Source organism: Hymenobacter tibetensis, assembly GCF_022827545.1.
Taxonomy (GTDB): Bacteria; Bacteroidota; Bacteroidia; order Cytophagales; family Hymenobacteraceae; genus Hymenobacter; species Hymenobacter tibetensis.
On sequence record NZ_CP094669.1, the window covers coordinates 536,371 to 651,713 of the forward strand.

A 115,343-nucleotide genomic window follows, 5' to 3' on the forward strand; every position below is an offset into this window, starting at 1 on the left:
AATTTTTCGGGCTTTTATAGGAGAGCCTCTTATTGGACTCGAACCAACGACCTGCTCATTACGAATGAGCTGCTCTACCAACTGAGCTAAAGAGGCAATTTCCCGCCGGGCATTTCCCGCGGGGCAGCAAAGATAGGCAGGATTTGAAAAACGGCTATAGCTTACAGCAATTTTTTCAGCGCTCCTGCCAGATGAGCCATTCTTCTCATAGCCGACGGCAAGCAAGGTGCCCCCGCCACAGCTTGTCTTGTAGCTGATCTGTGACGAGGGCACACTAGTTGCGCTAATAAGCTAGCCGACAAGCAGACCGAGCAATTACGCCACCTGCGGCATCCGGTTCTCCCGCGTTAGATGCAGCGAGGAGTTGCGGATTTGCAGCTCAGGCTTCAGCACGATGTGGGGCGGACTATAGTCGGGGCCACGCTCTAGCAATTGTAACAGCAACCGAACGGCCGTTGCGCCCATGTGCTCGGCTTGTTGGTCCACCGCGGTCAGGTGCGGCTGCGTCATGGTGGTGAAGGGCTCGTTGCTAAAGCAGGCAAGCGCCAAGTCCTGCGGCACGCGTATTCCACGTTCCAGCAACACTTCTAGGGCTCCGGCAGCGGAGAAAGCATAGGAGGCGAATACGGCATCCAGAGGAGTATCCAGCGCCAACAGGTGCTGCATACCAACCCGCCCCGCCTGCAACGTGGACGCCGACAGCGCATACGTCCACCGCTCATCGGTTGGTAGGCCATGAGCCCGCAGCGCCTCCATGTAGCCCAAGTACCGGTTGCGGCTGGTGTTGAGGTGCTGCGGCCCGGCCAGATGCGCAATGCGGGTGCAGCCTTGCTCAATCAGGTGCGTTACAGCTTGGTAGGCTCCCTGAAAGTCGTCGAGAACCACGGCGGTGCTCTGGGCTAGGTCTGGCACCCGGTCAAAGAAAACCAGGGGGGTACCTTGCCGCCGAACCTGCTCTAGGTGCTGGTCATCTTCGTAGGTGGTAGCCGATACGGAAAGCAAGATGCCCTCTACTTGAGCGGCCAGCAGCGTGCCGATGTTCTGCTGCTCTCGGCGCAGCTCTTCATTGGATTGGCACATCATCACGTTGAAGCCAGCCTCGCTGGCTACCTTTTCGATGCCGTTCATCACGGCCGGAAAGAAGTATCCGTTGATGTGCGGCACAATCACGCCCAGCGTATTGCTGCGGCCTTTGCGCAAGGATGCCGCGAGGTGGTTAGGCAAGTAATGCAGCTCCTGGGCGAGCTTTCGTACGCGAGCTTTCGTGGCCTCGCTGATGCCGTCTTGGTCGGCCAGCGCCCGCGACACCGTGGAAGGTGCTAGGTGTAGCTGCCGGGCAAGGTCGGTGAGAGATGTTTTTTTTAGGGTAGTAGCCATGGAGTAGCTGCAGTTCAGCTAGCGAATACAGTAACAAGGGCTACCAGACTGGTAGCCCTTGCACGTAGAAATATCTTGGAGTCACGTAATCGAACCCTGGTGCAGGTTCCGCCTTAAGCCGGCTGTTGGGTAGCTGGAACAGCCCGGCGGCTGCCCCGCAGACCGTACCACATCACGTACAGGTAGCACACAATGGGGAGCAGCAGGGCAATGCGCAACCCATTATTGTCGGCAATGAAGCCAAACAGTAACGGCACGAGTGCTCCACCTACAATGGCTGTACAAAGCAAACCGGAGGCCTGCTCGGTATGACGGCCTAAGCCAGCCACAGCTAGCGTGAAAATGGTGGGATACATCAGTGAGTTCATCAGCCCCACAGCCAGTAGGCTCCACATAGCTACAGTCCCCGAAGTATTAATAGAAATGAGTACTAGTATTACTGCACCAATTGCATTAAAAGCAAGCAGTTTAGTAGGAGCAAACTTGTTGAGCAGATAAGCACCTGCAAAACGGCCCACCATAGCCGCCCCCCAATAGTTGGCAACCTGTTTACCCGCTGACTCAGGGTCCAGGCCCATTACATCAGGCAACGCTAAGTAGTTGACGATGTGTGAACCTATGGCTACCTCGGCACCTACGTAAGCAAAGATTCCTACTACCCCTAATACCAAATGACGATAGTTCCAGGCACTACCAGCATCACTTATCGCAGTGGAATCCGTTTCGGTGGTGTGGTCGATTTTGGGTAAGTGTACGCGACTTAAAAGTAAGCTAATGAGCAACAGCACCCCACCTATAACTAAATAGGGAATTTGCACCGCCGTTACATCAATATTGGCGGCGCTAGCAGCATCTACTTTTTTAGGAAGATGGCTTAAGATGAGTACGCTACCTAATCTAGGCGCCAAGTACGTACCTAGCGAATTAAAAGCTTGGGTAAGGGTCAAGCGAGACGAAGCTGATTCCGGCGGTCCTAGAATAGCCACGTACGGATTAGCAGCTACCTGCAGGATAGTAATGCCGGAAGCCAGCACGAAAAGCGCCCCCAAAAAGAGTCCGTAGGCTCGTTGCGCTGCCGCAGGGTAGAACAAAAACGACCCTAAAGCGGCCACTGCAAAGCCAATTAGCATGCCCTTCTTATATCCTACTCGAGAAACCAGCCAGCCCGAAGGAATACTCATGAAGAAGTACGCTCCGAAAAAGCAGAGGTTGATCAGGTTGGCCTGGGCAAACGAGAGCTGAAAGATGGCCTTCAGATAGGGAATCAGAATGTCGTTGAGACACGTGATAAACCCCCACAGGAAGAAGAGGGTAGTGACGGCGCTCAACGCGGAAGTGTAGCGTTGGGAAGGGGCCGAAGAAGTGCCGGCGGCTGGCCGGCTGCTAAGGGTTGGGGTAGGGGCTGCCATGAATGGGAATAATGTGGGAAGAGGGGGACTGGGTTGCCAATAGAAAAGAAAAGCCGCGTCCAGCGGGTGGTACACGGCTTTTCTGGTTTCTCAGAGCTTGGAAATTACAATTAGTATCCTTGATTCTGGGTCAAATTCGGATTTACATCACGCTCCGACTGCGGAATCGGCAGCAAGTTGTTGAAATCCTGCACATTCTTGCCCTGGGCACGCATCGTAGTCACCAACGTGCCGGTGCGCTTCAGGTCATACCAACGGTCGTTTTCGAAAGCCAACTCGTAACGACGCTCCCGGAGTACAGCGGCTTTGAAAGCCGTTGCGTCGGTGGTGGCTAGGTCGCGGGCTGAAGGTGTTTCGATAGGCAAGCCAAACGCGCGGCGGCGTACTCGGTTCAGGTAGGGTAAGCCCAACGTTGGACCTGCTGCTTCTGCATAAATCAGATATATTTCTCCCATACGCAACACCGGAATGTTCAGTGGGGAGTCGTATTGCAGTGGCGTTAACTTGCCAGTGAACCATTTTCTTACATTGTAGCCAAACGGCGAACCAGGCAAATTTTGCGGCTGCACTATCGTAGTGCCTGGATACACATCGCCGGGTTCCCAAATAGTTACTTTACGGCGCTGGTCATTCAACTCATAGCCATCCACAAATTCCTTCTCAGGAACGTTGAAGCCGTAGCCGCCCGTGTTTACGGTGTTCAAACCACGAGCCCCAAAGAAACCGTTGCCAATAAAGCCCGGTCCGTTTTGATCGTAGTACTCTTGGGGCGACGCACGAAACTGCACTTCGAATAGTGATTCAGGGCCGTTTTCCCTGGCCACGTTGAAGTTGTCGGCATAGTTGGGGTTCAATAATTTGCCCGACTGCTGAATAACTTCCAATGCCTGCGAAGCGGCCGATGGCAGGTTGCCTTGGGTCAGGTACACTTTCGCCAATAAGCCCTTCGCCGCCCATTTGGTGGCGCGACCAATGTCGTCGCCGGTGTAGGGGCCAGCGGGGAGGTTGTTGGCTGCCTCCTGCAGATCGGTCACAATCTGCTCGTAGATCTGCGCGGCCGGGGTTCGGGTGAGGTTGTTAACCGCACTGGCAGTGGCTGGGGGAGTGGTAATCAGCGGCACATCGCCATAACCCCGCACCAAATAGAAGTAGTACAGCGCCCGCAGGAACTGCGCCTCGCCTAGGCTGCGCTTCTTGATGGCTTCATCCATGGTGATGGCTGGCACATTGGCCAACACCAAGTTGGCGCGGCCGATACCAAGGTAGCACGAACGCCAGTGAGCGGTAGTGAGGGGGTTGGTTGCCGGAATGTTGTAGTTGTCGAGTTGCTGAAACTCGATTCCGTCGCTGCCACCGCCGCCGCCCAGCAGAGAGTTGTCTGACATCACGTCGCCAATACCCCACAGGGAGTAGTTGAACATACCGTAACGAACCAGCTCGGCGTAGGCCGCATTGGTTGCCTGGATGGCGTCAGTTTGGGTTTTGTAGAAAATCTCTGAGGTTACTCGGTCGCGGGGCTCTACTTCCAGGTAGTCTTTGCCGCAGCCAGCTAGCAATCCCAGCATGAGTAGGCTCGAAAGAGCTAATTTCTTAGTTGTCATTTCAGTAAATATTGAAGCGTGGGTGAATCGGGGCGGTGTGCCGGTTGGCACGGCCGCCCCGAAGCAGTAGGGGCTTAGAACCCGATGTTGATACCCGCAATGAAGGTGCGAGACTGAGGATACGAGCCCCGGTCGATGCCCAAACTGGTCACGAACTGACCGTTCACGTAGTTGGAGGCGGCAATTTCCGGCTCGATACCATCATAGTTGGTGACAGTCAGCAGGTTCTGAGCACTCAAGTAGAACCGAACGTTCTGCGCCGAAATCCGGTTGATCAGCGTTTTCGGCAGCGTATATCCTACCGTCAGCAGCTTGATGCGCATGTACGAACCGTCTTGCACGTAGTCGCTGGAGAAGCGCAGGTTCTGGTTGGGGTCGCCGGCAACGGCCCGGGGTACGGAGTTGCTGGTGCCTGGGCCCGTCCACCGGTCCAGTACGCGGGTGCTGGAGTTTTCAGCGCCGTACAAACCGCCATCCGTATAGAAGCGGTTCAGGTTGAACACATCGTTGCCCTGGCTGCCTTGCAGAAATACGCTGACATCAATGCCTTTATAGCTCAAGGTGTTGGTGACACCGTACGTGAAATCGGGGTTGGGGTCGCCGATGTAGGTGCGGTCGGCATCCGTAATAACGCCGTCACCATTCAAATCCCGGAATCGGATGTCGCCGGGGCGAGTACCCGAGTTCTGGTAGTAGGCGCTTGCTCCGTTTGTGGCAGTAGAAGCATTGCTGTTCAAAGAACGCAGCTCTTCATCTGTCTGGATGAGCCCATCCGCTACATAGCCGTAGAACGAGCCGAACGGCACATCTTTGTCGTAGCGCACGATGCTGGCGTTGCCGCGGAATTGCTGCGCGTTGAACGGCCGGCCCAAACCAAGCGAGGTCAACTCACTGCGGTAGAGCGAGAAGTTCAGGTTGGTGGTCCAGGTGAGGCCGCCATCTTCGCCCACTAGGTTGCGGCTGGTGAAGGAGAAGTCCAGGCCTCTGTTGCGGGAAGCCGCCGCATTCACAATCTGGTCTTCGTAAGTACCCGACAAGGTGGATACCGGCACGTTGATCAGCAGGTTCGGCGAGGTACGGGTGTACAGGTCCAGTGTGGCTTCCAGGCGGTTATCCAACAAGCCCACGTCGATACCCACGTTGGTTTGCTCGTTGTTTTCCCACTTCAGGTTTTCGTTGGCTGCCCGGGTGGGGGCTGCTCCCGTTACAAACGTCTGATCGCCTGAACCCAAGGCATACTGCACATTGCGGTTGGAGGTAATGGTTTGTAAGTAAGCGAAGGCACCCGCGTTGGTTGGGTTACCTACCCGGCCCCAGCCTGCCCGAATCTTCAGGTTGCTGAGCCAGTTTACATCCTGTAGGAAGCCTTCTTCCGATAGGCGCCAGCCGGCCGAGATGCCGGGGAAGTAACCGAAGGCGTTCTGGCGAGCAAAGGCCGAGGAACCGTCGCGGCGAATAACGGCCGAGAACAAGTACTTGCCAGCAAAGTCGTAGTTGGCACGGGCAAAATAACTAGCCAGGCGCGACTGTCCGGCGTTGCCAGAGTTGTTAAGGCCGTTGGAAGGGCCCACGTCAATTACCTGCAAGTCGTCGCGGCTATAGTTCTGGCGGCTGGCACTGATAGTGCTGTAGTCGAACTGCTGCGCCGATTGTCCTGCCAGCAACGTCACTGAGTGCTTATCGGCGAATACCTTGTCGTAGGTCAAGGTGTTCTCAATGAGGTAGCTTGGGTTGTAGCTGGTATCCCACTGCGCGTTGGCGTTTTGGAGGCGTGTGGCGCCTGGTACCCGCGGGGTAAACCGGTTGTTCTGGTAGAACTGCAGGTCGGCCCCCACGTTGGTGCGGAAACGCAACCCTTTCACTGGCTCTATTTCAGCAAAAACGTTGGTCAGAACGCGGTTGGTAATCGTTTTGAAGTTGTCACGCGTGGCCTGTACAACCGGGTTGGTTTCCAGGTAGTAGTCGGTTTCGGTGCTGAACTCCGTGTAATTGCCGGTAACGGGGTCGATTACAGGCCGTGTTGGAGGCGCCGTCAAGGCGTAGAACACGGGGCTGGTGTAGTCGTTGTTGGTGTCAAGCTGCCGCGCCTGGGCGTGGGTAAGCGAGATGCTGTTGCCGATCTTGATAAACTTACCAAGCTGTAAGTCACCATTCGCTCGCAACGAGAAACGCTCGAAGTTGGAGCCGATGATGGTACCATCCTGCTGGAAGTAGCCGGCGCTTAATGCGTAGCGTCCTTTCTCGTTGCCACCCGTTGCCGAGAGGTTGTAGCTCTGAATCTTGGCGTTGCGGTAAATAGCATCCTGCCAGTCGGTGCCCTGCCCCAACGACGCTGGGTTGGTGTAGCGTGGGTTCAGGGGCAGCGGGTTGCTGTTGATGCCTTGGGTGTTAGCAGCACTCCGGCTCTCGTTGTTGAGCGTTGCGTACTGCTCGGCATTCAGCAAGTCGAGCTTGCGCCACACGCTCTGGGTGCCCACATAGGCATCGAGGTTGATGGTTGCTTTGCCGGCCTTACCGCGCTTGGTGGTCACGATAACAACCCCATTGGCGGCGCGCACGCCATAAATGGCGGTGGCCGAAGCATCCTTCAGCACGTCAATGCTCTCGATGTCGTTGGGGTTGAGAAAGCTCAAGCCGCCGTTCCGGTCGTCGCTGGAGGGTAGTGGGAAACCGTCCACCACATACAGTGGGTTGTTGTTGCCGGCCGACGTGATACCGCGTACCCGCACCGTAACGCCGCCGCCGCCGCCGGGTGCCCCATTGTTAGAAGTCACTGTAACCCCAGCTGCCCGGCCCTGAATTGCCTGGTTGGCATCGGGTACGGGCTGCGCCGCTATGTCGCGGCCAGATACCGATGCCACGGCACCCGTTACGGTAGCGCGCTCCTGCGTGCCGTAGCCTACTACCACTACTTCACCCAGTGCCTGGGTGTCTTCCACCATGGAAACCGTGAGGCCCGTGGTGGTGCCGGTTAGGGGAAGCTCCACTCGCTTGTACCCAATGTTGCTGAACACCAGGGTGCTACCTTCCGGTGCGGTCAGCGAGAAGTTACCGTTCATGTCGGTGCTGGCGCCTACGGTAGTGCCTTTCACTACTACCGTTACACCAGGTAAGCCTTCTCCGTTGGCCTGCGTTACGCGGCCCGATACAGGTACGTCTGCGATGGTCGGCCCGGCTACCGGCATAGCGAGCGGCAAGCTGGCTCCCACGGCAGGAATAGTTGCAACAGCTGGAAGCCCGCAAGCAGCCAGTAGCATCGCCCGGCCGAGCGAATGCATAGAGGAATTATCGTTCATGAAAGAAATAGTTGGGTGTTAGAAACAGAAGACGCTTTGCCACACATTCGGCCATAGCTTAAAGCAGCAGATTTGCCTGAAGCCGTAGAGGCAGACGGCCCGCGGAGGTATGCAAACTCACCCTACCGAGAAGCCGCAGAGGATCGTTATTTAGAGTTCAAAGCCCGTGTAGTAGTCGAGGGAGAAGTAGCGCCCAGCGCTTTAGAGCCCGCGTAGCGGAAGCGCTTGATTTGGTCGCCGACTCGTAGTGTGAAGTAGCCGTCTTCCAGCACCCGATTGCCTTGAGCATCCGGGTAGCTTAGGTCGCGCTGGGGCTGAATCTCGAACGTCAGCTCCTGACCTTCGCCGGGCTTAAACTCACGCTTTTCGAAGTGCTTCAGCAAGCGGACGGGTCGCGTGATGCGGCCTACTTCGTCGGTCATGAACCAGAGCACTGCCTCTTTGCCCGCTTTGGTACCCGCGTTGGTTACGCGCACAGTGGCTCGGATAGAGCCATTGCCGGTGAGCACCGAGTCGCTGAGTTGGAGGCTAGCGTAGCGGAATGTGGTGTAGCTTAGGCCTTCGCCGTACTCCGTGAGCATAGTGCTCTTGTATTTGGTGCCGCGGTTTTCAAATCCCGCCCCAAAGTCGCTGAGCTCCAAGCTGTTCTCGTTGTTGTCGTGGTGGTAGTTGGAAATGTGCCCGGCAAACTGCGGATAGGTGAAAGGCAACCGGCCGCTAGGGTTCACTTTGCCACTGATGATTTCAGCAATGGCCTGCCCCCCGCCGAAACCCGGCAAACCGCCCCAGATAACGGCCTGCGACCGATCGACCACCGTGCGAATGATATTCGGACGGCCCCCAATCAGTACCAGCACCGTGGGTTTGCCGGCACTTTGGGCCGTTCGTACCAGCTCCTGCTGGTCTTCTGGCAGCGTTAGGTCGCTGGTGTTACCCAAGCCTTCCGCATACGGCCGCTCGCCCAGGGCCAATACAACGGCATCTGCCTTGCGGGCCGCCGCCAGCACATTGCCGAGCTGCGGCTTACCCGTGGCATCCTGATACGGCACGGTTTCCACCTGCGCAGTAGGGTATTGCTGCTTTAGCGCCGTGTAAATGGTTTGCACCTCTTGGGGGTACTGCGCTTCCTGCCGGCCCTGCCAGGCTAGTGTCCAGCCACCCGAAAGGTTGGCCCGAGAATCAGCCGAAGGACCCACTACCAACAGGCGGCGCACTTTGCTGGCAGTCAAAGGCAGCGTGTTCTTCTCGTTCTTCAGTAGCACTATCGACTCGCGAGCAGCTTCCAAGGCCTGCTGCTTCAGCGTAGGGTCGCCGATGCGGTTGAGCCGGTCGGCCCGGGGCATGGGGTTCTCGAACATGCCCAGTTCGTCTTTCATTTGCAGCACACGGCCCGCCGAAAGGTCGATGCGCTCTTGGGTTAGGCGGCCTTCTTGCACCAGCTCCTTCACGTAGCGGCAGAAGTCGGTGGTGTAAGGCGTCATGGCCATATCCACACCCGCATCAATGCAGCGGAAAGTAGCTTCCTTCTCGTTAGGCGCGGTTTTCTGCACCGTTACCAGCCGGATAATGTCCTGCCAGTCGGTTACGGCTACCCCTTTGAACCCCATTTGGGTACGCAGCAAATCCGTGAGAATAGCCTTGGACGAGTGCACCGGCTCCCCATTGATTTCGCCGCTGTTAATCATCACCGACTTCAGACCAGCATCAATAGCTGCTTGAAACGAAGGGCGGAAAAACTCTTGCAGGCGCTGATCCGGAATTAGGGCGTTGGTCCGGTCCCACCCGTTGCGTGGGTCTGAGTAGCCCAGGAAGTGCTTGCCACAGCCGGCCACCTTGTAAGGCAGAATGTCCTTGTTGTTTTGCAGTTCGTCTACGTAAGCTGCGCCAAGTCGCGCCGCTACCAGTGGGTCTTCGCCGTAAGTTTCATACAGCCGCGGCCAGTACACGTTCACGCCCAGATCCAGCACTGGCGCAAACACCCAGATATGCCCCAAATCTGCCGACTCCATCACCGTAGCACGTGCTTCCTGACGGGCAAATTCCGCATTGAAAGTGGCTCCTAGGTTGAGGTTGTGCGGGAAAATAGAAGCTCCGGACACGTAGCTGGCCCCGTGCATATGATCGATGCCATAGATGACCGGGATGTGCAGCCGCGACTCGCGCATTGCAATCCTTTGCAAAGCACTCAAATAAGTGAACCACTGCTTGGGTGGTACGGCCTCCCCATTCAGGAAAGAGCCTACGCCATAGGTTTTGATGAACGGAACAAGTTTTGCCGAATCGAGGCTAACATCCTTTTGCTCACCCGTATGGTTGATAGCCGCATTGGTAATTTGGGTCATCTGCCCAATTTTCTCTTCCAACGTCATCTGCTTGAGCAGCGCAGCCACCCGCGGGCTCCATTGAGGAGCTACCGGCAAGGCAGCAGAGGCAGGAGTCGAGGAGACAGTTGTTGTGGGTGTGGTTACAGGAGCAGTGGTAACACCAGTGCGCTGACATGCCGCGGCCATTAGCGCAGCACCCAGTACCACTGGGGTAGCTAAGTAGCTAAAAGCATTAAGCCTCTTGTCAGGATGGTTTTTGGAAGCGTACGTGTTTTTACTCATGATCAATAAGGCCGAAGGAAGATAACAGGCAACTTGAGTGTACTCGAAAGCGTGGGCATTACCCGCACTGTCTAAGCTTGCTGGACTAGGAACATCATTCGTGCAACAAGCAGGTGGCCAGCAGATAGGAACCAGTGCGCATGCAAAGCGGAGAGTAGAATAGAGAGCGAACCAACAAGATGGAAACGCTAAAAGGTTTTAGCGTTTAATAGAAGCATAAGTGCGTCAGAATGAGGCTTCTAATAGAGGGGGAAATAGGAAAAGGAGAAAAACTGGTGACCAGAAAAATCAACCAGTTATAAGCAGGCTAGCTAGTTCATTCAGCTCAAGAAACTGAGTGGGCTAGAGAGCAAGTACTGTAATAGGAACGCTAAAATAGCAAACGTTTGCGTTCCGAATAACACTATAGCAAACTAAGGGCAAAATTTTGTACTAACCAAATAGATGATAAATATAATACTATTCATCCTTGAAAGCATGCAGCAACGAGGAGCCAGCTAGTCCGCTAGCTCCTCGTTGCTGCATGCTTACTTCACCGGATAGATACGTGCTGCCCAGCCACCACCATTGCTTAACTTGATGCTGACTTTGTCTTGAGCAGACACTTTGCGTACCACGCGCTTGTAATCCGTGGCGTCGCGGTTGGCGTTGATGCCATCCTGAAAAATTACGGCTTCGTAGTTGCCTGGACCCAGAAATGAGAAGTCTAGGGTCAACTCACGCGGATCCCAGTTGCTCATGGCGCCTACATACCAAGTGTCGCCTTTCTGGCGAGCCAGTGCTACGTACTCGCCCACTTTACCATCCAAGGCCACTGTCTGGTCGAACGTGGTAGGTACTTTCGCAATGAAGTCGGTGCTTTCCTGCTCTTTAAGGTAGGTAGTAGGGTTGTCGGCTAGCATTTGCAGTGGCGCCTCGAACACCACATACATGGCCAGCTGGTGGCAGCGCGTACCCTGGCTCATTGGCTTGGAGTTGTTGGGACGAAACTCGGTCTTGGTGGCGTTGCGCATGGCGCCGGGCGTGTAGTCCATGGGGCCGGCCATCATCCGGATGAAAGGCAGCGTCACGTCGTAGCGGGGTACGTCGTCGTTGGGAGTCCACTTATTGTTTTCCAGGCCTTTCACTCCCTCGTAGTTCACTACGTTGGGGTAGGTGCGCGTCAGGCCATCAGGCTTGTGCATGCCATGAAAATCAACCAGTAGTTTGAAGTCTGCGGCTTTCTGGGCCAGCTTGTAGGAAGAAGCGACCATCTTCTGGTCGTCGCGGTCCAGAAAATCAATCTTAAATCCCTTCACGCCCATTTTGGCATACTGCGAGTATGCAGCGTCCAACTTCTCGGTGATAGAGCGCCAGTTAGCCCACAGAATGATGTCCACGTTTTTCTGCTTGCCATATGCAAGCAGCTCAACCAGGTCCACCTTCGGCGAAATTTTCAAGATATCGGTTTCCTCGGACCAGCCTTCGTCCAGAATCACGTACTCTATCTTGTTGGCAGCCGCAAAATCGATGTAGTATTTATAAGTGGGCGTGTTGATACCCGCCACGAAATCGACGTGCGAGATATTCCAGTCGTTCCACCAATCCCAGGCCACCTTGCCCGGCTTGATCCACGATACGTCCTTCACTCTGGACGGTGCCGCCAGCTTGAACACCATGTCGTTGTTGGCCAAGTCTTTGTCGGTGGTGCTGACCACCACAATGCGCCACGGAAATGTGCGGGTACCACTGGTTTTGGCAATGTAGTTTTCTCGCTTGGGCACCACCAACTGCATGTTGTGAAAGCCACCCGACGTTTCCTCAGCCGGATACTTGGCAAAGTCGCTGTGCAAACCCGGCGACGCTTGCGTGCTGGCTTTGAGCAGCATACCCGGATAGTCTTCCACATCCGATTCCAGAAGCACCGCTTTTTTGTTGTCGCCGAGCGTAACCAAGGCTGGCAGGAAAGCGAGGGTGTCCTTTTTTACTTTGGTGATTTCTGAAAGCTTTAGCGGCGTATACAAGCTCTCAAACGAAGAGATGTACATGTCGGTGGGTACTCGCAGGTCGCGCACAAAGGGAATAAGAGCCGAATGGTCTTCGGCGAAGTTGAAGGCCGCGTCTTCGTTCAAGACGGTAAGCTGGCCTTTACGCTTGGTGAAGAAGCGGTAAGCCGCCCCATCATTGTAGGCGCGCACGATAACGCCGTACTTACCCTTGAGATTGATAGTTAGCTCGTTGTACGTATCAATTACCTGCTTTTTCTTGTATATCGGGGCGGCAATGGTGGTGTTAACGGCAGCTGTTTTCGCGCTTTCCACTACGGCGTTTTTGCCCAGCACCTCGCCACCCGCCAAAGTCAGCGAGATAGGCGACGGAGCTAGAACCGGGGTTGCTTCGTGCTGAACAGACCAACTCAGGACGGAGCCGGCTTGTACGGTTAAGTCAAGCTTGCCATCCGGTGATTTTACGTGGTAGGCTGAGTTTTTTTGTGCCCATGCAGCTGGACTCGTAAGCAGAAAGCAACTCAGAAGAAAAAGATTGCAGTTCATTGGGTGACAAGACGTTCGGTGGGGTTTGCCCTGAAGTACGGGGCAGGTATAAAGCAGAAAGGCAGTGCGTAGAGAATAGAGTATTTGCTGCGCTTGCAGGTGCCAGAAATAGCCTACGAAGTGAGCAAGGGTGTGCAGTACTATCCGGTAAGTTGATTTAATTCAAGAAAATCAACAATATTTACTAGCTAATACGTTTTAGCAATGATAGTAAAGTTATCGTCACTTGCATAGCACTTACCCGCAAAAAATATTGGAATCCAGTTGCAAATAGCCAACAAGCCTGCGTATGCAAGTAATTCAACAGCTGAACTTCTTGCGTAGTTGCGCCAACCCAGCAGGCTAGCGTACTAGCAACAGAAGCAACTGGGCGTTAGCCCGACTACAAGGCGTTCGTCTGCCTCGGTAGGGTGGCGGCTCATGCTGAGCTCCCAGGAGAGAAGCTGCCTTTATCCCGTTGTCTGCCTTCAAGTATTCCCACCATCTAAGTGCCCGACCTGCATATGAAACTTCCCTTACTTGCTCTTGCTACGTTGCTTCTGCACAACAGCCTGCCCGTGCATGCCACTATCCGGCTACCAGCCTTGGTGGGCGACCATATGGTGTTGCAACGCGACACTAAAGTGCCAATATGGGGGTGGGCTGCCCCCGGGGAGAAAGTTACCCTGACTTTTCAAGGAAAAACCTATGCAGCGGTGCCAGCTAGCACCGGCAAATGGCAAGTAACCTTGCCTGCTACGCCGGCTGGCGGGCCCTACACCATGACCCTGCGGGGCCAGAACACGCTCACGATTCAGGATATCTTGGTGGGAGACGTGTGGCTGGCATCCGGCCAGTCGAACATGGAGTTGCCCCTACGTGACCCCAATGCTCCCAAGCCCAATTCGTATCCGGTGGTTGTGCATGCCGAGCAGGAGGTGGCCGCGGCTAATTTTCCGCAGATACGGCAGTTCACGGTCAAGAAGCAGGTATCAAATCAGCCTCGGCTGGAAAGCGAAGGCTATAACTGGAAGCTGTGCAGCCCAAGTACCGCCGGGCAGTTTGCCGCTGTGCCTTATTTCTTCGCCCGCGACCTGCACCAGCACTATAAAGTGCCCATTGGTATCATCAGCAGCCCGTGGGGAGGCACCCCGGCCGAGGCGTGGGTGAGTGGGGAAGCGCTGAAGGTGCTGCCTGATTTTCAGGCCAAGGTAGTGGAGGTAGAAAAGCAGACAACTCCGGAAAACAACGACCCCAACACGCCTACCGGACTTTTCAACGGAATGATAGCCCCCTTGATTCCGTATGCGGTGAAAGGAATAATCTGGTACCAAGGCGAAAGCAACGCCAACCGTGCCGAGCAGTACCGTACGTTATTTCCGACGTTAATCAAAGATTGGCGAGGCCGCTGGGGCTATGATGTGCCTTTCCTGTTTGTGCAGCTCGCTAATTTCAAAGAAACGGAGCCGGAACCCGCCGAGTCTGATTGGGCGGAGCTGCGCGAAGCACAGGCGCTGGCCCTGACCTTGCCCCGCACCGGCATGGCCGTTGCTATTGACATCGGAGACGGCAAAGACATTCACCCCGCGAACAAGCAGGACGTCGGGCACCGGCTAGCATTGGTGGCGCGCAAGGTGGCGTACAACGACAAGCAAGTGGTAGCTGCGGGTCCCACTTTCCAGTCGATGCGCGTGACCGGCAACAAGGTGCAGCTCCGTTTCACAGATGCCGGCTCAGGCCTGCAGGTAAAAGGCAGCAACGGGGTGCTGAAAGGCTTTGCGGTGGCTGGCGCCGATAAGAAATTTCACTGGGCAACAGCAAAGCTGGAAGGCCAACAGGTGGTGGTAAGCAGTGAGGCCGTGCCTACGCCCGTAGCAGTGCGCTACGCCTGGGCCAGCAACCCCGAGGCCACCCTCTACAACCGCGAAGGGCTACCTGCTGCCCCGTTCCGCACCGATCAATGGGAAGGAGTTACGCACGGGAAAAAGTAAAGGCAGGGCCACCAGGCAACTGAACACCAAGCCGTGGCGGCTGACTAACTGCCACGGGTGGCCCGCCTGATTCTTAAGTAAAGTAGGCGCACAAGTATTACATAGCTTCAGTAGCTATAGCGCAGGGTTTAGTGGCAGCTTCCACAAAGAGGTGCAAGACAGACATGGTTCCGCCTACTCCACTCATTCACCAAGCAAGCAGTGGCGCGAGGTGCTTGGTAGTGAGTTGCAACAGTTAGCAGAACTATACAGTGCATTTCAACGAATAGGAGGGGAAGACCTCTTACCACCTGACGTTGCTACCCTATGAAACGCTCTAAACCTTCTGTTGTGCCACAAGCCCTTGCCAGTGGCTTGGCCGGCGCCGTTGTTCTTACGTTACTGCACGAAACCGTCCGCCACATACGCCCTGCCGACGCTCCTCGCATGGACGTGTTGGGCATGCGCGCCTTACGCAAGCTACTTGGCAAAGCCGAAGCCCCGCAGCCAGACAACGATACGCTGTTTAATCTGACAATGGCCGGCGACTTGCTCTCCAATGGCCTCTATTTTAGCTTAGTAGGCCGGGGCAAAAAAGCATGGCAGCGTGGAGCCGTACTGGGGGTGGCTGCCGGGGTAGGAGGGGTGCTGCTGCCCGGTCCGCTTGGGTTAGGCGAAGCGCCTAGCAACCGGACCCCACAAACCAAGCTCATGACAGTGGCCTGGTACACGATAGGGGGCTTGGTTGCGGCGGGTGCGTCGCGGGTGTGGAGCAAAGCGCGCAAACGCTAGCCGCTACCGCCGACAGCCTGAATTTCCCAGCTTTGCGACATCTTTGCGCGCATTATGGTGAAACAACTCCGCAAACTCCTCGTCCGGGCGCTTGGCTTCGAGCAATACATCCGCTTTGTAAGTGGGGTTTATTTGCGGCTGGTAGGTGCTGGGTGGGGCAAGAAAAAATATCCGGAACTGTTCTTCCTGGAAAAGATCATCAAGCCCGGCTTTGTGTGTCTGGATATTGGCGCCAACCTGGGGTACTATTCCGTGGCATTGTCGAAGCTGGCGGGGCTGGCGGGGCAGGTGCTGGCTGTGGAGCCGATTCCGGATTTTCAGGCTATCTGGCAAGATAATGTCAAGCGCAGTGGGGTCCGCAACCTCACGCTGCTGCCGTATGCCTTAGGGGGGCAGAATACCACCGTGCAAATGGGTACCCCTGAGCGCAATGGCCTGCTCCACCACGGCATGACCAAAGTGGCGGCCAGCAACCCCCATGAGCACTACGCCCGCACCTACGAGGTGCCCATGCGCGTCCCCGACGACCTGCTGGCCCACCTGCCCCGCCTCGATTTCGTGAAGTGCGACGTAGAAGGCTTCGAGTTCGAGGTGTTTCGGCACATGCAGGCGACGCTGCGCCGGTTTCAGCCCCTTATTCAAACCGAACTGAATGGGCTGGAAAACCGCCGCGCTGTGGTGAAATTGCTGGCCGAGTTAGGCTATAAACCATTTGTGCTGTCCTCGCGTTCTGAACTTGTACCTTGCTCCGATGCGCAGCTGGAAAGCGCCGTCACCGCTGATTTCTACTTTCAACCCCTCAACCCGGCCACCTGAGTGGCTTTCTGATGGTCAAATTCCTGCTGATATTCTTCCTCGTTTCCCTGGTTCTTCGCTTCGTATTGCCGGTGCTGATGCGCTGGCTGGTTGTACGGTTCGTGAAGAAACAGACGCAGCGCTACAGCCAACAGTTTGGCGCCAACCCTTTTGAAGCGCCCCGCCCCGAGCCCCGCAACACGGCTGCTGCCAACGGCCAGGTCCACGTCGATTATGTGCCGCCGAAACCACAGGCCAAACCCGCCAAGCATTTTGAAGGCGGCGAGTACGTGGATTTCGAGGAAGTGAAATAACTGAGTTACTGTCTAATCAAAAGCCTTCTGCTGTATAAGCAGAAGGCTTTTGTCGTTGAACGACAGGCCCCGGTACGCCGCTGCTAGAAGCCAATGCCTACCCGGAGCCCGGTACCCACGCGCTGGCCGGATTGTAAGCCCGTGTAGAAGTCGATGCGCAAAACTTTGAACACGTGCTCCAAGCCCACGCCTACCTCCACATAATGGCCGGCTTCGCGGGTGGTGAGGTAGTTGAGGGAGGCCACTTCCTGCCATTTCAGTCGCCGCAACAGCGGGATTTTGTTCAGGAAAAAGCCGTTGAAATGGTGGTTGTAGTGCGCCTCCAGGAAGTTGTGGCTGGTGCTGTAGCGGTAGTAGTCGAGCAGTTGAAACTGGCTGAAATCGGCTGCTAGGTAGGTGCGGTTGCCGCTGAAGTGGCGGAAGTCCATGAAGGAAAGTTGCGGCGTGCCCACAAAACCGCCTGCGGCCACCCTGTAGGTGCTAGTGCCCAGCAGCCCCATCCCAATGGACTGCCGAATACCTACCTCAAGGAGTGTGTAGCGCGCATCAGAGCCCACTAGGCCGCCTACGCCTTGTCGCCAAGTGCCGGTGAACGTCGGGGACTTCGAACCCAGATTGTACTTGCCATCGGGCCGGCTGATGTAGCGCTGGCCCGGACGGAAAGAGGCCGTTAGTTCGAAGGCCAAGGACTGGTTGCGGTTGAAACTGGTAGTAGGCAGTTCCTCATTCACGGGCTGGTTGGATGTGAAGGCTCGGCCTTCTTGATCCACCCACAAGTCGATGCTGCTGTTGTAAAGCTGGCGCCGGTCGTAGTAGCTCAGCGTGCCTTGCACGGTCAGGCCATTCACGGCTTCGGTCTGGTAGCTGAGTTGGGCACCGTCGCGGCGGTAGAGCTTGGCGTAATTGCGGTTCTCCAGCAGGGTGTAGTAGCTATTGATGAAGGGCGTGAGCTGGGTGTTCGGGTCGAAGTTTTCAATGAACCGGCCCGCCCGGAAGCTCACCCGGGCTAGCTTGGCGGGTTGATACTGCCACGTGGCCGAGAGGCTGGGGCTGAACAGTTCGTTGCTGAAGCCATAGCGCAGGGCGGGCGTGATAGAGTAGAAGCGTCGGTCATCGGTGCGCTGCGTGAAAGTGAACTCGGGGTGGATGACGGTGCCCTCAACGGTGTTGTAGTTGAGGATGTTGAAGACTGGCGCCACGTACCACTGCCGCTTCCGAAACGTGTTGGAATAGCTGTAGCCACCCAGCAGCAAAGATGTTGGTTGCAGCTTGTTGCGCACCCGGTCCAACGAATCCTGGTAGGGGCGGGAGTTACGAACCACCTCGGTGCTGTCCTTCACTTTGTAGTCTTTCTGCTCTTCTTCGGTGAGTGGGATGGGGCGCACCGAGTCCCAGTAGCTGGAATCCCGCTCGTTTACGCCTTTTTCTACGAGCATCACTTCACCGCGCTTCAGCTTCCCGATGCTCATGCCTGCGGTGTCGCGCTCGGCTAGCTTGGTTTGGCGGCGGACTTCCCGGTTTAGGCCCGCCAGCTTAGGCTTCTGCCTACGGATATCAGCCGCGGTTTCGCGGGTGATGGGCGCATCGGCGGGTTCGTTGGCCGTGACCGGCGGCGCTACGGTGGGCGCGGGGCGGTTGGGGTAGGTGGGCGTCACTTTGTAGTTGGACAGCACGGCCGTGAGGTAGCCGTTGCCTTTGAACCCAAACGCCGTGAAGCCCACCGTAATTTTCTGTGACTGAATCACCCATACATCGGAAGGCCCCGGCGCGGGCGCGAACAACTGTTCGATGTGGAAGCTGTCTACGTAGTCGAGCTGCGCATTCTTGTCTAGGTTCAGTGAAATGGAATGAATGCGCCAGGTACCCTCCACGATGTAGATGTGGCCGCTGGAAAAGACGGGGTCGGTGCGGCGCCGGGGCGTAACCCGGATTTTGTGCACCGTCACGCCGCCTTGCTGGGTGGTGCCTTCCAGCTCGTACTTGTAGAACAGCATAGCGCCGTCGGCAATCGGCGAGACAAAGCCCCGCTCGGAAAAGCCGCTTTTCAGCACGTTGTCGTAGAAGTTCAGGCCGGCCCCGCGTCCGGCTCGGTTGAAGCTGATGCCCTTGGTGTCGCCGCTCACGCGGGAGGAAATCATGCGCTCCTGTATCACGTTGGGCTGCCGGAAGGTCATGTCCGACACCGACTCGGAGAGGTAGAAAATGCCGGGCTTGAAGTCAGGCCCAACTTTCACCAACCCCAGAATCTTGCCGGGTACTTCCAGAAAGCGGGCCAGCGTTTTGATGTAGGCCCGGGCGCGGAAGGTGGCCACTTCGCGCCGATGGTAGCGCCGCCACTGCTGCGCTTGCTGAATAATAGCGTAGGCGGGGTCCCGGTCGGTGGAGCGCACCACCACTTCGCGCAGCTTGTAGTTGTCGGGTGTCAAGGTCACATCGAGCACAGTGACCGTGTCGCCGCCCGCCACTCGCACCGATTCAATGCGGGGCTTGTAGCCGACATATTGAAACACCAGTTCGTATTGCCCAGCGGGCAGGCGTAGCTGGTAATTGCCTTGCTCGTTGGTGGCCGTGCTGGTGGTCGTGGTCCGGACGGCCACGTTCGCGAAGGCCAGAGCAGCGCCTTGTGGATCTATCACGCGGCCCTTTACTACGCCAGCCGTAGCAGTGAGAGATACCAATACACAACAAATCAATAGAAAGTAACGGGGCATTCGATAAGGGGTTATTGCCAACAAGATAGATACAATAGGCCCGCAAAGGGTTGGCTCCTACCCGAGAAACCGATAGGTTGGGTGCAGAGTTTACGGGGGCAGCAAGAGGTTTTGGAGGCTAGCCAGCTGCCTAGCCAGTTGGCCGCCAACCCCAACGTGGTGAAGACACGCCGGGCAGGTACGGGTAGTTAGGAGCACAAAAAGTCATGGTTGGTCCGTAGTCCGCCGCCTTCGGGTAGTGCATGTAGCTGCCAGTCAACCTAGAACGAACAGCCCAGCTAAAAATGCACTTCCAGCACCAGTTTCGCGTTATCTTAGCCTATGAATCAGTTCGACAAAAAGAAGAAAACCTACACGCCCGGCGAAGCCCTCCACAAAATAGCGGCCTTCTGTGCCTATCAGGAGCGCAACCAGAAGGAAGTGGAAGGCAAGCTGCGCGAGTACGGCCTCGACGAAGACGAAGCAGGGGAAATCATCATCCGGCTGAGCCGCGAGAAACTGCTGGACGAGGAACGCTACGCGCAGGCCTTCGTGCGCGGCCACTACCGCAACAAGAAATGGGGTCGGCGCCGCATCACGCAGGAACTGAAGCAAAAAGGCATTTCCGAGTACTGCATTAAGTCGGGCCTCAAAGAAATTGATGGCGACGAGTACTACCAGAACCTCGTGGACGTGCTGGAAAAGAAAGACCGCCAGGAAAAGGAGCGCAACCCCCGCATCCGCCGCCAGAAAATCCAGGTGTACCTCACCGGCAAAGGATACGAGCAGGACCTAATCAAAATGGCCCTCGACGACTTGGGCAAAGCACCCGAACAAGACGAAGACTAGCGGCCAGGTGCGGCAGTGGCGTTGTGCTCGGTTGCTATTGCTTCAAACACCTGGCAAATGCTGGCTACATCGGTCAGCATACTGTCGCCGGCGTATTCGAGGTTGGCAATGGATTGACGACCTGCTTCCGCATGACCGGCCCCACACGCATCCGTTACGATTACCGGGATATAGCCCAGGTCGGAAGCGTGGCGCACGGTGGGGTCGATGCCTATTTCCGTTGCTACCCCCACAATGGCAAATGCGTTGATGCCGCAGTCACGCAGCACTATGTTGAGCGGAGTGCCTTCGAAAGCCGACATGGTAATCTTGTCGAACACTGCTTCGCTGGGCAGAGGCTGCAACTCGGGCGTGAGTTGAAACGCTGGATTGCTGGGCAAAAACCACGGCTTGATGTCGGCTACTGATTCGGTACGCTGCCAGGCCATGGCCATGCGCAACTGGGCCACCCCCATCAGCTCTTTCGGTACCGACATGTGCCGCATGAAAATCACCCGGATGTTGGCACGCCGGGCAGCTTCCACTACTCGTAGCACTTGCTTGGTTATTGCGGGGCCATCCTTGAGCTGATGCAGAATACCCACCTGCATGTCGTAGACGATAAGCGCCATGCGCTGCGGGTGGCAGACTTCTTCTAGGGTACGTGGAATATCAAGACCAAAAGCGTGTTGCATGATCGGATGGAAAAGCAAGTGAGCAGCTAGCCGCGGTGGGCACCGGGTAGAAATATAGAGATATTCCTGATTTTCTGCTCACAAGGAGGCCCATCGTTGCCCATGCTCCGCACATGGCGCTACTGCCGCGCTGGTGCCAGTGGGTTTTGCATTTGCCGGGTCAGAATCACGCGGCGGCCGGTCATGGTTTCCAGCATGGGCTTCAAGATTTGTTGAGCATTCCGTTCGGTTTCAGCCAGGATGCCGGATTGCAGCGCGGCCCGACGCACGTTGGTTTCAGCGTATTTGTAACCCGCATCAACTAGTTCAGCGTCTTTGAAGAACCCGTTTTCGACGCTATACACGCGGCTGGCGCTATGGTCGATTTGCCAGATGCACAGCTCGGCAGGTGGCAAGGCCACGCGCACGATGGAGTCGCCTTCAAACACCACATCCTGGGCCCGTACTTTGCGCAAATCCAGGCAGCCGATGGCGTTGCCGGCTACAATAAGGGCCACTTTGGCGTCGGGAAGGAACCGGTACGTGCTTTTCTTGTACTCCACTACGTCCTTGAAGTGGTAGCGCACCAATTCTAGCCGCCCGAGGCCTTCCACCTTCTCTAGCACGGTGTTGTGCGTGACCGTAACGCGGGGTGCCGGATCCAGTGGGTTTTCTAGGTCATCTAATGCCGGGCGAACCTTGATCCACAAAAACCACCCTAGCGCCACAAGAAACAAAAGAGGTAACAGGCGGCGCAGCAACAGGGAAAACGACATAGGTGGGTAAGGAAACCAGGTGGACACGTCCGCTATTCTACGGCAACACCGCAAACTTTGCCGAGGAGGTAGCTCAAAGAAGGGGTGCCGCTTCAATAGGCCACCAGGTGCTGCGGTGCTTGAACCGCTGCTGGAAACCCGTCCAGCCCTGCAAGCCGCCAGTGTGCACGGCTACCACCGTAGTGCCGGGTTTGAAATAGTCGTGGCGCAGTAAATCAAGCACGCCGTAGAGCAGCTTGCCGGTGTAAATAGGGTCGAGCAGAACCCCGTGTTGCGCTTGAAACGCCTGAATGAAGCCCAACAGTTCCGCGGAAAAGCTTGCGTAGCCACCTAAGTGGTAGTCAGTGCGCAGGTCGTAATTCGAATAGGTGTGGCCTGTGCCCACTTGTGTTAGGGCATCAATGTCAGCTCGCAAAAACTCACCGCCTTTCAGAGCTGCCACACCCACCGCCTGCCGCTGGCCTGCTAGGCCCGTAAGCAACCCGGCCAGTGTGCCCCCCGTGCCGCAAGCCACGCAGATGTAGTCGAAAGAAGTTTGGGCAGTTACTTCCGCTATCAACTCTGCGCATCCGGGCAGCGCCAGTACGTTGGAGCCACCTTCCGGAACAATGGAAGCGGGGCCAGTTTCGCGCAGCAGTTCAGCCAAGAAATCCGGTTCTTGTTTGCGGCGGTAGGTGTTCCGGTCGAGGTAACGCAACTCCATGCCGTTGGCCGTGGCACGAGCCAGGGTAGGATTGAGCGGGAGGGTTTCCTCGCCCCGAATGTAGCCCACCGTACGTAAGCCGTACAACCGGCCAGCCGCGGCTACAGCGGCAATATGATTGGAAAAAGCGCCTCCAAACGTTAAGAGGGTGTCATGCCCTACGTGCTGCGCCTCGGCGATATTGTACTTCAGCTTGCGCCACTTGTTGCCGGGCAGCTCTGGATGTGCCAGGTCGTCGCGCAGGAGCAGCAACTGAATACCACGGCGAGTGGCTTCGGGTTCTTCGAGCCGTTGGAGTAGCATCACGTGAGCACAAAGAATTACAACACTAGCCAGCCTGCTGCCGCTCCAAAGAGGGCAACAAGCTGGCTAGCCGAGAGGAAGCAGTTATACCAATGCGGCTTCGCCTGCACTGCTAGGCTTCTGCCGGATGGCATATACCACGGCCCCTACCAACAGCAGAATCAGGAGCACCGACGACACCAAGGACACCGTGTTGCCGATGGCGTATTCGGTGGGCTCAAACTTGAACTTGATAGTGTGGGTGCCGGCTGGAAGCGGCATGGCCCGTAGCACGTAGTTGGCTCGCACATACGGCACCTTTTTGCCATCGAGGTAGGCATTCCACCCATCGGCATAATAAATTTCCGAAAACACCACGAAGGCGTCGGCGGTGGCGGTAGCCCGGTAGGTGAGGGCGTCCGGCTCGTATTCAGTTAAGACAATAGTAGAGCCGGGGGCGTTGTAACTGGTTTTGGTGAGTGGGAACTTGGAGGCATCCACTACAGCCGTGGTGGCCGTGTTCAGGTTGGTGAGGGCATTGATTTCCTGGTCGGGGTTCTGCACTTTCTGTACCTCGTTCACGAACCATGCATTGCCCAGTGCGCCTGGGTTGCGCTGGGCCTGCTCGGGCGTACCGGGCTGCCCTTCCTGCTGGCTTGGTTGCGCCGGCTGGATGATGTAGCGCGTGTTCAGCATGTTGAGCACCTGAATATTGTTGCGCGAAATCTGCCGCTCAATCAGTTCCTGGTAGCGGCGCAGCTTCGCCCCGTGGTAGCCACCAATGCTCTTGTGGAAATAGGACGTCTGGGCCTCATTAAACGGGTTAGCTGTATTCAGCACCCGGTAGCTCGGGTCTTGGTCCTGCAAAATCTGCTGGTCGGCCGCAGTCGGCACGAATTGTTGCGCTACGGTTTGTGTCTGGAAGTTGTCTTCGTTGAGGTAGCGTTTATCTACGCCCCACAAGTCAACAAGAGTGAACAACCCCACCAGTGCCGCCGCAGCTCCCGCCGACAGCTTCCGCTGCAAATAGAACCACAACGTACCACCTGCCAGCAAGATGAACACGATAGAGCGTAACACATCGGTGCGCAACAAGGAGGCCCGGTCTTCGCGGATGGCATCCACCGGAAAGCCTTGCTGCTGCATTTGCGCATCAATCGGGGACGAGAAATCAGCACCCATCCCGGCAAGGAAAGCCAGTATGCAAACCCCCACCGTAATGCCGAGGGCCAGTAGCAGCTTACGCTTTAGCTCCGCAGTTTCGGGGGCGTCGGCAGTTTTGCCTGCGAGAGCGGCGAGGCTGGGGTGCGTGCTAGCGCCTGCCACGGCTGCACTAGCTACCCGGCCGCGCAACACACGGCCCAGCGCCAGCACCGCCAGCAAGGGCATAGCCAATTGCGCAATTACCAAGGCCATGCTCACGGCCCGGAACTTGTTGTAGCCGGGAAAATAGTCGAACATCAAGTAGTTGAACGTCTCGAAATTCTTGCCCCAGGCCAGCAGAATAGACAGCAGGGTACCAGCCGCCAGCCAGGTTCGGGTGCGCCGGTCGGCAATCAAGATGCCCAGCACAAACAGGAAGCACACAATGGCCCCTACATACACTGGCCCGCTGGTGATGGGCTGGTCGCCCCAGTAAGTGGGCATGTGCGCGAGGTAGTCACTGAGCTGCACGGGCGGCACGCCGAGGGCGCTAAGCGCCTTGCCAGTCGCGGAGTTGTCGCTGAGCTTCATCTGCGAAGCACCACCGTAGAAGTTCGGAATCAACAGCGTGATGGTTTCGCCGATGCCGTAGCTGTAGCTAAACGCATAGTCCCGGTCGAGGCCCGAGCCGCCAGTGCCTTCGTCGCTGGCCGGCGCGGCTTGTTGGCTGGGGTCAGTTGGGGCGGGCGTTTTCAACTCCGAGCGGCCCCGGATGCTGTATTTGCCGTATTCGGCGGTGGTGTAGAGACGGCCAAAGCTCACGCCAACGGCTAGTAGCGCGGCTACGGCAAGCAGAGCGGTCCGGCCCAGGAAATCGGCCATGCGTTTTTCGCGCACCGCAAAAATCAGTTCCACGATGCCAAACACCAGCACCAGCAGCAACAGGTAATACGTGATTTGCAAGTGGTTGGACCGCACATTCATGGCCAGTCCCAGCGCAAACAGGGCGGCTCCCAGCAGCTTGTTGCGTCGAAACGTTACCAATAGCCCAGCCAACACCAGCGGCGCGTATGCCAAGGCTAAGCTCTTGGTGTTGTGCCCGGCCGCCAGAATTACAATGTTGTAGCTGGTGAAGCCTAGGGCCACGGCTCCCACCCCACTTACCAGCGGCGACAAGCCCAGCGCCACAAACAGGATGTAACCGCAGAGCAACGCCAAAAACAGGTTGGCTACCACCGCCGGCATGCCCAGCGTGAAAATGGTATGCAAGTAGTTGCTTAAGTCGCCGGGGAAGCGGGTGCTAATCAGGTAAGTCGGCATCCCCGAGAACATGGAGTTAGTCCAGAGCACTTCCCTGCCCGCGGCGCGGGCCGTCTGCAACTCGTGGGCCCCCCCGTTGAACTGCACAATGTCGTGCTGGCTCAAGGTCTTGCCTTCAAATACGATAGGAGAGAAGTAGAGCACAGCCAGCCCCATGAAAATCAGCACGGCTAGCAGATGGGGCAGTGCCCGCCGCCACAGCGGCGCGGCAACCGGCACAACGGCCGTTGGTGCAGAAAAAACGGTAGTCATCAGCAGGAAGGATAAAATCTAAAAGCGCCCGAAGGTAACAACGATACACCTCACCCCCTAGCCCCTTCTCCTTGGGAGGAGGTAGGCAGTGGAGCGGGTAATTTTCCAAACGTCAAGTTCACGTTGTAGAGTGCCACCGACAGCAAAATCACGCCATACGCCACAGCCTGCGTAAGCGTAGCCTCTTCCCCGAAATACAGAAAGGCCAGCGCGAAGCTCACAATAGGGTTTACGTACATCAGGATACCTACCGTACCAGAAGGCAAGGCGTTTAGGGCGTAGAGATTCAGAAACAACGGCAGCACCGTGAACCCCACGCTCAGAACCGCCGTGTAAGTCAACAAATGAACATCCGTGAAGCCAACCAGGGGCGTCGCGCCCAGTAGCGGAGCCAAGGGGAGTACCAAAAGCGTAGCCAGCACGAGCTGTACCATCAGAAGCACCAGCCGGTCGTAGCCTTGCAGGCGGCGCTGCGTGATAAGATAGAACGCATAGGTAAGCGCCACCACCAAACTCATAAGCAAGTTGCGCAAATCGCCTACTCCCAGCAGCGCGCAACTCAGCGCGCTTAGCGCAATAGCGGCCCATTGGGTGGCTCGTAGCTTTTCCCGTAGCAAGGCAAAGCCCAGCAAGGCCGTCAGGATAGGGCAGATGAGATAGGCAAAAGAGCCCGCCTGCACGCTCACTTCATTCACCACATAAATGAATAGCAGCCAGTTGGCCGTCAGAAGCAAGCCGCCTATCAGGGTACTGCCCCCTACACTGCGGCGCTCGGCGGCCGATGCTGCGCGCCACTGCCGAAGCGTGGTACGCACCGCCTCACGCCGGCCTAGCCCATGGATGAGTAGCAGCAACACCAACGAGAGCAAGATGCGGAAAAACAGAATTTGGCCGCTGGTGTAGGCTTGCAGCATCCGCAGTGGAATAGGGAAGAAGCCCCAGACAAGAAAAGCCGCCAGTGCGGCCAGGTGGTGACGAGAGAGTTTCAAAGTATTAAATCAAGCAAAAGGAGCGCAAAGGTAACGCCTTCAGTTGCTTTATGCTGGATACTCAGCGCAATGCACTATCGTGCACGACCAGTAACGCGAGTTGAATCCAGCCAAAAGGTGTCACGTACCATGGCCGGACGTGGCAGACCGCCAACGCCAACGGGCTGGTAGGTCAAGAGTAGCCGCTGGCGTCCTGCTTCGAAGTGAAACCAAAGTTCTGGACTGTGGTGCTCGGGTACGCCAAAGACGTGGAGAAAGTCTCCCGTAGCATAGCCGGTATAAGCTTCTATGCTAGCTAGGTTGTGGCACCCTATTTCGTTGATGTTGTACCGGCTGAGGGTGTCGTGTCCAATGCTGAGCACAGTAAGGCAAGGCTGGCCGTCGCTGTGCCGGTACCATTCGCCGCTGAATCGCCCTTCCGAATAGATAACTGCTGCTGGGGCCCCATAGACGGATTCTGGCGGTACCGCTGGCGTGGTACACCCCCAAGCGGCAAGCACAAGCAGAAAAACTGCTCGAATCCAATGCTTTTTCATGAGTTGAAATTCGTGTGTTCCGGACGTCGAGTGCTCCTGCCGAGTGGTTGCTCTGGTATGCAGGCTTGGTGGTTGGTTTCCGTGGCATGTGCTATAGTACCACTTATGGTGGTCATGCTCAACGCTTCCGAGCTTTTGCATTGCATCTTCTTTTTGTTTTCTGCCCCCGGCGCCTAATACGAGGTGCCGTGTCTTGGTTTCAATAGTCAACGGCCCACCACAACTCCGGCTGTCCTAGCCGTACCTTTGCCGCATGATGCTTGATTTCGTCGACCTTCCGGCCCTCACCCACGGCACACTACTTCTGACACCTGCCGGTTCCGCTCCGGTTCATCAACTGCTACTGGACAGCCGCCGGGTAGGGCAGGCCGCTGGCAGCGTTTTCTTTGCCCTGCGCGGTCCTCAGCACAATGGCCATATCTATCTGCCCGAGCTGTATGAGCGCGGGGTACGGTTGTTTGTAGTAGATAGCAACCAAGAAATACCGGGGGGCACACTGGCTTATCCGGGAGCCGGGTTCTTGTTGGTAGCAGACACTTTAGCGGCTCTGCAAACCATAGCGGCCAAGCATCGCCGCCGGTTCCGGCTGCCCGTCTTCGGTGTTACGGGCTCCAATGGCAAGACCATCGTGAAAGAATGGTTGGCGCAGTTGCTGGCTCCCGACGAGCTGATATGCAAAAGCCCTCGTTCTTACAATTCGCAAGTGGGGGTGCCGCTGAGTGTGTGGGAACTGAACCCTACGCACACGCTGGGCATTTTTGAAGCCGGTATTTCCGAACGGGGCGAAATGGCTCGCTTGGCTCGCGTGATACAGCCTACACTGGGCGTATTCACCAACATCGGTACCGCTCATGATGCAGGTTTCACCGATCATCAGGAGAAGGTCGAGGAGAAAATGCAGCTGTTTCAAAACGTGGACACGCTTTTTTACTGCCTTGACCACGAGCTGATTCACGCTGCCGCCTGCCGTCACCTCTCCGAACACCAGACATTCACGTGGAGCCGCCAACAGCCGCACCTGGCGCATGTAGCCGTGACTGTAGCCGAAGCTTCCGCCGACCGCACAGTGGTACGCGTAAATCTGAGCCGCCCACGGCCCCAGGAGCACACCTTCACGCTACCTTTCGCTGATGAGCCTTCGGTGGAAAACGCCCTCCAGGCGCTATCGGTATTGCTCTGGCGGCAACTGCCCGCCACCGAAATCCAGCACCGCCTCGACCGGCTTCAACCGGTAGCCATGCGCCTGGAGATGAAACAGGCCCTCAATGACTGTTACGTCCTCGACGACACTTACAACAACGACCTCGCTGGCCTCACCCTGGCCCTCGATGCCTTAGCCCGCCAGCCCCGGCGTGGCCGCCGCACCCTCATTCTGAGCGACGTCTTGGAATCTGGTTTGGCGGGCACTGAGCTGTATACCCGCGTGGCTGCGCAGCTAACGAGCCATGGCGTGGAGCGCTTGGTGGGCGTGGGACCTGAAATCAGGCAGCACCAAGTGGTGTTCGGCGGAGTGGAAAGTGTGTTTTATGATACCACCGACGACTTCTTGCGTCACCTCCGAACTGACTCTTTCCGACAGGAAACTATCTTGGTGAAAGGCGCCCGCCGATTTGGTTTCGAGCGGATTGTGGCAGCTTTTCAACAGAAGATTCATGGTACTGTGCTAGAAGTGAACCTCGATGCGCTGGCTCAAAATCTCAACTTCTACCGTAGCCGCATTCAGCCGGGTACCAAACTCATGGTGATGGTGAAAGCCTTCGCCTACGGTAGCGGTTCCTACGAAGTAGCCAACCTGCTTCAGTTTCACCGCGCCGACTACCTCGCCGTAGCATACACCGACGAAGGCGTAAACCTGCGCCAGCATGGCATTAGCCTGCCTATCATGGTGATGAACCCTTCGCCTGATGCTTTTCAAGTGCTGCGTCAGTACCATTTGGAGCCCGAAATTTATTCATTTGAGCGGCTCCAAGAGTACTTGGTTGCTGCTCGCCAGCAGCCCCTCCCTGCAATTCACCTCAAGTTGGATACTGGCATGCGCCGCCTAGGATTTAGCGAATCCGATGTGCCGGCTCTGTGCAGCTTGTTGCGTGAAAACGCGGCGCATTTGCGCGTAGCTAGCGCCCTTACGCACTTAGCTGGTGCTGATGAAGAACAACACAACAGCTTCTCCCAGCAACAGCTAGCCGCGTTCCACCGCATGACACCGTTGTTAGAAGCGGCGCTCGGCTATGCCATACTCAAACACGCCCTCAATTCGGCCGGTATCCTGCGTTTTCCTGATGCGCAACTGGATATGGTGCGCCTGGGCATCGGCCTCTACGGCGTGGAAGCTACTGGCCGGGAGCAAGGTGCTCTGCAACCCGTTAGCACACTTAGAACCACCATTTCACAGGTAAAAACGCTTCCTCCCGGCGAAACCGTTGGGTATGGCCGGCGTGGGCAAGCCGTTGAATACGAACGGCGCATTGCTACATTGGCCATCGGCTACGCCGACGGCTACGACCGGCGTTTCGGTAACGGGGCGGGTGAAGTGATGGTGCGGGGGCTTAGGGCTCCTTTGGTTGGCAATGTATGCATGGATATGTGCATGGTTGACGTGACACACATTGCCGCCGCGCAGGCCGGCGACATAGCTGAGGTTTTCGGGCCACACCTGCCACTCCCAGAACTAGCCAGTCGCATAGGCACCATTCCTTACGAGTTACTCACCAATGTAAGTGAGCGAGTGAAGCGAGTTTTTATTGCGGAATAGCATTATTCATTTTATGGGTATATAATAATTGTTAATGAGTCCTTTGAATTAGACTAAAGCGAAGAGATATATCTATCTTGCGTGAAAGTAAATACATAGCCTAATTGGCTGTAAGTCGCTTTCTTTCACCTAAGTCAGATTATTTAGTCCTATTTCTCTACTCTCTTTGGTTTTATGAAGAAGTCTGTCCACGCATTACTCATGCACGTGTGGCTGCCTGTGCTGTTGCTATGGGTATTAAGCGCGCCAGCCGCAGTGGCTGCCCCAACCTTGGACGGGTTGTGGAAAGGACCCCTAAAAATGCCTGGAGGGGAACTTGAGGTAATATTCCGGTTGGTTAGCCTAACAGGTGGCTCTTATTTTGCTACCATGGACGTGCCTCTCCAGCGGGTCAGCCGGATGTCGGTGCAAGTGGAAGTACGCGGTGATACGGTTATGTTTGCGGCCGATGAAGCCGGTAGCCGTTTTGTTGGGCAATTGGCGGCTGATGGCAAGCAGGTAAAAGGCACTTGGCACCAACCTGGCTACCAGTGTCCACTGACGTTGACTTTTGCGCCCTCTGCTATTAACACGGCCCCAAAGGCGCGTCTTACTCCACCTTACCGCGAGGAAGAAGTTGCGTATACCAACGTGCCAGTCAATCTGAAGCTAGGCGGTATGCTTACAATACCTGCCGGGCCCGGGCCATTCCCAGCAGTGGTATTGGTATCAGACACGGGTCCTCAGGACCGGGATGCCACCACAGGCGATTATCGTCCCCTAGGTACTTTAGCCGACTTCCTTACCCGTCGTGGCATTGCTGTCCTACGCTTCGACGATCGGGGTGTTGGAGCATCCGCGGGTGATTTCTCTAGCGTTACTGTCTCCGACTTAACGAGTGATGTGCAGGCTGGTCTGAACTATCTGCGGGCCCGCCCCGAGATAGATATTACGCATATCGGCGTAGTGGGGCACGGGCAAGGAGGAAACGTGGCTTTATTGACCGCCGCATTGCCATTGCCTCCCGCTTTCGCCGTAACGCTAGGGGCTTATGGCCTCCCTGGTAATACCATCATTCTGCAGCAGCAAAAAGAGCTGCTGCGTAAAATTGGTGTTCAGGAAACCGATATAGCAGTTTTCAGCAAGCAGCAGCAAGTCATGCAAGACGTGGTGCGGCAAACTCCCGATTCTAAGAAGGCCCGCGAGGTATTGATGAAAATGATGCGGCAGTATGATGCCTCAATTGATAGTGTTACCGCCAGAAACCGTGCTGTTGAGCTAACTTCTGCCCGCTATCGTAATTTCTTGAACTTCAATCCGGCGATTCTGCTCAATGAAGTGAAATGCCCGGTACTGTTGCTAAATGGCGCCGCTGATACAGATGTAGCTGCTGACTCCAATCTGAGTGGGCTTACTAAAGCACTGACTGCTAACCACAACATCACTACAAAAAAATTGTCTGGCGTCAATCATCTATTTCAAGCAGATCCTTCTGAGTGGGTACTGGTCAATGGCCAGCCACGCGAGACATTTTCACCAGCGGCCCTAGAGCTCATCCGAAGTTGGATTACCAACCAAGCACAAACCAAGTAACGCATCATAGTATCACATAAGAACGGCTAGGCCGGCCCGGTGGACACAGAGACTGTGTTTGCTGGGCCGGCCTAGCCGTTCTTATATAGTGCTTAGTCAACCTCTAGTGCTTGCCTGCGTAAGCGTTGCAAATCTTCCTTTCCCAACTAATTATTGCTACGCCATGAAAAAGAACCTGTTTTCTGTCCTCGCCCTGACGGCCCTATTAGCGTCTGGATGTAACGACCTAAAGAAGCCTGAGGAAAAAGATGAGCCACAAGAAGCCACTGCCGACACGGCAGTAGTATACCGCAAAGGTGCCACTGTTGCTGATGCTGCTGCCGGTGCGGCTAACTCTGTAGACGCAGCCTGGGACATGACCAAAGCCAAACTGGCGGATGTAAAGTATGAGGAAATCGACCTACCCGAAATTTCGGTGCGTGGCGACGACAAGTACAGTGTATATAGCTTAGAGGAAACAGTTCTTTTCGACACCGACAAGGCTACCATCAAGCCTACTGCCACTCGTGCACTGTCCGAAATAGGAGGCTCTATTGGACGTCGTTATGGCAAAAGTCAGGTACGCGTTATGGGCTTCGCCGACTCGCGTGGTGACAAGAACTACAACAAAGAGCTAAGCGCCCAGCGTGCTGAAGCGGTAAAAAATTGGCTGACATCCAACGCCAGCATCGGCGCCGACCGGATTACACTGGAACCTATGGGTGAAAGCGCCCCAGTAGCGAGCAACGCCACTGCAGAAGGCCGCCAGCAAAACCGCCGGGTGGAAATTGCTGTGATTAAGTAAAGCAACGAAACCAAAGCCGCTGACTAGAGTGTGCGCCTAGTGCAGAGCACAATCCGGTAGAACAGCTATATAGCATACACTAAAAAACCCACTGGTCATGCCAGTGGGTTTTTTAGTGTAGTTAAGTGCAGAATCAGTGCTTAATTGACCAATCAGGGTTAACCTGTGATTAGTCCTTGATTTGGTCTACTTCAGCCTTAATCATGGCGTTGTAGCGCTGGCCGTTGCTAGCTAGTGTTAGTAGAGTCCAGCCTTTACCCATGGTATAGCTCCAAGTGCGGCTTTCTTTGAATTCGAAAGTAGGACGCATAATCTGACCATAAGGAGTGTATGTGTCCATGAAGTTGGTGGTATAGAACTTGTCACCGCTTACAATCCATTCCATGGCTACAAAGAACCCTTCGGTGGGCGCTTCGATGTTGTAGGGAGTTAAATCAATGGTGTACCACTCGCCACCTTTAGGAGCCGATACCACTACGTTTTCAGTGAGAATATCGGTATTTGGCGAATTGTAGTTACCATCGGCTTTGTAGAGACGTACCCGGAATGGTTCGCGTGGGAAACCGTTTTCGCCTATGTAGAATGATACAGAGCGTACGTTGCCAAGCTTCTTGTTTTTGTCGTTCTTCACGAAGAAGGCGTACTGGCTACCAGGCATACCCTGAATCATGCCTTCGCCAGGCGTAGCTGATTTGGAGCCTAGAGAGAGGTCTTTCACCTTGCCCCCTTTTACGGTTACGTTGGCCAACTCAATCACTCGCTTAGGCACTTCAACAATCATGTCGGCCTGCGAAGCACCACGCTTCACTAGCACGGCCACGCGCTTGAAGCCGAGTGCAATTACGATGAGCGAGTCAGTAGCATTCTTTTCGGGTGCTGCTATCTGAAAGAAACCATATTCATTGGTTAGAGCCCCAGTTGATTCTTCCTTCAACCCAATCGAGGCAAAAGGGATGGGCTCTTTGGTCTTCTGGTCGACAATGCGACCGGACAGACGGTTCTCCTGGGCCATAGCCAATGCGGGGAGCAGTAGGAGAAACGAAACGAAAGTAAGTACGCGTTGGAGCATAAGTAGCAGGCTAGTGTTATATCCCAAAATTAAAATGATAATGCCGATTTCCGGCATGTTTTCTTAAAATATTTATAAAAATGCAATTATGAGAAGGAATATTTATAAGGTTGAATTCGTCCGTGTACTTAATAGATATGACTTTGGCTGAAACCTAAATGGGTTGTACCTTTGTTTAAAGTAAGTCTAAATAACCCAGCTACTGTGCCCATCCGCTCTGCCTCCGCCCAAACTGTTGTCGCTCCTCGTAGCGTGAAAGATCTGCGCCTAGGCGAAAGCGGCACAATTTGCTGCCTGAAGGACCCAGAAATGGCTCTTAAGCTGTTGGAAATGGGGTGCATTCCAGGCACGCAGGTACGGCTCAATAGCCGAGCACCGTTAGGTTGTCCTATTACGTTAGTGGTAGGAGAAGCCGCCGATTACACCTTGTCGCTGCGGGTGAGTGAAGCAGCCACTATACTATTGAAGGAGTAACCGCGCATGAGTAATGCCGGAATACGTACCGCTCCCGCTGGAGCGGCGGCTTCGGCCGCTGCACCACACGCCGCTAGCACTGTGCCAGTGGCAGCTCGGGGCCTCACGCGCATAGCGCTGATCGGTAATCCTAATTCAGGCAAAACGTCGCTTTTCAACCAACTGACGGGGTTAAATCAGAAGGTTGGAAACTTTCCGGGCGTAACTGTAGACCGCAAAACGGGAGTAAGCCAGCTTACCCCTCAGCACCACGCTGAAATAATTGACCTACCGGGTACGTATTCTCTGTACCCCAAGAGCCTCGACGAAAAGGTCATTACCGATCTGCTCTACGATCAGGCGTCGGCTCAGTACCCAGATTTTGTGGTTGTAACGGCCGATGCCAGCAACCTGCGCCGCAATTTGCTTCTGTTCACGCAACTAGCAGATCTTGGGCTACCACTGGTGCTGGCGCTCAATATGATGGACGTGGCTGCTCAGCATGGCATCAACATCGACTTAGACGCCTTACAAGAAGAGCTTGGAGTTCCAGTCATTCCTATGAATGCCCGCAAAGGCATTGGGGTGGCAGCCCTCAAAATTGTGATGGCGCAGCAGCTTGATGCGGGTACTACCCGGTTCTATGAGCCGGATGCAGAGCTATTGCCCATGCTCCGGCAAATCAGGTATTACTTTAACCTGCACAACGATTACCTGGCCCTTCACTATGCGCATCAGTTTCGGCATATCAGTTTTCTGACCGCCGACGACAAAGCGTACATAGCAGAGCTGGTAGCGAAATATAACTTCGAGCCTACTCCGCGTCAAGCACAGGAAACTATTGATCGGTACAACCATATCAATGAGTTGCTCCTGAATGTGGTATCAGTGACACGCACTGAAAAGGCTGAACCCTACAGTAACCGCCTCGACCGGGTTTTGACACACCGGGTGTGGGGCTACTTGATTTTCTTGACGGTCTTGTTCTTGTTGTTCCAGGCAGTTTTTTCTTGGGCCAGCTACCCTATGGAATTGATTGATCAAGGAGTTGCGTGGATAAACAGTCTCATCCAAACGTCATTCGAAGGGCCGCTCATCAGCCTCCTGACGGAAGGCGTATTGGCGGGCTTGGGCGGTGTACTGATTTTCATTCCGCAGATTGCGTTGCTATTCGCTTTCATTGCGGTGCTTGAAGAAACTGGCTACATGGCCCGCGTCACATTCATGATGGACCGCATCATGCGCAAGTTTGGACTGAACGGAAAGAGTGTAGTGCCTTTGATTTCGGGAATGGCCTGTGCTGTGCCCGCCATTATGAGCGCACGCACCATCGAGAACCGCAAAGACCGGATGATTACCATCTTCGTGACGCCGCTCATGAGCTGTTCAGCCCGAATTCCGGTGTACACAGTGCTTATTGGGCTGGTGGTGCCTGACCAGCCGGTACTCGGTATTTTCAACCTGCGGGGTGTGGCGTTGATGGGCTTATACCTACTTGGATTTGTGTCGGCGGTAGGGTCAGCATGGGCGCTCAAGCTGATTATGAAGACTAAGGAGCGGAGCTACTTTATCATGGAATTCCCTGTCTACCGCTGGCCGCGCTGGAAGAATGTGGGGTTGACCATTGTGGAGAAGGTAAAAGCTTTCGTGTTCCAAGCGGGTAAGGTGATTCTAGCTATTTCGGTGATTCTGTGGGTGCTGGCTTCTTACGGGCCCGGCAACGCACTAGAGAAAGCCGAGCAGCAGGCCCGTGTCACGGCAACCCAACAAGCCCGTAGCGCCGCCGAAGTGGAATCGCACGTAGCCTCTGAAAAGTTGGAGGCTTCTTATGCTGGCCGCTTTGGTCACTTGATCGAACCTGTTATTCGGCCGCTAGGGTTCGACTGGAAGATTGGTATTTCGCTGCTTACTTCATTTGCGGCCCGGGAGGTGTTTGTAGGCACTATGTCGACCATCTATAGCGTAGGACAGGATGCCAATGAGCTAACGGTACAACAGAAGCTGGCCGCTGAAAAAGGCCTTGATGGAAAACCGTTTTTCACACCGGCTCGTGCGGGCTCCCTGCTTGTATTCTATGTATTTGCTATGCAGTGCATGAGCACGTTGGCTACTACCTACCGCGAAACCAAAGGGTGGACGTGGCCTATGCTCCAACTCGTCTACATGACGGGCCTTGCGTATGTGGCCTCGCTACTAGTGTATCAACTGCTGTCGTAAGACTCGCTGAACTCTAGCTCAATGGGTACTTACAGCTAAGCTGTACGGCGAGCATCTGCAATCTGGTAGGTGCGCTACAAATCAGCTGTAACCTAGTCTTACTTACCTATCAGGAATACGGCAGGCTGTTTGTGAATCTCAGGTAGGCCTACCTTTTTCCAGCCAGCTACGGTGTTGGTACGCACGTACTCATTAGGTGCAGTCAAGCTAGCCGCAATACACAGACGAGTAGTGGGGTGCAATTGGCTCAGAAGGTCTTCGAGCAGTTGCATATTCCGGTAGGGCGTTTCAATGAAAAGCTGCGTCTGGTGCTGGGTTAGAGTCAGTTTTTCGAGTTGCTTGATGGCAGCAACTCGGCTGCTTCGGTCGATGGGCAGGTACCCGTGAAATGTGAAGCTCTGCCCGTTCATGCCCGACGCCATGAGGGCCAACAGCAAGCTGCTGGGCCCTACGAGTGGCACAACCTTGATGCCGTGTGTGTGCGCGGCTCGGGCCAATTCAGCGCCAGGGTCAGCAATGCCGGGGCAGCCGGCCTCGGAAATTACGCCGGCATCATGCCCGGCAAGGAGGGGTTTTAAGGCGGCCTGAATTTCAGCCTCTGAGCTGTCTTTGTCGATGACGCTAATACGCAGTTCCTCAATTACCTGATTGGGCGCTATGCTTTTGATGAAGCGCCGGGCCGTTCGAGCATTCTCCACTAAAAAGTGAGATAGCGCGCTTACATGTGCAGCAACCTGAGGAGGCAACACTTGCGGCGCCGTGTCATCGGCAAGAATAGTAGGAACGAGGTACAGAATGCCGGTTTTCACAGAAAAGACAATAGAGCGGAGATTAGCAGTGCGTAAGCCTGTAAAAGCGTTAGGTGCTTATGAGCCAATGAAGGCACGCACCAGTTCAAATACGGTATCCGGAGCTTCTGCATGCACCCAATGACCAGCATCGACAACAGTTTCCACTTGCGAATTGGGAAACAAAGTGGGAATGCTGTACAGCTTGTCTTCCGCGGTGATATAGTCCGATTTGCCACCCCGAATGAAAAGAGTGGGCTTCAGGCACGGGGCTGAGCCACTGATTTCGGCGCCAATCTCAGCTATGTTGCTGGTAAGAGCTTGTAGGTTTTGGCGCCACGCAAACGAGTTATCCTCTAAACGATACAAGTTCTTCAGCAAAAACTGGCGCACCCCAGGCTGCCGAATATGCTGAGCCAGTGCGTCATCGGCTTGCTGCCTGTTCTCAATGGTGGTGAGGTCAACGGCATTTAGGCCCTCTAGAATATCGTCTTGATGCGCCATATCGGAAAAGCGCGGAGCTATGTCTACAACCACTAGCTTAGCCAGGCGGTCTGGGTGGTCGAGGGCGAAGCGCATGGCTACTTTGCCGCCCATGCTGTGCCCGAGCAGCGTTAGTTCCGGTCCAAGGGCAAGGCTGTTTAGAAGGGCGAGTACATCTGCACTCATCAGTTCGTAGGTGTGCTCGGGCGTTTGGAACGAACGGCCGTGGTTGCGCAAGTCAACGCTAACCACCCGATGGCCAGCCTCCGACCAGCGGCGTGCTAATGTTTGCCAGTTATCGAGGGTGCCAAAGAGGCCGTGTAGAATTACCAAAGGGGTGCCTTGGCCTATTTCGCGGTGATGTAGTTGCATAATAAAAGCGGAAAGAGCGGGTAAAGGTCGGGAAACACTAGCATATCTGTGGATGGCCCGGGTTGCTTTACCGCTTACGCAGGCCTACCTGAGTTGCCGAGGTAGTTGCCGACGCATTCAGCAGAGTGTTTCACTAGCCAGCCATATTAGGAGTCAATAAACGCCGTGAATGGCTGGTATCCTTCTAGAGGCTTTGCACAAACTGGCGTTATGGGCGAACAAAACAGAACCACCGCCTTGTGGTTTCCAGCTTGGTGTTGCGTAGAAAGTCAGTTAATGACGTGAGCTTAAGCAACAACGAGGTAATAGAGACTATGCGGCCATCATGCAGGTACAGCTGCACGTATTCGTAGTTGCTCCAGAAGAGGCGGGGTGAAACGCAACGGGCATACACCACCCGCTGTATATCGGCGCGCGTAAACGGCACGCGTTGGCCGTCTTCGAACACTTCCAACACATTTTGCTTGGGCTCGAATACCACTTGCGTGGCATGATTGCGCAAATAGTAGTGCAGATGCAGCACCAGCGCAGGAGCTGCAAACCCTAGAACCAACGCTGAAATTATCAGCAGCAAAATCAACTCGTAGGCCGAGAGTGTGCCCACAAAGAGAAAGGAAGCCAAAAAGGGTAGACCCACGGCCAGGCACAACAGCGGCCAAAACAACAGCGCCACTTGCCGGCTAAAGGAAATCTGGTAAGTTTTGCGGCGGGTGCCAAACAAACCGGTAATCAACCGTAACCCCACAATCAGGGCCACAACTACGGCCCCAAACTCCAATAGGGGCCGTAGGAGCGCAACAGTTTTCACAGACTAGGCTTAACTAACCTGAATCCACGCCTCATCGGCTCGATGCTCACGCAACGTTCCGAAAGGCTGCAGTTCTAGGCCGTGCTGCTTGAACACTGCCTGCACTTGGTTGCGCCCAGCTGGTTCTACGCACACCAGAAGCCCGCCCGACGTTTGGGGGTCGCAGAGCCAGGCGCGTTGCTCGTCGGTGATGGCGCCAATCTTGTGGCCGTACGAGTCCCAATTGCGCACGGTACCACCCGGAATGGCTTTTTGCGCCCGGTACAATTCGGCTTCCTGAATGAGCGGCACGGCGCTAAAACGTACTTCTGCTGTTAAGTTGCTGCCTTCGCATACCTCAGAAAGATGGCCCAACAAGCCAAAGCCTGTCACGTCGGTCATGGCGCGCACCGCGGCGAGTTTGCCTAAGTCTTCGCCTATTTTGTTGAGCTGCATCATGCTGCGCGGCGCTATTTGCTCGTCCTCGGGGCGCAGAATTCCACGCTTCTGAGCTGTCGTGAGCATGCCCACGCCGAGAGGTTTGGTGAGGTACAGTTCACAGCCAGCAGTGGCCGTATCATTTTGCTTGAGGTTTTCGATGGCGAGCATGCCCGTCACGGCCAAGCCGAAAATAGGCTCGGGCGAGTCGATGCTGTGGCCGCCAGCCAGCGGGATGCCCGCTTCCTGGCAGATACTCCGGCTTCCTTCTATCACGCGGCGAGCTACTTCCGGCGCCAGCTTATCAATAGGCCATCCAAGCACGGCAATGGCCATAACGGGCCGCCCGCCCATAGCATACACGTCACTGATGGCATTGGCGGAAGCAATACGCCCGAAATCGTAGGCATCATCCACGATGGGCATGAAGAAGTCGGTGGTGCTGATGAGTGCCTGTCCGTTGCCAATGTCATAGACAGCCGCATCATCGCGCGAGGAGTTTCCGACCAGCAACTTGTCGTCGTGGGGCTGCGGAATACTGGTGTGCAGAATCTGGTCGAGCACCTTGGGCGCTATTTTGCAGCCGCAGCCAGCACCGTGGCTGTACTGGGTGAGGCGAATTTGGTCGGTGGTTTCGGGAGTCATCAGTAGCAAAAAGTAAAAGAGACAGAAGAGCAGACGGCTATAGCGCCCAAGCGCTATGTTGCAATACTACGTGGTAGCCATCCGGGTCTTCAAACGTAAGGCCCAACTGGTCCCAATACGGATTGTAAGCCGGAAGTGGCGCAAAGCCGGCTGCTTGCATGCGCTGCACCGCCGCCTCCCACTCCGACCGTTCTGGTAAGTAGAACACCAATAGATGATCGGCGGTGGGTGCCCGGCCTACGTGGTGGCCGGGTTGGTGTGTGAATTCCAAGTGGTAAGGAGCCTGCGGGGCACCCAGCATTACGCCATCAAACCCATTGTGGGCAGTAAAGGAAGCGAGTTCGGTGAGGCCTAGTCCGTCGCGGTAGAAGCACAGCACAGCCGCCAATTGGTCAGTAGGGCGAGCAACTCGCAGCTTAGGCACCACGGGAAGGGAGGGAAGTAGGGTGGTCAGTAAGCAGATTAGCTTGTCGGGCTGCTAGCTGCACCAACTCGGCATTTACGGCAGCGTCACAGGTATCAGATGGGACGCGGATAGCAGAACGGTTCGTTAGGCCGTGGCTATAGGTCTTGTCATAGTAATCTAGCACTAAACTTACCATCTTCTCCATATCGTCTTCTCCAATAGCAGACAACGCTTCCTTGGTGGCCAGCCCACCCAACCGCTTTCTGATGCGCAGGATAGACGTAGCCAAGGCACCTGGGTCTTCGCGGCCGTATTCTTCGGCTAGCTTGCGCACTCGGACGGAACGCGGTATTTCCAGCACCACCAGCGGGGCTTCGCTCATTTGCCGGAACAAGGGCGGTGGCACATGAATGCCACCAATCGTGCGGCTCTCGTCTTCCACCCAAACTGGAACGTCCACCGAAAGCTTGTTCAACGCAAATGCCAAGTCGTTTTCAAACTGCTCTTGCGTGGGCTGGGGCGGCAGGCCAATGCTTCCAAAGGCCGAACCCTTGTGGCTGGCTAGGCCTTCCAAATCCACTATTGGCTCCTGTAGCCGCGCCAGCTCGTGCAGGACATCGGTTTTGCCTGATCCTGTAAGGCCTCCTAACACCAGCAAAGGCCGGGGCACTGCGAGTTGGGCAAGCACCCACTGGCGATACTCCTTATAGCCTTTATTCAGCAAATGCACCTGAAAGCCTGCCAATTCCAGCAGCCATTGCACAGCGCCACTGCGCATACCGCCGCGCCAGCAATGCACGCGCACTTCCTTGCCCGGAGCTAGTTTGGTGGCCACTTTCACCATCTGGCTCATCTTCGGCCCAAACAAGTCCAGCCCCAATAACACGGCTTTGTCCTGGCTGGCTTGCTTGTAGGTAGTGCCGATGCGGGCCCGCTCCTCATCGGAAAACAAAGGAAAGCTCAGCGCCCCCGGTATGTGGCCGTGGGCGTACTCCACCGGAGCACGCACATCAAGAATAGGCGTGTTGGCAGGACCTTGCAGAAAGTCGGGGAGGGGCGAGCGAGGCATAAGAAGTCAATGAACAAGCAGCGCTCAACACCCGCTGGTTTGCGAGAACTGAGTGAGTACCTGAGGATGGGCAAGATTAGTTGTCGGAAGCCAGCTGACGACGGTAGAGCTGGATAGTGTTTTCGAGGCCCAGATAGAGGGCGTCGCACACCAGCGCGTGCCCAATGCTTACCTCATCCAAGCCGGGCAGGTTCTGATGAAGATAGGCCAAGTTGTCGAGGTCGAGGTCGTGGCCCGCGTTGATACCGAGGCCTAGTTGCTGAGCTAAAGTGGCGGCAGTACGGTAGGGAAGAATGGCTGCCTCCCGGTCGTGGTGGTAGCCACGCGCATAGTCTTCGGTGTACAACTCAATTCGGTCGGTGCCAGTCCCAACAGCGGCTTTCACCATCTCCAGGTTTGGATCGAGGAAAATGCTAACTCGGCAGCCCAGCGCTTTCAATTCCTGCACAACACCCATCAAATAAATCTGATGCTCTACCGTGTTCCACCCAGCGTTAGACGTTATGGCATCCGGTGCATCGGGCACTAGGGTTACCTGCTCCGGGCGCACTTCGTGCACCAAATTCAGAAAGTCGGGCGTGGGGTTACCTTCTATGTTTAGCTCCGTAGTAACCAGGGCTTTCAAGTCGCGCACATCCTGGTAGCGGATATGCCGCTCGTCGGGCCGGGGGTGAACTGTAATGCCTTGAGCGCCAAACCGCTCACAGTCGCGCGCTACCTCAAGTAGGTTAGGACGGTTGTGGCCGCGGGCGTTCCGCAGAGTAGCTATTTTATTTATGTTTACGCTAAGCTTGGTCATCTTTGGAGTGGTTCGTCTTGGCTGTTCCCGGTAAGGAGTCAAAGATACAACTCCGAACTATGCTCCCTGTTTTCTTCGCTGCGCCCATGGCTCCCTCTGTATCTGCCCGCTTTCGCCCCGTTCTGCTGTTCAGTAGTCTAGCTGTGCTGGTGCTGGGCGTCGAGTATTTCATTATTCAGCAACCCGATTTTCTGGTTCGCCCGACGCTGTCGGCGGCCGTAACCTTCGATTTGCTGGTATGGCCACCCGTGCTGTTTTACATTTTTATTGTGCGCCGCTATCAGTTGCCCATTACAGCGATAGGGGTAGTTTTTGCCGCTATGCTTGCGCTGAGCTACTACCTAATTCCAGTGGCGCAACAAGAGTACCTGCGCGGTGCTAGGCAGGTGTTACCATTGCTGGAAGCTGCATCCTTTCTGCTCCTGCTGCTGAATATGCGTCGGTTGCGGCTGGCTTATCTAGCTGCCCGCCCTAGCACACCTGATATAACTGCCAACTTATCTGTTGCCTTCACTGCCGTTTTCAACCAGCCAGTTGAGGGTTTGGTATTTGAGGCCAGTTTATGGTACCATGCTTTTCTGAGTTGGAAAAGCAAGCCGCGGTACTTGGTTGGGCAGCAGGCTTTCAGTGGCCACTGTCAATCAGGTTTCGTTGCGCTTCTGCTCACTTTTGCTGGCTTGTCCGTTATTGAAACTGGTGCGGCTCATATTCTGCTGGTACGCTGGAATCCCGGGGTAGCATTGGCCGCACTATTACTGAACGTATACATGCTAGTTGGCTTTATAGGACATCTACGGGCCGTGTTGCTGTGTCCGCCCGTGCTGCTTACTGCCTCCGGAGAGTTGCTGCTACGAGCAGGTTTGGTGTGGAGGCTCTCGGCTCCGGCTACCAGCCTAATAGCAATCCGACGCATTACCGATGTGCCCCCTGCCGCCACCGACCTGTTAAACTTAGCTAAGCCGCTACTGACACCACCCAATATATTACTGACTTTTGGTGCGCCAGTGGTGATAACAGGGCCCTATGGGCTTCGTCGTAAAGCGTGCCAGTTAGCTGTATATATTGATGATGTTACCGCTTGCTACGACGCTTTACTAGAAGTAGCACCCAATGCATCGTGCAAAAACCCGTAATCTTGCATCCTCATTCCTTCCCGACTTATGGCTCTGAAAGACCTCATCGACGCAGATATCAAAAAGGCTATGCTAGCTAAAGACAAAACTCGTCTTACTACGCTACGCAGCATCAAATCCCAGATTATGCTGGCCGAAACGGCCGAAGGCCAGCATGGCGCGGCTCTTACCGAAGACGCCGAGGTAAAGCTACTTACCAAGCAAGCCAAGCAGCGCCGCGAAGCCGCCGAAACCTACAACAAGCAGTTCCGCTCCGACCTCGAAGAAGTGGAACTAGCTGAGTTGGCTATCATCGAGGAATATCTCCCTCAGCAGCTTAGCGAAGCCGATTTGGTGGAGCACTTGGTGGGCATCATTCAACGCGTAGGTGCCACTGGCCCCTCCGACCTCGGCAAAGTAATGGGAGTGGCCGCGCGCGAGCTAGCTGGCAAAGCCGACGGCCGCCTAATCTCGCAGGTGGTAAACAACCTGCTTAACAACACAAATTTGTAGTAGAGCCGAATAGCGCGTTTGCCGATGGGCTACAACATAGTAGCTCCATTGGCAGACGCACTGCCTCACTTTGTCACTGTTTCGCCAGCGAATCCTATGTCTGCCTTCGATATTCTGCTGCTAATTCCGCTGGGCATAGGAGCCGTAAAGGGCTTTCAGCGGGGACTGGTGCTGGAGGTGGCCTCGTTGCTAGCCTTTGTACTGGGTGCAGTAGGGGGGCTGATGCTGCTCAACGATGCCATTCCGTTGGTGCGTCATTACGTGGGGGAGGCTTTCGGGCTTCTGCCGTTGGTGGCGTTCCTGCTGGTATTTGCCGCCATTGTATGGGGTGTACATTTGCTTGGCAGCTTCGTGAAGAAGGCAGTGCACCTCACGCCACTAGGAGTTCTCGACAACTTGGGTGGTGGTGCAGTTGGGATAGTGAAATGGGTACTAGGACTGAGCTTGCTGCTGCACGGTATCGGCTTATCGAGCTTGCAGTTGATTTCGCCTACTCTTGTAGCTACTTCCGAGGTGCTGCCTGTGGTACGCCAAGCCACGCCCTTCGCCCTGGAAATTGTTGGCTTCGTGATGCCTTTCGCCAGCACGCTGTTGGTTAAGCTACGCGCAGTATTTTAGTGGTTGTCTGAGGCGCCTTTAGCAAAAGCTACTCTGTTATTCCACTCAGGTACTGCCACACTCAGTTACTCCCGCCGTGCGCCTGTTGCTGCTCGATAATTTCGACTCATTCACGTATAATCTGCTGGACTATTTCCAGCAGCTTGGCTGCGAGGTGCTTGTGGTGCGCAATGATGTGCCCTTGGCTTCCCTCGAAGAACTGAAGTTTGATGCTTTGGTTTTGTCGCCGGGGCCGGGCACACCAGCCGCGGCTGGTAACCTGATGGCGGTAATAGCAGCGTGGCATCAGCGTGTGCCTATGCTTGGTGTTTGCTTGGGGCACCAGGCGCTAGCCGAATTTTTTGGAGCTACTGTGGCGCGTGCCGCCAAACCCATGCACGGCAAAGTATCTGAAATGGATGTGGTAGCCCACGAGCAGCTATTTCAAGGCTTACCCCCGTCCGTTACTGTTACGCGCTACCACTCTTTAGTGGTGAGCGACTTGCCGTCTGTGTTGGTGCCTTTGGCGTATACCACCGACGAGCCTCAGGAACTAATGGCCTTGCGTCATGCGAGCTTGCCCTTGGTCGGGGTGCAGTTTCACCCAGAGGCGTTGCTCACCACCCACGGACTAGCTATGCTGCGCAATTGGGTTCGGTATTGTATCATTGTAGAAGAGGGGCCGGTGGCGCATACCACCCCGGCTACCCCCTAAAAGATGGAATTGCAGATCAAAGAATACAACGAATTTCAGTACGTCGATGAAGGGGCCGGACCTGTTCTGCTGCTGCTGCATGGATTGTTTGGTGCCCTTAGCAACTGGGAGGACGTCGTAACCTACTTCCGTCCTAAGTACCGCGTCATTATTCCGCTGCTACCCATCTACGACATGCCGCTCACGCAGGCTGGCGTGCCAGGACTGGTGAAGTACGTAGAGGACTTTGTGAAGACTATTGGGTTGAACGAGCCTTTCACTCTGCTAGGCAACTCCCTTGGTGGCCACGTTGGCTTGGAATACACGCTGCGCAATCCATCTCAGGTTTGTCGTTTGGTGCTTACCGGCAGCAGTGGCTTGTTTGAAGATGGCATGGGCGGCTCGTTTCCCAAGCGCGGAAACTACGCCTTCGTACAAGAGCGAGTGGCGTATACCTTCTATGACCCCTCCGTAGCCACCAAAGAGCTAGTGGACGAGGTCTTCAACGTCACCAACTCCAACGCGAAATGCCTGCGTATTATCTCTATTGCTCGTTCTGCGCAACGCCATAATCTTGGCAAAGAACTGGGAGGTATACAAGTGCCTACGTTGCTAGTATGGGGCCTAAATGACACTATCACGCCGCCTCTCGTTGCTCACGATTTTCATGCACTTATCCGCGGTTCAGAACTTCGCTTCTTAGACCGTTGTGGACATGCTCCTATGATGGAGCGTCCACACGAGTTTAATATCCTTCTCGGGCAGTTTTTGCGGCGTACCGAGGCTGAAAGTACTGCTGCTAACTAAGCTCACATGGCTGTTTAGAAATAGCAGATTCTAGGAAAGCAACCTACGAGGCCGATTCAGCCTCTTTCCTGTGGTTTTGTTTTTCAAAGTAGGAAGTCAAAACTTTTTTGTCTGTCAGCAACTTCCTATCTTCTGAAGTTATTATAACTGCGTATGTACTCTATATTGGGGCGCATACGCAACGCTGAATTCTTTGCCCCACTACAACCCACTCAGCTTAAGTGGTCGTCGTTTTTATCCGTTAAATTCCTCTTTCCTCGCCGATGCATTCGATGATTGCCGAAGACTTGCTCAACCAGATGATTCCGCCCCTGAAGGTGTCGGATACAATCGGGAAAGCGGCCAAATGGCTGGAGGAATTCCACGTTGGCCAACTTCCCGTACTCGACGACCGAATGTACAGGGGACTAATTACAGGAGCTGATCTACTTGATTTCGAGCCCGCCGAAAGCTCGGAGCAACTACTCAGTGACCTAGCGCTAGGATTTGCAGACGTGCACGTACAGCACGACCAGCATTTCTATAGCATTATGGAAGTGGCTATTCAAAACAAGATTCAGCTCGTTCCTGTCCTCGACGACCAACGAGAGTACATGGGAGTGGTAACCGTAAGCGACACGTTAGCTGCGTTCGGGCAACCACCAATTGCCCCCGGCCAAGGTGCCGTTATTGTGCTTTCAATGGAAGAGCGGGACTACTCGTTGGGTACAATCAGCCGCTATATCGAAGAAAACAATGCTAAGGTGCTGAGTGCGCATGTAGCCCAGGACGAACACGACCCATATCGTATTCGGCTTACGCTGAAAGTGAATACGCCCTCTCTTACGCGCATTGCTGCCACTCTAGAACGTTTCGGCTACGCCATTACGGCGCAGTTCAGTGGGGTTGGTGAGCTGGGAGAAAACGAGCAGGATCGGTATGACGCCTTGCTGAAATACCTAAGTCTGTAAGTAAGGGCTAGGGTGCGCAACTCCGTTTTTTTTATTTGGGTGATGCTGCTCTTTGTCGCTGTTGTGCTTGGCGCTGCCCCTAAATCAGTGGCGGCCTCTCCTGACTCCACTACCCAAGCCCTGCTAGCATGCCCAGGTTACACAGCAGTACGGGTAGTGAAACTGCTGTTTGTTGGCAACGAGGTAACCAAGGAGCGTACGTTGCGCGCTGAGCTAGATTTCCAGGAAGGCGACACCCTATCTACTTCCAGTTTAGGCCGCCGGATAGAAGCGAATCGACGCCGTCTTTTCAATCTGCAGTTGTTCCATCAAGTGCTGACGGAAGTACTGTGCCAGGACGGGAGCCTAACCATCCTTTTCAATTTCCAAGAGCGGTGGTACACGTTCCCTGTTCCTATCCTCTCCATTGCCGACCGTAACTTCCGATCCTGGGCCGACCGCCCTGACCGCTGGCGACGAGTGGACTACGGCGTTCATTTGACCCGCAAAAATTTCCGAGGCCGCAACGAAGAAGTGCGAGCAAATCTGCAACTGGGTTTCAACCGGAAGTATGAGCTTTTCTATGAAGCGCCCGGCTACGGCCGCCGTCGGCGGATAGGATTAGGGGTAGGAGGTTCCTACTACCGGGCCCGAGCTCTGGATTATACCACCCTGCAGGACCGGCTTGTAGCATTTCGCCCAGTAAATGGGTTTCCTATTGAGCGGCGCTACGTTACGGCAGGTTTGCGGTGGCGCCGTACCGTACGGTTGCTTGCAGCTTTTGATGTTAGCTACCACCAAGAATCGATATCTGATTCTGTAAACCTGCTTAACCCCACCTACTACCTAGGCCGTACCCAACGGGATTATGTGGAACTTGGTCTAAGTGGGGTTTTCAACCAGCGTAACACCTTTGCTTATCCGCTCACGGGGTATTACGCGCAAGCGCAAGTGGTTTATCGGCGTTTCGCTGATGCAGCAGCCCCCCCACAACTGCTGGTCCGTACGCGCTACGCCCGCTACGTCGCTCTTGGTGGCCCTTTCTACTACAGCGGGGCAGTACAAGGCCAATTGCGTTTCAGTCGTCGCTTGTCTTATGCCGACAACCGAGCCCTTGGTTATGAGGCTTTGGTCCGTGGCTATGACCCTTATGTAGTGGATGGCCGACATTATGCGCTTGTGCAACAAGGGGTGTCGTACCGTCTGTTTGATGCGGGACAAGTGCAGCTCCAAAACGTTGCTAACCCTAAGATCAACAACATCCCTCTCGTGCTGTATTTAAATACCTTTACCGACGCCGGTTACGTAAGCACGCCTTCGGTTGTAGCTGGCAACCGGCTTCCAGGTCGCCTGTTAGCTTCTGCTGGAGTGGGAGTACACCTCGTCACGTACTACGACCGGGTACTGACGTTGGAATACGCCCGCACCGTGCGCGGTCAAGGAGGCTTCTTTTTTCGTTTCGAATTTCCCATTTGATTTTGCTGCCTGCTCTGCGCAGGTTAAGATTCTGTTATGAAAATCGCCATTCTAGGGAAACCTTTCGAAGACGCAAGCTTGCCCTTTGTGCAAAACTTGTTGGATGATCTTGCACGCCGGCAAACCGATATTCTGATAGTCGAGTCTTTTCATAGCTACCTGACAGAGCGCTTGCAGCTACCAACCGGAGTTAGCACCTTTCATAGGGGCGACTCGTTGCGTGGGGTGCAGTTTGTGCTCAGTATCGGAGGGGATGGCACTCTGTTAGATACCGTTACCTATGTTGGTAGCCTACAAATTCCAATCCTAGGAATTCACACGGGGCGCTTGGGCTTTCTTGCCACTGTCACGCCAGACCGTATTGCTCAAGCCATGGACGCTCTATTCAAAGGGCACTTTGTGTTGGAGGAACGCAGTCTAATACGCGTTGAAACGGATCCAGACGCATTTGGAGGTGTCAATTTTGGGCTCAATGAGTTCAGCATCCTCAAGCGCGATACTTCCTCTATGATAGTGGTGCACACGTATATCGATGGAGAATATCTAAACTCGTACTGGGCCGATGGCCTTGTGGTAGCGACCCCCACTGGCTCCACAGGCTACTCGCTTAGCTGTGGGGGCCCGGTTATGCTACCCCAGACAAACAATTTTATCATTGCTCCCGTATGCCCTCACAATCTTAACGTACGTCCTTTAGTTGTGTCGGATCAGAGCGTGATTTCTTTCGAAATAGAGGGTAGAAGCAACCAGTTTTTACTTTCTCTCGATTCCAGATCTGTTGCTGTTGATGCAGGAGTACAAATTGCTGTTCGCCGGGAGAGTTTCAATGCTCGCTTAGTAAAATTCAATCATGTCAACTTCTTGAGCACCCTAAGAAGCAAGTTAAATTGGGGTTTAGACAAGCGTAATCCAGCCGGAATTCCAATTTAGTAGATATACTTTTTCCGCTATTTGTTTTTTTAGTTCCCCATATCTTCTACTTTTGTTGCTGACTGTTACTGGGTTTCCCCGAAATCAGACATCTCTCTTTGCTATTCCTAACTCTCGCTCCAATATGAAGCAATTTTTCACCTACACTCTTACGCTGCTATTGGCCTTGGTGCTATTAGCTCCCGCGGCGGATGCTCAGCAATTCACTAAGCGGAAGCAGTATAATTCAGTAGGCGTGACGCTAACGGCTATGAACTATTTTGGTGATATCACGCCAAAGCCCAGCATTCCAAGCTTACGTTTTGGAGCAACTCGTCCCAATCTTGGCGTTACCTTTACCCACCGTTTCACGCCTCGTATTTCCGCTCGTGCTGGTCTCAGCTATGGCCGCATCACTGGGGATGACAGCAAAGCTGCCGATCAGAATGATCCGGATGCAAAATATCGTTATAACCGCAACATGAATTTTCGCAATGACATTGCTGAACTATCTGCTGTTGCTATTTTTGACCTGATTCCAAACCGAAATAACTATATCAAACGTCCGGACTTCGTTCCTTATGTGTTTGCTGGAGTAGCAGGTTACACTGGCAATCCAAAGGGACTCAACAGTAGTGACAACTATGTGGCGTTACAGCCTTTGCGGACTGAAGGTGTAGAGTATAATCGGGGTGGTATTGCCATTCCCTTTGGCCTCGGAGCCCGTTATAAGCTCAACAAAAGCTTTGATCTTGGTTTTGAAATAGGCTTCCGTAAAACGTTTAATGACTATCTTGACGACGTAAGCACCAAATATGTATCTGATCCTAGTCAGCTTGCTTCTGGCGATGCATTCTATTTTGGATGGGATATCACTGGCGGCTCAGGTACTGGCTTAGATGGTACTTGGAACCAGAACGACCAAAGAGGTTACCAGCGCGGCAAGGATAACGAAGACGACTGGTATGTACAAGCTGGCTTCACCCTCAACTACATTCTCGCTCCGCGCGTTAAAAGCCCCAAATTCCGCTAATCAGCCTAGGCTGGTTAGTGTTCATCTACAATCAGTCTAATGACAAAAGTGAAACTCTCCAAAACACTCCTTGCTTGCTTAGTGCAAGTAGGGAGTGTTTTTTTTGCCCAATCTGCTGCCGCTCAGTATACCAGCGAAATAGGTGTAGGATTAGGCGGGCTAGTGTACAAAGGTGAAGTATCTCCCAACTACCAGTTCGAGAATAACCGTCCAGCTATCACGGCCTTTTACCGCAGGGATATTTCGGCACCTATAACGTTACGTGGAGCGCTCCTAGCAGGTATGTTACGGGCTTCTGATGGCAACGTGGAAGGTATAACCGGTAATGGGGCTCCTTTGTCTGCTTACCGGCAGGCTAATATGAAAGGCGACTTGTATGAGGCCTCAGCAGTAGTGGAGTACAACTTTTTCGATTACCACTATCGCAAAGCCAAAGTGCATTTCACACCTTATGTCTTTGTAGGAATAGCAGGGTATCTGGCCAACGTTAAAACGGCAACCAACAATGCTGCTTTGCCTTCCCTCAACCAAAGCGGTACCATGCTTGGAGTGTCAGTGCCAGCTGGGTTTGGCTTCAAGTATGCACTTTCCAACCGATGGAACTTAGGGTTAGAGGCTGGTGCCCGGAAGGTATTCAGCGATAAGCTTGACCATATTGATGGTAAGAGCAGTGGGCAGACCGATTTAGTTGGGAATCCCAATGATCAGGATTGGTACTTCTTCAATGGTATCAGTATCTCATACACTTTCTATAAAATCAATTGCCCTCCTCAGTACAAGGAGAATCCTAAGCTGCTACGCTAAGCAACTGGATTAGACGGATTGAAATGCAACCATTTGCGTAACTTGCGGCCTCTTTACGCAAAAAGTGCTCATGGCCGTCCGGTCCGAAATTGATCCACAGAATATTCCCGCGCACGTTGCCGTCATAATGGACGGCAATGGCCGCTGGGCAAAGCAAAAGGGCGGCCTCCGCATCTTTGGGCACCAAAGTGCTATCACTGCTGTACGCGAAACAGTGGAGGTTGCTGCCGAGATAGGTGTGCGCTACCTTACGTTGTACGCTTTTTCCACTGAAAACTGGTCGAGGCCAGCGCATGAGGTTACGGCCTTGATGCAGTTGCTGGTTCACACCATTCGGAAGGAAACGCCTACACTATTAAAGAATAGTATTCGTTTACAAGCCATCGGTCAGACTGAGAGCTTGCCGGCTTCTTGCCAACGTGAGTTGGCAGAGGCCATGGAATTAACCAAGGCGGGTTCACGGATGACGTTGGTTCTAGCACTTAGCTATAGCGGGCGTTGGGATCTAACGCAAGCGGCTCGTAAGCTGGCTGCCGATGTAGCCTCTGGACAGCTACGCGCCGAAGATGTGCAGGAAAACACGATTGCGGGTTATTTGGCAACGGCAGGCATGCCTGATCCTGAACTATTAATCCGTACTAGTGGTGAGCAGCGGATAAGTAACTTTCTGCTTTGGCAGCTTGCGTACACTGAACTGTACATCACTGATTTACTGTGGCCTGACTTCCGCCGAACTCATTTTGAGGAGGCTGTACGGGCGTATCAACGCCGGGAACGGCGATTTGGGAAGACAAGTGAGCAGCTAACTGTTTCGTAAGGTTTCGAATAACGTAATGAATTTATTCTTGCACACGCTGGGCCGAGTGGCCATAGTACTCACGCTGGGTGTGGCAATGCCACTTGTTGGCTTTGCTCAAGCAACGGCTCCTGCAGCAAAGGGCGACGAGCCAAAGCGCTACGAGTTGGGCGGTATTACAATTAGCGGTGCACGCTATCTAGACTCCAATACTCTTATTGGGCTGACTGGGTTGCGTGTGGGTGACCCTATTTCTTTGCCGGGCGAGGAAATAGGCAAAGCAATCCGTAAAGTTTGGGAGCAAGGTATTCTTGGTGACGTAAGTGTTTCGGTTACCCGAATAGATGGCAATCGTATTTTTCTGGACTTCAACCTCAAGGAGCGTCCTCGCTTATCAAAGTTCGAATTCTCGGGCATTGGCAAAAGCCAAGCTGACGATCTAAAGAACAAGATCAAGCTGATTCGGGGCAAAGTTGTGACGGATGCGTTGCTGAGTAACACCAGAACACAAGTGCGTAAGTTCTACACCAACAAAGGCTTCTTGGATGCCAAGGTGAACATCGTGCAGGTGCCTGATTCCAGCTTATCGAACAGCGTAGTGCTGAAGATAAACGTTGACAAGGGAGGCAAGAGCAAGATTCGAGAAATTGCCTTCGAAGGCAATGAGGCATTCAAGGACAGCAAGCTGAAAGGCAAGTTCAAGAAAACGAAAGAAAAGAAATTCCCTAAAATTCTGAATTCCGGTAAATTCCAACGGGTGGAGTTCGAGGAAGACAAGCAGAAGCTTGTTGATTTCTATAACGCGCAAGGCTACCGTGATGCGGTAGTAGTATCGGACACGCTTATTCGGAATGGAGAGGCTCTGGAACTGCGCGTGCGTGTGGATGAAGGCCCAAAGTATTACTTCCGAAACATCAGTTGGGCTGGTAATTACTTGTATGACGACAAGACACTAGCTTCAGTGCTTGGAATCAAAGAAGGCAGCGTGTACAGCAAAGAAACGTTGGACAAGCGCCTGAATTACAACCCTACGGGTCAGGATATCACCTCGCTCTACATGAACGATGGATATCTGTTTTTCTCTATCGACCCAGTGGAAACTAAAGTGGAAGGCGACTCAATTGATATTGAGATGCGCATCACTGAAGGGGTCCAGGCGCGCATCAAGGAGGTTAATATTTCCGGCAACACGAAGACCACCGACCATGTGTTGCGACGAGAGTTGCGCACGCTACCCGGTGACAAGTTTAACCGCGAACTGCTGATTCGTTCACAGCGTGAAATATCCACTTTGGGCTACTTTGACCCTGAGAAAGTGGGTATCAACCCCGTGCCTAACCAAGCAGACGGTACGGTGGACATCAACTACACAGTAGTGGAAAAGCCTTCCGACCAAATTACGCTTTCGGGTGGATGGGGCGGATATGCGGGCTTTATTGGTACAGTAGGTCTGGTATTCAATAACTTTTCTCTGCGCAAGGCCAAGGATTTCCGCAACTGGACCCCCGTACCAGCTGGCGACGGACAGCGAATTGCTTTGAACGTGCAGGCTAACGGATTACAGTACCAGGCGTATTCCTTTTCGTTCACTGAGCCTTGGTTGGGCGGCCGTAAGCCCAATTCTCTATCGTTTAGCTTGAACCGCAGCATCAACCGGTTGACCTACGGCAGCACGTTTGATGTAGAGAACGGAAGCTTTATCAAAAGCAATACCGCTTCTCTGAGCTTAGGCCGTCGGTTGCGTTGGCCAGATGACTACTTCACGCTGAGTAACTCATTGGCTGTAACGCAGTATGAGACGCAGAACTATCAGTTGTTCGAGAATTTCCAGAACGGTATTGCCACGAACATCACGCTGAACACCACACTGTCGCGCAATAGCATTGACAATCCAACTTACACGCGGCGTGGTTCCTCGTTGGCGTTGAGCGTAAACCTCACTCCACCTTACTCGGCTATCAAAGGCGCGCACCCCAATAGCAATGAGTGGGTCGAGTTCCACAAGTGGATGTTTGATGCCTCGTGGTTTACCCCAATCGCAGGTAAGTTGGTGCTGAACACTCGGGCTCACTTCGGTTTCATCGGTACTTATAATAGTAGCCGTCAGATAGGACCGTTCGAGCGTTTCAAGCTAGGAGGCTCAGGTTTGGCCGCTGGTGGCAGCCAAAACTTTGCGGTAGGTACCGAATACGTAGGCTTGCGCGGCTATGCTGATCCGAACGATGCAAACGCTATACCTACAGCCCAGCAAAATCAGAACGGCGGCGCAGTTTATAATAAGTATGTAATGGAGCTGCGTTATCCGGTGTCGCTGAACCCAGCCGCGACGGTTTATGTTCTTAGTTTCGCAGAGGCCGGCAATGCATTCAATAGCTACACCGATTATAATCCCTATAAACTGTACCGTTCGGTTGGGGTAGGAGCCCGGATTTTTATGTCGGCATTCGGTTTGCTAGGGTTTGATTACGGCCGTGCATTTGACGCTGTTCCGCGCACAAGCACTAACCAGACTGCTCAAGACCGTAACCAATTCCACTTCATCATCGGTCAGCAAATCCGCTAATAGCGGCAAGCGAGGGCCGGACTATCACACTGCTGCTATGAAAAAAATGTTTTCCGCCCTAGCTGCTCTGCTGGTGCTTTTAGCTGCAAGCAATCCACTTGCAGCGCAGAAGTTTGGCTACGTCGACTCCGAGTACATCATGAGCAAGATGCCGGAGTATGCGCAGGCTCAAACCGAACTGAACAACTTGTCGCAGAACTGGCAAAAAGATATTGAGAGCCAGAAGAAGGACTTGGATAAGTTGTATCGTACCTATCAAGCGGAGGAGGTTCTATTGACCGAGCCGATGAAGAAGAAGCGTCAGGATGAAATCCTGAAAAAAGAGCAGGATGTTAAGGCTTACCAGAACAAAATTTTCGGCTACGAAGGTCAGCTGTTCAAAAAGCGTCAGGAGTTGACTAAACCGGTACAGGACCGCGTTTTTGAAGGCATTGAAAAGGTGGCTAAGAAAAAGCAGTTAGCCATCATGTTCGACAAATCGGGTGACCTGACTATGCTGTACACCAACCCTGTGCATGACTACACGGAATTTGTATTGGAAGAATTGGGTTTAGCTTCTGAAGACAAAAACCAAACAGCACAGAAAGGCAGCGTTAAAACTGTATCTGTACCAAAGACACCGGCCGGCGACGAACCGCAGGCTGACGAAGCCAAAGAAAGCGCTACACCTGCTACTCGTCCTACTCGGCAGCCAGCTACCCGTCCGGCAAGCCGAAAAAACTAACTTTGCAACATCAACCTTCTCAGCCGTTTCTCTTTTAATGACTATCATGAACATGTTCCGCGTTGCATTGGCTGCGGCCGCCCTTTCTTTCACGTCGGCCACAGTTGCGCTAGCGCAGGCTCCTACCACTGCGGGTGCTGCTGCACCTGCTGTTGCCAGCGGTCCATTAAAAATCGGATACACCAGTGTGGAGTACGTGCTTAGCCAAATGCCTGAGAGCCGGCAGATAGAGGCTGACTTGAAAGCATACAGCACGCAACTTGAAAACCAGCTGAAAAGCAAGTACGCCGACTATCAGGGCAAAGCCGAAGCATACCAGAAAGGCGCTGCTACAATGACTGACGTAGTGAAAGCCGATAAAGAAAAGGAACTCACTACTATGCAGCAGTCCATCCAAGAGTTTCAGCGTTCTGCTGATCAGAACCTTCAGCAGAAGCAGCAGACTTTGCTGAAACCGGCTCTAGACAAACTGCAAAAAACGATTGATGCTGTAGCCAACGAGAATGGTTACACCTACGTGCTGAACTCCGATGGAGCAAGCCCCGTACTGTTGCACGGCCCTAAAGAAGGCGACATATCAGACTTGGTGTTGAAAAAGATGGGCGTAACGCCTGGCGCCAACGCTGCCGCTGCTGCACCCAAGGTGAGTGCTCCGGCTGCAACTCCTGTGTCAAACACTGCTGCGAGTAAGACTAAAGTGAAAACCAAAAAGTAAGGCTTAATTTGCCTGTTCATTTGGCCAGACAAGCCGGGACGTATAGTCCCGGCTTTCTTGTTTAAGGGCTTCTTCTCTTTGTATATGACCCAGCTTGATCCCTCCGACGAAGAGCTATTACCAGCAGTACCCCTAGAAGAAGACGAGGCGGAGGCTGGTGATGAGCTGTATGAGCATCACCGCATTTCAGTAAGCCGTAAACAAGACTTATTGCGGCTCGACAAATATTTGCTGCGCCAACTGCCTCATACCTCGCGCACCAAGATTCAAAATGCTATTCTGGCAGAAGCGGTGCAGGTGAATGACCGGCCCGTCAAGTCCAGCTACCGTATCAAGCCTGGCGACGTAATTACTATTACCCTGCCTGAACCACCCATTGATTATCGGGTATTGCCTGAACCGATGGACCTCGACATCCGATATGAGGATGAGGCCTTGTTGATGGTGAACAAGCCTGCTGGTATGGTAGTGCACCCAGCGTATGGCAACTGGCATGGTACGCTAGTAAACGGGCTAACCCATCATCTCAATAATCTCCCTACAGGCCGCAACGGTGAGATACGCCCAGGACTTATTCACCGCATCGACAAAGACACGTCAGGCTTGTTGGTTATTGGCAAGACAGAATTTGCTATGACACACTTGTCGCAGCAGTTCTTTCACCACACCATCGAGCGGACATATCTGGCTTTGGTGTGGGGAGTGCCCAAAGAAGCACAGGGTACCATTCGTGGCAATATTGGCCGAAGCATCAAAGACCGCAAGGTACAAGCCGTGTACCCCGATGGTGACCAAGGTAAATCCGCTGTCACGCACTACAAGGTGCTACGAACGTTCGGTACCGTAGCGTTGGTGCAGTGTAACCTGGAAACAGGGCGCACGCACCAAATTCGGGTGCATATGAAGCACATAGGACACCCGCTGTTTTCTGATGCTACCTACGGCGGCAACAAAGTGTTGTACGGCCAACGAACAGGTGCATACAAGGCATTTGTAGAGAAAGCCTTTGAGCTGATGCCTCGACAGGCTTTGCACGCAAAGTCCCTGGGATTTGTGCACCCTGTTACGGGTGCTCAGATGCAATTCGAGGTGGAACTACCAACCGACTTTGCTTCGGTGTTAGCGCACTGGGAAGTATACGCGCAGGAGTAAGCTATAGGTAGCGCAAATGCTTCTTTAGTAAAGAGCAAAAAAAGACCCCTAACAGTTGCTAGGGGTCTTTTTTTGCTCTTATTGAAAAGAGAATTACTTCTTCGGTGCTGCTTTAGAAGTGGCCTTTGCTGGGGCTTTCATCGAAGCAATAACCTTCTGCGCATTGGCATTGCCTGGGTCAAGAGACAACACTTGCTCGTAGTAAGGAGCAGCAGTGGTTTTTTCACCTTTAGCATAGTAGTAGTAGCCTAAGTACTCATTGGCTTCTACCAAACCATCCTTGTACTTTGCTGGATCAGCCTTAGCAAGTTCGATGAACTTCTCGTAGTGAGGCTTAGCGAGGCCCTGCTTGGAGTCTGGATCCAGTGCGTAGTTAGCTTTTGCACGCATCAAGTAACCTGGTACGTAAGTAGGCCGAGCTACAAGCACTGCATTGTACAGGCTGTCTGCTTGCGTGTACTGCTTGTTTCCGCCGTAAGCCACTGCCAAGCGAATCTGGTCGGTGAGTTCTGGCTTCTCATCAGCTTTCATCTTGGCTTTGTAAGCAGCAATGGCAGCTGGGTAGTTTTTCTGCAGCATATACGCCTGAGCAAGCTCGTTCTGCAGTTCAGCAGCTTTCTTCGGATCCTTGGCTATAGCCTTCTGAATGGTAGCAGTGCCTTCTTCTGCACGACCTGCTTTCGACAGCATTTTGCCGTAGTACACATAGTCTTCGGTAATCAGCTTTTCAGCTGGTACCAACTTCATGTACGCTTCCATAGAGGTGAGAGCCTCGGCATTCTTACCGGTTTCAAACAGCGAGTATGCCTTCAGACGGTTCATGGTTACGTCCTGCGGATTGCGGGCCAGAACTTTATCCACTTCCACAAGAGCTTCAGGATACTTCTTCGTCAGGAATAGGAACGAAGCGTACTTAGCATCAGTGCCAGGCGACTTTTCAGCTACTCCCTGGTACTTCTGGAAAGTGGCCAGTGCGTCGTCGTACTTACCAGCATAGAAATAGGTTTCAGCCAAAGCATTGTATGCAGGGGCGTAGTTTGGATCTATGGCAATGGCTTTCTCGAACGAAGTACGGGCATCGTTGTAGTTACGAGCACGTACGTTCAGCTCTCCTTTACGGTAGTTTGCCAGCGCGCTGTTGGGGTCTGCTAGCAGAGCCCGCTCATAGCTGTTCATCGCCTCGCCACCACCTTGCTCTGATTGGGCATAGATGTCGCCGCGAGCAATCATCAGTGCTGGATCGTCTTTGCCTTTGCTGATTTTCTCGGCGGCTTGTACGTATGCTAGTGCTTTTGCATTGTCTGCTTTGATATCAGACTCACCATATGCTTGCGCAATCATGGTGAAGACTTTGACGTCTTTGCCTTTGCTAGCTTTCACTGCCTTGTCGAACTGAGCCTGAGCTTCGGCAGCGTTGCCTTTAGCTAAAGCAGCGCGACCAGCAGCTACCATGGTCATGGGGTTCTTAGGATCCTGAGGAACCCGGCTGAAATAAAAGGCAGCCGAATCAGGCATATCACGCATCTGATACAGGCGGCCTAATTCAAACGAGGCCTCAGGAGACTGACCTTGCTTGAGCAGGGCAGACCGGGCTTCGCTGTAACGCTCAAGTTCAATGGCTTTCTGAGGAGTCTGAGCGTAAGCGGCAGTGCCGGAAACTGACAAGGCAACGAGGAACGAGATATTCCAGGGCTTGAAGTTCATGGGTAAAAGGTTTGGTGGAAAAGAGGTGTGTTAAAAAGAGTCGAACTTACTTCTTCGAGGTATTCACGATTCGAGTCTGTCCGGTGGCTGGCATCAATCCTGATTTCAAGACGATGAGTTGTCCTTTGGTACCTGCTACGAAAGATGCAAAACCGGTGCCAAGGCCAGCGCGACCTTCGCGACTTATGATGTAGAGCTCGCGCCGCAAAGGATACTTCTTTAGGGCTAAGTATGCTTGAAATGGCTGATAGTAATCGTCAACTGATTTCGGATTGGCGTCGGCGCTGATACTGGCTATGCGTACACGCTTCAAAAACCGCTGTACTGCCGCATCATCTCGGTCGCTGATCCAATTGGCTCCAATTATACCAATAGCGTTCGGATGAGTAGCAACGTAATCTAGTAGCGCTGGGTTCGATTTAGCAGCAAAGACCCGTTTAGACAAGGCCGCACCTCGCGTAATAGAGTCTTGTACGTAGCGCGTAGTGCTAGATCTATTGGCATCAAAAACAACGTCAATGTCTCTGGATTGACCTTTTCCACTGATCTGCTTCCAGTCAGCTTTCTGGCCCGAGAAAATAGCGCTTAGCTGCGCAGTTGTCAAAAGCGAGTCAGGATTGGATGGGTGCAAAATAATGGCCAACCCATCAGTAGCAATGTGTGTGGTGCGTGGGATAAGCATCTGCTTTTCCAACTGTGCCTTCTCGTTCGCATTCAACTGGCGAGACAGCACTACCGCCCGAACTTTGTTGGTCAATATATCTTTGGCTACGTCATCTTCGGGCTTATAAGCCGCCGTAACGTGAGCGTAGATATATAATTGCTGGAAAGTGTCGATGTGAGACTTCAATATTGGCTCAAATGTCTCGTCGACGCTGATATTGATTCGGCCACTAGTGGAAGTATCATCATCAGGGCCTGTGTTTGCATCGGGGTTCCGGTTGCAAGCAGCCACAGTCAGAAACGTGCCTGTCAAAGCCAGTTTAAAAGAAAAAGAGCGCAGGTGGGCAAGTAATCTATTCATGGCTAGAAGCGGAATCACGGAAATGCTGCTGGTAAGTACGGACAAATCTAATAATTCCGTAAAATACGAATATACCACCTAGAATTCGGCGGTTCATCAGCGAAAGGTTCAAGGCAGGGGGAGGGGCCAGCCAAAGGTAGATCCCCAACCCAATGTAGGTGAGCGTCATGAACAGCAAAAAGTAGCGTACGAAGCTCTTAGAGCCTGTTCGCGACATCAGCCGTTCTTCAGTTGTGGGACGATTTGTCATAAGAGTAAAAGCAGCCGCAAGAAAAGTTTTGTACCGCCTATAACACGCAATTCCTAGCTTCAGGTTCGCCAAACGAACCCAAGGCTAGGTTATTGCTACAAGAAAGGCTGAAAATCTTCCAATTCCAGTGGAATCGAGAAATTTTCAGCCTTCTTTTAGTGCAAGTTAATCTTAATGGTTTGCCAACTAATGTGTTAGAGATAGTTACTACTCGTAGCGAAATGTAATAGGCATGGTGTAACGCACCGCAACGGAGTGCTTGTTTTGCTTGCCTGGGCTCCAGAGGGGCATGTTCTTCACTACACGTGCTGCTTCTTCATCGGTGCCATATCCGAGACCTTTAAGCACCTGCACATCCGCAATAGAACCGTCGGCTTGCACAGTGAAGGATATATACACGCGGCCAGCGACGTTGTTGCGTAGGGCGAGAGGAGGATAATGTAAGTTTTTTTGCATGTAGCGCTGCAACGCTTCCTGACCACCCATAAACTCTGGCATTACTTCAGCCGTGATAAAAGGAGCTGGAGCAGCAGGCGCCTTTGCTGTTCCACTATCGGATTTACCGACTCCTGTGCCAGCATCCCCAACTTTTCCAGTTGATGAGCCAATTACTCCGGGAGGACTATCCACTTCAGCTACCACAGCTTCTGTTACTGTTGGCTTATCAGGCAAAACATCCGGTTTAGCTTGATTGTCAGGAACCACTCTGGGAGCTATTTCAGCGGGCGGACGCACTACGGCATGAGCAGGCTGAACCTGACTGCCTGCAGGTTTTGGGTCAGCCAACAGGGGAGGACGGATTAAGTCTATGGAAGGGAGTTCAGGAATAATAGGAGCAGCCTCTATCAGTGTTGGAAAAAGCCAGGCTTTCACCAGCGGAGAAGATACTAGTAGCAGAGTCAATGACACAGCAATAGCCAGTGCTCTGGCTAGGTGGCGCTGATAAAGTCGACGAAGCACATAGGCTCCGTACATTTTGTTTCGGCCCTCGAAAACCATTTCATCGAGGCTGGCGGTGCGTAGGTCGAGCGTGTTCATGAGAAGATATATAGGTTAAGGTGAAATGGAACTCCACTATGTTACCCAAACCCGGCTCTCTGCTCTTGTCCTGTATGCTACCGCCTGGCTTTCACATATCTAACGCCATGCTTGTTATATGTAGTATGCAAGCAGCTAAATATTTATTAGTGTATAGAGAAGAAAAAGAAAAAGAGTGTACGATGGGACAGTAAAACAAAAAACCGCTCACAGCCGAGGCTGAGAGCGGTTCTTGTAGATAACCAGATTAGCCTGGTATCATGATGTACTTACTTGATAGCGAAAGTTACCGGTACAGTGTAGGATACACTTACAGCACGTCCGTTCTGCTTACCAGGAGAAAACTTAGGAAGCTTTTTCACTGAAGCAACTGCAGATTCGTCGCAACCTCCGCCAATGCCTTTTTGCACCTTTACGTCTGTTACGGAGCCATCCGGACCTACTACAAACGAAATGAAGACTTTGCCTTCAATCTGATTGCGGAGAGCAAGTGCTGGGTAAGTAGCACCTTTCTGGATAGCAGCAAGCAAAGCATCTTGTCCACCAGGGAACACGGGCATTTGCTCCACGTACTGATAAACTTTCTGCTCTACTACTTCCTCTACCACGGCGTTACCTTCTCCTGCTAGACCGTTCAGGTCAATAGGGTTATCGGTATTGCCTTTCACGGTAACCGTCGAAACCACTTTGTCTTCCAGTTCCTTCTGATCTGGAATCTCTTCTACCTTTTTCACTTCTTCGTCTTTCTTAACGACAGGAGGAGTGAATTTGATAGTGGAGAGTTTCGGTGGTGGCGGTGGTGGCGCCTCCGGTGGCGGCGGCGGTGGCGGTGGTTTCGTTTGGTCCAATGGAGGGGCATCCATCAGGACGTTTTCCTTCAGCATCTTGTCGTCTTCCACCACTGTCTCGTCTTTGAACAACCGCGCAATCAGCGGGAAGCTCACTAACAGTGCGAAAACGGCAACGGCGATGAGAAGGGCGCGCGTGACGTGCTTGGAGTACAAGCGCCGCAGTACGTACGCTCCGTAGGCCTTGTTACGGCCCTCGAAAACGATGTCGTTGAGGCTCGCCCGCGCTATTTGGGTGTTATCCATCATAGCCCAGAACTTTTAATTAATTCTTCGTCTGCTTTCGACACGTCCACCAGCGCATATTTAGTCTGGTTGGTAATGTTCATCTCGTCCAAGATGTCCACCATGTTCTTGTAGTTGGACTTGTCGTCTGGCTTGATCAGAATTACCGTTTTAGGGTTCTGACGCTGCCGAGCCAACAATACTTTCCGAATGCCATCTGCTGAGTAATTGGAAAGCTTTAATTCAGGCTTCACATCCTTATCGAGGAGGCCTTCATAATAGTAAAGCTTGTCGTTCTCACTCATCAAAATCGTAAAGGCGTCGGAGGCCTTCAGAACGGTTTGTTCTTCGGGGTTCTTTTCCTTCACGGGCATTGTTAACTGCATCACGTTCGGCTTGTTGAACGAAGCCGTCAGGATGAAGAAGGTAAGAAGCAAAAAGGCCAAGTCCACCATGGGGGTCATGTCGATACGAGTCGACATCTTTTTGGCCCGCTTCTTCCCGCCTTTGTCGCCCCCGCTGGACTGTTGTATTTCTGCCATGGCTTAGCTGGGATTAACGTGACACCACCGGCTTGTTCTCCAAGTCAGTGATAAGGTTGAAACGGTTGATGTTCTTATCCTGTAGAATCTGGATGACCTTTTTCACCGTCGCTACATCAGCGTTGTTGTCGCCTTTGATGGCGATGAACGTTGGCTTAGCAATGGCTTCCTGGTTGGCCTTCCGTGCTTCCATTACCCAATCGATGAGCTGGTTGTTGAGCGAATCGATTGGAATGCCGCCCTGAGTAACCTTTTTGCGCTGCTCGGTGCTCATGCTTAGCAAAGAGCCAAGCTGCTGCACTGGTACACCAAAAGAGTTCAGGTTGCCGAAATTCTTCTTCTGCTTGGCATCGAAAGAGAGGCTGTATTTAGCAGCGATTTTGTCTAGCAACAAGCCCTTGGCTTTATCACTCTCAAAACCGAAGAAAACACGTTTGTCTTTGTCAACCAGCAAACGAATAATGTTGCTTTCCGGCAGTTTGATGTCCGAGGTAGAAGATGGGGTATCAACTACCACAACTTCCTCGGCAGCAAACTTGGTGGTGAGCATGAAAAACGTCACCAGCAAGAAGGCCAAATCCACCATTGGAGTCATGTCCAGCGAAGGATTTGTTCTATGGGGCTTTACTTTAGGCATGTGCTGGGTAGTTAAGAATATTCAGAAAACGAAACTCGTAGCTTCTTATTGCGTGAACCGCAAACTAGGCCGTGTAAGTTTCCTTTTCGCCGTGCTGCGAGGCGAAGGTCTGAATAATGCTGAAGCCAGCTTCGTCGATGCTGTAAGTCAGCTCGTCAATTTTGCTGGTGAAGAAGTTGTAAGCGATGATAGCCAGAGCTGAACCGGCGATACCGATAGCCGTGTTGATCAACGCTTCCGAGATACCTTCAGCAAGTGCTACGGCGTCAGGGCTACCAGCCTGGGCAAGTGCCGAGAAGGCCTTGATCATACCGAATACAGTACCGAGCAGACCTACCAGCGTCGAAACCGAAGCAATGGTAGAGATGATAACCAAGTTCTTTTCTAGCATAGGCAATTCCAGAGCCGTAGACTCTTCGATTTCCTTCTGGATAGCCAAGATCTTCTGGTCTTTGTCCAAACCACGCTCACGAGCCATTTCCTGATACTTCAGCAGGCCTGACTTTACTACGTTAGCTACCGAACCTTTCTGCTGGTCGCAGGCGGCAATAGCACCCGTGATGTCGTTTACGTTTAGCTTCTGACGGATGGTACGTACGAAGCTTTCAATGCTCTTGCTGCCTTTGGCTTTACCGATGGTCAACAAACGCTCGATCGAGAAGATCAATACCATCAGGAAGAGCGACATCAGTACAGGTACGATAACGCCTCCTTTGTAAACGATGCCGAGGTAGTTGCCTGGTAGTGCTGCGTTGGCATTGTTACCACCTACGAAGTTGCCTGCGTTGCCCAATACAAAGATGTAAATGAGGATGGCAACAACGAATGCCAGCGGAATGACGATAGCAGCAAATGCGGAGCCACCTTTTGCCTCACCTTGTGCGGCAGTAGGAGCGGTAGGCCGCACGTTTTTGTTTGTGGCATTCTTTTGTTCCATTGGTCCAGAAATTTAAGGGAGTTGGTGGTGAAAGGTAAATTGGTGTTGAAATGGGTGAATAAACGGTAGAAACACTTTATGACGGATGGCGTTTCGTTCACCTACTCGAGTTGTTGGAGAGAGTAGAAACGTGAGGTAATTGGTATCCGAAGCCAGTCCGAGAGTCAGTTGATCCTTGGCAAACCTAAGTAAAAACCTGACTGTCGCCAAATGAAACCGGGGTTTAAACGCTCTAAAGCAAATGGAGACTTGAAAAAAGCTAGTTTTTATCTATGGACGAAGTAGAAGCGAAGTTATATTTTTTTGCCTGTTCCCAATATACATCCATTTGAGCAAGAGTTAAATCCTGTAACTGGTGCCCATCCCGAGCGGCCTCTTTCTCAAGGTATTGAAACCTGTTAATAAATTTTCTGTTAGTGCGTTCGAGCGCTTCTTCTGGATTGATACCAGCGTGGCGAGCAAAGTTGATGAGCGAAAATAGTAAGTCACCAAATTCAGCGGCTGCCCGCTCCTGATTGATGGAAGCTGGGTCGGCGTGAGCAAATTCAGCTTCAAACTCTCCTAACTCTTCCTGTACCTTGTCCCATACTTGGTCGGGTTTTTCCCAATCGAAGCCCGCTCCGCGGGCTTTTTCCTGAATGCGCATCGCTTTCACGAGCGCAGGCAGCGAGGTAGGTACGCCGCCAAGTACGGACGTGTTGCCTTTTTCTTTCAGTTTTAACTGCTCCCAATTCCGCTTTACGTCGTCTTCCGTATCTGCTCTGACCTCGCCGTAGATGTGGGGATGGCGAAAAATCAGCTTGTCGCATTGCGCGTTTAACACATCGGCTACATCAAAATGGCCGGTTTCAGACGCTATTTTGGCGTAAAAAATCAAATGCAAAAAGACATCGCCAATCTCCTTTTTTAGGTCGGGGAGGTCGTTGCGGATGATGGCATCACTTAGCTCGTACGTCTCTTCAATGGTGAGATGACGCAAACTTTCCAAGGTTTGCTTTTTGTCCCAGGGGCATTCGGCGCGTAGGCGCTCCAGCACGTCGAGTAAGCGGCCGAAAGCGGCTAACTGGGCTGGGCGGCGGTCAGGCGAGTTGTAGTCCATGTAGCCAAAGATACAACGCTGAAGCGCACTGCAGATGCCATCCAGTTCAGTAAAATACCGTTTAATGTTGTGCTTACTGCCCCTTTTAAGGTGCTTTAACTGCTCCACAATAGCGAAAGCAGGGGCGTTTGTCTACTTTTGCGCACCTATTTTAAAAACTTAGCCTGTGGCACTCATCAAATCAATTTCGGGTATTCGGGGTACTATTGGCGGGGCCGCGGGGGAAGGTCTCACGCCCTTGGACGTAGTAAAATACGCGGCTGCCTTTGGAACGTGGGTACTCGACAAAACACAGAACAACACGATTGTGATTGGGCGTGATGCCCGCATATCTGGTGAGATGGTGAGCAAGCTTGTAGCCGCTACGCTGCAAGGGCTTGGTATCAATGTAATCGACTTGGGGTTAAGCACCACTCCGACTGTGGAAATGGCCGTGCCGGCTAAAAGAGCCGGTGGCGGAATTATTCTGACGGCTTCTCACAACCCAAAGCAGTGGAACGCGCTTAAATTGCTTAACAGTGTTGGAGAGTTTATTTCCGATGCCGATGGCCAGCAAGTACTGGCATTAGGTGACTCCGAAGATTTCAACTTCGCTTCTGTAATGAAGCTAGGGCAGTATAGCATTGACGAAACGTTTTTACAGGAGCACATTGATGCTATTCTGCAGCTACCACTAGTAGATGCGGAGGCTATTAAGGCTAAGAATTTTCGGGTGGTAGTAGATGCCGTGAATTCCTCGGGAGGCTTTGCTGTGCCGATGCTGCTGGCCGCACTAGGTGTAGAAACGGTAGAAAAGCTATTCTGTGAGCCCACCGGAGATTTTGCGCACAATCCTGAGCCGTTGCCAGAAAATCTGCGAGAAATAGCCAAAAAGATGGAAAAAGGCTCTTTCGACGTAGGTATCGTGGTAGACCCAGACGTGGACCGGTTGGCCTTGGTAAACGAGGACGGCACCATGTTCGGAGAAGAATACACGCTGGTGGCAGTGGCCGATTACGTATTGCAACAGAATGGCGGAGGCAACACGGTAAGCAACCTCAGCAGCACGCGGGCCCTGCGCGACGTAACCGAAAAACATGGTGGTAGCTATGCTGCTGCTGCGGTGGGCGAGGTGAACGTGGTAACCAAAATGAAGGAAACCAACGCCGTCATTGGCGGTGAAGGCAACGGGGGTATCATCTATCCGGAGCTACACTACGGCCGCGACTCTTTGGTAGGTATTGCGCTGTTCTTAAGCCACCTGGCCAAGACGGGGCTAACCATGACGCGTTTGCGAGCCACGTACCCAAACTATTACATCTCGAAAAATAAGATCGAGCTAACCCCCGAAATCAATACCGGCAAGGTGTTGGAGTTGATGGAGAAACGCTACGCCAAGCAACCCGTCAACACCATCGACGGCGTCAAAATCGAATTCGACAAGGAGTGGGTGCATCTGCGTAAGTCGAATACCGAGCCGATTATTCGCATCTATGCCGAGTCGGAATCCAATGCTACCGCCGACCATCTGGCCAACAAGATCATTGCCGACATAAAAGAAATTATCAATCAGTAAGGCCGACAACGCTTTCACTGAAGCTATTGGCAATAAATGCTGCCCAGTAGTGCACAAATAGCAAATACGCAGTCTAGTAAGCGTTGCCTCTTGGAAAGGATTCCGGCTACCCCGCCGGAATCCTTTATTTTTGTGGCAAGTATCCGCCCATTTTTAAGCTGTTGAACCGCATGACTGTGTATTTCGATAACGCCGCTACCACACCGCTGGACCCTGAAGTGCTTGATGCCATGTTGCCCTTCATGCGCGAGCATTTCGGCAATCCGAGCAGCATCCACGGTCATGGGAGGCAGGTGCGCGCCGCCATCGAGAATGCTCGGAAATCTATTGCGCACCTCATCAATGCGGCGCCTGCTGAAATCAGCTTTACCTCGGGTGGCACTGAGGCCGACAACTATGCTGCTTTTGGGAGCATACGGGCCTTAGGCCTTAAACACGCCATTACCTCACCACTGGAACACCATGCGGTGCTTCACACATTGCAAGCGCTAGAGAAGTACGGCGAAATTCAGTTGAGCTACGTCCGTCACGACGAGCAAGGCCGCTTTGACTTAAAGCATTTAGAGGAATTGTTGGCTACTAATCCTCGCACGTTTGTGAGTTTGATGCACGCCAACAACGAAATCGGTAACCTCAACGATATTGAGGCCATTGGGGAGATATGCGCGCGCCATGACGCCGTGTTTCACACGGACACGGTGCAGACCATGGGCCACTACCGCCACGATGTGCAGAAGCTGAAAAACCATTTCCTTGTGGGCTCAGCGCATAAGTTTCACGGACCGAAAGGGGTTGGGTTCCTCTACCGTCGTTCGGGGTTGCTGGTTGATGCCTTGATTCATGGCGGTTCGCAGGAGCGCAACCAGCGCGCTGGCACCGAAAACGTGTATGGCATTGTGGGCCTAGCCAAGGCGCTGGAAATTGCCTACCGCGGCATGGCGGAACATCAGGCACATATTCAAGGGTTGAAAGACCGTTTCATCAGCAAGCTGCGTCAAGAAATTGATGGTATAGAATTCAACGGTACTTCGGCAGAAGCAGATCAAAGCCTGTATACCGTGCTGAACGTGAGCTTACCGCCTTCTGACTTGAATGAGATGTTGCTTTTCAACTTAGATATCAATCGGGTATCCGTATCGGGGGGCTCGGCGTGTACCAGTGGAGCCAACGCTGGGTCGCACGTGCTGACGGCCTTGGGCTGCGACCCAAATCGGGGGGCTATCCGCTTCTCGATGAGCAAATACAACACAGCCGATGAAGTGGATTACGCGGTTGAGCAGTTGGCAAAGATGTACCGGAAGGTGCCTGCTTAAACTGCGCCTGAAATGCCAAACTAGCTGTTAGCCTACGCTTAGATTCAGCCTTTTCAACAAGAAGCCCCCAACGCCGATGTGCAGTGGGGGCTTTTTGTTGGAAGAGGGGTGTAGCTGCTGACCGCACCTGCTAGGTGGAAGTGTCTAACGTTTATTGTTCAAAAGTACTTTGAATTACAAAGTAAAACTTCTTACTTTCGGCTGTACCCACGAAACAGCAGCCGGTCATGCGTGTCAAATTCATATTGCCCGCTCTCACAGAAGCTACCAATCCTTATTGGCGGCCCATCAAGTATTCCCTGTTTCCGCCGCTCGGTCTGGCTACGTTGGCGGCGTTCCTGCCGCCTGATTGGGAAGCCGAGTTGCAGGACGAACATGTAGAACCGTTATACCTCGACGACTCGCCAGACCTGGTGGTAATTCAGGTGTACATCACAAACGCCTACCGAGCCTACGCACTAGCTGATCTGTATCGTAGCCGGGGGTGTTATGTCTGTTTGGGTGGGTTACACGTCACGAGCTTACCGGAAGAGGCAGCGCCGCATGCAGATAGCTTATTTCTGGGGCCCGGTGAAGACACGTTCCCACAGTTTCTGCGCGACTGGCAGCAGCGCCAGCCAAAGCCGCGCTACGTAGCGCCTTCCAGCCGGACATTGGTTGGAACGCCACCAATCCGCCGCGACCTGATTCGGCGTGAACTGTATTTGGTTCCGAATTCTATAGTTGTCACGAGAGGCTGCCCGCACCATTGCGACTTCTGCTATAAAGATGCCTTCTTCGAGGGCGGCAATACCTTCTACACCCAGCCTGTAGATGATGCGCTGGCTGAAATAGACCGGCTGCCGGGCCGTCATCTTTATTTTCTGGACGACCATTTGTTGGGGCACCAGCGGTTTGCTGCTTCGCTCTTCGAGGGGATGCGTGGTATGGGCCGGCTATTTCAAGGAGCGGCCACCGTCGATAGTATTCTACGTGATACTGGCTTGCTGGAAAAAGCGGCGGCAGCGGGGTTGCGTAGCTTATTCGTAGGGTTTGAAACGCTAAATAAGGCCAACCTGCGCGCCAGCAATAAGCGCCAAAACCTGGGGCGCGACTATGCCCGTGCCATCGCGCGGCTGCATGATCTAGGCATCATGATCAACGGCAGCTTCGTGTTTGGGCTAGACGACGACAGGCCGGACGTGTTTCAGCGTACGGTGGAATGGGCCGTACGCCACGGCATTACCACCGCTACCTTTCATATTGCCACGCCTTACCCGGGCACTGATTACTTCAAGCGCATAGAAGCAGAAGGCCGCCTGTTGCATCGGCGCTGGAACGAATACGATACCCGAACCGTGGTGCACCAGCCTGGCCCGCACCTAACGGCAACTCAACTCAAAGCTGGCTACGATTGGGCCTACCGCGAATTCTTTTCCTGGGCCAACATCACCAAGGCCAGTCTAGCCCACGATTCGCTGAAGCATCAACTCAAGCATTTTGCGTACGCTGGGGGCTGGAAACGCTTCGAGCCGCTTTGGAATTTCATGATTAAAACGCGGCACCTGCATTCGATGAGGCCATTGCTGGAAGCCATCTTAGCAAAGGTGCAAGGCCAGCGCCCTATCAGTACCCCAACCCCCGCCGACTTTATTCCGCTGCCCATTGTCTCATAGCTGACAGGCGAAGGATAATGCATCAGTAGTTGCCATCGGCGCCTCCGCCCCCAGAGCTGCCCCCTCCAAACTCAAAGCCGGCCGCCGCTGGTTGAGGCACCGTGGCCGTTTCAGCGACTATAAGAGACTCCAAGTTGAGGTTTCGGGTAGCATCATCGTCATCGGCAGCGGTTGTGAGGCCGTGGTGAGGCACACGCAAATAGCGCGTTACCCATATCATGGCGGCAACAAGTGCGGCACCTGCCAGCGTAGCGGCTAGTTCAGGTGGTAACACAGAGTGGTAGTAACGAAAAGTAAATACCGAGAAGCCCAGCGCCAGCAGCCCAATCAGCAGCCAGATTCGGTTAGGCCGGCGCAAGCCAACCACGATGTAGATAACAGGTAGCGTGGCCGTGAAGAAATAGAACAGCCACGCAAATGGTACTTGGCCAGCCACAACAGCGTCACTGAGCAGCGCATTGCCTTCGCGCACCGCATAATAGTTGCCGCCCATATAAAAGGAAACCAAACACAACGCCTGTACTAGCTGAATACACGGCTTGTAATACAAATAGTCGGATCTAAGTGTCAGCTTCTTGGCTCCACCATAGGCCGCCACGGAAGCCAGCATCAGGGCAAATGGTAGTGCCACACTGCCAGCGGGTACCTGCAACAGCACACTAGCCACCAAAAGAAGGTAGGCGAGGTAAGCCACAGTAGCTACTAGCCGGTCGGCGTAGCGGATGGTAGCAGCCAGTAACAGGGCCAGCACCAGCAACAGCGTAACGGTTATGTACGGATTGAAAAGAGACGGACTCTGCTGGTACTGCACCGGTGCCGCTTCCAGGATAGTGTACGTTATTAGAAAGGCCAGCCAACTGAGGGTGATGTAGAGCAATGCGTTGTCGATGCCCGAGTGGTAGAGGCGCGAACCGCTGATTGCGGCTTCCAACACGAAGAGGGTGGCTCCCGCCCCTAGTATGCTAAAAGGAATAACAGCGTCGCTGTCATCGAGAAAGCCAGACAGCATCAACAGCAACATGCCACCTCCTGCCATAGCTCCAATGAGCGTGAAGACAAACAAGGTGATGCGCAAGAAAATGTTGGGCCGGTAGTAGTCGAGGGGGTGAGCGGCATGTATGGCTGCAAGCTGAAGTGCCGACAGAAGGCCCCGCCGTTGCCAGCGGGTAGCGGCCTGGCGTATCGCTTCATGATGCGCCCACGTGGGGTTATAGGCTTTACCCTTCATGAGTGATGCGCAAGATTTTCTTGATGTTGATGAAGAGCAGCACTATGCCGAAAGTTGATAGCAGGAAATACAGCATAACCATGAAAGCCGTCGTGTCGGAGTTGGTGGCGTCCATGAGCTTGAAGTACAGATAGCTGATTACGATATAGCTATAGAGCGCCCCCATCAGCAAAAAAAGATACGAGTGGGTGCGCCGGGCATACCATACCAGAAAACCACTCATGCCAAGCACCAATACCACAGCAACCAAAGGCGAAAGCAAGGGCACCGGATAAAACTCGAACAGGGAAGCGGTTGCAGCTAGTAATACCAAGTTGCTACCCAGCGAGAGATACGTGAAGCTGAAATGGGCCTTCAGTTTTTTGTATTCCGACACCAACCCTACAGCGGTCAGCAATAATCCTAGGCTTATGGCTGCTCCGCTCAGGCTGCGCAGGTGATAGTCGGTGAAGGCAGCGAGTGGCGCGACGGACACCCCAACCCAGGAAGCCAAGGCAGTAATGGCCATGGTGAGCACGCCTCGGTGGTCGAAGCGGTACGCCAGCCAGAAGAAAAGAACAGCCGGCAGGAAAACCGCCAACCCGTACCGGCTACCAAACAGTCTGTATTGATACTGCACGTATCCTTCTAGGCTCAGGAAAAGGAGGCAGCCCAGCAGGAGCACATAGTCGGGCAGGAAGCCCTGGCGCGGTGCTTCTGCCCAACTGAACGGCGTACGGTGCCGAGCCGCATAACCGAAGCAGGCAGCCATAAGCAGCAGCATGGTGGTAATAACAACGCCGTGCCCAATATCGTCGAGGTGCTGATACAGCAGCACGCCCAAGCCACCCGCAAGCATGGTGATACCGAGGTATAATAGAGCCCTTACCTCGTAGTGAATGGAAAATGGGCGCGTGCGTTCGTCTTTGCGAATGTGGGCTGCTTGCTCAGGCGGTAGTAGCCCCTGTGCTTGCAACGCATCGAGCCAGGAATCATACCGCATAGGCACAAGTATATAGAGCTGTTTAAATAAAAGTAAACATACCAACTCTGCTGGAATGCGTATGATGGCACTGCCCCATGCCCTAACACCTGCGCGTGGTGTAAGAACAACGACGTATGGCCGACATCAATATTCAACGCAAAAAGTCTTCTCCTGGCCCTTGGCCGCTGATTCTGCTGGTATTAGTGGCGGTTGGAGCGCTTATCTGGTACCTGACCCGCAAAGACCAAGCACAGCCCGACAGGGCACCGGCCGCCTCAGAAGAGGTGGTGCCCTCTGCGCCTGACACCACCACTGGTGCCGAAACAGGCCCGCGCCCAGAAGCAAACGAAGCCGTAGCCAATATGGCCACCGACGCTTCGGCCGCAACTCCTGATGCTCTAGATGCTGCAACCCAGCGGGACCCGGCTAGCCCAAACTATGCTCGAAACGGCTTACGCGTACTAAGCAGTGTGCTTACGGACCTAGCCGACCGAGATGACCTGCGCGATGCAGCCGTAAGCGAAAAACGTGACGTACTAACCAGTGCCACTGCCCGCCTCGATGATTCGACGGCTAGCTTGCGGCCAGGTTTTGTGGCTGCAACTGGCTTGCTACAAGCCATGCAGCAGAAGGCGTTTCCTACGTTGGAGCCAGCCGTGGGTGAATTAATGAACCGTGCCAATCAACTTTCCGGCCGCAGCACTACTCCCACTGACCAAGAACAGTTGCGCGAATTTTTTACCCGTGCCAGCGCTGTGGTGCGTACGATGAGTGACCCTACACCATAGGCTGCCACCTATAACGACGCCGTAGAACAGCACACAATGGCCGACAAACCAACAGGCAGCCAGTATCTCTAATAAGTGAAGCCTCAACCCGTTTTCCAGTGGAACCAACTCCTATTCCCTCCGCGCAAGGTATGCACCTGCGCCGCCTCCGCGACCTAACGGAGTTTGAAGTAGCCGATGGCAACCCGGACGTTCGGGGCTGGTCGGTTCGGGGAGGCGACGGCAAGAAGTTTGGCGACGTAGCCGAGCTTATCGTAGAAGAAGAAGCACTCAAAGTGCGCTACCTCGATGTGGAACTGGATGCTAGCCTGCAAATCAACAAGCACGAGCGACACATCCTGATTCCCGTTGGCGTGGCTGCCCTAGATGAAGATGCTGATAACGTATTTGTGCCGTCCCTCACATTGGAATCAGTGCTGGACTATCCGCCTTATGCCGAGTTCCACATAACCCGCGAATATGAAGAGGCCATGCTTCGGGCCTTGAAACTGCCTCTGCCAGAACACGGTACCGGCAGCTTTTATGAACAGCCGTCTTTCACAGAAGAAACCTTCTATCAAAACCGCCGCCCCACCAAAATGCTCGGCAGTTTTCGTCGGCGTGACCGGCAAGGAGAATAGAATAGTACCCCAAGGACAGCACACAACGAGGGCGCTCGATTATTGCTTATCTCAATGACAAGCAATAATCGAGCGCCCTCGTTGTGTGCTGTTTTGTCTGGCTACTACTGGCTCTAGTTTCTATGGATCATGTCTACTACTGCCTTAACCCAGGTAGGATGCGTGTTCAGGGATGGTACCAACTGCCAGTGCTCCCCGCCAGCTTCCTCGAACAGTTCCTTGAATTCTTCTCCCACTTCGATGGTGGTTTCCAAGCAGTCGGCTACGAAAGCGGGGCTGAAGGCTAGCACGTTCTTGATGCCTTTGGCCGGGAATGGCTTAAGCGCTTCGTCGGTGTAGGGCTGCAACCACGGGTCGCGGAGGCGGCTTTGGAGGCGGCTCTGGAACGACACCGTGTATTGGTCAGGCGTCAGGCCCAAGCCGGCTGCCACTTGGCGGGAGGTTTCGTAGCACTGGGCCCGGTAGCAGTAGCGGTTGTTTTTGTTGTAGCTGTTGCAGCAGTTGCCCAGCTTGCAATAGCCGTTCTGGCTGCCTTTCAACACGTGTCGCTCCGGAATGCCGTGGTAGCTGAACACGATATGGTCGTACTCGCGCTTGGCCATTTCCTGTTTGCCTAGCTCCACGATGGTGGCAATAAAACCAGGGTCGTTGGCGAAGGTGCTAATAAAAGAGATGCTCGGCACCACCCACCATTTGCTTACGATGTCCATCACTTTTTCCTGCACTGAGCCCGTGCTGGCCGCGGCGTACTGCGGAAACAGCGGCAGCACAATGATTCGCTCTACGGCTGCGTCGCGCAGTTCGGCTAGTGCCTTCTCGATGCTAGGGTTCTGGTAGCGCATGCCGAACGCCACTAAGTAGTCGTTGCCGAGCTGCTCTTGCACCAGTTTTTGCAAGTCGAGGCCGTGGTAGAGCAGGGGAGAACCCCGCTCGGTCCAGAGCTGCTGATAAATCTTTGCTGACTTTGGGGCGCGTAGCGGCACTACCAAGCCTTGGAAGAGCGGATAACGAATAGCCGCCGGCATGTCTACTACGCGGCCATCGGTAAGAAATTCGTTGAGGTAACGGCGCACGTCGCTGGTTTGGGGCGAATCGGGAGTGCCGAGATTAACGAGTAGGACGCCAATGCGGCCTTTGGTGGGAGCAGGCATATAGAAAAGAGAATTCGTAAGCTGGCGCGTGACGCTTGGGCTGGCTGGCCAGCAATGCCGCCGCAAAGGTCGCACAACCAAACGTCTGACCCAAGCTTCACGCTACAGCCTACGACAATCAACTGCAACGCAATGTTTCAATGGTCGCTGGCTTGACCACTGGAAAGTTGTACCTTTGCAGGCCAATTTTCAGATACTGAAGTGAATACCGAACCTAATCCGCACCGCGCTGGCTTTGTGAGCATTATCGGCAAGCCGAATGTGGGCAAGTCCACGCTCATGAACGCCCTGATGGGCGAGCGGCTCAGCATAGTTACCAGCAAAGCTCAAACCACGCGCCACCGCATCCTCGGTATTCTCAACGGCGAAGATTTCCAGCTGGTGTACTCCGACACGCCGGGCATCATTCAGCCCAAATACGAACTGCACAACGCCATGATGTCGTTTGTGTATTCGTCGTTGGAAGATGCGGATGTGGTGCTGTTCGTAACCGATATCTACGAAAAGCACGATGAAGAACCAGTAGTAGAGCGGCTCCGCAAGATGGAAAACACGCCCATTCTGCTGCTCGTCAACAAGATTGACCAAGCCGACCAAGCCGAGGTAGAAGCCAAGGTAGAATATTGGCAGCAGCAACTCCCCAATGCTGCCCGCGTGCTTCCTATTTCGGCTCTCGAGAAATTTGGTACCGGGGAATTGTTGGACTTGGTGCTTGGTTATCTGCCGGTACATCCGCCGTACTACCCCAAAGACGAGCTAACCGACAAGCCCGAGCGGTTTTTTGCGGCCGAGATGATTCGAGAGAAAATCTTCAAGCTCTATAAAAAAGAGGTGCCCTATAGCTGTGAAGTAGGCATCGAAGAGTTCAAGGAAGACGAAGATATCATTCGGATGCGCTCCGTCATCTATGTAGAACGAGCCAGCCAGAAAGGCATCATCATCGGGCAAAAAGGGGCCGCCTTAAAGAAGGTTGGCACCTGGGCTCGTGAGGAAATGGAGAAGTTTTTCCAGAAAAAAGTGTTTCTCGAAATCTATGTCAAAGTAGACGAGAACTGGCGCACTGACCCTAAGGCACTAAGCCGCTTCGGCTACCAATAGTAGGGTAGGGAGGTAGAAGGTGTGAGGGTAGGAAATAACAACTTGTTGATAGCTCTTACCCTCACACCTTCTACCTCCCTACCCTAAAAATACTTCCGACCTTCTTCAACTTAACTACTCCGGGCACTGCCGAACATGGTCGGGCCGGCGGCTGGAGTCAGACCCAATGAAAAACACAATTGCTATTGTGGGTCGCCCCAACGTGGGCAAATCCACACTCTTCAACCGCCTCGTCGGCCAGCGTAAGGCCATTATGGACGATGAAAGCGGCGTAACCCGCGACCGGCACTACGGCTACGGCGAATGGATCGGGAAGTACTACACCGTGATTGATACGGGTGGGTACGTGCACAACTCCGACGATATTTTCGAAGGTGAAATCAACAAGCAAGTAAAGCTGGCTATTGACGAAGCTGATGTGGTGCTGTTCATGGTGGACGCCATGGCCGGCGTGCATGGCCTCGACGAAGAATTTGCCAGCGTACTTCGGCGCTATCAAGGCAAAAAGCCGATCTACGTGGTGGCCAACAAGGCCGACACCAATGCCCGTATTCACTCAGCAGGTGAGTTTTACGCCTTGGGCGTTGGCGACGGCGAAATCTTCCCCATTTCCTCGGCTAGCGGCTCCGGTACCGGCGACCTGCTCGACGCAGTAGTGAGCCACTTCGAGGAAGAAGGGGTAGAAGACCCTGACCTGGGTGTTCCGAAAATTGCGGTAGTAGGGCGCCCCAACGTGGGCAAATCCAGCTTCGTGAACCTGCTGCTCGGCACCGACCGCAGCATCGTAACAGATATTGCCGGCACCACCCGTGACTCTATTCAAGCACGCTACAACGCTTTCGGCAACGAATTCATCTTGGTGGATACCGCAGGTTTGCGTCGTAAAACCAAGGTGCATGAAGACGTGGAATTCTATTCGGTGCTACGTTCTATTCGGGCGCTGGAAGAAGCCGATGTGTGCGTGGTAATGCTGGATGCGACGCGTGGCATTGAGGCACAAGACGTGAACATCATCGGCTTGGCTGACAAGAACCGCAAGGGCATCGTGATTCTAGTGAACAAGTGGGACTTGATTGAAAACAAGGAAACGAATACGGCCAAGGAGTTTCAGGAGAAGATCTACGAGAAGATTGCGCCTATTGCCTATCCGCCCATCATTTTCACTTCGGTGCTCACCAAGCAGCGTGTACACAAGGCCATTGAAACGGCCATTGACGTGTACAACAACAAGCGGCGTAAAATCCCGACTTCGCAGCTCAACGAAGTGATGCTGAAGGAAATCGAGAAGTATCCACCACCCGCCACCAAAGGCAAAATGGTGCGCATCAAGTACGTCACGCAGTTGCCCACGCACAACCCGGTGTTTGCCTTCTTCTGCAACTTGCCGCAGTACGTGAAAGAAAGCTACGTGCGCTACCTCGAAAACCGCTTGCGCGAGCATTTTGACTTCACGGGGGTGCCCATTGGCATCATCTTCCGGAAGAAATAGAGGCTGTAGGAAATATTTTTCTACAGTTGGGTTACCTATTGAAAGCTCGTGTATAAAGCCTTGTAATTCGTCGTTGCCTTCGGGAAAATGGCTGAGTGACACTTCAAATCGACTTTCAATTTTCAAACAACCCCCTACCATGAAAAAAGTATTGTTCCTCGCTCTGGCTGCTGCTTCATTCACCTTCACTTCTTGCGACAGCAAGACTGAAAACGCTACCGAAGCTGGTGCTGAAAACGTAGAAGCTTCCGGCGAAGCCAAAGCTGACGCTATGGAAGAGCAGGCTGATGCCGTTCGTGATTCTGCTGATGCTACTGCCGACAAAATGGAAGACGGCGCTGACGCTGCCGACGCTCCTGCTACTACGGCTCCTGCTACCGCTCCAGCCCAGTAATTTCTGCTGGTCTCTGACCAAAAAAGGGCTCCCCGATATGGGGAGCCCTTTTTGTTTTTTTATGGGAGCTGGGTTACGGCTGATGTTAACCCAACCGTCGTTGCAGCAAGCCATCTACTACATCGAACAGCTTGCGCGGGGTATATGTGCGCCACGGCAACTCATCGAGCTGACCACCGAAGTTCACGTAGTTATCGATGTTGTACTGGCGCATTTCACGGATTACGTGCTCCTGAAAATTGACGGCCGCTATCCAGCCGTCTTCCACATCCTCGAACCACTCTTCATAATAATCATCCTCGGAGCCGTGGAAGTTGAACACATTTTCCCCTACGAGGATGAATTTGCGGATGCCTTCATGCGTCATCACATCGATGATGTTGCGCTTGAGGTGCATGATGTCATTTTCAATGGCATCGTTCCACTCGCCAATAAACTCGATGACGGCAATGCCCAATTCGTAATCCACGAACAGGATTTTCAGAAACAACGTGTCTGAGTCTAGACTGTCCCACTGCGGATGTATGTAATAGCCGTAAATCGTGTTAACGTAGCTATCAAGGCTGTTTTCGGCCTCGAACAGCGGGGAACGGGGGTCTTCAGAAGCAGAATACTGCTCCATCCAAGCGTAGTGTGGTTCGATGGTGTGCATGGTAGTTACAATGTAGCGTAAGCTGCAGCTTATGCCGTATCGGAGGCCTTTGCTGCTGTAACTGCACTCAAACGTTCAGGGTTTCCGACAGCGCCACAAAATGCCCGCCTTTGCTAGCGCAGCAAGTAGACTAGGCCACTATATTAGTGCTGAGCTGCCAGTGCTGCCCGCACCGAGCCATGCTGACGTAGCAGCGCCGCCGCGGCTTCCTGTTCAATGCCCAATTCATCCATCAGCATCCGCTCGCCCCGATCTACCAGCTTGGCATTGCTGAGCTGCATGTCAACCATTTTGTTGCCTTTCACGCGGCCCAGCCGAATAAACGTGGCCGTGGTGAGCATGTTGAGTGCCAGCTTCTGCGCCGTTCCAGCCTTGAGGCGTGTGCTGCCGGTTACAAACTCGGGTCCGGTCACAACCTCAACTGGAAACTCCGCTGCTGCCGCCACTGCCGAATCTGCATTGCAGACAATGCAGCCCGTAGCCAAGCCGTGTTTACGGGCTTGCTCGAGGCCACCAATGACGTACGGCGTACGGCCCGAAGCCGCAATACCCACCACAATATCCTGGTCACTGATATTGTGTGCCTCTAGGTCTCGCCAGGCCTGTTGTGCATCGTCCTCGGCGTTTTCCACTGCTTTCCGAATGGCGGTATCACCCCCTGCAATCAGCCCGATTACTACGCCGTGTGGCACGCCAAACGTAGGAGGACACTCTGAGGCATCTAGTATACCGAGTCGGCCGCTGGTACCCGCGCCAATATAGAATAGCCGGCCCCCCATTTTCAACCGAGCTACAGTCGCCTCCACCAACGCTTCCAGTTGGGGAAGCGCCTTTGCTACGGCCTGAGGCACGGTCTGATCTACGCTGTTCATACCCGCCAGCAGGTCATGCGTGGAAAGCGTTTCGAGATGGTTGAAGTAGGAGGGGCTTTCAGTGGACATATCCTGGTAGAAAGGAGGGGCGGAAGAAAAGACGAAGGCAAATAAAGGCAGCAGCGCAGAAACAGCAGTGCCTCACGAGCTATTTCAACAGCCCAATAACTGAGAACTTATCGAACACGTTGGCATTGTGAGGAGCATCTTTGTCCAGTTCCGTGGTTAAGTCTTGGCCAGCCCAGTGTTCATAATGGTTGCCGCGCTTCCAGAGCCGGGAACGGGTAACATCATAAATCAATCCGTGGTAGGCAACCCAGATTTCGTCGCGGTCCTGCCCATTGCGAAGGGCTAGCTGACCTCGGCTATACATGGGTAGCTGCTCGGTGCCTGATGGTCGTATCGGCGTCGGTGTGGCGCTGGTGGTAGCGTCTTGCTGAGGTGAACTTGGCTTTTCCATCATCAACTAAAAACTAGCTGCCGTACCCCAATGGCTTACCCTAGGAGAGCTTGGGTCAAGAACCAGCGGTTGGGCATGTCGCCTTGGGCAGCATGAATGTAGTCTTCATAGCTGCACGGAATAATGCGCTTCACACTACTATTGGCCAGGCTCTCCACTTCCAGCCACCACTTCTCAGTGTGCTTGGACTTGTAGAAAACGAGCTTGCCGGGTGTTTCATCGGTATCTGGCAGGCCTACCGCGTAGCGAATAAAACGCTTGCTTTGAAAGTCGGGTTCGGGGCAGCGGTGATAGTAGCCTTCCACGAAGTACCAGAGCATGGTAGCCAATGTAGCCGCGGCTAGGCCGTGTACATCATGGTCGGGGCGGTAGCCATAGAGGCCAAAAGAGGTAAGCTGGTCGTTAGTGCCCGCGTACCAGGCTAGCTTGGCTGCTTCCTCGTTGGTGAGCCCGAATGGGTTGGCCGGATAATAGCCAGGGGCATCGTTCCAGCGAATAGCAGCAATGTCGAAACTTACAAAGTCGGCGTGCCGCAATAGCGGCTCGGCTTGTCTGATGTCGTCGCGAATTTGGCCTAGGCGCAGTCGTTCAAAATGCATCTTCTCTAGCGCCGCCAACACCTCCGACGACACTAAATACTGCTGATGCGCTAATTGAGCGAAACTAAACAAGAAGTTCGGCTCGTGCATGAGCATGCGCCGCAGATGGCTGTCTTCGGCACGAGAACCAGCTTCCTGCGCCATGTCCACGCGGGCATCAATGGTAGCAAAGCTGATGGCCCGGTCCAGCGTCTCGTACGCCAGAAACTGTCCGTAATCAAGGTCATGTGAGCCACCCAGCAGAATAGGTACAGTACCGTGTTCCAAAAGGGCCGCAATAATTTCGCGCAGGCGTTGGTAGGTGTCGTCTAGCGTAAGTCCGGGGCGTAGGTTGCCTAAATCGGCCAGCCGGATACTGCCCGTGCCTCTCTGCAACTGGTAGAAACGCTGACGGACTTCATCGGCCCCGTGCAGAGCAGGAGCCCCAACGCCACTGCCCCGCCACTCATTCAACCCGATAAGGGCCATGTCGGCGGTTCGCCAATCCGGGAATACGTCCAAAAAAGGCGTAACGCAGCTAGCTAGTGTACTAGAGGAAGAAGCAAAAGAAACTAGCTCTTCGGAGAGCGGGTTGAAAAAGATGGCCAGATTCATCGGGCGCGGACAGTGCAGACTACGGCAAAGCTACATCAAATGCTGCCATACGCCACACGTAGCACGTAGGAGTAGGCTGTAAGCTAAACTTTACAACAAAAAAAAGTGGTTATTTAAGGCAGTTGTTCTGTGTACCTGCTTTATGTAGGTTGATCTAGGAACCTGACCTTCTCTGCCTAATACTCTCCCACCTTCCTCATGGACATTCGTCGCACCTTCGATGTACTAACGCAACTTCAACAGCAGTTCAACAAACCGAACTGCTTTGCCGCCAAAATCAATGGTGAGTACACGCCCATCAGCACCGATACAGTAGTTGAGCAGGCGAATCTAGTAAGCCTGGGTCTTCGCCACCTTGGAGTGGCCAAAGACGATAAGGTGGCTATCATTTCGATGAACCGCCCCGAATGGATGTTTGCCGACTTCGGCATTGCGCAGCTAGGAGCTACCAGCGTGCCCATGTACCCGAGCATTACGGTGGAGGACTACAAGTACATTTTCTCTGATGCAGGCGTGAAAGCTGTCTTCGTGTCAGATAAGAAGCTGTTTGAAAAAGTGCGTGAAGCCACCCAGGGAATGAATATTCCGGCTGAGAACGTTTTCACTTTCGATAAAATCGAGGGAGCACGCCACTTCTCTGAGTTGCTAGAACTCGGCAAGCAAGGCAACCCCGCCGACCTGGAGCCGATAAAAGCCGCCGTGCAGCCCGATGACCTGTTGACGCTTATCTATACCAGCGGCACCACGGGCCAACCCAAAGGCGTGATGCTGACGCACAACAACATCCTTAGCAATTGCCGCAACGCCCAGCGTTTCGTGCCAGTTACGAAGAACGATAAAGCCTTAAGCTTTTTACCGCTTTGCCACATTTTCGAGCGGATGGTTACCTACATCTATCTTATCAACGGTGTAAGTATTTACTATGCCGAGAGCATGGAAACCATTGCCGAGAACCTGCGAGAAGTGAAGCCTGAAATCTTCACGACAGTACCTCGCCTCCTAGAAAAAGTGTACGACAAGATTGTAGCGAAAGGCCACGAACAAACCGGCATCAAGAAAAGCCTGTTTTTCTGGGCCTTAGACCTGGGCTTGAAGTACGACAACCAGAAAGACAACGGCATTCTGTACAACACTCAATTGGCCCTGGCCAACAAGCTTATCTTCAGCAAATGGCGCGAAGCCTTGGGCGGCAACTTACGCTGTATTGTGAGCGGTGGCGGAGCGTTGCAGCCTCGGCTGGCCCGCGTATTCTGGGCGGGCGGCATTCGAGTGATGGAGGGTTACGGCTTAACCGAAACCTCGCCCGTTATTGCCGTGGGTGGATACGAGCCCGAAAACAACATGATTGGCACCGTTGGTCCTATTATCGATAACACCGAGGTGAAAATTGCAGCCGATGGCGAGATTCTCACCAAGTCGGAGTCAGTAATGAAAGGCTACTACAACAAGCCCGAGATGACCGCCAAGGAATTCGACGAGGAAGGCTGGTTCCATACCGGCGACATCGGCGAGATAGTGGAAGGGAAGTTTCTAAAAATCACCGACCGCAAAAAGGAAATGTTCAAAACCTCGGGTGGCAAGTATATTGCTCCGCAGGTGCTAGAAAGCAAAATCAAAGAGTCACCGCTCGTTGAGCAGTGCATGGTAGTTGGCGACGGGCAGAAATTTGCCTCCGCGCTTGTGATTCCCGCCTTCGATGACCTAAAGAACTGGTGCAAGCGCAACGGAGTGGACTGCAATTGTTCCACCGAGGACCTCGTGAAAAACGAGAAAGTGGTGAAGATGTACGAAGACCTAGTGCATAAGTACAACAACGGTTTTGCGCAGTGGGAACAGGTAAAGAAAATTGTGCTGTTACCTAAACTCTGGACCGTTGAAACTGGCGAGATGACACCCACCATGAAGGTGAAGCGCAAGGTCATCAGTGAGAACAACAAAGACCTGATAGAAAGCATCTATCATCACCCAGAACGCCGCTAAGAGTAGTCAGATATAAAAAGCCCCACTACCAAGCGGTAGTGGGGCTTTTTATATTCTATGAATTTGTATTATAAAGGAATGATGGGACTTACAAGGTGAAGAAAACGACTAGTTTTGCCCCTCAATTTTTCAATCATACCAAATTATATGAATCAGTTTACTACTCTCTTATTATCGTCAGCCTGTGCGGTGGCACTGTTATCAGGCTGTAGCGGCAAAGACGGTGACCCAGGACCAGCTGGCGCTACGGGTGCCACGGGGGCTACCGGCCCCACTGGAGCCTCTGGCCAGAATCTAACAGGAGCAATGTTTGGTTTTGTAACCGCAGTAGATGAGTTTGGAAGCCCTGTGGCCAAAAACGGTGTAACCGTTACGCTTGAGGGAGTGACTCCGGCTCTAAGTACTACCACTAATAGCGACGGACGGTATGAGTTTACTAATCTGCGCAACGGGACATATAATATTTCATTCAGTCGCACGGGTCTTTCCACTTACCGCCGCCTTAGCATTGCCCACGTTGGTGGCGACCAACCTACTTTTTTAGGGGCTAGTTCGCTTACTGCTCCTTCTACCACCACATTCGGCACGGCTGTGGTGAATAGCATCTTTGGCAGTAGCGTTAACATCAGTATTCCCTATTCTAATTCAGTTGCTCCTAATAGCTATTTACTTCGTACTGCTATCTATGTGAGTGCTACTACTGGGGTAAACTCCACAAATGGTACCTTCTTGATGTATGCCTATCCGGCCTCAAGTTTGAATTCAAATTCAGGTACTATCAGTACTGCTATTTCCAAAAGTACATTGAATAACGCTGGCTTTGCAACCGGAACATCAGTGTACATGGTAGCATATGGAGTGCCTTATTTATTGACTGGCCAAACAGATGCTACTACAGGAAAAACCACTTACAATGGGCTTAGCGCTACTTCGTCAAACCAAATAGGTTTTGTAGTGCCTTAACCTGACTAATAGTGAGGAGAAGTCTTATAACTTCTCCTCTTTTTTTATCGTAAGTTAGTATGCAAGCATAACATATTTTCGTATGTTTACCGGACTTCCTTCTTGCTGATGAAACCCGAAGAAACCGTCGATTATAACATAAAAGTTGCCTGGCACGCTATTTCGCGCATGTACAATACGCAGGCTGCCAAGCACGACATTACCACGAGCATTGGGTTCGTGTTATTGAACATAGACCAGGAGAACGGCACGCCGGCAACGAAAATAGCGCCGTTGCTTGGACTTGAAACTCGCTCCCTAACGCGGATTCTACGCTCTATGGAGGAGAAGGGTCTCATCTACAAACAAGCCGACACACAAGACAAACGCTCGGTGCGCATTTTTCTGACCAAAGAAGGACTACGCGGCAAGGAGATTTCCCGTCAGACCGTGCGTCACTTCAATCTGAAGGTGCGCGAGAAGATTCCGCAAAACCAGCTGGATGTGATGTTCAAAGTGATTGGACAGATCACCGGCATGATTGAAAGCAAAACGCTTTTCGAGGACTTTCAATTAAAAACTATCCGCTCCGAGTCGCCTACGGCCTAGCCGTTGACGACTCGGAGTTCTACATTATTGGCTGAACTATGTTAGTGTACATGCGTGAATAAAAACTCTGCATGACGAGTAGTTTAGTTTGCCTTTCTTCCCAGACTCTTTCATTTCTCACCCACTCATTCCCCCACGAATGAACCGTACCATCAAAAAAGTAGCTGTATTAGGCTCCGGTGTGATGGGCTCGCGCATTGCGTGCCACTTCGCCAACATCGGGGTGCAGGTATTACTACTCGACATTGCGCCCAAGGAACTCTTGCCAGCTGAAGAAGCGAAAGGCCTGAAGCTGGACAACCCAGCAGTGCGCAACCGCATTGTGAACGCGGCATTGCAAGCAGCTATTGTCAGCAATCCTGCGCCGCTGTACCGCAAGGCCGACGCCAGCCGCATCAAAACCGGCAACTTCGACGACAACCTAAAGGATATTGCCACCTGCGACTGGACGATAGAGGTGGTGGTGGAGCGCCTCGACATCAAGAAAAACTTGTTTGAGCGGGTAGAACAGTTTCGCAAGCCTGGCACACTTATCACCTCCAATACCAGCGGTATCCCGATTCACATGATGACGGAAGGCCGCTCCGACGACTTCAAGAAGTATTTCTGCGGCACACACTTTTTCAACCCACCCCGTTATCTAAAGCTGCTCGAAATCATCCCGACGCCGGACACCGATCCGACCATCGTTGATTTCTTGATGCACTACGGCGACTTGTATCTGGGCAAAACCACCGTACTCGCCAAGGACACGCCTGCCTTCATTGCCAACCGCGTTGGGGTGTTTGCCATCATGGATGTGGTGCAGGTGATGAGCCAGTTGGGCCTGACGGTAGAGGAAGTAGACAAACTCAGCGGACCAGTTATCGGCCACGCCAAGTCGGCTACGTTCCGTACTTCTGATGTGGTTGGGTTGGATACCATGATCAACGTGGCAAACGGGTTGGCGCAGAACCTGCCAAACGACGAAGCTAAGGCCGTGTTCCAAGTGCCCGACTTCATCAAGAAGATGGCCGAGAACAAATGGCTTGGTGATAAGACGGGTCAGGGCTTCTACAAGAAGGTCCGTGGTGAAGGGGGGAAATCGGAAATCCAGGCGCTAGACCTGAACACCTTGGAATACAAGCCGAGCGCCAAGGTGAAGTTTGCCACCCTGGAGTCTACTAAACCAATTGAGAAGTTAGCTGACCGGTTTAAAGTGCTGGTAGCTGGCAAAGACAAAGCCGCCGATTTCTACCGCAAAACGTTTGCGGGGCTGTTTGCCTACGTTTCCAACCGCATTCCTGAAATCACCGATTCGCTCTACAAGATTGATGATGCGTTGCGAGCCGGCTTTGGCTGGGAAATGGGTCCATTTGAAACTTGGGATGCCCTTGGTGTACAGAAAGGCCTGGAGCTAGCGCAAGCAGAAGGCAAGACGGTAGCGCCCTGGGTAGAGGAAATGTTGGCTGCTGGCAACGCCACCTTCTACAAGGTGAACGAGCAGGGCGTAAAGCAGTTCTATGACATCGAGGCCAAAGAGTACAAGTCTATTCCTGGCCTCGAAAACTTTATCATTCTCGACAACCTGCGCGCCACGGGCAAAGTGGTGTGGAAAAACTCGGGTGCTTCTGTAATTGACCTTGGTGACGGTATTCTGAACGTGGAGTTTCACTCCAAGATGAATGCGCTGGGCTCCGACGTTATTCAGGGTTTGATGAAAGGCGTGGAAATAGCCGAGAAAGACTTCCGGGGTCTGGTAGTCGGCAACGATGCAGTCAACTTTTCGGCGGGTGCCAACTTGGGGCTCGTGTACATGTTCGCGCTGGACCAGGATTTCGATGAGCTAAACTTGATGATTGCGCAGTTTCAGCAGGCCATGATGCGGATGCGTTACAGCAGCATTCCGGTGGTAGGTGCTCCGCATGGTCTAGCGTTAGGTGGCGGTTGCGAGTTGAATCTGCACTGCGACCGGGTGGTAGCAGCGGCCGAAACCTATATGGGCTTGGTGGAATTTGGCGTAGGCTTGATTCCGGGTGGTGGTGGCACCAAGGAAATGACCTTGCGTACCGCAGCCAAATACGAGGAAGGCGAGCCTGAATATAACTTGCTCCGCAATACGTTCATGACCATCAGCACGGCCAAAGTTTCAACGTCTGCGGCCGAAGCCTTCGACCTCGGTTTCCTGCGCCGCGGCGACGAGGTAGTAGTGAACAGTAACCGTGTCATTGCGCAAGCCAAGGCCGCCGCCATCGAGCTGGCGGAGGATGGCTACACGCAGCCAATGCAGAAAACCAACATCAAGGTGCAAGGCAAAGGTGCTCTAGGCATGTTCCTGACGGGTGTACACGCCATGAAAGAAGGCCGCTACATCTCCGACCACGACGTGAAGATTGCCAACAAGCTAGCGTACATTATGTGTGGTGGCGACTTAAGCAGCCCAACCGAAGTAAGCGAGAAATACTTGCTGGACTTGGAGCGCGAAGCCTTCCTCAGCCTATGCGGCGAGCGGAAAACGCTGGAACGTATCCAGTCGATTCTAACTACTGGCAAACCCTTGAGAAACTAGGGCTGGAAAGCTTGCTCTCCCATAATCGAGGCTGATTGGGTGTAGGGAAACAAGGTCGAACGAAAGCTATTAATAGTCTTGTTCAACCGTTGATTAACTACTCTCAGCCTGTTAGCAGACGATGCGGACAGCTGACTCACACTAGCTCTAATCCCACTATTTTCTTCAAGACTAAAAAAAATGAACGCATATATCGTAGCCGGTTACCGCACCGCAGTAGGGAAGGCCAACCGCGGCGGCTTCCGCTTCACCCGCCCCGATGACCTTGCCGCCGACGTCATCAAGCACTTGGTAGCCTCCGTACCTGCCCTCGACCCTACTCGCATCGACGATGTGATGGTCGGGAATGCCGTACCAGAAGCCGAGCAGGGCCTGCAAATGGGCCGGTTGATTTCGCTGCTAGCTCTGCCTATGAACGTGTCGGGCCTCATAGTGAACCGCTACTGTGGGTCTGGGGTGGAAACCATTGCCATGGCGGCCAGCAAAATAACGGCTGGTATGGCCGATTGCATTGTAGCCGGTGGTACCGAAAGCATGAGCATGGTGCCCACTGTAGGTTGGAAAACAGTGCCTAATTACAAACTGGCGCAGCAGCACCCCGACTACTACCTTGGTATGGGCCTCACGGCCGAAGCCGTAGCACAGGACTACAAAGTCTCACGCGAGGACCAGGACCAGTTCTCATACAACTCGCACCAGAAAGCCATCAAGGCTATCCAAGAAGGGAAGTTCAAAGAGCAGATTGTGCCCATCACGGTAGAGGAGACCTACCTCGACCAAGCTACCGGCAAAAAGAAAACTCGTTCGTACGTGGTTGACACCGACGAAGGCCCTCGGGCTGACACCTCGGTGGAGGCGCTAAGCAAGTTGAAGCCGGTGTTTGCCGCCAACGGTACTGTAACGGCCGGCAACTCCTCGCAGACTTCCGATGGCGCTGCTTTTGTGCTGGTGATGTCGGAGCGGATGGTGAAGGAGCTGAATCTGGAGCCCATTGCCCGGATGATTACATATGCTACTGAAGGCATTGACCCGCGCATCATGGGCATGGGGCCCATCAAGGCTATTCCCAAGGCCTTAAAGCAAGCCGGTATGAAGCTCGAGGACATCGACCTTATCGAGTTGAACGAAGCTTTCGCTTCGCAGTCGATTGCCATTACGCGCGAGTTGAATATCGACGAGAGCAAGCTGAACGTGAACGGTGGCGCTATTGCCTTGGGCCATCCACTGGGTTGCTCTGGGGCTAAGCTTAGCATTCAACTCTTCCATGAGTTGCGGCAGCGCGAGAAGAAATACGGCATGGTAACCGCCTGCGTGGGCGGTGGGCAAGGTGTAGCTGGTATCTACGAATTGCTGAAGTAGACAAATAGAGCACAAGTAGCAGTCTGGCGTGCCTGAATAGGCTCAAGGCAGCAGGCTGCTACTATTTAATGAAAAGAAACCCCGAACTACCCGGGGTTTTCTTTTCATTAAGTAGTCGGCAAGCATAACATATTTTCGTATATTTCGGTAGATTACTCTGTGGGGCAACCATAGCTAAAAATACTCGGCAAGCCGAACAACTTGCCGCTTCTCTAGACTTCAATTATAACCTCTCACAACAATTCTCACCTAGTCATGGAAGTAACCAACAAGCTTGTGAAAGGCGGCGAGTTCATTATCAAAGAAACCGACGCCCAGGACGTATTCTCTCCTGCCGATTTTTCGGAGGAGCAGAACATGATGCACCAGACCGCGCTGGATTTCGTGGAGAAAGAGGTGCATCCCCTTTTAGAGCGCCTCGACAACCACGAAGAAGGGCTGATGCGTGGCCTAATGGAAAAAGCGGGCCAGCTAGGTCTGTTCGGAGTGAGCATTCCCGAGCAGTACGGCGGACTTGATATGGACTTCACCACTTCCCTGCGTGTAACGGAAGGTGTTGGTGGCGGGCACTCGTTTCCGGTGGCTTTCGCCGCCCACACGGGTATTGCCATGTTGCCCATCTTGTACTTCGGCAACGACGAGCAGAAGGCCAAATACCTGCCTGGCTTGACCAACGGTGAGCTAATGGGTGCGTACTGCCTCACCGAGCCTGGTTCCGGCTCTGATGCACTAGGCGCCAAAACCAAGGCAATGCCTACCGAAGACGGCGAGCATTATGTGCTTAACGGGCAGAAAATGTGGATTACAAATGGCGGTTTTGCCGACGTATTCATTGTGTTTGCCCAGGTTGACGGCGACAAATTCACTGGCTTCATTGTAGAGCGTAACACGCCTGGCTTAAGCCTCGGCAACGAGGAACACAAAATGGGTATCAAAGGCTCGTCCACCCGTCAGGTGTTCTTGTCTGATGTGAAAGTGCCAAAGTCGGCGGTGCTTGGCGAGATTGGCAAGGGCCACCTTATTGCTTTCAACATCCTGAATATTGGCCGCATTAAGCTGGCGGCTGCTTGCTTGGGGGCTACCAAAATGGCGTCTACGCTGAGCATCAAGTATGCGAATGAGCGGGTGCAGTTCAAATTGCCAATCGCCAAGTTTGGAGCTATCAAGCACAAGTTGGCGCAGCAAGCTGTTCGTATCTACGCGGTGGAATCGGCTATCTACCGGGCGGGGATGGACATTGCACGTATGGAGCAAGAGTTGCTGAGCAAAGGCCAGAGCCACAACGAAGCGTTGCTAGGTGCTGCCCGCGAGTTTGCCGTGGAGTGCGCCATTTTGAAGGTAGAAGGCTCGGAAGTGCTCGACTACGTGGTGGACGAAGGCGTGCAGGTGTACGGTGGCTATGGCTTCTCAGCCGACTACCCCATGGACCGCGCTTACCGGGATTCGCGCATCAACCGCATCTTCGAAGGAACCAACGAAATCAACCGCATGCTGGCCGTTGACATGATCTTGAAGAAGGGCTTGAAAGGGGAGCTTGACTTGATGGGCCCAGCGCAAGCCGTGCAGCAGGAACTGATGGCTATTCCAGACATGAACTTGGAAGAAGAAACCGGCCTGTTTGCTACCGAGAAGAAGACCATTGCTAAGCTGAAGAAGGCTATTTTGATGATAGCAGGCACGGCGGTTCAGAAGTACATGAACTCGCTGGCCAAAGAGCAGGAAGTACTGATGAACATTGCCGATATGGCCATCAAAGTATACACTGCCGAGAGCACCCTGCTGCGCGTAGAGAAAGAAGCAAGCGTTAAAGGCGAAGAGGCCCTCTCAACCCAGATTGACATTGCCCGCGTATATCTCTACGACACCGTAGACCAGGTAAACAAGTTCGGTAAAGATGCCATTGCTACCATGACCGAAGGCGATGAGCAGCGGTTGTTGGCCATGGGCCTGAAGCGCTTCACCAAAGCCGACCTCTACAATGCCAAAGAAGCTCGTCGTCGTATTGCTGACGTGCTGATTGCGGCCAACGAGTATGCCTACTAAAGCTCGGTTGCAGACGAATATTTAGGACCGTGCGGCATCAGCTGCGGGTTAAGGCAAGCAAAGCCGCTCCTGGTTTCAGGGGTGGCTTTGTTGTTTTCGGGTGCAACGGATTGTTGTGCTATTCGTTTGCAAAGGCATACGCTCATCTCCAACTCCCACTACTTATGGCCAACGAACAGGTACAGGGCAAAGACTTTTATGAAAGCGTGCTGCGGTTCTATGACCACGCGGCCAGCTTCTCGAAGCTTGACCCTGGCATCATTGCCCAGATACGGGCTTGCAACAGCATCTACAAAGTGAACTTTCCAGTGGAAGTGGACGGGCACGTGCAGGTATTCGAAGGAATTCGGGTGCAGCACAGCCACCACAAGCTTCCTAGCAAGGGTGGTATTCGTTACAGCGTGTATGTAGATGAAGAAGAAGTTATGGCGCTGGCTACGCTCATGACGTTTAAGTGCGCCTTAGTAGATGTACCGTTCGGTGGAGCTAAAGGAGGAGTGAAAATCAATCCGCGCACCAGTTCCGAGCAAACATTGGAGCGCGTTACGCGCCGGTACGCCAGTGAGCTAATCAAGAAAAACCTAATTGGACCGGGCATGGACGTGCCGGCTCCTGACTACGGCACCGGTAGCCGCGAAATGGCTTGGATTGCTGATACGTACCTCACTTTCAAATACGGGGATACCAGTGCTCTAGGCTGCGTAACGGGCAAGCCAGTAGGGCAGGGCGGTATTCGGGGGCGTACGGAAGCTACCGGGCTTGGAGTGTTCTACGGCTTACGCGAACTGCTGATGGACCAACCTATGCTAGAGAAAATCGGCCTTACAAGTGGTATTGCTGGCAAGCGCATCATCGTGCAAGGCTTAGGCAATGTGGGGTACTACGCAGCGCATTTCTGCCAAGCAGCTGGAGCCATTATCACGGGTATTGCGGAGCGGGAGGGAGGCATCTTCAACGCCGACGGCCTGGATGTGGCGGCTGTGTTCAAGCATCGGCAAGAAACGGGTGCCATCTGTGGCTTTGAAGGGGCAATAGATGTAGCCGACTCTCTGGATTTGCTGGAGTATGAATGTGATGTGCTGCTACCCGCCGCTCTGGAAAATCAGATTCATGAAGGCAACGCAGCCAACATCAAGGCCAAGATCATTGCGGAAGGAGCTAATGGCCCTACCACACAGGCGGCCGAAAAGATTCTGTTGGAGCGGGGCATTGTAATTTTGCCTGACCTCTACCTTAATGCAGGCGGCGTAACAGTTTCCTACTTTGAGTGGCTGAAAAACCTGTCAAACGTACGTTTTGGGCGTATGGGCAAGCGGGCTGAGGAAGCGGCTATGAAACGCTTAGTGGAAACCATAGAGCGAACTACCGGCAGGAGTGTCACGCCCGAGGAGCGAGAACTAATCGTGCATGGGGCCGATGAAATAGATTTAGTGCGCTCAGGCTTGGAGGATACCATGATTACGGCTTACCATTCCATTCGGAGAGTGATGAATGAAGTGGAGGGCATCACTGACCTTCGCACGGCTGCTTTCTACAACGCCATCGAGAAGATTGGGGTCAGTTACCAGTCGCTGGGTATCTTTCCATAAGGTGCTGCAGCCATCGAAGATTTTACACAGAAAAGCCGTTCCTGAATTCAGGAACGGCTTTTCTGTGTGGAGTGCCTGCCGTAGTATAGGCTACTTCACTGCAATCTTGTTTAACATCAGTGCGGCTGATTTTTTATTAGGCCGGCTTACTCCCACAATCGTTTTGGCGTCCAGCCAAGCCGTAAAGTCTTTTACATAGGAAGGGTTCTGGTCAGCAGCTACGTTCAGGCCCAGTCCTTTGGGAGGTTGCACCACTCCTGTCTGTACGTTCACGCGGCGCATGTATAAGTCCGATTTGCCTTTTAATTTTTCCCACGTCACAAATTGCAGGTCGGAACCGAAGAGGGCCGCTCGGTAGCCGATGCTGCTGAACCCTTCCGTAGCAGGCGCCACCTGGTCTTTGGCCACAATGCTATGCCAAGCCGGCGACAAAAACTCGTTGTAGCCAAACAGATGCAACTCTTGGCTGTGGCCAGGGGAGTTGTCGCCGCCTTCTTCGTACTTCTTTTCGCCTACCACAACCAATTGCTTCTCAGGAGTCAGGAAGAGGTCGGTGAGGTATACATCCTCTAAGCGTTTGGCAGTGGACGCAGTGGCTTTGTTGGTTTCGGCTAGATACTCCGGGGTGAAGTTGAACTCTGGCGCAAATTTCATATCCCCATCGTCTGAAAAATCAAACTTTACCACCTTGAGGCTGTGGTAAAGGCCGCTTATTCGCTCGTTGCAGATGGCAGCAGCGTAAAGAACGTTGTCGGGCTGAAGGGCAAAACGGGAGTCGAATACGTTCACCACTTTGCCCCCAAACGTCCCGCCTACCGACACCGACATGACTTTGATATCATTGTTGTCGTTGCGGTAGCGCCGAACGGTAAGTTTCTTCATCTCGTCGCTCACTAGCGTAACGTACTGCGCGCCATCGTTGCCGACGTGGACGGTAGTGGAGAAGAAGGCGCCTTGGTCACTGAAATCGTAAGTGCGGTCTTTGAGCTTGGTTAGTTTCTCATCGAACACGCTGGCACTGATGGATTTAATCTGCGTATTACGGGTTAGGTAGCGCCACGCTACTAGCTTAGTGCCATCCGGAGAGAAGGCAATGCCCGGCCGTCGGTCCCTGGCACCAGTTTCTGTAATCTTCTTCAGTGCAGACTTCTGGCCGTTACTCAAATCAATGGCTAGGGCCGATAAGGTTTGTGTGGTGCCGTTCTTCTGATACACTGCTACCAGGACTTGACTTCCACTGGTAGTAAAGCCTTCAACGACCTGCTCTGCCGTCACGGGTAGGGGAGTACTCCACTGGCGTTTTAGTTCGGCATCGTACCGCTCTACGGCGTACTCCGTGGCCGATTTGTGAGCAAGAATTATAAATCCGCTTCCCGGCAGCGGTATGGTTTTGCGTACTACCCGCTGGTTATAACGGTCGTCGGATTGCTCAGGTACATAACTGAACGGAGCTGATTTCACTTTCTGAGCCTGCACCGTATTCGGGCTAAACAGCAAGGTGGAGGCTAGAGCGCCAGCAACTAGCAGAGAGGTAAAACGCACGGATGAAGCAGGTTAAATGAAAAAATCAAAAAAAGGAGAAAGTGTACTCTCCAAAGGTACCCAAACTCGAGCTGCCGATGTAAATGGTCGGCTATTATGCTGCAAGTAAAGATTTGTTCACGCATTCATAACGCCATAAGCCGCATTTCCTGTCGTGTATCTCGTTAATTTGCAATGGATTTACAGTGAAAAGTGAGCTATTGACGCCACTGGATCAGGGTTATATGGTTCCAATAAAACTTTATACAAAGCCAAGTTTATCAGGTTTACTTTCGCTGCCTATGTAGTTGAAATTGCGTTTTACAAGCTTTTCAAAATATTCAAAAAACTGTTTTCTCCTAAAATATGGTTGAGGAGGAATTTTTTGGCCTTAACTTTGTTCCGCCGGTCTACTACAGTTCGCGCATTTATTCTTCTATGAAATCTTTAGTCCGATTCGCTCTCCTGTTCGCTCTTATCGTTGTTGGCAAGCTTGCAAAACAACCAGAAATACTGTCTGGTACGGTGAAAGTAGAGCCGGTGGTAAATCCTATTACGGTTAAGCCTGTTTCCTTTTCTCGGCACGCTACTTCGGAGCCTGCCACTCAGGCAAACAACAGTCGGTTGTGGCATGCTACTGCCCCCGTAACAACCGGAGCGGCTAGCACTGAATAGCTCATCAGTAAGCGACTTATCTAAGTCGCTTTTTTTATGGCCGTATTGCAGCTAGGCTAGCTGATGCGGCTCCAGTTTACGGCCGTGGCAGGTAAGCTTTCGATATGCCGGCGAATATTGGCATTGTCTGGGTGGTTAAGGCCTGGGTCCTCGTTTAGCAGTTGCTGAGCCGCTGCCCTCGATTCAGTTAGAATACGACCGTCCTTAGCCAAATCGGCAATCAACAAGTCCAGCACGCCACTTTGCTGCGTGCCCATCAGGTCGCCGGGGCCCCGTAGTTTCAAGTCAATATCGGCTATTTCAAAGCCGTTGTTGGTGCGTACCATGGTTTCGATGCGTGTACGCGAGTCTTTGCTCAGCTTATAGCCCGACATCAGGATGCAATAGCTCTGGTCGGCACCCCGGCCTACTCGCCCCCGCAATTGGTGGAGCTGCGAAAGGCCGAACCGCTCTGTGCTTTCAATGACCATAACGGAGGCATTAGGCACGTTTACGCCCACTTCAATTACGGTAGTGGCTACCATAATTTGCGTTTCCCGCTTCACAAAACGCTGCATTTCGCTATCCTTCTCGGCAGCACTCATCCGGCCATGCACAATGCTGATCTGGAACTCTGGAAAAGCCCGCGCAATGCTTTCGTAGCCGTCCATGAGGTCTTTGTAATCGGCCATAGCCTCGCTCTCCTCAATGAGCGGATATACGATGTATACCTGGCGGCCCAGGTTGATTTGGTCGCGCAGGAAGCCGAACACCTTAAGGCGGTTGGAGTCGAAGCGGTGCACCGTGACAATGGGCTTACGGCCAGCTGGCAGCTCGTCAATCACCGACACATCCAAGTCACCATACAGCGTCATGGCCAGGGTGCGCGGAATGGGCGTGGCCGTCATCACGAGCACATGGGGAATAACATGTGGGTTCTTTTGCCAAAGCTTGGAGCGCTGCGCCACGCCGAAGCGGTGCTGCTCGTCCATAATGGTAAGCCCCAGATTACGGAACTGCACCACATCTTCGAGCAAGGCGTGCGTGCCTACCAACATGTGCATTTCACCGGAGCGGAGTTGCTCATGCAATACGCGCCTATCCGCTGTACGGGTGCTGCCCGTAAGCTTGCCGATCTTGATGCCGAGCAAGTCAGCAAACTGTTTCAAGCCGATATAATGCTGATCAGCCAAGATTTCGGTAGGCGCCATCAGGCAGCTTTGAGCACCGTTGTCGGCCGCCATCAGCATGCTGATAAAAGCCACAATGGTTTTGCCCGAGCCCACATCGCCCTGCAAAAGGCGGTTCATTTGCTTGCCTGTGCAGAAGTCTTTGTAGATGTCGTGGATAACTCGCTTTTGGGCACCCGTCAGGTCAAAGGGCAACACGTTTTTATAGAAATGTACCAGCGTGGGGACTTCCTTGAAAAGTTGACCAGCCAGCTCCACCTTACGTTGGTCGCGTTGGCGTAGCAGCTTAAGCTGCACGTAAAAGAGTTCTTCGAACTTCAGCCGAAACCGAGCGGCCTGCAACAGATCAGTACTTTGTGGGAAGTGAATCTGCTGGATGGCCGTGGCCTTGTCCATCAGTCCATATTGCCGAATCAGGTCCGCCGAAAGCGTTTCGTATACATGCGGCAACGCCAGTTTCAGCAAGTCCGCAACCATGCGCGCAATAGCTTTGCTATCAACGCGGTGGTAGTTCTTAAGCTTCTCTGAGGTGTTGTAGACGGGTTGTAGGTAGCTCTGACCGGGTTTGGCCTCGGTTACTTCCTCTAACTCGGGGTGCGCCATCTGGGGCCGCCCATTGAACATAGTGGGCTTGCCGAATACAATGTATTCTTGATGGTTTTTGATAACCTTCTCTAGGTAGTTGACGCCTTTAAACCAGACCAGATCTAACTCCCCGCTGGCATCGGCTATTTTGGCTACCATGCGTTTCTTCGGCCCATCTCCAACCACCTCTCGGTTGCGCAAAATGCCCTTCACCTGCACAAACGGTAACTCATCGTGCAGGTCGCAGATATTGTAGAATTGCGTCCGGTCGAGGTAGCGAAAAGGGTAGCGCTGAATCAAGTCGCCGTAGGTGAACAGGTTCAGCTCCTTTTGCAGCAGCTGAGCCCGTTGCAGGCCTACGCCACGCAGATATTCTATTTTGGTTTGAAAAAAGTTACTCAAGAGGTAAGTAGCTGAATGGCTGCTTGGCTAATAACTGGTTTTGCCGTAAGGCTGCAAACAAGTAAGCTATAGCTAAGCAGCAATTTGACTTTTTACTGGTATTTCAGTGTGTTCAGCAATTGTACAATGTCTTTCTTCACGTAGTCAATCACTGGCGCCAACGAATCATTCGCGGTGGCTGTGCGGAAGTATAAAGCTCCGCGGAAAAAGTGTTTGGTACTATCTGTGGTATAAAACTGCATCTGGCTAGGCACCTCGCCCTGTAGCTCGAACACCGCTACCCGCATTCCATTTGGAGTTTGCAAGATGTTCTCGTCGATGCCACTGGCTTTGACTTCGTGCTTGCTGGTAAGCTTGCGGGCATCTTCCAGCATTTTACTGTACAGCTGCCGGCTGCCTTTCAAGTCAGCATACGTGATTTGCACACTGGCCTTCAGCGCCGGATAGTACACATTAATCCAGTGCGGCTGCGCCAGATACGAGGAGTCGCGCAATATCTTGGCGTAGCGCGAGTATTGAAATGTGTACGGGTGGCCAGCCGCCAGCTGCTGATAGCGGTGCGGCGGCAAGTCTATTCGGTTGAACCCTTTAGGCTTGGGGGTGTATTCATCGGAGCCAGGAGAAGAGCAGGCCGACAACAACTGAAGTGAAACCAGAAAGGCAAGTAAAATTCGGGAAGTAGGCATTGGCCGCAATGCAAATATGTGCTTCAAAGGTAACGCGAAACCATTGTCCTGTGACAACATAGGTGGTATAGCGGATACTTCAAGGAAGCTTAAAATACCAGTATGAACACAAAAAAGCTCCGGCGTGTGCCGGAGCTTGCAAAATTAGAGCAGATGATGCCTCTAGAAGGGTAGCTGATCTAGTTCGGGCTCTTGGCGGAAGGTTTGCGGAGTTTCAGGCGCTCCAGATTCAGTAACCTGAGTGCTCTGTCCTCCCTGAAGCTGAGGCCGACCACCCAGCATGGTTATTTCTTCCGCAATGATTTCAGTGATGTAACGCGTCTGGTTGTCTTTGTCCTGGTACTGACGGGTCCGGATCTTGCCCTCTACGTACACCTGCTGGCCTTTTTTGAGGTACTTGTCCGCCATTTCGGCCAGCCCACGCCAAGCGGCAATGTTGTGCCATTCGGTCCGCTCAACTCGAGTGCCCTGCTTGTCCTTATAATATTCATTGGTGGCAAGCGTGAAGTTGGCTACGCTAATTCCGCCTTCCAAATGGCGCACCTCTGGGTCTTTGCCAAGGTTGCCTACCAAAATTACTTTGTTGATGCCTGCCATCACTGTATTTGCGAGAGAGTTGAAAGATCTTGTATGAGAATTTAAAGATAGCAAAAACGAAAGATTTTACCAATATTATTAGTTAAATGCTGGGGTTTTTGTCAATATAATTAGCAATCATAATTGGCTTAGGCAGGTTTTCAACTTGGTCGGCTGTGAAAGCTGCCAAGCCAGAGGTAGTTAAGGCAGCCGCTGGTAAGGGCTGTTGCAGCCAGATAGAATGAAATTTTGCTTCTACTTTCTGATGGCTCAATATGTGGCGCATGGCTTGGATTGGCTCCTCCACTCGGTCGGTGGCCACTTGGCCACCTACTGCTTCTACCACGTCAAGCAACTCTGTGGCCGATAGTTCAGGGGCATCCGTTTCGGTCAGGGCGAAGTCGTACAAACCTTCCCAAATGTCTTTGGGGCCTCGTTTGCGCATGTACACGGTATTGGCGTGGCGCAGCACCAAGTAATGGAAATAACGTGTACGCGCAGCTTTTGCTTTGCTCTTAACCGGTAGCTCATTCACCATGCCATGCTGAAAGGCATAACACTGGCTTTGAAGTGGGCAAAACAAGCAGTCGGGGTTAACCGGCGTGCATTGAATAGCTCCAAACTCCATAATAGCTTGGTTGAATTCAGCTGGTGCTGATGCCGGAATCAGCTGATCAGCAAGTATTTGAAATACGCGTCGACTAGCAGGTGCAGCAATGTCCTGCGTGAGGCCGAACACCCGCGACAACACTCGGAACACGTTGCCATCCAACACCGCCACTTTCTCATCGAAGGCAAAGGAAGCAATGGCTGCTGCAGTGTATTGACCTACGCCCCGCAGCTTCAACAACTCGGTGTAGGTCGTCGGAAAGTGTCCTCCATACTCACTTACTACTTGCTGTGCTGTGTGGTGCATGTTGCGTGCCCGACTGTAGTAGCCCAGTCCTTGCCAATACCGAAGCACTTCGTCGGCGGGAGCAGCCGCCAACTCCTGCACTGTAGGGTAAGCCTTCAAGTAGGTGAGGTAATAGGGGAGGCCCTGCTTTACTCGGGTTTGTTGCAGAATAACTTCGGAAAGCCAGATGGCATACGGGTCGCGGGTGTGGCGCCATGGCAAGTCCCGACGGTGCCGCGGGTACCATTCCAAGAGAGCACCCGCGAAATATGGGTGAGCAACAGTATTAGAAGAGGAAGTCAAGGTTTTGAGAAAGAATTAGTTGGACGTAAAGAAGGAGATAAATTTCATAGAGGGTAGTACTATTGCAAAACCAAAAAAGGGAACTACCTTTGTGGCCCCAATTCGCGAGCGAACAGCCTACCGGGCAAGCTCTTACGTTTGGGATTGGGCAATTCACCCAGCACATTTTTTTCACACCATAGTACACTTACCAGCGTGACTAAAGCAGAAGTAATCGCCGAAATTGCCGACAAGACTGGCATCGAGAAAGCTGACGTTTCGGCTACCGTAGAAGCCTTCTTCAAAGTTGTGAAGGACTCGATGGCTGAGGGCAACAACATTTACGTACGCGGCTTCGGCAGCTTCGTAAACAAGAAGCGGGCAAAGAAAGTAGCCCGTAACATCTCAAAAAATACGTCGATCATCATCGACGAGCACTTCATCCCGAGCTTCAAGCCGTCGAAGACCTTCATTGGGAAGATCAAAAACAGCAAGAAGATTAAGGCGCTAGCCAACGCTTAAGCGTCATTGTCGTAATATTGCCGGCCGTGCCGCTGGGTATCCCTGTTGGGAAACCCGGCGGCCTGCTTTTTCCACATGGCTCAACGTACTCTTTCGCATCAGCTTATTCTTTTGGCCGTCGCCGTCGCGCTAGTAGCCGGCTTGTTTCTATTGCCGAAGGTGATAGTGAAACCAAAGGAGGGCAAAGGTGAACTTGCACAGGATGCCGCCCGCACCGCTAACCGCGACAATGGTGCGGCGGCTCCCTCAACGGCTTCTGTGGAGTCGGGCGGTAAGCCAGCTGGTGCAACGCCGGAGCAGCCACACATGGCTGCAACGCCAGCACAACGCAGTGAAATCAGCAGCCTCACTGCCAAATACACTGCTGAGAAAGACCCGATTGCCAAGCTTCGCGTAGCGGCAGATCTGGCTACCAAGTACAAGGCAGTGGAGAAGTTCGACAGTGCTGGCTATTTTCTCGAGCAGTTGGCACTCGCCCGCCCTGGTGAGCAAACGTGGCAAAGAGCGGCCGATGCGTATTTTGAAGCGTTTAGCTTTGCAGCTACGCAAGACCGCCAGAAAGCACTGGGCGCTAAATGCCAAGAGCTTTACGGCAAAGTGTTGAAAAACAACCCGGACAACCTAGATGCCAAAACCAACCTTGGTATGGCGTTCATGGCGAGCGAAAACCCTGTGCAAGGGGTAGTCCTGCTGCGTGAAGTACTGGTGGCTGACCCGCGCAACGAGAAGGCCATGTATAATCTAGGATTGCTCTCTATGCAAAGCAACCAATACGACAAAGCCGTGGAGCGTTTCCGGGAGCTAACGAAAGTTAATCCTAAAAGCGTGGACGGTCAGTTTTACCTTGGAGTCGCGCTAGCTCAAACCGGAGCGAAAAACGATGCCAAGGCTGCCTTCGAGAAGGCAAAAAGTCTGAGCACGGACCCTAGTCTCACGGCTGCGGTGGACGAGCAGCTTCAGAAGCTTCAGTAAAGTTGTTGACTATTGTTGGCTAGTCAATAGGTGATAAAGCACTGACACGGCAAGCAAGCAACAATCAACAATTGGAATTTCAACCATTTAACCCATCACAACATGCCCTGCGGTAAAAAAAGAAAGCGTCACAAGATTGCCACCCACAAGCGGAAGAAGCGTCTGCGCAAGAACCGTCACAAGAAGAAGTAAGCCTGCCGGGGTTTGCTGGCGGCACTTTTCTTACAAGAAAAGATTGCCCGTCTATCTCTCATTTTGTATCCCCGAGAGTGGCTGTTTATTCGCTTTCCCCGAGGCCTGCAAGGGAAGCCGACGCCGTGTGCGCCGGCTTCCCTTTGCCAGTTTCGGGAGCCGCGGGCCACGTATCAGGATTACCTAACACCCTAATCCATTGAGTAACGAATTAATCATTAATTCTACTCAGGAAGGAGAACGGATTGCCCTGCTCCAGGACAAGCGGCTCATCGAATATCATTTCGACCGCAACGACACCAACTATTCGGTGGGCGACATCTTCCTGGGCACGGTCAAGAAAGTTATGCCCGGTTTGAACGCTGCGTTCATTGACATCGGGTACGAAAAGGATGCGTTTCTGCATTACGGCGACCTAGGCGAGCAATTTCCTTCGCTTAGCAAGTGGGTGCGGGGCGTACAGTCGCAGAAGATTGCGGCAGGCGCACTGAAAAACTTCGGTCTGGAAGGGCCGCTGGATAAGGTGGGCAAGGCTGCCGATATATTGAAGAAGGGCCAGCAGATAGTGGTCCAAATTGTAAAAGAACCGATATCTACTAAGGGGCCACGCTTGTCCACGGATATTTCCATGGCGGGCCGCTACTTGGTCCTGGTACCGTTTTCCAATACAATCAGCGTCTCGAAGAAGATCGTAAGCAAGACGGAGCGAGAACGGCTGAAGCGCCTGATTGCCTCCATAAAGCCCGACAACTTCGGCGTCATCATTCGCACAGTGGCTGAGGGCCGCGAGGTGGCTGAGCTAGACCGTGACATGCAAAGTATGGTTGGCAAGTGGGAGCAGCTTTCCACTGCCCTGCGTTCGGCCAAACCCAACGACAAGGTGTTGGGGGAACTTGGTCGTACGAGCTCCATGCTGCGCGATATGCTGAATGAGTCGTTTGATGCCATTACGGTGGATACCACAGCTCGTTTCGAGGAAATGCGTGGGTATCTGGAGCAGATTGCGCCGGATAAGATCGGGTTGCTCAAGCATTATACCGGCAAGGTGAAAGTGTTTGAGCATCTCGGTATTGAGAAGCAGCTGAAAACGCTGTTTGGCAAGACTGTGACGGTACCCGGTGGAGGCTACTTAGTTATTGAGCATACAGAGGCTCTACACGTCGTTGACGTGAACTCAGGCAACAAAAGCAACCAGGAAAGCGACCAAGAAGCTACTGCTTTGATGGTGAACATGCTGGCTGCGAAAGAAGTGGCGCGGCAGCTTCGGCTACGCGACATGGGTGGCATCATTGTCGTCGACTTCATTGATATGAAATCGGCAGAGAGCCGTAAGAAAGTGGAAGATGCGGTTCACAGCATCATGAAGCTGGACAAGGCCCGCTACACCATCTTGCCCATTACGAAATTTGGTTTGTTGCAAATCACGCGGCAGCGCGTGCGGCCAGCTGAAAACATCATCACAGGAGAGGCTTGCCCTACTTGTGGTGGTACCGGCAAGATTTCCGCTTCTATTCAAGTAACCGACGAAATCGACAACAGCATCGAAGATTTGCTGGTGACGCAAAACCAGTCGGGTATTACCTTGTACGTGCATCCCTTCCTGCACGCATATTATACCAAGGGTCTGGTTTCGAAGCAGATGAAATGGTATCTGAAATACTACAAGTGGATTAAAGTAGTGAAGGATACCAGCCTCGGCCTAACCGATTACCGAATTGAGGACGAGCAAGGAGAAGAAATAGAACTGCACTCTGCTGCAGCGGCTATGGCTCGTTTGCAAGACCGCGAAATAGAGATTACTGACTAACGGAAACGTTCTGCGACGACTCCTCCTGACAGAAGAAAAGCCCGCCCTGCTGAAGCAGAGCGGGCTTTTTCGGCCATATAGTTCTCTCAGAGAAGCAGGTGTTCTAGAATTTGATGCCTAAATCCAAAGCAAATTCGCTGTTCTTAAGGGTTACATCCGAAAAGCCCCGCTCGTCTTCGAAGTAATTATCAATGTTGAGCAAGCCACGGCGGTAGCTAATACCTGCCAGAACTTTGGTGCTCTGGCCTAGCTGATATTCAGCACCAAAGCCTAGCAGTACGGCCGCTTCTGGAATGATAACGTGGTCGAGGGCTTTGGTTTCGCCGAGCGAGGTAGCGGCTGGGTCAGTATAGCGCTTGTTGCCATCAATCCTTCCAGCTATTGCTCCTCCTAGGGTACCGCCCAACTGAAAATAGAGCTTAGTATCTGTTGCTACGTCGTTGGTAAAAAGCTTCACCGTAACGGGTACTTCAAGGTATTGAATACCGATCTTTTGTTCGTAGCGCTGCGAACTGGCTTGATCGAAATAACTGATCGTACCACCTTTCCCAACTAACTGCAAGCCGGTGCCAAAGGCGTAGTTCTGTCCGAAGAAATAATCTACAATGAGGCCACCGCCAATAGTGAGCTTGCTGCTTTCGTTCTGAAAGCTAAGAGCGGAAGGTGACTCAGTGCGCAGATTGGTGATGGAAGGCGAAAGTTTCAACCCGATTTCAACCTGGGCAGATGCTGCGCCGGCCGAGGCCCCAACAGTCAGTAGTGCTAGAAGCAATTTTTTCATGGAGAAGCTGGATAAACTTAGCTGGCTTCCAGAAGGGAAGCCGCTTGGCGTTTGGTTTTAGGCTAATTTCGCCTTAAAGATAGAAGCGTATCATACATTCCTACTTATATGCGTTCCGTACTTGCTGCCCTATTAAGTTTTCTCTTTATACTAACTACCAGCTGTGGCAAGGGGGAAGAGGCATGTGAGCTGAATCCAGAAGTAGCTAACGTAAGTGCCCCCGTTGAGTTGGAAAGATTGGAGAAGCCTTTCTTTCAGATCAAGAACTCAACCGACGCCAAGCGCTTTATCACTTCCAACCCAGTGTTTGCCGAGCAGTTTTTGCAACGTCGGCAGTTTCCTACAGATGACGTGCTAGCGGGTACCCTTACCCGCTTAGCGACGAATACAGGCCTACAGCAGCTAGGACGCCAAACCGATAGCACCTTTCAGGATTCAGATAAGCTGAAGGGGCAGTTGAAGGCTATGTTCCAGCACATCCGCTACAACTTTCCTGATTTTCGGGTGCCACCCGTGAAGACCTTCGTGACGGGCCTTAGCCAGGACATGTTTGTAAACGACAGTCTGATGGTCATTGGGCTCGACTTCTTTGTCGGGCCACAAGCACGCTACCGGCCCAACGTGCCCGACTACATTTTGCGTCGCTACCAGCCCCCCTATGTACTGCCTACTGCGGCGCTGGCCATCAGTAGTAAGTACAACAAAAAGGAATTGACCAACCAGACCATGCTCACCGAGATGGTGCAGTTTGGCAAAGCGCTGTACTTTGCTGAACGCGTGTTGCCTTGTACGCCTGATTCGTTGCTTGTCGGATACACGAACAAGGAGTTAGCCGGAGTTGCCTTCAATGAAGGTAAAATATGGGCGCATTTTCTGGAAAAGAAGTTGCTCTATAATACAGGTTCATTTACCATTCAAAAGTATGTGGGGGAGCGGCCCAACATTCCAGAAATCGATAAAACGTGCCCTGGCCGCGTGGGCGCTTGGGTAGGATGGCAGATTGTGCGCAAGTACATGGCAACTCACCCCAACGTGACGCTAGCGCAACTCATGGCCGACAAAAACGCCCAGCACATTCTGAACGAGTCGCGCTACCGACCTAAGCCGCGCCGGGCAGAGAAGTAAGGTCTGGTTTCGAGAACCGGACCAGAAATGCAAAATGCTAAGTGTCGTGATGCCTTAGCCTAGTGATGTAGATAGCCACCTTAACGTGCATATTGCCGTCTTCAGTCAGTATCATACCAATCCTGATTGCCCGGCAACCAGCCGGCACTACGCGTTGCTGGCGCATATTGCCCGTACCCATCGGGTCACGCTTATCACTACGCGTACCTGGGAGTCGCAACGGTTAAGCCACGAGTACCCCTGGGTGCCGGCGGGAGTGGAAATGCGTGCGGGGCAAGTACCCTACCAGAATCAGATGGGAGTGGTGCGGCGAGGGGTAGCCTTTGGCCGCTATGCTGCATATGCCTTGCGTGAAGGGTTGAGAATAGACAAGCCGGATGTTATTTGGGGCATAAGCACTCCACTGACAGCCGCATGGGCGGCGGCTCAGGTTGCACGTTTGCGCCAGGTGCCTTGGGTGTTCGAGGTGCAGGACTTATGGCCTTCGTTTCCGGTAGCTATGGGAGCTGTGCCCAGCAAGTGGGCACAACGGCAGCTTTTTGCTCTTGAAAAGAATCTGTACCACTCGGCCAGCCACATTTTGCCTCTGTCACCGGATATGACCGACTATGTCCGTAAGCTAGGCGTACCGGAAACCAAGCTGACCACTGTACTCAACGGCACCGACCTTGATCTTGCTGCTCATGCCACCGACGCCGCTATAGCAACGCTGCGAGATGAACAAGGCTTACACGGGCGTGTAGTACTATACGCAGGCACATTCGGCCGTGCGAATAACATTCCGATGCTGGTGGCCGCGGCCGTACAGCTCGCCGCTCACCGTCCGGATGTGACATGGGTATTTATGGGGCATGGTTTTCATCAGGCATTGCTAGAAGAGGCAGCAGCCCAGCATGCATTTATCCGGGTGGTAGCTCCTCAACCTCGTCATGCTGTCTTCACCTGGTTTCGGCTGGCAGATGTATCGGTGGTGTCATTTCTAGGGATGCCCGTGTTGAATGCCAATTCGCCTGCTAAGCTATATGATAGCCTCGCGGTAGGTACCCCCATTATCGTCACCAACACCGGCTGGACCAATGAGCTAGTAAGAAAGTATGGTTGTGGCTGGTATTCACCGGCCGATGATGCAACTGCCCTTACTACGCTACTAAACGAGCTGTTTAGCACTCCCTATTTGCTGGAGGAAGCTGGAGCAGCTGGCCGGAAATTGGCGGCTATTTTCGACCGACAAGGAATAGCCAGTGTTGTGCAGCGAGCCTTAGAGCAAGCTGCAACTAAAGCCAGATAATGCTTGTGCCTTTACAAACCGGTTTTATACTAAGTTGTACTAGGAGGCATCTTATTTGATGCAATAGGCGACGCCAAGCCCCTTTTGGTGGGAATTTTTGCCACAGGAGCAACTTGGGTAGCATAGTACTTGCACCAGCTAGTGAGCGGACAAATAGCGCATTTCGGCTGTCGAGCCACGCAGATGTAGCGGCCGTGCAGAATCAGCCAGTGGTGCGCCTTGGGAATCACTTCTTCAGGAATATACTTTACCAGCGCTTTCTCTACCGCTAGGGGGGTGGTTGCTGTGCGGGGCACCAAACCTAACCGATGCGACACTCGGAACACGTGTGTATCCACAGCCATAGCGGGTTGATTGTAGATAACCGACACCACTACGTTGGCCGTTTTGCGGCCCACACCCGGTAACCGCTGCAACTCCTCGATGCTGCTAGGTACTTCGCCACCAAACTCTTCAGTTAGCATCCGCCCAAGGCCAGCCAAGTGCTTTGCTTTGTTGTTGGGGTAGGATACGCTCCGGATGAAAGGGAAAATGTCTTCGGCAGCAGCAGCGCCTAGATGGGCAGGCGTTGGAAACTGCTGGATCAAGGCCGGCATAATTTGGTTGACCCGTTTGTCGGTGCACTGGGCGCTGAGCACTACCGCCACTATCAACTCGTAGGGGTTGGCGTACTGCAGCTCGGTTTGAGGCTGCGGAAAGTTGGTGGTGAAATAGTCGATGAAATAGCGGAAACGCTCGGTCGTACGCATACCAATAGAACTAAGGGGAGGGCGGCTCAGGAAAGAAGCTCAATACAAGCTTTTTCGGGTGGCTCAACAACAAAAAAGCGGAGCATCGTGCGAAGGTACCAGTTAGTGGCCTTCGCACGATGCTCCGCTTCGATGATTTCCCTTAGATACGTAGCAGCCTTTAAGCTGAGCGCAGAAAAGTGCGTGAGTACTGTAAAATGGCCTCCGTGCTTCGCTGACTCGGGCTGCTGGTCAGGGCATTGAGGGTACGCTGGGCTAGAAGAAGATCAGCACAGGCTGCGGCCAACTCAGGGTCGTGCGCCAAGGCTTGTTCTACTTCGTGCTGCTCATTAACTGGCAATTCGTTGTACACGTACCGGAGCAGTTTCTCGTTGGGTAAGGTTTTGATCATAGAGAGTTGGTTGTACGGCCATCTTCTTCCGAAGGTTGATCAGCGCGTACCGCATCCGTCCGAGCGCAGTGTTGATGCTAACACCTGTTGCATCAGCTATTTCCTGGAAGCTCATGTCGCCGTAATGACGCATGATGAGCACTTCCTTCTGAGCTGTTGGCAGGTCCTGAATCAGTTCACGAAGCTGGGAGTAGGTTTCTTCTCGGGTCAGAGCAGACTCAACTCCTTCCTCGGCATGTGTGAGGGAGTTGAATGCATGGCTCGTGGTGTCGAGGTTGAGCAGCGGGCTGCGCTTTTCGCGACGGAAAAAATCAATGGCCAGGTTGTGGGCAATTCGGCAAATCCAGGAAGAGAACTTACCCTCTTCGTTGTATCGGCCGCTTTTCATGGTATGAATAGCCTTGATAAAGGTATCCTGCAGCAGATCATCCGCCACGTCTTCATCACGCACTATCAACATGATAGTGGTAAAGACGCGGGCTTTGTGGCGTTCGAGCAATAGCGCAAACGCCTCTTCTTTGCCGGCAATGTATAGTGAAATAAGAGCGGAGTCGCTCGGCTGCATGGTTTCCATAAAGGCTACGAGTAAGGGAACGTAGAGCTTTAAGCCATATTGTGCAGTTGACGGTGAAATTCTATTATGAGCGGATGGTGAAGATTTCCTTCTGTACCAAATGTAGAGAACTGCCGGGGCAAACACAATGCCTCAGAGGCGTTACGCGAAAATATTTTTCGCATAAGTGAAACCTAATTATATACAATATATAATACTTTATACTGTGTTGTTACGGCAAATTACTTTTCCAATAAAGGTCTAATGAGGCGCAGAAAAACCCGAAAAACTATTCGTTATGTCCAAACGGAGTGTACTGACCACTATTTACTTTTCAGGCACCATTTGTTGGAAAAGCACCCTAAGCTGAAGTGCTGATAGACTATGCTGAACTGATAGCACAAGGATGGGGCCAGTTCTTAAAATGAGTTGGTTGGCAAGTTGCTCTCAATGGAAGCGGAAGGATGATTTTTTTTGTCTTTTCAGAAAGACAATAGCCCATTACCGGTTGCGAGTTGAGCTAGGTGTGGTAAATACGCCGATGCACAAAGCAAGATTTTGTCGGGTCACATTCTGCGGGCTGGTCTACCTTTGGGGCTACGTTGTGTTTGTGTGTTTCCGTTAGTATGTCCTCTGCCTCTTCTCCGCGCCAAGATTCCTACGCTGCTTTGCGCATTCCTGACTTTCGCCGGCTGATTTCGGCGAGAGTTTTTCTGACTATTGCTTTGCGGGTGCAGGGGTTGGTAATCAGCTGGCAGATATTCAAGCTCACAAATGATCCGCTGGCCCTAGGTCTTATTGGGCTGGCTGAGGCTATTCCTAGTATTGGTGTCTCGTTGTACGCGGGGCACGTAGCGGATTCGGTGCGGCGCAAGAACATCATCGTGGCAGGTGTGGCCGCACTCCTGCTATGCGCCGCCGCTCTGTGGCTGTTTGCGTCGCCTATTGGAGTTGGATTGCTTGCAAAAGATTCTTTGTACACGCTGCCACTGTATGGGGTCATTTTTGTGAGCGGCATTGCGCGAGGATTTATGGGGCCTGCGCTTTTTTCGTTTATGCCGCAGCTGCTGCCCAGCCGGGAGCAACTAGGCAATGCGGTGACGTGGAACAGCACTACGTATCAGGCAGCTTCGGTATTAGGGCCGGCTATTGGTGGGTACCTTATTGCGCATTTAGGCGTCGCCAACTCCTACACTGTATCTACGGGGCTATTGGCGCTGGCTTTGCTACAGTTTGTACAGATAGCGTCGCGTCCATTGCCGCCTTTGGAGGGGGAGCGGCTAGGCTTGAAGGATAGTGTGCTCAGTGGGCTCCACTTTATTTTCAACAATCAGTTGGTTCTGGCGGCTTTGTCGCTTGATCTGTTTGCGGTGCTGTTTGGAGGCGCAGTGGCCCTGTTGCCAGTTTTTGCGGTGGATATCCTTGAAGTTGGAGCTGCCGGACTCGGGCACCTAGAGTCGGCGCCGGCAGTGGGCTCTGTGTTAATGGCCGTGTTCCTAACCTACTTTCCGTTGCGCCGCCATGCTGGCCGTAAGCTACTGTGGGCTGTGGCTGGCTTTGGCTTGGTTACTATTTTGTTTGCCTGGTCGAGTAACTTCTGGCTGTCACTGCTGCTGTTGTTTATGACTGGAGTCTTCGACTCGGTATCGGTCATTGTGCGTTCTACGCTGCTGCACACGTTCACGCCCGAATACATGAAAGGCCGCGTGTCTGCAGTCAACAACATTTTCATTGGCTCTAGCAACGAAATAGGAGCATTCGAGTCGGGAGCGGCAGCACGGATGCTGGGGGTGGTGCCGTCCGTGGTATTTGGCGGAGCCATGACTATGTTGGTAGTAGGTATTACGGCGTGGCGCGCCGACAAGCTACGGCAACTCGACCTGACTCCCGAAACGATAAAGGCGTAAGGGCTAGGGCTCGCGCTACGCTGATATAGGTCTGCGTGCCGCACAGGATTCATGTATTAGGTAAATAAAATATAGTAGTTTGTCTTGAGGGGTTATGGTACAAAGCTGTAGTTTAGCCCCGGCTTAGTTGGAAGTGTGTGGCAGCTCAACTGTGCGCTTAAGCTAGGCTACGGCCGTATAGGTAAGCGTAAAACGGGAGCTAGCTCACCTTCTCAACCACTTCCTTTTTCAATTGAGTTGGGTATGGCTAATGCTGCTGACAAACATTGCCTGACAGTCCAGAAACCGCAGCTTATTGTTCTGGCTTTCTCATGCCCATTGCCACCGAAACCGCTGATGCCTTTGAACTTCGCTTAGCGGAGTTGCAGCATACCAACGCGGAGGCATTTATGGAAGCGTTGTTTCGGGCGTATTACCGGCCGCTTGGCAACGCCGTGTTTCGGGTAGTGCAAGACCGGACTGTAGCCGAAGACCTGGTGCAGGACGTGCTGCTAAACGTGTGGAAAAACCGTGACACGCTATGTATTACCACTACTTATAAATCCTACCTTTTTCGGGCTGCTCTCAATGGCGCATTTCGCTATACTGAGCGGCAGAAGCGGCAAGTGGCTTGGGAAGATGCGGCCATAGTTGAAGCGGGTACCAATTCAATTGCCGAGCAACTCGATGGACAGGAAGCTGAAGAAGCAGTGGCAACGGCTCTAGCGGCGTTGCCGCCTCAATGTCGGGCGGTGTTCCTACTCAGCCGGCAAGAAGGGCTAAGCTATCAGCAAATTGCTGACACGCTGGAAGTGGCCCCTAAAACCGTGGAAAACCAGATGGGCAAAGCCTTACGGCTATTGCGGCAGCACTTGAAAGGGTTTCTCTCGGGCCTGGCTGCGTTGCTGCTGGGGTGGTTTTAAACTATTTTTTGTGGGGGCGTAGGGGTAGCCTGCCAGTTGTGGCTCTTATAGCAGAACCTAACCTCATACTCCCTTACATCATTACCATGAAAACCTATTGGCTCCTTCTCCTTTTCGCGTTCTTGTCTGCCTGCGACAACGACATTACTGGCCCCCGGGTGCGCGGGACGGGCCCCACTGAATCCGAAGTGCGCACCGTCAGCAGCTTCAACCGAATTGATTTAAAGATCAACGCAGAAGTGGTTGTCACGCAGGGCAGCCCCCAGCAAGTACGCGTAGAAGCGCAGCGCAACGTGCTGGACGTACTAGAAACCGAGCTTAACGGCGACGAGCTACAAATCGAATTTGGGAAAGTGAACATCCGCGACCATGACCCCATCAAAATATACATCACAACGCCGAGTCTCACGGAAGTACAGCTTTCAGGCTCTGGTAAAATCCGCAGTGGCGCGCCGCTGAACACCACCACTTGTGTGGTTGATGTGTCGGGCTCAGGCGAGGTGGAGTTGAATTTTGCACAAGCTACCAGCCTGCGCACCAACCTGTCGGGTTCGGGAGAGATGCGCTTGAGCGGCATCAGCCAAAGCCACAATAGCAGCACCAGCGGTTCGGGCCGGATAAGTGCTTATAATTTAGCTACGCAGGACACCTATGCCTCCATTACAGGGTCGGGGAGAAGCTACGTACAGGCCAGTCGCACCCTCAATGCCGAGATTAGCGGCAGCGGAACGGTGTACTACAGAGGCAACCCCAAGGTCAGCACCTGCATTACGGGTTCGGGCCGGGTGCTCGCGGGTGACTGATGCCGCAAAAGTTTGCTTTGCTCTGGGCTAAGCGCTAAACTATCAGCTACGCTGCTAGATTTGGTCCGGAAATAATAGACTTTAGTGGGCGCAATTACCACTCTCATTCATGCCTGACTTGTATTCCGACGCCGAGGAAGCCCCCTGGGAATTGCTGGCCAAGCACTTGGCTGGCGAAGCCTCTGCGTCGGAACAACGGGAACTGCATGCTTGGCTTACGGCCGCACCTGCTCGGTTGCCACTCCTTACTGACGCAACCCGCGCTTGGGAGCGGGGTGGGCTTGTCCCCGATGCGTTTGCTGAAGCTGATGTGGAACAGGCTTGGCAGCGCTTCAAGGTGGCAGCAGACCTAGCACCAGTCGCCAAGCCGACGATCAGACCAGAAGGCCAGGTGGTGCCCTTGTGGCCCGCGGCGCACCCGTGGCGGCGCGTGGCGGCGGTTCTGATGTTGCTGGTGGGTGCCTGGGCGATGCTGCGGCTAGTACTGCCTAGTGCCCCAGAGATGGTGACAGTAGCCGCCGGCGACCAGCGGCGGCAGGCCGCTTTGCCCGATGGCAGTCAGGTGTGGGTGAACCGGCATTCCACGTTACGGTATGCCACCAACTTCAACGAAGATTCCCGCGTGGTAGAACTGCAGGGTGAAGCCTTCTTTGAAGTGAAAAAAGACCACGGGCGGCCTTTCACAGTGCTAGCCAACGACACCCGGACGCGGGTGCTCGGTACTTCATTCAACGTACGCGCTTATTCTGCCGAGGACTCCGTGGAAGTATCGGTGGTGACGGGGCGGGTGGCGTTCAGCCCAGTGCCACACCTGAGTGGCACCACTGATTCGGTGCTGCTAACGCCAGGCTTGCGCGGCGTTATTCGGCGGGCGGCTCCAGTAGCGGCCGTGCAGAAACCTATTGTGGACCCCAACTTCCGCGCCTGGCAGCGCGACGAGTTGGTATTCGACAATCAATCGTTGGCGCAGGTGGTTGAAACCATGAGCCGCTACTACGACACAACGGTGGTATTGGCTGATCCTGCCCTCGCACGCTACCGATTCACGGGCACTTTTGTGCGCACAGACCTGCGCCAAGCCCTACGGGTGGTGAGTCTCTCGGCCAACCTTTCCGTCATCAATTCCACCGACGGGTCCATCCTGCTCATCGAACCCGTGCCTTCTACTCCCTAGGACCTAGGCAACTTTCTTCTGACTTCAATCATCTACTTCGCTATGCAAAAACGCATATGCCTAGGCGTAGCCTTGCTCTTTGCGCTGGCTAGCCAACCCATTTCGGCGCAAGTGCGACCTGGCTCCGTGCTGGAGCGTAAGGTAACCGTCACGTTCCAGCAGGCGCCCCTCGAATCGGTGCTGCACACGTTGCGCCGGCAGTACGGAGTGCGTATTTCTTACAGCAACACCGCTCTTAATCTGCAACAGCCCGTGACGCTACACGTGCAGAACCAGCCGTTGCGTTCTGTGCTCAACACGCTGTTAGCCGATAAGAATATCGGCTATGAGCTGGTGGGCGACCAAGTTGTACTGCATCCGGCGAGAGCCACGAAAAGCCGGCCCGTTTTAAAATCTTCCCCTGCCTCCTCACCCACTAAACCTGCTTCAAGCAAACCCACAGCCACTAAAGCAACAGCCTCCAAAGTACCGGTGGTAGTTGCTACTAGTTCCAGCCAGCCACAAGCCAAAGCCAAACCGACTGAGGGAATGCCAGCGGCAACCACGCAACCCAATACGCCAGACCCAGTAACCCCAACAACACCTGCGTCGGATTCTACGGCTGCACCCACTACGGAAAGCGAGGAGCCCATCCGAACTACCCTTACTAAAAAGGCGCAGGTATCGTTTCTGGGGCCTTTGGGCTCGAACGGTTTGCGCGCCGGGCAAACCGTCAACCATGTGTCATTGAATGTGTTGGGTGGGTACGCAGCAGGGGTGGATGGCTTCGAAGCAGCGGGCCTCTTCAACGTGGACCGTGACACTGTGGCTGGCGTGCAGGTAGCTGGCTTGGCCAACGTGGTAGGCCGCCATTTAGAGGGCTTCCAGGGCGCTGGCTTGTTGAACGTACTGGGCGGAACAGGTACGGGTTGGCAAGCAGCAGGCCTACTCAACGTTGCTGCCCGCCCCGTAAACGGTATTCAGACCGCTGGGCTGTTCAATTACGCAGGTCCAGTGAAACCCAACGCGGCTGCTCCTGATCCGGCAAGCGCCGCTACTGATGTAGCGCCCAGACGAGCCACGGTGCAGGCAGCCGGATTGTTCAATGTGTCTTTGAATGAGGTACGAGGCATACAGGCAGCGGGCTTGTTTAATGCAGCCGGTACCGTACATGGTGTGCAACTGGCTGGTTTGCTTAACGTAGCCGATTCAGTTGATGGCGTCAGTATTGCGCCACTCAACTTCGTGCGCCACGGCTACCATCGGTTCGAGGCAACAAATACCGAGTCTTGGCCGGTAGGGGCTAGCCTGAAACTGGGCGGCTCGGCAGCTTTCTACACGTTTTTCGCTGGCGCCTACGATGATTTCGGTAGTGGCAGCCGGCGCTGGGCGCTGGGCTATGGCGCCGGCACCGAGCTCCTAACCCAGCGCCGGATAAGTGTGGGCCTCGACGCCGTCGCGCTGCACGTAAACGAGGAGCAGCGCGGCTGGACCGACAACCTCAATCTGCACAATCAATTGCGTTTGTTGGTAGGATTTGCTCCTTTCAAAGCAGGCGGCCACTTGCGCCTGATTGCCGGCCCTACGGTGAGCGTACTCGTGACGCAGCGCTACGACTCCGAGCGCGGGCAAGTGTATTCACACCTCGGTGAAAACCGTCGGCTCTGGCTGGAAGAGGGCAGTGCTACCACCCGCGTACTTGGCTGGTTTGGCTACTGCGCTGGAGTGCGCTTCTAGGAGCCTATACCAGCGCAACAGCGCCAACAAGAAGCGTAACTACATTTCTTCTACTGTGCGCGTAGGGGCGCTGCGCCTCTACTGCGTCTTACAAGCGGAACGTTCCTTCTGCTGCTGGCAGTACCCCCTGCCTTAGTTCTCGCGAGCTGTAGCTAGCTCATACTCCTGATTTTCTGACTTTTAGCCGACAGCTGCCTAGGCTGTGCCATGTCCTTTTACCTCAACTTATATGCGTTTCATTTTCGTATTTTTTCTGGCGCTGCTCCTCACCACTGCAGCAAATGCGCAAGGCCTGAATCAGACCATCCGGGGCCGTATTCTCGACCGAGAGTCGCAGCAGCCGTTGGTGGGCGCTACGGTGGTAGTGCTTGACCTAGCTACACCGCTGGCTGCTACCGCCGATGCCACGGGTACTTTCAAGCTAGAGAAGGTGCCAGTAGGCCGCCACACGCTCAAGGTCAGCTTCATCGGCTACGAAGAGCAAACCATTCCGGAACTACTGCTGGGTTCGGGTAAGGAGTTGGTGCTCAACCTTGGCCTGACGGAGTCCTTCACCAGCCTCACGGAAGTAACTGTTACAGGCGAGCGGGAAAAAGGCACTGCTCGCAACGAAATGGCTACTGTCTCGGCCCGCTCCATTTCGGTGGAAGAAAGCAAGCGCTATGCGGCCAGCCTTTCTGATCCGGCGCGTACGGCCCAAACGCTGGCGGGCGTGTCTGGCACATCGAGCGGCGACTTAAACAATGAAATTGTGGTGCGCGGCAACTCGCCGCGGGGGCTGCTCTGGCGCATAGAAGGCGTGGAAGCTCCCAACCCCAACCACTTCTCGGATGCCGGGGCCAGCGGGGGCGCCGTGAGCGTGCTCAGCACCAATGTGCTCAGCAACTCCGATTTCTTTACGGCTGCTTTTCCGGCCGAGTACGGCAATGCTCTCTCAGGAGTATTTGATGTGAAGCTGCGGACTGGCAACAACGAAAAGCGTGAATATGCCTTTCAGGCTGGGGTATTGGGTGTTGAAGCTGCCGCGGAAGGTCCGTTGAGTGCGCGTTCGAAAGGCTCGTACCTGCTAAACTATCGGTATTCCTCGCTGGCTTTGCTCAACAACCTAGGGCTCGACGTGACGGGTAATGGCGGCGTGCCCAAGTACCAAGACCTCGCCTTCAAACTCAACCTGCCGCTTGGGCGCCACAACCTTGTGCTGTGGGGCATTGGGGGCCTGAGCAGTAGCAGCTCCCGTGCCACCCGCGACTCTTCGCAGTGGGAGCGGTATTATGAGCGGTTCGATGACCGTTCCTCGTCGGATGTGGCCGTAGGCGGGCTCACGTACACCCATTCTCTCAACGACCACGCCTACATCGAAACGGCACTTACGGCCTCGGGCGACCGACATGCCTATCAGGCCTACGAGTTGTCGGAGAGCTATAATCGGGTGCTCGATACAGAGCAGCGCTACGAAAACACTGCCCTGCGTGCATCGGTGCTTTACAACCATAAAATCAACGCCCACCACACAGTACGGACGGGTGCTGTTCTTAGCCGGTTGGGCTTCACGGCCGACAATGGCTTCCGCGACGATGACTATGGCGGCCAGTACGTTCAGTTCTTGCAGGGTACGGGGCATGCCACCACCACGCAGCTATATAGCCAGTGGAAATACCGCGCCACCGAACAGCTCACCTTTACCAGCGGCGTACATTTTCTGCATTTCAGTTTGAATGGCAACGCGGCAGTGGAGCCGCGTGCGGGTGCGAGGTGGGCTTTCGCGCCGAGGCAGTCGTTGTCAGCGGGCGTGGGGCTGCACAGTCGCTTGGAAGCGCCTTTCTCTTATTACACCCGTGTACCAAACACTACCGGCGGCTACACCGAACCCAACCGCAACCTGGGGCTGGCGCGCGCCGTGCACTATGTGCTCAGCTACGACAACCAACTGCGCGAGGACCTACGTCTGCGGGTGGAGCCCTACTATCAATACCTGTACAACGTGGCCATTAGCCCGGACCGCGCAAGCACCTTTGCGGCTCTTAACTATGGCGGTGGGGCACCCTCGGAAGCACTGGTGGCTCGTGGCTTGGGTCAGAACTACGGTTTGGATGTAACGCTCGAAAAGTTCTTTACCAGCCAGAATTACTTCCAGCTCACCGGCTCGCTCTACGACTCTCGCTACCGTGCCATTGATGGCAAATGGCGCAACACCCGCTACAATGGCAACTTCGTGGCTAATGCTTTGGGTGGGCGCGAATTCAAGGTGGGCCGCGCCAACAACAACTTGGTGGGGCTGAACCTGCGCTTACTTTGGGCTGGTGGCAACCGCTATACTCCCATCGATTTGGCTGCCTCTCGTCAAGCCGGCTATGGTGTCACCCTTGAAGATGAAGCGTGGTCCGAACAGGGGCCCTCGTACTTCCGCTTAGATGTGCGCGCTAGCTACCGCAAGAACCGGCCGCACGCCTCGCACATTATCTCCCTGGACCTACAAAACGCTACCAACAACCAGAACATCTTCGGCCGCTTCTACGACCGGTATTCCCAACAACTCGAAACAT

At 53.4% G+C, this 115,343-nt stretch carries 96 protein-coding genes and 1 tRNA gene (1 of these 97 running past the window's edge); 51 read left to right on the forward strand and 46 right to left on the reverse strand.

Features of this window, described 5'->3' with window-relative positions; all coding sequences use genetic code 11:
• Positions 1 to 23: 23 nt before the first annotated feature.
• The 7 genes from MTX78_RS02150 to MTX78_RS02180 form a co-directional block, all read right to left on the reverse strand.
• Positions 24 to 96: transfer RNA gene (locus MTX78_RS02150), tRNA-Thr, on the reverse strand.
• Between the two features lie 219 nt (positions 97 to 315).
• Entirely contained in the window at positions 316 to 1,377 is a 1,062-nt protein-coding gene (locus MTX78_RS02155) for a LacI family DNA-binding transcriptional regulator (protein ID WP_243799503.1), read from the reverse strand.
• A 113-nt stretch (positions 1,378 to 1,490) separates the two neighbouring features.
• Positions 1,491 to 2,786 carry a sugar MFS transporter gene (locus tag MTX78_RS02160; protein ID WP_243799505.1) on the reverse strand — a complete coding sequence of 432 codons (1,296 nt, stop codon included), beginning with the start codon at positions 2,784 to 2,786 and terminating at the stop codon, positions 1,491 to 1,493.
• 110 nt (positions 2,787 to 2,896) lie between these two features.
• On the reverse strand, positions 2,897 to 4,351 hold the full coding sequence (locus MTX78_RS02165; protein WP_243799507.1) for a RagB/SusD family nutrient uptake outer membrane protein: 1,455 nt from the start codon (positions 4,349 to 4,351) through the stop codon (positions 2,897 to 2,899).
• Positions 4,352 to 4,461: 110 nt separating this feature from the next.
• Positions 4,462 to 7,683: a SusC/RagA family TonB-linked outer membrane protein gene (locus tag MTX78_RS02170; RefSeq protein ID WP_243799508.1), complete on the reverse strand. Its 3,222-nt coding sequence runs from the start codon at positions 7,681 to 7,683 to the stop codon at positions 4,462 to 4,464.
• A gap of 146 nt (positions 7,684 to 7,829) precedes the next feature.
• The gene (locus MTX78_RS02175; RefSeq protein WP_243799510.1) at positions 7,830 to 10,289 is read right to left on the reverse strand and encodes a beta-glucosidase; all 2,460 of its coding nucleotides are present in this window, start codon (positions 10,287 to 10,289) and stop codon (positions 7,830 to 7,832) included.
• Positions 10,290 to 10,816: 527 nt separating this feature from the next.
• Positions 10,817 to 12,820 carry a glycoside hydrolase family 97 protein gene (locus tag MTX78_RS02180; protein WP_243799511.1) on the reverse strand — a complete coding sequence of 668 codons (2,004 nt, stop codon included), beginning with the start codon at positions 12,818 to 12,820 and terminating at the stop codon, positions 10,817 to 10,819.
• 503 nt (positions 12,821 to 13,323) lie between these two features.
• Between MTX78_RS02180 and MTX78_RS02185 the strand changes: the two genes are divergently transcribed.
• The 4 genes from MTX78_RS02185 to MTX78_RS02200 all read left to right on the forward strand — a co-directional run bounded on the left by MTX78_RS02185 (position 13,324) and on the right by MTX78_RS02200 (position 16,670).
• Entirely contained in the window at positions 13,324 to 14,790 is a 1,467-nt protein-coding gene (locus tag MTX78_RS02185; RefSeq protein WP_243799513.1) for a sialate O-acetylesterase, read from the forward strand.
• A 306-nt stretch (positions 14,791 to 15,096) separates the two neighbouring features.
• Positions 15,097 to 15,561, forward strand: a complete 465-nt coding sequence (locus MTX78_RS02190; protein ID WP_243799515.1) for a hypothetical protein — start codon at positions 15,097 to 15,099, stop codon at positions 15,559 to 15,561.
• Positions 15,562 to 15,615: 54 nt separating this feature from the next.
• Positions 15,616 to 16,377, forward strand: coding sequence for an FkbM family methyltransferase (locus MTX78_RS02195; RefSeq protein ID WP_243799516.1), 762 nt, complete (start codon positions 15,616 to 15,618; stop codon positions 16,375 to 16,377).
• An 11-nt stretch (positions 16,378 to 16,388) separates the two neighbouring features.
• On the forward strand, positions 16,389 to 16,670 hold the full coding sequence (locus MTX78_RS02200) for a DUF4834 family protein (protein ID WP_243799517.1): 282 nt from the start codon (positions 16,389 to 16,391) through the stop codon (positions 16,668 to 16,670).
• Between the two features lie 83 nt (positions 16,671 to 16,753).
• On the opposite strand, the gene MTX78_RS02205 is transcribed toward MTX78_RS02200, so the two are convergent.
• Positions 16,754 to 19,381, reverse strand: coding sequence for a DUF5686 and carboxypeptidase regulatory-like domain-containing protein (locus tag MTX78_RS02205; protein WP_243799518.1), 2,628 nt, complete (start codon positions 19,379 to 19,381; stop codon positions 16,754 to 16,756).
• A 321-nt stretch (positions 19,382 to 19,702) separates the two neighbouring features.
• Between MTX78_RS02205 and MTX78_RS02210 the strand changes: the two genes are divergently transcribed.
• Complete coding sequence (locus MTX78_RS02210) at positions 19,703 to 20,209, forward strand: regulatory protein RecX (protein WP_243799519.1); 507 nt, start codon at positions 19,703 to 19,705, stop codon at positions 20,207 to 20,209.
• Here the strand turns inward: MTX78_RS02210 and MTX78_RS02215 are convergent.
• The 6 genes from MTX78_RS02215 to MTX78_RS02240 form a co-directional block, all read right to left on the reverse strand.
• Complete coding sequence (locus MTX78_RS02215) at positions 20,206 to 20,883, reverse strand: cysteine hydrolase family protein (RefSeq protein ID WP_243799521.1); 678 nt, start codon at positions 20,881 to 20,883, stop codon at positions 20,206 to 20,208. The two genes, MTX78_RS02210 and MTX78_RS02215, sit on opposite strands and share 4 nt — an antisense overlap.
• A 119-nt stretch (positions 20,884 to 21,002) precedes the next feature.
• Positions 21,003 to 21,638 (reverse strand): DUF4230 domain-containing protein, encoded by a 636-nt coding sequence (locus MTX78_RS02220; protein ID WP_243799523.1) that lies wholly within the window; start codon positions 21,636 to 21,638, stop codon positions 21,003 to 21,005.
• 73 nt (positions 21,639 to 21,711) lie between these two features.
• Positions 21,712 to 22,644, reverse strand: a complete 933-nt coding sequence (locus MTX78_RS02225; protein WP_243802794.1) for a 1-aminocyclopropane-1-carboxylate deaminase/D-cysteine desulfhydrase — start codon at positions 22,642 to 22,644, stop codon at positions 21,712 to 21,714.
• Between the two features lie 84 nt (positions 22,645 to 22,728).
• Positions 22,729 to 25,338, reverse strand: a complete 2,610-nt coding sequence (locus tag MTX78_RS02230) for a YfhO family protein (protein ID WP_243799524.1) — start codon at positions 25,336 to 25,338, stop codon at positions 22,729 to 22,731.
• A 50-nt stretch (positions 25,339 to 25,388) separates the two neighbouring features.
• Positions 25,389 to 26,327 (reverse strand): EamA family transporter, encoded by a 939-nt coding sequence (locus MTX78_RS02235; RefSeq protein ID WP_243799526.1) that lies wholly within the window; start codon positions 26,325 to 26,327, stop codon positions 25,389 to 25,391.
• A gap of 74 nt (positions 26,328 to 26,401) precedes the next feature.
• Entirely contained in the window at positions 26,402 to 26,863 is a 462-nt protein-coding gene (locus MTX78_RS02240) for a hypothetical protein (protein WP_243799528.1), read from the reverse strand.
• Positions 26,864 to 27,119: 256 nt separating this feature from the next.
• Between MTX78_RS02240 and MTX78_RS02245 the strand changes: the two genes are divergently transcribed.
• The 3 genes from MTX78_RS02245 to MTX78_RS02255 all read left to right on the forward strand — a co-directional run bounded on the left by MTX78_RS02245 (position 27,120) and on the right by MTX78_RS02255 (position 31,971).
• Positions 27,120 to 29,615 carry a bifunctional UDP-N-acetylmuramoyl-tripeptide:D-alanyl-D-alanine ligase/alanine racemase gene (locus MTX78_RS02245; protein ID WP_243802796.1) on the forward strand — a complete coding sequence of 832 codons (2,496 nt, stop codon included), beginning with the start codon at positions 27,120 to 27,122 and terminating at the stop codon, positions 29,613 to 29,615.
• 174 nt (positions 29,616 to 29,789) lie between these two features.
• A complete protein-coding gene (locus tag MTX78_RS02250; RefSeq protein WP_243799529.1) occupies positions 29,790 to 31,187 on the forward strand; it encodes an alpha/beta hydrolase family protein in 1,398 nt (465 codons plus the stop codon).
• 163 nt (positions 31,188 to 31,350) lie between these two features.
• Positions 31,351 to 31,971: an OmpA family protein gene (locus MTX78_RS02255; protein WP_243799531.1), complete on the forward strand. Its 621-nt coding sequence runs from the start codon at positions 31,351 to 31,353 to the stop codon at positions 31,969 to 31,971.
• Positions 31,972 to 32,140: 169 nt separating this feature from the next.
• Here MTX78_RS02255 and MTX78_RS02260 read toward each other — a convergent pair whose 3' ends face one another.
• Complete coding sequence (locus MTX78_RS02260; RefSeq protein WP_243799532.1) at positions 32,141 to 33,040, reverse strand: carboxypeptidase-like regulatory domain-containing protein; 900 nt, start codon at positions 33,038 to 33,040, stop codon at positions 32,141 to 32,143.
• 204 nt (positions 33,041 to 33,244) lie between these two features.
• On the opposite strand from MTX78_RS02260, the gene MTX78_RS02265 reads away from it, so the two are divergent.
• Both MTX78_RS02265 and feoB read left to right on the forward strand, forming a co-directional pair.
• Complete coding sequence (locus MTX78_RS02265) at positions 33,245 to 33,514, forward strand: FeoA family protein (RefSeq protein WP_394805604.1); 270 nt, start codon at positions 33,245 to 33,247, stop codon at positions 33,512 to 33,514.
• A 6-nt stretch (positions 33,515 to 33,520) separates the two neighbouring features.
• Positions 33,521 to 35,710: a ferrous iron transport protein B gene (gene feoB, locus MTX78_RS02270; RefSeq protein ID WP_243799534.1), complete on the forward strand. Its 2,190-nt coding sequence runs from the start codon at positions 33,521 to 33,523 to the stop codon at positions 35,708 to 35,710.
• A 98-nt stretch (positions 35,711 to 35,808) separates the two neighbouring features.
• Here the strand turns inward: feoB and MTX78_RS02275 are convergent, their stop codons facing one another.
• The 7 genes from MTX78_RS02275 to MTX78_RS02305 all read right to left on the reverse strand — a co-directional run bounded on the left by MTX78_RS02275 (position 35,809) and on the right by MTX78_RS02305 (position 41,497).
• Positions 35,809 to 36,519 carry an SAM-dependent methyltransferase gene (locus MTX78_RS02275; RefSeq protein ID WP_243799536.1) on the reverse strand — a complete coding sequence of 237 codons (711 nt, stop codon included), beginning with the start codon at positions 36,517 to 36,519 and terminating at the stop codon, positions 35,809 to 35,811.
• 57 nt (positions 36,520 to 36,576) lie between these two features.
• Positions 36,577 to 37,353, reverse strand: coding sequence for an alpha/beta fold hydrolase (locus MTX78_RS02280; protein ID WP_243799538.1), 777 nt, complete (start codon positions 37,351 to 37,353; stop codon positions 36,577 to 36,579).
• Between the two features lie 208 nt (positions 37,354 to 37,561).
• Positions 37,562 to 38,161 (reverse strand): hypothetical protein, encoded by a 600-nt coding sequence (locus MTX78_RS02285; RefSeq protein WP_243799540.1) that lies wholly within the window; start codon positions 38,159 to 38,161, stop codon positions 37,562 to 37,564.
• A 9-nt stretch (positions 38,162 to 38,170) separates the two neighbouring features.
• The gene (gene selD / locus MTX78_RS02290) at positions 38,171 to 39,223 is read right to left on the reverse strand and encodes a selenide, water dikinase SelD (protein WP_243799542.1); all 1,053 of its coding nucleotides are present in this window, start codon (positions 39,221 to 39,223) and stop codon (positions 38,171 to 38,173) included.
• A 37-nt stretch (positions 39,224 to 39,260) separates the two neighbouring features.
• Entirely contained in the window at positions 39,261 to 39,647 is a 387-nt protein-coding gene (locus MTX78_RS02295; protein ID WP_243799544.1) for a VOC family protein, read from the reverse strand.
• Positions 39,640 to 40,698 (reverse strand): tRNA 2-selenouridine(34) synthase MnmH, encoded by a 1,059-nt coding sequence (gene mnmH / locus MTX78_RS02300; protein ID WP_243799546.1) that lies wholly within the window; start codon positions 40,696 to 40,698, stop codon positions 39,640 to 39,642. Before mnmH ends, MTX78_RS02295 begins: the two co-directional genes overlap by 8 nt.
• A gap of 76 nt (positions 40,699 to 40,774) precedes the next feature.
• Positions 40,775 to 41,497 carry a pyridoxine 5'-phosphate synthase gene (locus MTX78_RS02305; protein ID WP_243799548.1) on the reverse strand — a complete coding sequence of 241 codons (723 nt, stop codon included), beginning with the start codon at positions 41,495 to 41,497 and terminating at the stop codon, positions 40,775 to 40,777.
• Positions 41,498 to 41,583: 86 nt separating this feature from the next.
• Between MTX78_RS02305 and MTX78_RS02310 the strand changes: the two genes are divergently transcribed.
• The 15 genes from MTX78_RS02310 (at position 41,584) to MTX78_RS02380 (ending at position 56,321) form a co-directional block, all read left to right on the forward strand.
• Positions 41,584 to 42,630, forward strand: a complete 1,047-nt coding sequence (locus MTX78_RS02310; protein WP_243799550.1) for a hypothetical protein — start codon at positions 41,584 to 41,586, stop codon at positions 42,628 to 42,630.
• A 27-nt stretch (positions 42,631 to 42,657) separates the two neighbouring features.
• Positions 42,658 to 43,122: a GatB/YqeY domain-containing protein gene (locus tag MTX78_RS02315; protein WP_243799552.1), complete on the forward strand. Its 465-nt coding sequence runs from the start codon at positions 42,658 to 42,660 to the stop codon at positions 43,120 to 43,122.
• Positions 43,123 to 43,218: 96 nt separating this feature from the next.
• Complete coding sequence (locus MTX78_RS02320; protein ID WP_243799554.1) at positions 43,219 to 43,740, forward strand: CvpA family protein; 522 nt, start codon at positions 43,219 to 43,221, stop codon at positions 43,738 to 43,740.
• A gap of 76 nt (positions 43,741 to 43,816) precedes the next feature.
• Positions 43,817 to 44,434, forward strand: coding sequence for an anthranilate synthase component II (locus tag MTX78_RS02325; RefSeq protein WP_243799555.1), 618 nt, complete (start codon positions 43,817 to 43,819; stop codon positions 44,432 to 44,434).
• A 3-nt stretch (positions 44,435 to 44,437) separates the two neighbouring features.
• Positions 44,438 to 45,220, forward strand: a complete 783-nt coding sequence (locus MTX78_RS02330; protein WP_243799557.1) for an alpha/beta fold hydrolase — start codon at positions 44,438 to 44,440, stop codon at positions 45,218 to 45,220.
• A 263-nt stretch (positions 45,221 to 45,483) separates the two neighbouring features.
• Positions 45,484 to 46,170 carry a CBS domain-containing protein gene (locus tag MTX78_RS02335; RefSeq protein WP_243799558.1) on the forward strand — a complete coding sequence of 229 codons (687 nt, stop codon included), beginning with the start codon at positions 45,484 to 45,486 and terminating at the stop codon, positions 46,168 to 46,170.
• Between the two features lie 42 nt (positions 46,171 to 46,212).
• Positions 46,213 to 47,625 carry a POTRA domain-containing protein gene (locus MTX78_RS02340; protein ID WP_243799560.1) on the forward strand — a complete coding sequence of 471 codons (1,413 nt, stop codon included), beginning with the start codon at positions 46,213 to 46,215 and terminating at the stop codon, positions 47,623 to 47,625.
• Between the two features lie 36 nt (positions 47,626 to 47,661).
• Positions 47,662 to 48,555, forward strand: a complete 894-nt coding sequence (locus MTX78_RS02345; protein ID WP_243799562.1) for an NAD kinase — start codon at positions 47,662 to 47,664, stop codon at positions 48,553 to 48,555.
• Between the two features lie 124 nt (positions 48,556 to 48,679).
• Positions 48,680 to 49,567 carry a DUF6089 family protein gene (locus MTX78_RS02350; RefSeq protein WP_243799564.1) on the forward strand — a complete coding sequence of 296 codons (888 nt, stop codon included), beginning with the start codon at positions 48,680 to 48,682 and terminating at the stop codon, positions 49,565 to 49,567.
• Between the two features lie 39 nt (positions 49,568 to 49,606).
• Positions 49,607 to 50,371 (forward strand): type IX secretion system protein PorG, encoded by a 765-nt coding sequence (gene porG, locus MTX78_RS02355; protein WP_243799566.1) that lies wholly within the window; start codon positions 49,607 to 49,609, stop codon positions 50,369 to 50,371.
• Between the two features lie 70 nt (positions 50,372 to 50,441).
• Positions 50,442 to 51,188 (forward strand): isoprenyl transferase, encoded by a 747-nt coding sequence (locus MTX78_RS02360; RefSeq protein ID WP_243799567.1) that lies wholly within the window; start codon positions 50,442 to 50,444, stop codon positions 51,186 to 51,188.
• Positions 51,189 to 51,204: 16 nt separating this feature from the next.
• Entirely contained in the window at positions 51,205 to 53,730 is a 2,526-nt protein-coding gene (gene bamA, locus MTX78_RS02365; protein ID WP_243799569.1) for an outer membrane protein assembly factor BamA, read from the forward strand.
• Positions 53,731 to 53,767: 37 nt separating this feature from the next.
• Positions 53,768 to 54,454 carry an OmpH family outer membrane protein gene (locus tag MTX78_RS02370; RefSeq protein ID WP_243799571.1) on the forward strand — a complete coding sequence of 229 codons (687 nt, stop codon included), beginning with the start codon at positions 53,768 to 53,770 and terminating at the stop codon, positions 54,452 to 54,454.
• Between the two features lie 46 nt (positions 54,455 to 54,500).
• Positions 54,501 to 55,169: an OmpH family outer membrane protein gene (locus MTX78_RS02375; protein WP_243799573.1), complete on the forward strand. Its 669-nt coding sequence runs from the start codon at positions 54,501 to 54,503 to the stop codon at positions 55,167 to 55,169.
• Positions 55,170 to 55,253: 84 nt separating this feature from the next.
• Positions 55,254 to 56,321, forward strand: coding sequence for an RluA family pseudouridine synthase (locus tag MTX78_RS02380; protein ID WP_243799575.1), 1,068 nt, complete (start codon positions 55,254 to 55,256; stop codon positions 56,319 to 56,321).
• 93 nt (positions 56,322 to 56,414) lie between these two features.
• Here the strand turns inward: MTX78_RS02380 and MTX78_RS02385 are convergent, their stop codons facing one another.
• The 8 genes from MTX78_RS02385 to mazG all read right to left on the reverse strand — a co-directional run bounded on the left by MTX78_RS02385 (position 56,415) and on the right by mazG (position 64,625).
• Entirely contained in the window at positions 56,415 to 58,025 is a 1,611-nt protein-coding gene (locus tag MTX78_RS02385; RefSeq protein ID WP_243799576.1) for a tetratricopeptide repeat protein, read from the reverse strand.
• A gap of 46 nt (positions 58,026 to 58,071) precedes the next feature.
• Positions 58,072 to 59,049, reverse strand: coding sequence for a PstS family phosphate ABC transporter substrate-binding protein (locus tag MTX78_RS02390; RefSeq protein WP_243799578.1), 978 nt, complete (start codon positions 59,047 to 59,049; stop codon positions 58,072 to 58,074).
• Positions 59,050 to 59,506: 457 nt separating this feature from the next.
• The gene (locus MTX78_RS02395; protein ID WP_243799580.1) at positions 59,507 to 60,337 is read right to left on the reverse strand and encodes an energy transducer TonB; all 831 of its coding nucleotides are present in this window, start codon (positions 60,335 to 60,337) and stop codon (positions 59,507 to 59,509) included.
• A 269-nt stretch (positions 60,338 to 60,606) separates the two neighbouring features.
• Positions 60,607 to 61,434 (reverse strand): energy transducer TonB, encoded by an 828-nt coding sequence (locus tag MTX78_RS02400; RefSeq protein WP_243799582.1) that lies wholly within the window; start codon positions 61,432 to 61,434, stop codon positions 60,607 to 60,609.
• The gene (locus tag MTX78_RS02405) at positions 61,431 to 61,952 is read right to left on the reverse strand and encodes an ExbD/TolR family protein (RefSeq protein ID WP_243799583.1); all 522 of its coding nucleotides are present in this window, start codon (positions 61,950 to 61,952) and stop codon (positions 61,431 to 61,433) included. The genes MTX78_RS02400 and MTX78_RS02405 overlap by 4 nt, the downstream gene beginning before the upstream one ends.
• A 13-nt stretch (positions 61,953 to 61,965) precedes the next feature.
• Positions 61,966 to 62,589 (reverse strand): ExbD/TolR family protein, encoded by a 624-nt coding sequence (locus MTX78_RS02410; RefSeq protein ID WP_243799585.1) that lies wholly within the window; start codon positions 62,587 to 62,589, stop codon positions 61,966 to 61,968.
• A 64-nt stretch (positions 62,590 to 62,653) separates the two neighbouring features.
• The gene (locus MTX78_RS02415; RefSeq protein ID WP_243799587.1) at positions 62,654 to 63,526 is read right to left on the reverse strand and encodes a MotA/TolQ/ExbB proton channel family protein; all 873 of its coding nucleotides are present in this window, start codon (positions 63,524 to 63,526) and stop codon (positions 62,654 to 62,656) included.
• Between the two features lie 259 nt (positions 63,527 to 63,785).
• Positions 63,786 to 64,625 carry a nucleoside triphosphate pyrophosphohydrolase gene (gene mazG, locus MTX78_RS02420; RefSeq protein ID WP_243799589.1) on the reverse strand — a complete coding sequence of 280 codons (840 nt, stop codon included), beginning with the start codon at positions 64,623 to 64,625 and terminating at the stop codon, positions 63,786 to 63,788.
• 166 nt (positions 64,626 to 64,791) lie between these two features.
• Here mazG and glmM point away from each other — a divergent pair, with 166 nt between their 5' ends.
• From glmM to MTX78_RS02435, 3 genes are all read left to right on the forward strand, one after another.
• Entirely contained in the window at positions 64,792 to 66,180 is a 1,389-nt protein-coding gene (gene glmM, locus MTX78_RS02425; protein ID WP_243799591.1) for a phosphoglucosamine mutase, read from the forward strand.
• A gap of 170 nt (positions 66,181 to 66,350) precedes the next feature.
• Positions 66,351 to 67,493 (forward strand): cysteine desulfurase family protein, encoded by a 1,143-nt coding sequence (locus tag MTX78_RS02430; protein WP_243799593.1) that lies wholly within the window; start codon positions 66,351 to 66,353, stop codon positions 67,491 to 67,493.
• Between the two features lie 227 nt (positions 67,494 to 67,720).
• Complete coding sequence (locus MTX78_RS02435; protein ID WP_243799594.1) at positions 67,721 to 69,148, forward strand: B12-binding domain-containing radical SAM protein; 1,428 nt, start codon at positions 67,721 to 67,723, stop codon at positions 69,146 to 69,148.
• Positions 69,149 to 69,170: 22 nt separating this feature from the next.
• Here MTX78_RS02435 and MTX78_RS02440 read toward each other — a convergent pair whose 3' ends face one another.
• Both MTX78_RS02440 and MTX78_RS02445 read right to left on the reverse strand, forming a co-directional pair.
• Positions 69,171 to 70,376, reverse strand: coding sequence for a hypothetical protein (locus tag MTX78_RS02440; protein ID WP_243799596.1), 1,206 nt, complete (start codon positions 70,374 to 70,376; stop codon positions 69,171 to 69,173).
• Positions 70,366 to 71,358 carry a DUF2157 domain-containing protein gene (locus MTX78_RS02445; protein WP_243799598.1) on the reverse strand — a complete coding sequence of 331 codons (993 nt, stop codon included), beginning with the start codon at positions 71,356 to 71,358 and terminating at the stop codon, positions 70,366 to 70,368. The genes MTX78_RS02440 and MTX78_RS02445 overlap by 11 nt, the downstream gene beginning before the upstream one ends.
• A gap of 116 nt (positions 71,359 to 71,474) precedes the next feature.
• On the opposite strand from MTX78_RS02445, the gene MTX78_RS02450 reads away from it, so the two are divergent.
• Both MTX78_RS02450 and MTX78_RS02455 read left to right on the forward strand, forming a co-directional pair.
• Complete coding sequence (locus MTX78_RS02450) at positions 71,475 to 72,128, forward strand: hypothetical protein (protein ID WP_243799600.1); 654 nt, start codon at positions 71,475 to 71,477, stop codon at positions 72,126 to 72,128.
• A gap of 98 nt (positions 72,129 to 72,226) precedes the next feature.
• A complete protein-coding gene (locus MTX78_RS02455) occupies positions 72,227 to 72,748 on the forward strand; it encodes a PRC-barrel domain-containing protein (RefSeq protein ID WP_243799602.1) in 522 nt (173 codons plus the stop codon).
• Between the two features lie 113 nt (positions 72,749 to 72,861).
• Here the strand turns inward: MTX78_RS02455 and hemH are convergent, their stop codons facing one another.
• Positions 72,862 to 73,899 (reverse strand): ferrochelatase, encoded by a 1,038-nt coding sequence (gene hemH, locus MTX78_RS02460; protein WP_243799604.1) that lies wholly within the window; start codon positions 73,897 to 73,899, stop codon positions 72,862 to 72,864.
• A 201-nt stretch (positions 73,900 to 74,100) separates the two neighbouring features.
• Here hemH and era point away from each other — a divergent pair, with 201 nt between their 5' ends.
• The 3 genes from era to MTX78_RS02475 all read left to right on the forward strand — a co-directional run bounded on the left by era (position 74,101) and on the right by MTX78_RS02475 (position 76,880).
• Entirely contained in the window at positions 74,101 to 74,997 is an 897-nt protein-coding gene (gene era, locus MTX78_RS02465; RefSeq protein WP_243799606.1) for a GTPase Era, read from the forward strand.
• A gap of 166 nt (positions 74,998 to 75,163) precedes the next feature.
• The gene (der, locus tag MTX78_RS02470; protein ID WP_243799607.1) at positions 75,164 to 76,486 is read left to right on the forward strand and encodes a ribosome biogenesis GTPase Der; all 1,323 of its coding nucleotides are present in this window, start codon (positions 75,164 to 75,166) and stop codon (positions 76,484 to 76,486) included.
• 139 nt (positions 76,487 to 76,625) lie between these two features.
• Positions 76,626 to 76,880 (forward strand): hypothetical protein, encoded by a 255-nt coding sequence (locus MTX78_RS02475; protein WP_243799609.1) that lies wholly within the window; start codon positions 76,626 to 76,628, stop codon positions 76,878 to 76,880.
• A gap of 85 nt (positions 76,881 to 76,965) precedes the next feature.
• Here MTX78_RS02475 and MTX78_RS02480 read toward each other — a convergent pair whose 3' ends face one another.
• The 4 genes from MTX78_RS02480 to MTX78_RS02495 all read right to left on the reverse strand — a co-directional run bounded on the left by MTX78_RS02480 (position 76,966) and on the right by MTX78_RS02495 (position 80,057).
• Entirely contained in the window at positions 76,966 to 77,532 is a 567-nt protein-coding gene (locus MTX78_RS02480) for a hypothetical protein (protein ID WP_243799611.1), read from the reverse strand.
• Between the two features lie 143 nt (positions 77,533 to 77,675).
• Positions 77,676 to 78,473 carry an N-acetylmuramic acid 6-phosphate etherase gene (gene murQ / locus MTX78_RS02485; RefSeq protein ID WP_243799612.1) on the reverse strand — a complete coding sequence of 266 codons (798 nt, stop codon included), beginning with the start codon at positions 78,471 to 78,473 and terminating at the stop codon, positions 77,676 to 77,678.
• A gap of 79 nt (positions 78,474 to 78,552) precedes the next feature.
• Positions 78,553 to 78,777 (reverse strand): cytochrome b5 domain-containing protein, encoded by a 225-nt coding sequence (locus MTX78_RS02490; protein ID WP_243802800.1) that lies wholly within the window; start codon positions 78,775 to 78,777, stop codon positions 78,553 to 78,555.
• Positions 78,778 to 78,899: 122 nt separating this feature from the next.
• A complete protein-coding gene (locus tag MTX78_RS02495; protein WP_243799614.1) occupies positions 78,900 to 80,057 on the reverse strand; it encodes a formimidoylglutamase in 1,158 nt (385 codons plus the stop codon).
• A 198-nt stretch (positions 80,058 to 80,255) separates the two neighbouring features.
• Here MTX78_RS02495 and MTX78_RS02500 point away from each other — a divergent pair, with 198 nt between their 5' ends.
• The 7 genes from MTX78_RS02500 to MTX78_RS02530 all read left to right on the forward strand — a co-directional run bounded on the left by MTX78_RS02500 (position 80,256) and on the right by MTX78_RS02530 (position 91,127).
• On the forward strand, positions 80,256 to 82,037 hold the full coding sequence (locus MTX78_RS02500; protein WP_243799616.1) for an AMP-dependent synthetase/ligase: 1,782 nt from the start codon (positions 80,256 to 80,258) through the stop codon (positions 82,035 to 82,037).
• A gap of 147 nt (positions 82,038 to 82,184) precedes the next feature.
• On the forward strand, positions 82,185 to 83,000 hold the full coding sequence (locus MTX78_RS02505) for a carboxypeptidase-like regulatory domain-containing protein (RefSeq protein ID WP_243799618.1): 816 nt from the start codon (positions 82,185 to 82,187) through the stop codon (positions 82,998 to 83,000).
• Positions 83,001 to 83,108: 108 nt separating this feature from the next.
• Positions 83,109 to 83,588, forward strand: a complete 480-nt coding sequence (locus MTX78_RS02510) for a MarR family winged helix-turn-helix transcriptional regulator (RefSeq protein WP_243799620.1) — start codon at positions 83,109 to 83,111, stop codon at positions 83,586 to 83,588.
• Between the two features lie 139 nt (positions 83,589 to 83,727).
• Positions 83,728 to 86,136, forward strand: a complete 2,409-nt coding sequence (locus MTX78_RS02515) for a 3-hydroxyacyl-CoA dehydrogenase/enoyl-CoA hydratase family protein (RefSeq protein ID WP_243799621.1) — start codon at positions 83,728 to 83,730, stop codon at positions 86,134 to 86,136.
• A gap of 180 nt (positions 86,137 to 86,316) precedes the next feature.
• Positions 86,317 to 87,495: an acetyl-CoA C-acyltransferase gene (locus MTX78_RS02520; RefSeq protein ID WP_243799623.1), complete on the forward strand. Its 1,179-nt coding sequence runs from the start codon at positions 86,317 to 86,319 to the stop codon at positions 87,493 to 87,495.
• A 255-nt stretch (positions 87,496 to 87,750) separates the two neighbouring features.
• Complete coding sequence (locus MTX78_RS02525; RefSeq protein WP_243799625.1) at positions 87,751 to 89,538, forward strand: acyl-CoA dehydrogenase family protein; 1,788 nt, start codon at positions 87,751 to 87,753, stop codon at positions 89,536 to 89,538.
• 164 nt (positions 89,539 to 89,702) lie between these two features.
• Entirely contained in the window at positions 89,703 to 91,127 is a 1,425-nt protein-coding gene (locus MTX78_RS02530; protein ID WP_243799627.1) for a Glu/Leu/Phe/Val family dehydrogenase, read from the forward strand.
• A gap of 90 nt (positions 91,128 to 91,217) precedes the next feature.
• Here MTX78_RS02530 and MTX78_RS02535 read toward each other — a convergent pair whose 3' ends face one another.
• The 5 genes from MTX78_RS02535 to mutY form a co-directional block, all read right to left on the reverse strand.
• Positions 91,218 to 92,669 (reverse strand): hypothetical protein, encoded by a 1,452-nt coding sequence (locus tag MTX78_RS02535; protein WP_243799629.1) that lies wholly within the window; start codon positions 92,667 to 92,669, stop codon positions 91,218 to 91,220.
• Between the two features lie 710 nt (positions 92,670 to 93,379).
• On the reverse strand, positions 93,380 to 95,479 hold the full coding sequence (recG, locus tag MTX78_RS02540) for an ATP-dependent DNA helicase RecG (RefSeq protein ID WP_243799630.1): 2,100 nt from the start codon (positions 95,477 to 95,479) through the stop codon (positions 93,380 to 93,382).
• Between the two features lie 92 nt (positions 95,480 to 95,571).
• Entirely contained in the window at positions 95,572 to 96,165 is a 594-nt protein-coding gene (gldD, locus tag MTX78_RS02545) for a gliding motility lipoprotein GldD (protein WP_243799632.1), read from the reverse strand.
• 162 nt (positions 96,166 to 96,327) lie between these two features.
• Complete coding sequence (locus MTX78_RS02550; protein WP_243799634.1) at positions 96,328 to 96,762, reverse strand: single-stranded DNA-binding protein; 435 nt, start codon at positions 96,760 to 96,762, stop codon at positions 96,328 to 96,330.
• An 82-nt stretch (positions 96,763 to 96,844) separates the two neighbouring features.
• The gene (gene mutY / locus MTX78_RS02555) at positions 96,845 to 97,939 is read right to left on the reverse strand and encodes an A/G-specific adenine glycosylase (RefSeq protein WP_243799636.1); all 1,095 of its coding nucleotides are present in this window, start codon (positions 97,937 to 97,939) and stop codon (positions 96,845 to 96,847) included.
• 195 nt (positions 97,940 to 98,134) lie between these two features.
• On the opposite strand from mutY, the gene MTX78_RS02560 reads away from it, so the two are divergent.
• The 3 genes from MTX78_RS02560 (at position 98,135) to MTX78_RS02570 (ending at position 101,411) form a co-directional block, all read left to right on the forward strand.
• Entirely contained in the window at positions 98,135 to 98,440 is a 306-nt protein-coding gene (locus MTX78_RS02560; protein ID WP_022825443.1) for an HU family DNA-binding protein, read from the forward strand.
• Between the two features lie 75 nt (positions 98,441 to 98,515).
• A complete protein-coding gene (locus tag MTX78_RS02565; protein WP_243799637.1) occupies positions 98,516 to 99,412 on the forward strand; it encodes a tetratricopeptide repeat protein in 897 nt (298 codons plus the stop codon).
• 391 nt (positions 99,413 to 99,803) lie between these two features.
• Positions 99,804 to 101,411 carry an Rne/Rng family ribonuclease gene (locus tag MTX78_RS02570; protein ID WP_243799639.1) on the forward strand — a complete coding sequence of 536 codons (1,608 nt, stop codon included), beginning with the start codon at positions 99,804 to 99,806 and terminating at the stop codon, positions 101,409 to 101,411.
• Between the two features lie 103 nt (positions 101,412 to 101,514).
• On the opposite strand, the gene MTX78_RS02575 is transcribed toward MTX78_RS02570, so the two are convergent.
• Positions 101,515 to 102,192, reverse strand: a complete 678-nt coding sequence (locus MTX78_RS02575; RefSeq protein WP_243799641.1) for a porin family protein — start codon at positions 102,190 to 102,192, stop codon at positions 101,515 to 101,517.
• 108 nt (positions 102,193 to 102,300) lie between these two features.
• Between MTX78_RS02575 and gldB the strand changes: the two genes are divergently transcribed.
• Together gldB and MTX78_RS02585 are read left to right on the forward strand one after the other, a co-directional pair.
• Positions 102,301 to 103,317, forward strand: a complete 1,017-nt coding sequence (gene gldB, locus MTX78_RS02580) for a gliding motility lipoprotein GldB (protein ID WP_243799642.1) — start codon at positions 102,301 to 102,303, stop codon at positions 103,315 to 103,317.
• An 85-nt stretch (positions 103,318 to 103,402) separates the two neighbouring features.
• Positions 103,403 to 104,605, forward strand: a complete 1,203-nt coding sequence (locus MTX78_RS02585) for a glycosyltransferase family 4 protein (protein WP_243799644.1) — start codon at positions 103,403 to 103,405, stop codon at positions 104,603 to 104,605.
• Between the two features lie 29 nt (positions 104,606 to 104,634).
• Here MTX78_RS02585 and nth read toward each other — a convergent pair whose 3' ends face one another.
• The 3 genes from nth to MTX78_RS02600 form a co-directional block, all read right to left on the reverse strand.
• On the reverse strand, positions 104,635 to 105,354 hold the full coding sequence (gene nth / locus MTX78_RS02590) for an endonuclease III (protein WP_243799646.1): 720 nt from the start codon (positions 105,352 to 105,354) through the stop codon (positions 104,635 to 104,637).
• Between the two features lie 160 nt (positions 105,355 to 105,514).
• Positions 105,515 to 105,745, reverse strand: coding sequence for a hypothetical protein (locus tag MTX78_RS02595; RefSeq protein WP_243799648.1), 231 nt, complete (start codon positions 105,743 to 105,745; stop codon positions 105,515 to 105,517).
• Positions 105,684 to 106,319 carry an RNA polymerase sigma factor gene (locus MTX78_RS02600; RefSeq protein ID WP_243799649.1) on the reverse strand — a complete coding sequence of 212 codons (636 nt, stop codon included), beginning with the start codon at positions 106,317 to 106,319 and terminating at the stop codon, positions 105,684 to 105,686. Before MTX78_RS02600 ends, MTX78_RS02595 begins: the two co-directional genes overlap by 62 nt.
• A gap of 605 nt (positions 106,320 to 106,924) precedes the next feature.
• Between MTX78_RS02600 and MTX78_RS02605 the strand changes: the two genes are divergently transcribed.
• The 6 genes from MTX78_RS02605 to MTX78_RS02630 all read left to right on the forward strand — a co-directional run.
• A complete protein-coding gene (locus MTX78_RS02605) occupies positions 106,925 to 108,205 on the forward strand; it encodes an MFS transporter (protein WP_243799651.1) in 1,281 nt (426 codons plus the stop codon).
• 311 nt (positions 108,206 to 108,516) lie between these two features.
• Positions 108,517 to 109,107 (forward strand): RNA polymerase sigma-70 factor, encoded by a 591-nt coding sequence (locus tag MTX78_RS02610; protein ID WP_243799653.1) that lies wholly within the window; start codon positions 108,517 to 108,519, stop codon positions 109,105 to 109,107.
• An 86-nt stretch (positions 109,108 to 109,193) separates the two neighbouring features.
• The gene (locus MTX78_RS02615; protein ID WP_243799654.1) at positions 109,194 to 109,910 is read left to right on the forward strand and encodes a head GIN domain-containing protein; all 717 of its coding nucleotides are present in this window, start codon (positions 109,194 to 109,196) and stop codon (positions 109,908 to 109,910) included.
• Positions 109,911 to 110,019: 109 nt separating this feature from the next.
• Complete coding sequence (locus tag MTX78_RS02620; protein WP_243799656.1) at positions 110,020 to 111,084, forward strand: FecR family protein; 1,065 nt, start codon at positions 110,020 to 110,022, stop codon at positions 111,082 to 111,084.
• Between the two features lie 42 nt (positions 111,085 to 111,126).
• Positions 111,127 to 112,800, forward strand: coding sequence for a DUF4974 domain-containing protein (locus MTX78_RS02625; RefSeq protein WP_243799658.1), 1,674 nt, complete (start codon positions 111,127 to 111,129; stop codon positions 112,798 to 112,800).
• A 229-nt stretch (positions 112,801 to 113,029) separates the two neighbouring features.
• A protein-coding gene (locus MTX78_RS02630) for a TonB-dependent receptor (RefSeq protein ID WP_243799660.1) crosses the window boundary here: on the forward strand, positions 113,030 to 115,343 show its 5' portion. 50 nt of this gene lie beyond the right edge of the window; the window shows 2,314 of its 2,364 coding nt (coding positions 1-2,314); its start codon is at positions 113,030 to 113,032; its stop codon lies beyond the right edge, outside the window.

What these genes read in the sequence shown, in the direction of transcription:
- MTX78_RS02155 (WP_243799503.1), bottom strand. Translation starts at nt 1,377, where the DNA reads ATGGCTACTACCCTAAAAAAAACATCTCTCACCGACCTTGCCCGGCAG.
- MTX78_RS02160 (WP_243799505.1), bottom strand. Translation starts at nt 2,786, where the DNA reads ATGGCAGCCCCTACCCCAACCCTTAGCAGCCGGCCAGCCGCCGGCACT.
- MTX78_RS02165 (WP_243799507.1), bottom strand. Translation starts at nt 4,351, where the DNA reads ATGCTGGGATTGCTAGCTGGCTGCGGCAAAGACTACCTGGAAGTAGAG.
- MTX78_RS02170 (WP_243799508.1), bottom strand. Translation starts at nt 7,683, where the DNA reads ATGAACGATAATTCCTCTATGCATTCGCTCGGCCGGGCGATGCTACTG.
- MTX78_RS02175 (WP_243799510.1), bottom strand. Translation starts at nt 10,289, where the DNA reads ATGAGTAAAAACACGTACGCTTCCAAAAACCATCCTGACAAGAGGCTT.
- MTX78_RS02180 (WP_243799511.1), bottom strand. Translation starts at nt 12,820, where the DNA reads ATGAACTGCAATCTTTTTCTTCTGAGTTGCTTTCTGCTTACGAGTCCA.
- MTX78_RS02185 (WP_243799513.1), top strand. Translation starts at nt 13,324, where the DNA reads ATGAAACTTCCCTTACTTGCTCTTGCTACGTTGCTTCTGCACAACAGC.
- MTX78_RS02190 (WP_243799515.1), top strand. Translation starts at nt 15,097, where the DNA reads ATGAAACGCTCTAAACCTTCTGTTGTGCCACAAGCCCTTGCCAGTGGC.
- MTX78_RS02195 (WP_243799516.1), top strand. Translation starts at nt 15,616, where the DNA reads ATGGTGAAACAACTCCGCAAACTCCTCGTCCGGGCGCTTGGCTTCGAG.
- MTX78_RS02200 (WP_243799517.1), top strand. Translation starts at nt 16,389, where the DNA reads ATGGTCAAATTCCTGCTGATATTCTTCCTCGTTTCCCTGGTTCTTCGC.
- MTX78_RS02205 (WP_243799518.1), bottom strand. Translation starts at nt 19,381, where the DNA reads ATGCCCCGTTACTTTCTATTGATTTGTTGTGTATTGGTATCTCTCACT.
- MTX78_RS02210 (WP_243799519.1), top strand. Translation starts at nt 19,703, where the DNA reads ATGAATCAGTTCGACAAAAAGAAGAAAACCTACACGCCCGGCGAAGCC.
- MTX78_RS02215 (WP_243799521.1), bottom strand. Translation starts at nt 20,883, where the DNA reads ATGCAACACGCTTTTGGTCTTGATATTCCACGTACCCTAGAAGAAGTC.
- MTX78_RS02220 (WP_243799523.1), bottom strand. Translation starts at nt 21,638, where the DNA reads ATGTCGTTTTCCCTGTTGCTGCGCCGCCTGTTACCTCTTTTGTTTCTT.
- MTX78_RS02225 (WP_243802794.1), bottom strand. Translation starts at nt 22,644, where the DNA reads ATGCTACTCCAACGGCTCGAAGAACCCGAAGCCACTCGCCGTGGTATT.
- MTX78_RS02230 (WP_243799524.1), bottom strand. Translation starts at nt 25,338, where the DNA reads ATGACTACCGTTTTTTCTGCACCAACGGCCGTTGTGCCGGTTGCCGCG.
- MTX78_RS02240 (WP_243799528.1), bottom strand. Translation starts at nt 26,863, where the DNA reads ATGAAAAAGCATTGGATTCGAGCAGTTTTTCTGCTTGTGCTTGCCGCT.
- MTX78_RS02245 (WP_243802796.1), top strand. Translation starts at nt 27,120, where the DNA reads ATGCTTGATTTCGTCGACCTTCCGGCCCTCACCCACGGCACACTACTT.
- MTX78_RS02250 (WP_243799529.1), top strand. Translation starts at nt 29,790, where the DNA reads ATGAAGAAGTCTGTCCACGCATTACTCATGCACGTGTGGCTGCCTGTG.
- MTX78_RS02255 (WP_243799531.1), top strand. Translation starts at nt 31,351, where the DNA reads ATGAAAAAGAACCTGTTTTCTGTCCTCGCCCTGACGGCCCTATTAGCG.
- MTX78_RS02260 (WP_243799532.1), bottom strand. Translation starts at nt 33,040, where the DNA reads ATGCTCCAACGCGTACTTACTTTCGTTTCGTTTCTCCTACTGCTCCCC.
- feoB (WP_243799534.1), top strand. Translation starts at nt 33,521, where the DNA reads ATGAGTAATGCCGGAATACGTACCGCTCCCGCTGGAGCGGCGGCTTCG.
- MTX78_RS02280 (WP_243799538.1), bottom strand. Translation starts at nt 37,353, where the DNA reads ATGCAACTACATCACCGCGAAATAGGCCAAGGCACCCCTTTGGTAATT.
- selD (WP_243799542.1), bottom strand. Translation starts at nt 39,223, where the DNA reads ATGACTCCCGAAACCACCGACCAAATTCGCCTCACCCAGTACAGCCAC.
- mnmH (WP_243799546.1), bottom strand. Translation starts at nt 40,698, where the DNA reads ATGCCTCGCTCGCCCCTCCCCGACTTTCTGCAAGGTCCTGCCAACACG.
- MTX78_RS02305 (WP_243799548.1), bottom strand. Translation starts at nt 41,497, where the DNA reads ATGACCAAGCTTAGCGTAAACATAAATAAAATAGCTACTCTGCGGAAC.
- MTX78_RS02310 (WP_243799550.1), top strand. Translation starts at nt 41,584, where the DNA reads ATGGCTCCCTCTGTATCTGCCCGCTTTCGCCCCGTTCTGCTGTTCAGT.
- MTX78_RS02315 (WP_243799552.1), top strand. Translation starts at nt 42,658, where the DNA reads ATGGCTCTGAAAGACCTCATCGACGCAGATATCAAAAAGGCTATGCTA.
- MTX78_RS02320 (WP_243799554.1), top strand. Translation starts at nt 43,219, where the DNA reads ATGTCTGCCTTCGATATTCTGCTGCTAATTCCGCTGGGCATAGGAGCC.
- MTX78_RS02330 (WP_243799557.1), top strand. Translation starts at nt 44,438, where the DNA reads ATGGAATTGCAGATCAAAGAATACAACGAATTTCAGTACGTCGATGAA.
- MTX78_RS02335 (WP_243799558.1), top strand. Translation starts at nt 45,484, where the DNA reads ATGCATTCGATGATTGCCGAAGACTTGCTCAACCAGATGATTCCGCCC.
- MTX78_RS02340 (WP_243799560.1), top strand. Translation starts at nt 46,213, where the DNA reads ATGCTGCTCTTTGTCGCTGTTGTGCTTGGCGCTGCCCCTAAATCAGTG.
- MTX78_RS02345 (WP_243799562.1), top strand. Translation starts at nt 47,662, where the DNA reads ATGAAAATCGCCATTCTAGGGAAACCTTTCGAAGACGCAAGCTTGCCC.
- MTX78_RS02350 (WP_243799564.1), top strand. Translation starts at nt 48,680, where the DNA reads ATGAAGCAATTTTTCACCTACACTCTTACGCTGCTATTGGCCTTGGTG.
- porG (WP_243799566.1), top strand. Translation starts at nt 49,607, where the DNA reads ATGACAAAAGTGAAACTCTCCAAAACACTCCTTGCTTGCTTAGTGCAA.
- MTX78_RS02360 (WP_243799567.1), top strand. Translation starts at nt 50,442, where the DNA reads ATGGCCGTCCGGTCCGAAATTGATCCACAGAATATTCCCGCGCACGTT.
- bamA (WP_243799569.1), top strand. Translation starts at nt 51,205, where the DNA reads ATGAATTTATTCTTGCACACGCTGGGCCGAGTGGCCATAGTACTCACG.
- MTX78_RS02370 (WP_243799571.1), top strand. Translation starts at nt 53,768, where the DNA reads ATGAAAAAAATGTTTTCCGCCCTAGCTGCTCTGCTGGTGCTTTTAGCT.
- MTX78_RS02375 (WP_243799573.1), top strand. Translation starts at nt 54,501, where the DNA reads ATGAACATGTTCCGCGTTGCATTGGCTGCGGCCGCCCTTTCTTTCACG.
- MTX78_RS02380 (WP_243799575.1), top strand. Translation starts at nt 55,254, where the DNA reads ATGACCCAGCTTGATCCCTCCGACGAAGAGCTATTACCAGCAGTACCC.
- MTX78_RS02385 (WP_243799576.1), bottom strand. Translation starts at nt 58,025, where the DNA reads ATGAACTTCAAGCCCTGGAATATCTCGTTCCTCGTTGCCTTGTCAGTT.
- MTX78_RS02390 (WP_243799578.1), bottom strand. Translation starts at nt 59,049, where the DNA reads ATGAATAGATTACTTGCCCACCTGCGCTCTTTTTCTTTTAAACTGGCT.
- MTX78_RS02395 (WP_243799580.1), bottom strand. Translation starts at nt 60,337, where the DNA reads ATGAACACGCTCGACCTACGCACCGCCAGCCTCGATGAAATGGTTTTC.
- MTX78_RS02400 (WP_243799582.1), bottom strand. Translation starts at nt 61,434, where the DNA reads ATGATGGATAACACCCAAATAGCGCGGGCGAGCCTCAACGACATCGTT.
- MTX78_RS02405 (WP_243799583.1), bottom strand. Translation starts at nt 61,952, where the DNA reads ATGGCAGAAATACAACAGTCCAGCGGGGGCGACAAAGGCGGGAAGAAG.
- MTX78_RS02410 (WP_243799585.1), bottom strand. Translation starts at nt 62,589, where the DNA reads ATGCCTAAAGTAAAGCCCCATAGAACAAATCCTTCGCTGGACATGACT.
- MTX78_RS02415 (WP_243799587.1), bottom strand. Translation starts at nt 63,526, where the DNA reads ATGGAACAAAAGAATGCCACAAACAAAAACGTGCGGCCTACCGCTCCT.
- mazG (WP_243799589.1), bottom strand. Translation starts at nt 64,625, where the DNA reads ATGGACTACAACTCGCCTGACCGCCGCCCAGCCCAGTTAGCCGCTTTC.
- MTX78_RS02430 (WP_243799593.1), top strand. Translation starts at nt 66,351, where the DNA reads ATGACTGTGTATTTCGATAACGCCGCTACCACACCGCTGGACCCTGAA.
- MTX78_RS02435 (WP_243799594.1), top strand. Translation starts at nt 67,721, where the DNA reads ATGCGTGTCAAATTCATATTGCCCGCTCTCACAGAAGCTACCAATCCT.
- MTX78_RS02440 (WP_243799596.1), bottom strand. Translation starts at nt 70,376, where the DNA reads ATGAAGGGTAAAGCCTATAACCCCACGTGGGCGCATCATGAAGCGATA.
- MTX78_RS02445 (WP_243799598.1), bottom strand. Translation starts at nt 71,358, where the DNA reads ATGCGGTATGATTCCTGGCTCGATGCGTTGCAAGCACAGGGGCTACTA.
- MTX78_RS02450 (WP_243799600.1), top strand. Translation starts at nt 71,475, where the DNA reads ATGGCCGACATCAATATTCAACGCAAAAAGTCTTCTCCTGGCCCTTGG.
- hemH (WP_243799604.1), bottom strand. Translation starts at nt 73,899, where the DNA reads ATGCCTGCTCCCACCAAAGGCCGCATTGGCGTCCTACTCGTTAATCTC.
- der (WP_243799607.1), top strand. Translation starts at nt 75,164, where the DNA reads ATGAAAAACACAATTGCTATTGTGGGTCGCCCCAACGTGGGCAAATCC.
- MTX78_RS02475 (WP_243799609.1), top strand. Translation starts at nt 76,626, where the DNA reads ATGAAAAAAGTATTGTTCCTCGCTCTGGCTGCTGCTTCATTCACCTTC.
- MTX78_RS02480 (WP_243799611.1), bottom strand. Translation starts at nt 77,532, where the DNA reads ATGCACACCATCGAACCACACTACGCTTGGATGGAGCAGTATTCTGCT.
- murQ (WP_243799612.1), bottom strand. Translation starts at nt 78,473, where the DNA reads ATGTCCACTGAAAGCCCCTCCTACTTCAACCATCTCGAAACGCTTTCC.
- MTX78_RS02490 (WP_243802800.1), bottom strand. Translation starts at nt 78,777, where the DNA reads ATGTATAGCCGAGGTCAGCTAGCCCTTCGCAATGGGCAGGACCGCGAC.
- MTX78_RS02495 (WP_243799614.1), bottom strand. Translation starts at nt 80,057, where the DNA reads ATGAATCTGGCCATCTTTTTCAACCCGCTCTCCGAAGAGCTAGTTTCT.
- MTX78_RS02500 (WP_243799616.1), top strand. Translation starts at nt 80,256, where the DNA reads ATGGACATTCGTCGCACCTTCGATGTACTAACGCAACTTCAACAGCAG.
- MTX78_RS02505 (WP_243799618.1), top strand. Translation starts at nt 82,185, where the DNA reads ATGAATCAGTTTACTACTCTCTTATTATCGTCAGCCTGTGCGGTGGCA.
- MTX78_RS02510 (WP_243799620.1), top strand. Translation starts at nt 83,109, where the DNA reads ATGAAACCCGAAGAAACCGTCGATTATAACATAAAAGTTGCCTGGCAC.
- MTX78_RS02515 (WP_243799621.1), top strand. Translation starts at nt 83,728, where the DNA reads ATGAACCGTACCATCAAAAAAGTAGCTGTATTAGGCTCCGGTGTGATG.
- MTX78_RS02520 (WP_243799623.1), top strand. Translation starts at nt 86,317, where the DNA reads ATGAACGCATATATCGTAGCCGGTTACCGCACCGCAGTAGGGAAGGCC.
- MTX78_RS02525 (WP_243799625.1), top strand. Translation starts at nt 87,751, where the DNA reads ATGGAAGTAACCAACAAGCTTGTGAAAGGCGGCGAGTTCATTATCAAA.
- MTX78_RS02530 (WP_243799627.1), top strand. Translation starts at nt 89,703, where the DNA reads ATGGCCAACGAACAGGTACAGGGCAAAGACTTTTATGAAAGCGTGCTG.
- gldD (WP_243799632.1), bottom strand. Translation starts at nt 96,165, where the DNA reads ATGCCTACTTCCCGAATTTTACTTGCCTTTCTGGTTTCACTTCAGTTG.
- MTX78_RS02550 (WP_243799634.1), bottom strand. Translation starts at nt 96,762, where the DNA reads ATGGCAGGCATCAACAAAGTAATTTTGGTAGGCAACCTTGGCAAAGAC.
- MTX78_RS02565 (WP_243799637.1), top strand. Translation starts at nt 98,516, where the DNA reads ATGGCTCAACGTACTCTTTCGCATCAGCTTATTCTTTTGGCCGTCGCC.
- MTX78_RS02575 (WP_243799641.1), bottom strand. Translation starts at nt 102,192, where the DNA reads ATGAAAAAATTGCTTCTAGCACTACTGACTGTTGGGGCCTCGGCCGGC.
- gldB (WP_243799642.1), top strand. Translation starts at nt 102,301, where the DNA reads ATGCGTTCCGTACTTGCTGCCCTATTAAGTTTTCTCTTTATACTAACT.
- nth (WP_243799646.1), bottom strand. Translation starts at nt 105,354, where the DNA reads ATGCGTACGACCGAGCGTTTCCGCTATTTCATCGACTATTTCACCACC.
- MTX78_RS02595 (WP_243799648.1), bottom strand. Translation starts at nt 105,745, where the DNA reads ATGATCAAAACCTTACCCAACGAGAAACTGCTCCGGTACGTGTACAAC.
- MTX78_RS02600 (WP_243799649.1), bottom strand. Translation starts at nt 106,319, where the DNA reads ATGGAAACCATGCAGCCGAGCGACTCCGCTCTTATTTCACTATACATT.
- MTX78_RS02605 (WP_243799651.1), top strand. Translation starts at nt 106,925, where the DNA reads ATGTCCTCTGCCTCTTCTCCGCGCCAAGATTCCTACGCTGCTTTGCGC.
- MTX78_RS02610 (WP_243799653.1), top strand. Translation starts at nt 108,517, where the DNA reads ATGCCCATTGCCACCGAAACCGCTGATGCCTTTGAACTTCGCTTAGCG.
- MTX78_RS02615 (WP_243799654.1), top strand. Translation starts at nt 109,194, where the DNA reads ATGAAAACCTATTGGCTCCTTCTCCTTTTCGCGTTCTTGTCTGCCTGC.
- MTX78_RS02620 (WP_243799656.1), top strand. Translation starts at nt 110,020, where the DNA reads ATGCCTGACTTGTATTCCGACGCCGAGGAAGCCCCCTGGGAATTGCTG.
- MTX78_RS02625 (WP_243799658.1), top strand. Translation starts at nt 111,127, where the DNA reads ATGCAAAAACGCATATGCCTAGGCGTAGCCTTGCTCTTTGCGCTGGCT.